Source organism: Streptomyces sp. AMJ-169 (genome assembly GCF_055597585.1).
The window spans coordinates 689,229-804,571 of record NZ_JBVLTJ010000001.1; the positions used below are offsets into that span (position 1 = coordinate 689,229).

Below are 115,343 nucleotides of genomic sequence, written 5' to 3' on the forward strand. Positions count from 1 at the left end.
GGCATCCGGGAACGGGGCCGACGCGACAGCGAAAGGGAAGAAACATGGCCACCACGCGCACCGCACACACCGTATGGAACGGCAGCCTTATGGAGGGTGAGGGCGAGGTCTCCCTCGACTCCTCCGGCGTCGGCACGTACGCGGTGTCCTGGCCGTCGCGCGCCGAGCAGGCGAACGGCAAGACCAGCCCCGAGGAGCTGATCGCCGCCGCGCACTCCAGCTGCTTCTCCATGGCCCTCTCGCACGGCCTGACCGGCGCCGGCACCCCGCCCACCCGGCTGGAGACCAAGGCCGACGTCACCTTCCAGCCCGGCACCGGCATCACCGGCATCCACCTCACCGTCCGCGGCGAGGTCCCCGGCCTCGACGCGGAGGGCTTCGCCGCCGCGGCCGAGGACGCCAAGAAGAACTGCCCCGTGAGCCAGGCCCTCGCGGGCACGACGATCACGCTGACGGTCGAGTCGGCCTGACCCGAGGGCTGACCGACGGCACGGCCCGAGCGCGCGGCACCTTCCCGGGGACCGGGGGAGGAGCCGCGCGCTTCGCCGTACGCCGCCCCTGCTTGCCGGCCGGCGCGCGCCCCCGCGCCGCACGCTGACCAGCCCCCTCCGCCCCACGCCCCCCACCTGACCTGCGCCGCCCCACGCCCCCTTGACAACCCCCCGCTCAAGTTTTGTGCTGGAAGCAGCAGGCTCCCTGGTGGAAGGGGACGGTCATGGGACGGCCGGTCGGGATCGATCTGGGGACGACGAACTCGGTGGTGGCGGTGCTGGAGGGCGGCGAGCCCACGGTCGTCGCGAACGCGGAGGGCGCGCGGACCACGCCCTCGGTGGTGGCGTTCGCGAAGAACGGCGAGGTGCTCGTCGGGGAGGTCGCCAAACGGCAGGCGGTGACGAACGTCGACCGCACCGCGCGGTCCGTGAAACGGCATATGGGGGACGGGAGTTGGCGCTTCCCGGAGCAGGGGGCCGTGGACGGGCAGCGGTACCGCGCGCAGGAACTCTCCGCGCGGGTGCTGCAAAAACTCAAGCGGGACGCCGAGGCGTACCTCGGCGAGAACGTCACCGACGCCGTCATCACCGTCCCCGCCTACTTCGACGACAGTCAGCGGCAGGCCACCAAGGAGGCCGGGGAGATCGCCGGGCTGAAGGTGCTGCGGATCGTCAACGAGCCGACGGCGGCGGCGCTGGCGTACGGGCTCGACCGGGGCGACGAGCAGACCGTGCTGGTCTTCGACCTCGGCGGCGGCACCTTCGACGTGTCGCTCCTGGAGATCGGCGACGGCGTGATCGAGGTCAAGGCGACCAACGGGGACACGGCACTGGGCGGGGACGACTGGGACCAGCGGGTCGTGGAGCACCTTGTAAAGCGCTTTAAAAGCCAGTACGGCGTCGATCTCGGCCGGGACCGGATGGCGCTCCAGCGGCTGCGCGAGGGCGCCGAGAAGGCGAAGATCGAGCTGTCGTCGTCGACCGAGACCAACGTCAACCTGCCGTACATCACCGCCTCCGCCGAAGGCCCGCTGCACCTCGACGAGAAGCTGACGCGGGCCCAGTTCCAGGAGCTGACCGCCGATCTGCTCGACCGCTGCCGGGCCCCCTTCCACCAGGCGGTCAAGGACGCCAAGGTGACCCTCTCCGCGATCGACCACGTCATCCTGGTCGGCGGCTCGACCCGGATGCCCGCGGTGAGCGACCTGGTGCGGGAGCTGACTGGCAAGGACCCGCACAAGGGGGTCAACCCCGACGAGGTCGTCGCCCTCGGCGCCGCGCTCCAGGCGGGCGTCATCCGCGGCGACGTCAAGGACGTGCTCCTCCTCGACGTCACCCCGCTGTCCCTCGGGATCGAGACCAAGGGCGGCATCATGACCAAGCTCATCGAGCGCAACACCACGATCCCCACCCGGCGTTCGGAGATCTTCACCACCGCCGACGACAACCAGCCCTCCGTCGGCATCCAGGTCTACCAAGGGGAACGGGAGATCGCCGCGTACAACAAGAAGCTCGGCGTCTTCGACCTCACCGGGCTGCCGCCCGCCCCGCGCGGGGTGCCGCAGATCGAGGTCGCCTTCGACATCGACGCCGACGGGATCATGCACGTCTCCGCGAAGGACCTCGGCACCGGGCGCGTGCAGAAGATGACCGTCACCGGGGGTTCCGCGCTGCCCAAGGACGACATCGACCGCATGATGCGCGAGGCGGAGCAGTACGCGGACGACGACCGGCGGCGCCGGGAGAGCGTCGAGACCCGCAATCAGGCCGAGCAACTCGTGTACCAGACCGACAAGTTCCTGCGGGACAACGAGGGGAGCGTGCCGGCCGAGACGCAGGCGGAGGTGCGGGCCGCCGCCGACGAGCTGAAGGCCCTCCTCGCCGCGGAGACGGACACGGCCGCGCTGCGCACCGGTATCGAGAGGCTGTCGGCGGTCAGCCAGCGGATGGGACAGGCGATGTACGAACGGGCCCGGCAGCAGGGCGGCGCCGAAGGGCAGGGCACCCATCAGGAGACCTCGCGGCAGGACGCTCCGCAGGACGACGTCGTGGACGCGGAGATCGTGGACGACGAGAAGGGCGGCCGGGGCGGGACGGCTTAGGCGAACGCCCTCACGATCGGATCCGAACGCCCTCACGATCGGATCCGCCCCGCCGAGCGCACCCTCACGGCCGGGGCTGGATCCCTTAGGCCGAATGCCCCGATGATCAGGGACAACCCCTATATCTCGGGCCCCGCGAACCTGCGTACAGTGGCCGAAACGGTGTGAACAGGGGGCAGAGATGAGCATGCGGGAGCGGTCCGGGGGACCGGCCGGGGCCGAAGAGATGATCGCCGAGGCACGCAAGGCGTTCTTCGTGATGTTCGCCTTCGTCGCCGTCGTATGGCTGATCCAGCTGGCCAACTTCGCGGACGACTACGGGCTCTCGCGGGAGTACGGTGTCGTCTCCGGGGACCTCGGCGCGCTGCCGCACCTCCTCACCGCGCCGTTCCTGCACTGGAACTGGGCGCATCTGGAGAGCAATTCGGGCCCGCTGTTCGTCTTCGGGTTCCTCGCGGCGTACCGGGGCGTCGGCCGTTTCCTGCTGCTGAGCCTGCTCGTCGCGGTGACCAGCGGCATGGCGGTCTGGCTGTTCCAGGCGCAGGGCACGGCGACGGTCGGCGCGAGCGGGCTGATCTTCGGCTACTTCGGTTACGTCGTCGTACGCGGCCTCTTCGACCGGCATCTCGTCGACAGCCTGATCGGCCTGGTGATGGGCGCGTCCTTCGCGTACCTGCTGACCGTCGCCGTCCCCGGCACCCCCGGTGTCAGCTGGCTCGCCCACCTCGGCGGACTGCTCGGCGGCCTCGCGGGGGCATGGCTGCTGCGCGACCGGCGCGCACAGCGCGAACGCCTCCCGAAGCAGCAGGCCCAGCCGACACTCCCCGACACCGCCGCCCGCACCTCACTCCCACCCGCCGCAACTCCGCCGGACGGCTCCCGGGCCGACCTGCACAAGGAACTCCGAGACCTGGGACTGCTGTGACGAACGCCCAGAGCAAGTCGGCCCGTGCAGCGAACACCCGGGGCACGCCGGCCCGTTCCGGAGCTGCTGTAGCCAACGCCCAGAGCATGTCGGCCAGTTCCGGAGCCGCCATGGACAACACCCAGAGCACACCGGCCCGTTCCGGAGCCGCCATGCCCGACCCCCGCACCACATCAGCCCCCCGACCCCCCGCGCGATCATGACCCGCTCCTGGACCCTGCCCGCCCTGTTCGCCCTCTGCGGAGCGGCCCCCGCAGCCCTGCTGCTCGGCAGAGGAAACCCCGGCGCAGCCGCAGTACTGCTCCTCGCGTTCCTCGCGCTCGCGGCGCTGCACTCGCCGCTGATCTTCCCGAGACCGGTCGACGCGGCGGAGGCCCGGCGCCGCAGTGCCGCCGACGGGCAGCCGGTCGTCTTCTGGCGGCCGGGCTGCAAGTACTGCATACGCCTGCGCCTCCGACTGGGCCGGGACGCGAGCCGGTTGCACTGGGTCGACATCTGGCGGGACCCGGCGGGAGCTGAGGCGGTGCGGGCGGCCAACGGCGGCGACGAGACCGTACCGACCGTCGTCATAGCCGGCCGGCCGCACACCAACCCTGAGCCCGGATGGGTCAGGGGCCGGCTCAGTAACCGTCCCTGATCTCCCGCAGGATCTCCCGGGTGCGCTGGGCCGACGCCGCGTGGGTCGTCATGTGGTCCAGGACCTCCAGGTGCGCCGAGACCTCCTTGCGGGAGTCCAGGTAGAGGGCGCCGGTGAGGTATTCGGTGACGACCATGTCGGGGAGTTCGGGTTCGGCGAAGCGGAAGAGGGAGAAGGGGGCGTACGTGCCGGGGTGCGGGCCCGCCGCGAACTCGGCGACCTGCAAGGTCACCCGGTCGCGTTCGGTGTACTTCAGCAGCCGGTCCAACTGGTCGCGCATGACGGAGCTGTCGATGCTGACGGGCCGGCGCAGCGCGGTCTCGTCCAGGATCGCCCACAGGTGGGGCGGGTCGGGGCGGTCCAGGAGCTTCTGCCGGGCCATGCGCAGGGTCACATGGCGTTCGATCGTCTCCGGGACGCTCTGCCCGACCGTCCCCGCCTCGAGCACGGCCCGCGCGTAGCGTTCCGTCTGGAGCAGCCCGGGCACGAAGTGCGGCTCGTACGAGCGGATCATCCTGGCCGCGCCCTCCAGGCTGACGTACAGGCTGAACCACTCGGGCAGCACGTCGTGGAAGCGCTGCCACCAGCCGGGCCGGTTGGCGTCCTCGGCGAGCATGATGAACGCGGCGGCCTCGTCGGCCGGGACGCCGTAGGTGTCCAGCAGGACCTGGACGTACGGGATCTTCAGGGCGACCTCGGCGGTCTCCATCCGCCGTACGGTCGCCGCGGCCACCCGCAGCGCGCGGGCCGCCTCCTCGCGGCTGAGACTCGCCGTCTCCCGCAGCTCCTGCAACCGTTTCCCGAGCACCACCTGACCCACGGTGGGAGCGGGTCGCCGCTCACTCACGCCACGCCTCCCCTACGCGTCGAGAACTGTGTGCAGTGTGTCATGTTCCGATGGAGGACTCACGGGTACGGAACGAGTCGATTAGGCGTGATCGTGACGTCTCGCAAGATGGATATCAAGACAGCGTCGACCGAAGATACTCGACCGTCGCCGGGTCCGCCGGGAGGAAGGTCTCCACGGCCAGTTCGGCGACCGTCACGTCCATCGGGGTGTTGAACGTCGCGATCGACGACACGAACGACAGCGCCCGGCCGCCGAGTTCGACGCGCAGCGGCAACGCGAACGGCGGCGCCGGGTCCCCGTCCGGAGCGGAGCCGCCCCGCGCCAGTGGATACGCCGCCACCTCCTCGTACAGCTCCCGCAGCCGCGCCGAGCGGTGCAGGGCGAGCTGGCGTTCCATCTGGTGCAGCAAGTGCCCTCGCCACTCAGGGAGGTTGAGGATGCGCCGGGCGAGGCCCTCGGGGTGCAGGGTGAGGCGCATCGCGTTCAGCGGCGGGACGAGGAGGTGTCCGGGTACGCCCTCCAGGAGCGCGGTGATGCCCCGGTTGGCGGCGACGACGTCGTACCCGCCGTCCACGACCAGCGCGGGATACGGCTCGTAGCCGCGGATCAGCTGCTCCAGGCCGGTGCGCAGGGAGTCCAGTTCGGCCAGCGGGGTCTCCGGGTAGTGCGGGGCGTAACCCGCCGCCAGCAGAAGGGAGTTGCGCTCGCGGACCGGCACCTCCAGGTGCTCGGCGAGCCGCAGCACCATCTCCTCGCTGGGCCGCGCCCGGCCCGTCTCGACGAAGCTGATGTGCCGCGCCGAGGAGTCCGCGCGCAGCGCCAGTTCCAGCTGACTGACCCGCCGCCGCTCCCGCCAGGCCCGCAGCAGCGGACCCACGCCCCGGCCGGAGGGGGTGGGGGTGGGACTGTCGGTGCCGGTCGGGAGAATGGTCATGGGTACGACCGTAACCAGGACGCCGGGCCGGGGAGCGCCGTACCGCTAGGCCGCAGCAACGATTCTCCGACGAGAGGTATGGGTCGATGACCGAGCAATGGAGCCCGCGCGGGCTGTCCTTCGAGGCTGAGGCGGGGTACCGGGCACGGGTGCGTGGCACGCTGCTCGGCGGCGCCGTCGGGGACGCGCTCGGCTACCCGATCGAGTTCCTTTCCCTGGACCGCATCCGCAGCGCCCACGGCCCGCAGGGCGTGACCGGCTACGTCGCCGAGCCCCGCGTCAGCGACGACACCCAGATGACCCTCTTCACCGTCGAGGGCCTCCTCCAGGCCCGCGCCGGCATGCGCCAGGGCACCCTCCCGCCGGGCAGCGAGATCGGACACGTGCGCTGGGCCTACGACCGCTGGCTGCACACCCAGCGCGTCACGGCCCCCGACGGCGGTCCCGTGTACGACGGCCCCGCCGGCGGACTGGTCGAGGAGCCCTGGCTGTACGCCCGCCGCGCGCCCGGCAACGCCTGCCTCTCCGGGCTCACCCTCGCCCATGTCCCCTCCGGGCAGGGCGTGTTGGGCCGTCCCGGGCCGGTCAACTCCGACTCCAAGGGCTGCGGGACGGTGATGCGCTCGGCGCCCTTCGGGCTCACCGGCGACGATCCGCGCACCGCGTTCTTCCAGGCCGCGTACTGTGCGCAGATCACCCACGGCCACCCCACCGGCTACTACGCGGCCGGCGCGCTCGCCGCGATCGTCGCCCACCTCCTGCGCGGGGAGTCCCTCGAAGGCGCCGTCCTGCGCACCCTGCGGCTGCTGGCCTCCTTCCCCGGGCACCAGGAGACGACCGCCGCGCTGGAGCGGGCCCTCGATCTGAGCGGGACCGCCGACGCCGCGACCGTGGAGAAGCTCGGCGCCGGCTGGATCGCCGAGGAGGCCCTCGCGATCGGCGTGTACGCGGCCCTGGCAGAGCCCGACGCCGGGCGCGCGCTGCTGCTGTCGGTGAACCACTCCGGCGACTGCGACTCCACCGGGTCGATCTGCGGGAACATCCTGGGGGCGATGCACGGGGACCAGGGGCTGCCGGCGGCTTGGGTGGAACAGGTGGAGGGACGGGCGCGGATCGCCGCGCTGGCCGATGATTTCGCGGCGGAGTGCACGGGGAGGACGGCCGCGCCGGTCTGGCCGGCGGCTTGAGGCGGGGCGACGGGGAGGGGGCGGGCCTGGTTGAGCTGAGCTTGGCCGGGCCGGGCCTGGCTGGGCCGGCTTGGGCTTGGGCGAGCTGGGCCGAGCCGGCGGGCCGAGCTGTGCCGGCTTCAGCTGGGGCGGGCTGCGCTGAGCCGGCGGGGCCGGCGGGGCCGGCGTCGAGTGGGTGGCGGCCCGGTTCGCGTGGCACGCTGAAGGTGTGCGGTGCCGGAAGGCGCACGCGCCGTGCCGAGTGCCGCTGAGGAAGGGAGCCGGGACATGGCCGTCGAACCGCTGTCCGACAAGGAGACCGAGGAGCGGCTGGCCGAGTTGCCCGGCTGGTCCGTCGTCGCGGGCCGGCTGACCCGCGCCTACCGGCTCCCCTCCCACTTCGCCGCAGCCGCCTTCGTCGTCCATGTGGCCCAGGTCCAGGACGAGTTGAACCATCACTCGGACCTGGGGCTGGGCTACAGCACGGTGACCCTCGCGGTGCAGACCCACGACGCCGGGGGCGCGTTGACCCACCTGGACTTCGAACTCGCCCGCAGAGTCGAGGAGTTGGCGCCGACGCACGGGGCAGGCTGACCTCGCAGAGGGGGTGACGGCGTGCTCGACTACGAGAAGGAAGCCGAGCGGTACGACGAGCTGCGCGGCGGCGAGCCTCGCGCGCAGGCGGCGGCACGGGCGGTGCTGGGGCTGCTGCCGGAGGGGGTGCGCGGCCTGCTCGACCTGGGGTGCGGTACGGGGATCGTGACGCGGAGGCTGGCGGCGGGGATACGGGGGACCGGCCCGGCGGCGCTGCCGGAGACGGTCCGCCCGGCACCGCAGCGGGGCAGCTCTCCGGTGACGCCGCCCCAAGTCACCGGCACCGCCGCCCCTCCGGCACCCCCGCCCCAAGTCACCGGCGCCGACCTCACCCCCGCCATGGCCCGCCTCGCCGCCGCCCGTCTCCCCGGCCGCATCCTCCTCGCCGACAGCCGTCAACTCCCCTTCCCCGACGCCGCGTTCGACGCCGTCACTAGTGTCTGGCTGCTGCACCTCCTCCCCGCCCCGGACGACGTGCGCCGCACCCTCGCCGAGTGCGCGCGTGTCCTGCGGCCCGGCGGGACGTACGTCACGACCGTCGACAAGGGCGCCGCCCACAACGTCGGCAGCGACATCGACGCCGTTCTCGCCGACCGTCCGCCGACCCGCGTCACCGACACCTCCGCGCAGGTCGAGGCGTACGCCGCCGAGGTGGGCCTGCGGCCGGCCGGGGAGGCGAGGTTCACCGGGCACGGACAGGGCCGCAGCCCCCGCCGGACGCTCACCGATCTGCGCCGGGGCTGGTTCATGACGCTGCCGCCGGGACACCCGCTGGCGGAGGAGTTCGCCCGCCGGCTGGAGGAGCTGCCGGACCAGGAACGGGCGCGGGGGGAACCGGAGTTCAGGGTGCGGGCGTTCAGGAAGGAGGGGTGAGTAAGCACCCCCAGTCCCTCCTTGAGCAAGCCCCAAAACTTTCGCCCCCCTTTGCGAGAACCCCCCACCCCCGCCCCCGGAAACTTTCGCACCCCCCACCACCCCCTCCCACCCCTTGAATTCCCCCGCCCCGCCAACCCCATACTTCCCGGCGGCAGCTGACACACCGACAGCGGCCCACCCCCTCCGGGAGGTACCCCCACATGCAGCGCACGCGCCCCCGCATCGCCCTCTTGGCAGCAACCGCCCTGACCATCACCGGACTTGTCACCCTCACCCCGCACGAAGCGGCGGCAGCCACCGCCCGGCAGGTCGAGGCGCTGGACCGGGGTGTGGTGAGCGTCCACACCGACAGCGGCAACCTGGTCAGCTGGCGCTGGCTCGGCACCGACCCCGACAGCGTCTCCTTCAACATCTACCGCGCCGGCACGAAGGTCAACTCGGCGCCCGTCACCGGCTCGACGAACTACTTCCACTCAGGCGCCCCCGCCCAGGCCGACTACACGGTCCGCGCGATCGTCAACGGCACCGAGCAGTCCGACTCCGTGCACGCGGTCCAACTCCGCACCGGCTACAAGGACATACCGATCTCCCCACCGCCGGGCGGCACCACCCCGGACGGCGTCGCCTACACCTATGAGGCGGGCGACGCCTCGGTCGGCGACCTCGACGGCGACGGCGCCCTGGACCTCGTCCTCAAATGGCAGCCCACCAACGCCAAGGACAACTCCCAGTCCGGCTACACCGGAAACACCATCCTGGACGGCATCAAGCTGGACGGCACCCGCCTGTGGCGGATCGACCTGGGCCGCAACATCCGCTCCGGCGCGCACTACACGCAGTTCCAGGTGTACGACTACGACGGCGACGGCAAGGCCGAGATGGCGGTGAAGACCGCCGACGGCACGGCCGACGGCGCCGGCACGGTCATCGGCAACTCCTCGGCGGACTACCGCAATTCGAGCGGATACGTGCTCTCAGGACCGGAGTACCTGACCATGTTCAATGGCCAGACGGGCCGCGCGATGCAGACGGTCGACTACGTCCCCGCGCGCGGCACGGTCTCCTCCTGGGGCGACTCCTACGGCAACCGCGTGGACCGCTTCCTCGCCGGCACCGCCTACCTCGACGGCGCCCGCCCCTCCCTGATCATGGCGCGCGGCTACTACACGCGGACCGTGATCGCCGCCTGGGACTGGCGCGGCGGCGCCTTCACCCGCCGCTGGACCTTCGACACCAACTCCTCGACCAACACGGGCAAGGGCTACGACGGCCAGGGCAACCACCAGCTGTCGGTCGCGGACGTCGACGGCGACGGCAAGGACGAGATCGTCTACGGCGCCATGGCGGTCGACGACAACGGCAACGCCCTGTGGACCACGAGGAACGGGCACGGCGACGCCCTGCACGTCGGCGATCTCGACCCGTCCCGCGCGGGGTTGGAGGTGTTCAAGGTCGACGAGGACAGCTCGAAACCGTCGTCCTACCTCGCCGACGCGCGCACCGGGCAGGTCATCTGGTCCACCCCCGCGAACGGCGACAACGGACGGGGCGTCGCCGGGGACATCTGGGCCGGCAGCGCGGGCGCCGAGTCCTGGTCGGCGGCCGAGAGCGGCGTACGCGACCCGAAGGGAAACGTCGTCGCGGCCCGCAAGCCCTCCAGCACCAACTTCCTTTCCTGGTGGGACGGTGACCCGGTCCGTGAACTCCTCGACGGCACTCACATCGACAAGTACGGCCCCACCGCCGACACCCGCCTCCTGACCGCCTCCGGCGTCCACTCCAACAACGGCACCAAGGCCACCCCGTCCTTCTCCGGCGACCTCCTCGGCGACTGGCGCGAGGAGGTCGTCTGGCCGACGGCGGACAACACGGCCCTGCGCGTCTACTCGACCCCCTACGAGACCACGACGAGAATCACCACCCTCCTCCACGACACGATGTACCGGACCGCCCTCGCCTGGCAGAACACCGCCTACAACCAGCCCCCGCACCCCAGCTTCTTCATCGGCGACGGCATGGCCACCGCACCCCGCCCGGCCGTCTACACGCCCTGATCACACGGAAGTTGAGCGGCCGTCAGGACGACGGCCGCTCTTCTCCGCGCTCAACTCACCGTGCAGCTCTGGTCCCCGACCTTGAACACCGTCGGTCTCCCGTTCGTCCCCGGCGAGTTGCCCGTGAAGCCGAAGCTCACCGACGCGCCCGCCGCCACGCCCGCGTTCCAGGTGACGTTCCTCGCCGTCACCGCCGAACCCGTCTGCGTGTACTCGGCGTTCCAGATCGACGCGACGGTCTGGGAGCTGGGGAAGGTCCAGCCCAGGGTCCATGAAGTCCAGGCGCCGCTACCGGTGTTGGTGAGTTTGACGTCCGCCTGGAAGCCGCCGGACCACTCGTTGGTGACCGTGTACGTCACGGCACAGGCGCCCGCAGGGGTAGTGGGGTCACCACTGCCGCCCCCACCGCCACCGGCGTCCGACGTGTCGCCGTAGATCACACCCCGCCCGTTCGTGGCGACGTACACCCGGCCGTACACCCGGGGGTCGCCCGTGATCGCGCCGCCGGTCCAACCCCACTGGTGGGCATCGTCGTTGAGTCGCGTCCAGCTCGCGCCCTTGTCCGTCGAGCGGAAGATGCCGCGTACGCCGCCGATCTTCGCGCTGGTGTACAGGGCCTGGTAGGAGGCGCCCGTCGCGGCCTTGCCGAAGCCGATGGTGTCGGCCTGGTCGACGTTCGTGAGCTTGGTGAAGGTCGCGCCGCCGTCCGTGGAGTGCCACAGCCCGTACGCGCCGCCCTCCGCCCCGCCGGCCAGCCAGACGTCGCCCTTCGTGCCCGGCAGCGCCTTGAAGCGGACGGTGTCGCCCGCCGGCAGGCCGGTGGAAGCGGTCGCCGTGAAGGTCGCGCCGCCGTCCGAACTCACGTAGAACTTGCCGGACTTGAAGCCGTAGAAGGTCTTCGCGTCCACGCGGTCCGACTCGACGGCCGCACCCGCCGGGATGCCCGCCGACGCCTGCCAGGAGGTGCCGAAACCGGTGGTGTACCGCACGCCGGTGCCCTGCGGGGACCACACGAAGCGGCTGCCGTCGGCCGCCGCCGCGACCGTTCCGCCGCCGCTCACGCCCGAAGGGTCAGTCCCCGCGAACCAGTTGGCGCCGTTGTCGGTCGAAAAGGCCACGTGCGCACCGGAGTCGACGTTGCCGACGCGCACGACCGTGTTCGGGTTGGTCTCGGCGAAGTCGAGGCTGGTGGTCGTCGTGAAGTTCGGCTGCGTGAACATCATCGGCGGCACGGCCGTCAGACTCGTGTGCCGGAACCCGCCGATGTCACCGAGCGCGCTCAGCAGCGGCGCCCCGGACGGCGGTGACGCGAGGTCGTTGACGGCCGTCTCCTCCAGGCCCTGCACCATGGGCTTGACGGTGATCTGGCCGCCGGTGTCCCAGTTCCCCAGGTTCTCCGTGCCGTAGACCGTCGCGCCCGTCCCGTACATCATGCGCGCCGAGTTGAACGGGTCGATCTCCAACGCCTCGGTCATCCAGCCGAGTTTGGGCGTCTGCTCGGGCGGCGAGGGGTTCGCGCCCCACGTCAGCCAGGGCACGGACGACACGTCCATGGTGAAGCGGTTGGCGCGGCTGGGGTACGACGTGTAGTCCCACGCCTTCGTCCAGGTCGCCCCGCTGTCGGTGGAGCGGAAGATCAGGGTGTCCGGCCACCAGGAGCTGTACCCGGTCGCCATGAGGGTCCCCGGTTTCTGCCGGTCGACCGTCAGTCCGCTGAAGCCGTAGTAGGTGTCGGCCTCCGCGACGGGGCTGATGTCCGTCCAGGTCCCGCTCGCCGTCGCGTACCGCCACAACTGGCCCTTGCCGCCGTCGTACGGGCCGCCCTTGTCGCTGTACGCGAGGTACAGGTAGCCGTTCGACGCGTCCAGCACGCCTTTGTGCGCGAGGTGTCCGGTCGGCTGGCCGGCGAGGCGGGACCAGGTCGCGCCCGCGTCCGTCGAGCGGTACACCGCGTTGTCCTTGTCGGCGACCCCGACGTAGATGGTGCGCGTCGCGTTGCCCGCCGTCCCCGTCGACTCGTCGAACGTCACCCACACGACGCCCTGGTTGTCGGAGGCGTACCCGCTCGTGTCCGTCGAATCCTGCACGTAATTACCGACGTTGGGGAAGTTCGCGACCTGCGCCCAGGTCACCCCCGCGTCCGTCGAACGCCACAGGCCCTTGCCGCTCGGTGCGCCCAGGTACAGGACGCTGTCGCGATTGGGGTCGACGGCGAGCCGCTCGCCCATGCCCCGGCCCGGCATGTTGCCGCCCAGCTTGAACGGCAGGTCCGTCTTCTGCCAGGTCGCGCCCCGGTCGCCGGAGCGCAGCACCGCCCCGTTGCCCGGGTCCCAGCTGTTGGTGTACATGCCGACGGCGGCGTACACCTTGTTCGCGTCGACCGGGTCGGCCGCCAGGCTCGCCACCCCCGTGTGCCCCCAGTCGGCCCAGCCGACCGAGTCCAGCAGCGGTGTCCAGGTCTTCGTCGACTCCTGCCAGCGGTAGGCGCCGCCGATGTCGGTACGCGCGTAGGCGAGGTTCTTCTCCTTGCGGCTGAAGACGATCCCGGGGACGAAGCCGCCGCCGTCGATCCGGGCGTTCTTCCAGGTGTACGACTCCGCCGCGAGCGCCGATCCGGGAGCGTCGGCGGAGAGCGCGGGCGGGGCGCCGGCCAGCAGACCGGCGGCCAGCGCCAGCACGGCGGTGAGGATGCGGGTTCTTCGCACGGTGGGGGTTTCCTTCCTCGTGCGGCCATGTGGGGGGGGAACGAGGGGCGACGACCGGGCGGCCCCCTGTGCGGGTGGGGGCCGCCCGGCGCGGTACGCGGACGCTCCGGCCCGGCGGTCCGGGCCTTCAGCGGGGACTATTCGAGGAGTTCCGCGTACGAGCCCATGGCCAAGGCGATGTCCGCCTGGGCCCAGAACCGGTGGTACGTGAACGACGGCGCCGCGCCGCCCGCCAAGTAGGCCTGGATCTTCGACCAGTTGGGGTCGTTCTTGTAGAAGGACCGCAGGGAGGCGAACGTCGAGGACGAGTTGATCGCGTCGCCGTTCGGCATCGTCCCGCTCCAGCCGCTCGGTACGTAGACCGGGTCGCCGAAGCGCTTGTAGTCGGCCCGGGTCTCCGGGACCGCGATGCCGAGGGCGTCGGAGTAGTTCGACCACATGCCGTCCAGCAGCGCCTTCGCGACCGTCTTCGAGGCCGTGTCACCGGACTTGGCGCCGTAGTAGGTCAGCGTCTTCGCGAACGCGGCGGCGACTCCGACGTCGTTCGTGTAGTCGACGACCGAGACGTGAAGTCCCGTGTTGGCGCCCGGACTTGACGCGTTCCAGGTATCGGGCTGGCCGGACCAGGAGAGCGTCGAGGGGAAGCGGTAGGTGCCGTCGGGGTTGACCGTGGTCTGCGACAGCGCCCAGCTCACCCACTTGTCCAGCACGGCCTTGGCCTGCGCGTTGCCGGTCTGCTGGTAGTACTCCGCGACCCGCTCCATCGACCACGCCTGGAAGCCGAACCACTGGTTCGACGGCGGGTCGTGGTAGACGGGCTGCTCGTCGTAGAACATGCCGTAGAACGTCGACTTCCCGGCCGGGGGAGTGGCGTAGCGCCCCGCCCAGCTGTTGGTCGCGCCGCCCGCGATGGCGCCCTCGTTCGACTGGAGCCAGCGGTAGAACTCCAGCTGCCGGGTCAGCGAGGTCGCCCAATCCGCCTGCCCTGTCGCCGACTTGGGCTTCAGGTCGGCGTAGGAGCTGAGCGCGTAGGCCGCGAGCGGGTTCTGGTAGCCGCCGTGGACATGGCTGGAGCCGATCCGCCAGGCCCAGCCCGCCGAGGTGTCGGTCGCGCCGCCCCAGGCGTAGTACCAGGACATCAGATAGTGCGAGGAGTTCTTGCCCGAGCCGGCCGCGCACGCGCTCGGACCGACACAACTGCCGATCTTCTTGAAGTACTTGTCGTACATCGAGTAGCGCAGATAGTCGCCCATCTTCGCCGCCTTGCCGACGGTCGCGGAGACGTCGGCGCCCTTGCCCTGCTGCTTCGCCCACAGGTCGGCCCAGTACGCGGCCTGCACGGCGCGCGCGTCGGCGTCCGGGGCGTCGGTGAACTTCCACTGCTTGGCGTAGGAGCTGTCACCGGTGAACAGGTCCAGATACCCGTTCGTGCCGCCGTACTTGAACTGGTCGCAGGTCGGCTGCGGCACGGTCTCCCACACCGACTCCTGCGCCCCGCGCTGGAAGGTGTTGATGTACGAGGGTCCCGTGGCCGTCGGTCCAGCCTCGCACTTGCCGGGGCCGTTGCCGTAGCCGTAGGTGTTGTCGACGTCCTGGAGCCAGTGCATGCCGTAGACGTCGTCGGTGCCGTACGCGGACTTCAGCTCGGCCGCGATCGGGTCCTGGCCGACCGGGACCGACGGGTCCAGGCGCGCCGGGTACTCGTTCGGGGTGTCCAGCTCGGGCGCGTAGGTCGCCGGTTTCGACGCGGTGTAGAAGGAGTTGGTGGGCTGGTCGGCGTGGGTGGGGATCATGTACTTCTCCATGAGGTCCCACGCGCCGTTGAACTTGCTCCAGTCACCGGTGATCTTGCCGTACATCGCCTGGAGCCACAGCAGATAGCTGTACGCCTCGGACGTGGTCTCGTGCCCCTGGTCGGGGGCCTCCACGATCAGCGTCTCCACCGAGTGGTACGGGATGCCCTCCGGCGAGAAGTAGCCGTTCGCCGGGTTGGTGATCTTCCCGTACAGCTCCAGGAAACGGGCGTCGTACGTCTTCTGGCCGGCGATCTGGGTGACCGTCACCGTCGCCTTGGCGAGGCCCGTGGCCGTCGAATCGAACGTGGCCGCTCCGGTTCCGGTGGCCGCCGCCGTGACCGTCACCGGCTGCGCGGTGGACCAGTTCGACGGGGTGAACGTCAGCGCCGCGCCGCCGGTGACCGTGAGGCCCGTGTTGCCGCCGGTGCGCGCGGTCGCGACCGTCACGTTCGACGCCGGCTGGGTGGAGAGACGGACCGTGTACGTGCCCGTCTTGCCCTGCTGGACGGCGAGTTGGGACGCCGACGCGACGACCGCCGGGCCCGAGGCGACGGTGATGCCGACCGGCGTCGAGGTGCCGGCCGCGCCCAGGCTGTCGTACGCCTTCGCCAGGAGGGAGTGACTGCCCACGGACAAGCCGGTGGCGGAGAAGGTGTAGGGGGCGGTGGTGTCCGTGCCCAGGAGGGTCGTGTCGTCGTAGAACTCGACCTTCGAGATCGTCGCGTTGTCCGCCGCCGCTGCCGTCGCCGCGAGCGGGACCGCGTCGCCCTGGGTGTAGATCGCGCCCGCCGCCGGGCTGGTCAGGACGGTGATCGGGGGCTGGTGCGCGCCCACGCACGGGGTGCCGTTGAGCGAGAAACCGGTGGGGGCGGTGTTGGTGCCGGTGTAGGTGAACTGGGCGCCCGTCGTCACCGCCGCGCCCGCCGCGATGTTCGCGTTGTAGGTGGCGCTCTGTACGGAGACGGCGGTGCCGGACTGCGACCAGGTCCCGTTCCAGCCGCTGGTCAGCTTCTGGTTGCCGGCGTAGGAGTAGCCGAGCGTCCAGCCGTTGATGGCGTCCGTGCCCCGGTTGGTGATCGTGAGGTCGGCGGTGAAACCGCTGCCCCAGTCGTTCGTCTTGTAGTCGACGCTGCACTGAAGTGCCGCCGCCTGTGCGGGAGTTGTGAGCGTGCTCAGGCCGGCGAGCGGCAGTGCGAACGCCGCCACCACGGCTGTCCACCAGCGCCGCGTTCTGCGGCGCCTGAGGGTCTGGGTCATGTGCTGGTCCCTCCTTGCGGCTCGGGGAGGTGGGGGGAGGAGCAACAAGCCTTGAACCAGTGGGAGCGCTCCCATAGTGCGGACGGGGGTTCGGGTGGTCAAGGTGTTCGAAGAGTCGAAAAGATTCGACGGGTGTTCGGCCGGGGAAAGTCTGTGCCTCCCCTGTTCTTCCCAGGGACTTGACGCTAGCTTCGGTGTCACCAGTGGGAGCGATTCCATCAGTCGACACGTCTGTCGCGACGTGTCTGACCTGCGAGGAGTCGCTCTAGTGAGACATCCCGCGCGTTCCCTGATCCTCGCTGTGGCAGGCGTCGGCGCCCTCGTCGCCGGGGTCCTGCTGCCGAGCCTTCCGGCACGGGCCGCCGCACCCGCGCCCGCACTGCATGTGTCCGGCGACAAGCTCGTCGACGACACCGGGGCCGCCCGCCGGCTGCTCGGGGTCAACCGGTCCGGCGGCGAGTTCATGTGTGTGCAGGGGCGCGGCATCTGGGACGGGCCGGTCGACGACGCCGCGCTCCGGGCGATCGCCGACTGGAAGGCGAACACCGTCCGCATCCCGCTCAACGAGGAGTGCTGGCTGGGGCTTTCGAACATCCAGTCCGCGTACGGCGGCGCGAACTACGTGAACGCCGTCAAGGACCTCGTGGCCCGCGTGAAGGCGCACGGCATGACGCCGGTCGTCGAACTCCACTGGACCTACGGGCAGTACACGGGCAACTCGGCCGGCTGCTCCGACGTCCACGCCAGCTGCCAGAAGCCGATGCCCGACGCCCAGTACACCCCGGGCTTCTGGACGTCGGTCGCGAACACCTTCAAGAGTGACCCGGCGGTCGTCCTCGACCTCTTCAACGAGCCCTACCCGGACCGCGCCACGTCCACCACCGCCCAGGCCTGGCAGTGCTGGCGCGACGGCGGCAGCTGCCCCGGCATCGGCTACCAGGTCGCCGGAATGCAGCAGTTGGTCGACGCGGTCCGCGCCACCGGCGCCCGCAACGTGATCCTCGCGGGCGGGCTCGCCTACTCCAACGACCTGAGCCAGTGGCTCACTTACCGGCCACGCGACCCCACCGGCAATCTCGCCGCCGCCTGGCACGGCTACAACTTCAACACCTGTTCCAGTGAAGCCTGCTGGAACTCCGCCCTCGCCCCCGTCGCCGCCCAAGTCCCGCTGGTGGCCGGGGAGATCGGGGAGAACACCTGCTCGCACGGGTTCGTCGACCGGGTCATGAAGTGGTTCGACGACCGCGGGCTGTCGTACCTGGGCTGGACCTGGAACGCATGGGACTGCGCCTCCGGTCCGTCCCTGATCACGAGTTACGACGGGACACCCACCGCGTACGGCACCGGGCTGCGCGACCGGCTGCGCGCCCAGAACGGATGACACACCGGAAATATCCGCTAGCAGACAAGGAAACCCGCACTCATGAGCCGTAGCAGAACAGCGTTGCTCGCCGCGCTGGCGCTCGTCGCCGGCGCGTCCGGGACCGCACTGGCGGTGGCCCCGCAGGGCAGCGAGATCACCGCGATCCCGTGCAGCGTGGACTACCAGGTGCAGAACCAGTGGAGCACCGGCTTCACCGCCAACGTCACCGTCACCAACAACAGCGCCGCCAAGAGCAGTTGGCAGCTGAAGTGGGGCTACGCCGGCAACCAGCAGATCACCAGCGGCTGGAGCGCCCAGGTCAGCCAGTCGGGCCAGGCCGTCACCGCCGCCAACGAGACCTACAACGGCTCGCTGCCGACCGGGAGTTCGGTCAGCTTCGGGTTCCAGGCCTCCTACAGCGGCAGCAACGCCGTGCCCACCACCTTCACGCTCGACGGCGTCACCTGCAACGTCGACGACGGCGGCGGCACCACCACCCCGCCGCCGACCGGCCCGGGCACCCCCTCCACCAAGGTCGACAACCCGTACGCGGGCGCCAAGGTGTACGTCAACCCCGAATGGGCGGCGCACGCCAACGCCGAACCCGGCGGCTCACGGGTCTCGGGCCAGCCGACCGGCGTCTGGCTCGACCGGATCGCCGCGATCAACGGCGTCAACGGCGGCATGGGCCTGCGCGCCCACCTCGACGCGGCCCTCGCCCAGAAGGGCAGCGGCGAAGAGGTCATCCAGCTGGTCATCTACGACCTCCCAGGCCGTGACTGCGCCGCCCTCGCCTCCAACGGCGAACTCGGCCCGACGGAGATCGACAAGTACAAGACGCAGTTCATCGACCCGATCGCCGCGATCCTCGCCGACCCCAAGTACGCGAGCCTGCGCATCGTCAACACCGTCGAGATCGACTCGCTGCCCAACCTCGTCACCAACACCGGCAGCAGCGCCACCGCGACCGCGGCCTGCAACACGATGAAGGCGAACGGCAACTACGTCAACGGCGTCGGCTACGCGCTCGCCAAGCTCGGCGCGATCGCCAACGTCTACAACTACATCGACGCCGGCCACCACGGCTGGCTCGGCTGGGACGACAACTTCGCCCCCGCCGCCCAGCTCTTCTACCAGGCCGCCAACGCCCAGGGCGCGACGGTCGACGACGTCCAGGGCTTCATCACCAACACCGCCAACTACAGCGCCCTGAAGGAGAACAACTTCACCATCAACGACACCGTGGGCGGCACGTCCGTACGGCAGTCGAAGTGGGTGGACTGGAACCGGTACGTCGACGAGCTGTCGTACGCGCAGGCCTTCCGCAACCAGCTGATCTCGGCCGGCTTCCGGTCCAATATCGGCATGCTGATCGACACCTCCCGCAACGGCTGGGGCGGCAGCGCGCGGCCGGCCGGTCCGGGCGCGCAGACCAACGTGGACACCTACGTCGACGGCGGGCGCTACGACCGCCGTATCCACGTCGGGAACTGGTGCAACCAGTCCGGGGCCGGTCTCGGTGAACGCCCGCAGGCCGCTCCCGCCGCCGGGATCGACGCCTACGTCTGGATGAAGCCTCCGGGCGAGTCCGACGGGTCGTCCACCGCCATCGCCAACGACGAGGGCAAGGGCTTCGACCGCATGTGCGACCCGACGTACACCGGCAACCCGCGCAACAACAACCACATGTCCGGGGCGCTGTCGAACGCGCCGCTGGCCGGGCACTGGTTCTCCGCGCAGTTCCAGCAGCTGATGCAGAACGCGTACCCGCCGCTCGGCTGACCTTCCCCCGGCCCGCCGGGGCCTCCCCTTCGCCCCGGCGGGCCGCCCGGGCGGTACGGTCCGGCCGCTTCCCCACGAGAGGAGCGGCCGGATCTCCGCTTTTTTGCCGGTACGGCAACAGAAGTGGCCCCTTCCCCGTGTGCCGCCGCACGCTGGCGGCATCCACGGACGAGAGGCTGGGGGCCATGGCACACACGCATGACACCGACATCGACTGGGCCGCGATGGCGGAGCACCTCGAGGCGCAGGCCGAGCTGTACGCGCCGCTGTACGAGCGGGCACTGGCCTGGCTCGGCAAGGAGATCACCGACCCGGGCCTGGTCGTGGACGCCGGCAGCGGCCCGGGCGTCGTCGCCTGCCTGTTCGCCGAGGAGTTCCCCGGCGCCCGGGTGGTCGCCGCCGACGGCTCCGCGCCCCTGCTGCACCGGGCCGCCGAACGGGCCCAACGGCTCGGCTACGGCGACCGGTTCGCCACTCTCCACGGTGAACTCCCCGGGCTGCTGGCCAAGTTGGAGTACCCGGCGGATCTCATCTGGGCCGGCAACAGCCTCCACCACCTCGGCGACCAGCGCGCCGCGCTCGCCGCCTGCGCCGAACGGCTCGCCCCCGGCGGGACGTTGGCGGTCATGGAGGGCGGGCTGCCGACCCGGTTCCTCCCGCGCGACCTCGGCTTCGGCCGCCCCGGCCTCGAGTCCCGCCTCGACGCGCACGCCACCGAGTGGTTCGCGAAGATGCGCGCCGACCTGCCGGGAACGGTCGGCGAGCGGGAGGACTGGGCCGCGCTGCTCACGTCGGCCGGCCTCAAGGGCGCCCGCACCCGCAGCTTCCTCCTCGACCTCCCGGCCCCCGCCTCCGACCGGGCCCGCGCGCACGCGGCCCAACTTCTGGGCAGGCTGCGGGAGTCGACGGCGGAACTCATCGACGAGGAGGACCGCACGACGCTGGACCGGCTGCTCGACCCGGCGGACCCGGAGAGCGTGCACCGGAGGGCGGATCTGTATGTGCTGACGGCACGGACGGTGCATACGGCGGTCAAGCCGGCTTAGCCCAGGCCGACTTGAGTGACGGGACATGAAAAAGGCGGGCCCCTCCATCGGGCCCGCCTCTTCGGCTCACGCCTCTTCGGCGCTCAACTCAGCCCGGCTCAGGCCATGTTGAACTCAGCCGGGTTCGGTCCGATCCGCCGGTCCTCGTTCAGCGCGCTGATCGCCGCCAGATCCTCGGTGTCCAGAGCGAAGTCGAAGACCTCGATGTTCTCCTTGATCCGGGACGGCGTCACGGACTTGGGGATCACGACGTTGCCGAGCTGGAGGTGCCAGCGCAGCACGATCTGGGCCGGGGTGCGATTGTGCTTCTGGCCGATCGCGACGATCGCCGGCACCTCCAGGAGCCCCTTGCCCTGGCCGAGCGGCGACCACGCCTCGGTGGCGATGCCCTGCTCGGCGTGCAGCTCGCGCAGCTCGTGCTGCTGGAGGTGCGGGTGCAGCTCGATCTGGTTGACCGCGGGGATGACCGAGGTCTCGTCGAGCAGCCTGCGCAGGTGCTCGGGGTGGAAGTTGGAGACGCCGATCGCCTTGACGCGGCCGTCGGCGTACAGCTTCTCGAACGCCTTGTACGTGTCGGTGTACAGGTCACGGGCCGGGGTCGGCCAGTGGATCAGGTACAGGTCGACGTAGTCGAGGCCCAGCTTGGCCAGCGAGGTGTCGAACGCGCGCAGGGTCGTGTCGTAGCCCTGGTCGGAGTTCCACAGCTTGGTGGTGACGAAGACGTCCTCGCGGGCCACGCCCGAGGCCGCGATGGCCTTGCCGGTGCCCTCCTCGTTGCCGTAGATCGCGGCTGTGTCGATGCTGCGGTACCCGGCCTCCAGGGCGGTGGCGACCGCGCGCTCCGCCTCGTCGTCCGGCACCTGCCACACACCGAAGCCCAGCTGGGGCATCTCGACGCCGTTGTTGAGGATGATCGGGGGGACCTTGCTGCTCACGCGCTCATGATCCTTCGGTTGTCCGTCATGGGGTTCTCCCATCGTCAACGATCACCGTACGCGCCGCATTCCTGTCCCGGGGCTCAAGGTCCGGACCGGTACAGGGCGTCGACCTCTTTCGCACAGGCGTTCTCGATGGCCTTGCGCTTCAGCTTCAGCGACGGGGTCAGCAGCCCGTGCTCCTCGGTGAACGGCTGGGCGAGGATGCGGAACGTGCGGATCGCCTCGGCCTGGGAGACGAGGGTGTTGGCGGCGACGACGGCCCGGCGCACCTCCGCCTCCAAGTCGGCGTCGCGCACCACCTCTTGGAGGTCCGCCCGCGGTTTGCCGCGCATCTCCAGCCAGTGCTCGACGGCCTCGGGGTCGAGGGTGACGAGGGCGGCGACGAAGGGGCGGTCGTTGCCGACGACGATGCACTGGGCGACCAGCGGATGGTCGCGCACCCGCTCCTCCAGCTGGCCGGGCGAGACGCTCTTGCCGCCGGAGGTGACGAGGATCTCCTTCTTGCGGCCGGTCAGCGTGAGGAAGCCGTCCTCGTCGAGGGTGCCGAGGTCGCCGGTGGCGAGCCAGCCGTCGTGCAGGGCCTCGTCGGTCGCCTTGGGGTTGTTGAGGTAGCCCTGGAAGACGTTGTCGCCGCGCAGCCAGACCTCGCCGTCGTCCGCGATGTGCACGGTCATGCCGGGGATGGGCCGGCCGACGCTGCCGTAGCGGGTGCGGCCGGGCGGGTTGGCGCACGCGGCGGCGGTCGACTCGGTGAGGCCGTAGCCCTCGTAGATCTGGACGCCCGCGCCCGCGAAGAACAGGCCGAGGCGGCGGTCCATCGAGGAGCCGCCGGACATCGCGTGCCGCACCTGGCCGCCGAGCGCGGCCCGCATCTTCGCGTACACCAGCTTGTCGAAGAACTGGTGCTGGAGGCGCAGGCCGGCGGAAGGGCCCGGCCCCTTGCCCCAGGCCTTCGCCTCGACGGCGTCCGCGTACGCGACGGCCACCTCGACCGCCTTCTCGAACGGGCCCGACCTGCCCTCGCGTTCGGCGGTGCGGCGGGCGGCGCGGAAGACCTTCTCGAAGATGTACGGGACGGCGAGGAAGAACGTCGGCCGGAACGTCGCGAGGTCCGGCAGCAGGGCTGCGGCGCTCAGCTGCGGCTGATGCCCGAAGCGGACCCGGCCGCGCACCGCCGCGACCTGCACCATCCGGCCGAAGACGTGCGCCAGCGGCAGGATCAGCAGCGTCGCCGCCTCGTCGCCGCGCCGGGAGCGGAAGACCGGCTCCCAGCACTCGATCACGGTGTCCGCCTCGACCATGAAGTTCCCGTGCGTGACCACACAGCCCTTCGGGCGGCCGGTCGTCCCCGAGGTGTAGATGACGCTGGCCACCGAGTCCGGGGTGACGGCCTCGCGGTGGCGGTGCACGACGTCGTCGTCGAGGTGCGCGCCGGCGTCGTACAGCTCCTGGACCGCGCCCGCGTCGAGCTGCCACAGCTCGCGCAGGGCGGGGAGGCGGTCGATGACGGTGGCGATCGTCATCGCGTGGTCCTCGGTCTCGACGACCGCCGCCGTGCACTCGCTGTCGTACAGCATCCAGGCGCACTGCTCGGCGGACGACGTCGGGTAGACGGGGACGACCTGGGCGCCGATCGTCCACAGGGCGTAGTCGAAGAGCGTCCACTCGTAGCGGGTGCGGGACATGATCGCGACGCGGTCGCCGAAGCGGATGCCCCGCGCGAGCAGGCCCTTGGCGAGGGCGAGGACCTCGTCGCGGAACTCGGCGGCGGTCACGTCCCGCCAGCGGCCCGCGGCGTCCTTGCGGCCGAGCGCCACGGCCTTGGGCTCGGCGGCGGCCCGCTGGTAGACGCTGTCGGCGAGGCCGCCGACGGGCGGTGCCAACGGCAACGCAGGGTTGGAGAATTCGCGCACACCCGCACCCCGTTCTGTTTCGCCCCGTCTGTTTCCGGCCGTACGGCGCCGTGAAAGCTACCCCACAGGGAGGCGGGGTGGGAGGGGTCCGCACACCGGGCGGTCCGTCCGTACGGGCCGGGCGGCGGCGGAAATAAGGGGTGCAACGGGAGGGAGCGGGCGCGGAACCGGCGGTTCGGTAAGTTTCGGCGGCCCGATCTCCACGGAATCTGCCCGTGAGCGGGCGCCGGTCAGCGCCGGTGCAGCCGGTCCCCGCCGCTCAGGATCGCCGTGGCCAGCGCGTCGGCGGCGCCGTGCGTGCCGTGCGCGGGGCGGGCGCCGTGCACGAGGACGAAGTCGACGGCGCCCAGCTCCGGCAGCCCGGCCCGCTCGGGGACGCGGACGAGGCCCGGCGGGATCAGGCCCCGGGAGTGCGCCATCACGCCGAGCCCCGCGCGGGCGGCGGCGATCAGGCCGTTCAGGCTGCCGCTGGTGCACGCGATCCGCCACGCCCGGCCCTGGCGCTCCAGCGCTTCGAGGGCGAGGGCGCGGGTGATGCCGGGCGGCGGATACACGATCAGCGGCAGGGGCCGCTCGGGGTCCAGGCGCAGCCGCTCGGCGCCGATCCACACCAGCTCGTCCCGCCACACCGGCTCGCCGCGCGGATCCTCCGGGCGCCGCTTGGCCAGCACCAAGTCCAGCTTCCCGGCGGCCAGTTGCTCGTGCAGCGTGCCGGACAGCTCGACCGTCAGCTCCAGGTCGACCTCCGGGTGGGCGTGCCGGAAGCTCTCCAGGATCTCCGGCAGCCGGGTCAGCACGAAGTCCTCGGACGCCCCGAAGCGCAGCCGGCCGCGCAGCCGGGTGCCGGTGAAGAAGGCGGTCGCCTGCTCGTGCACGGTCAGGATGCGGCGGGCGAAGCCGAGCATGGCCTCGCCGTCCTCGGTCAGCTCCACGGAGTGGGTGTCCCGGGCGAAGAGGGTGCGCCCGGTCGCCGTCTCCAGGCGCCGCACGTGCTGGCTGACGGTGGACTGGCGCAGGCCCAGCCGGCGGGCGGCCTGGGTGAAGCTCAGGGTCTGGGCGACCGCGAGGAAGGTGCGCAGCTGGGCGGGGTCGTACATGCCGGTCATCGTAAAGCGTGATGACAGTGAGAGTGGTGTGACGGATTCCCGATCACGGTGAAGGAGAGGACGATGGAGAGGGGCACTCCAGCCCCGGGAACGTCCTCGCGGGCGTTTCGACGACACCGTACGAAAACAGCACGTCACCGTACGGACACAGCACGTGGAGCACCGTGAAACGCCTGCACTGGCCGTCCTGGATGCCGGTCGACCCCTTCATCGTCCTGCTGCTGTGCACGGTCGGGATCGCCGCGCTCCTCCCGGCGCGGGGCGGCGCGGCGGACGTGGCCTCCGGGGTCTCGACGTGGGCGATCGCCTTCCTCTTCTTCCTCTACGGCGCCCGGCTCTCCACCCGCGAGGCCGTCGACGGGCTGCGCCACTGGCGGCTCCATGTCACCGTCCTGGCCTGCACGTTCGTCGTCTTCCCGCTGCTGGGCCTGGCCGCGCGCGGGCTGGTGCCGACCCTGCTGACCCAGCCGCTGTACGAGGGGCTGCTGTTCCTGACGCTGGTGCCGTCGACCATCCAGTCGTCGATCGCCTTCACGTCGATGGCGCGCGGCAACGTTCCGGCGGCGATCTGCGCGGGCTCCTTCTCCTCGCTGATCGGCATCGTCCTCACCCCGCTGCTGGCGGCGGCGCTGCTCGGCAGCAGCGGCGGCGGGTTCTCCGCGCACTCGCTGCTGGAGATCGTGCTCCAGCTGCTGGTGCCGTTCCTCGCCGGGCAGGTGGCGCGGCGCTGGATCAGCGGGTTCCTGGACCGGCACAAGGTGATCCTCAAGGTCGTCGACCGGGGGTCCATCCTGCTCGTCGTCTACACGGCGTTCAGCGAGGGCATGGTCCAGGGGATCTGGCATCAGGTGAGCCCGGCGCGGCTGGGGGCGCTGATGGGGGTGGAGGCCGTGATCCTCGCGGTGATGCTGGCGCTGACCTGGTACGGAGGGAAGGCGCTGGGGTTCGGGCGGGGGGACCGGGTCGCGATCCAGTTCGCGGGGTCGAAGAAGTCCCTCGCGTCCGGGCTGCCGATGGCGAGTGTGCTGTTCGGGGCGCACGCGTCGCTGGCGGTGCTGCCGTTGATGCTGTTCCACCAGATGCAGTTGATGGTGTGCGCGGTGATCGCCAAGCGGCGGGCGGGGGACGCGGTGGAGGCGCCGGCGGCTGCCGGGGCGCGGGAGCGGGAGGCCGTGGACGCGGTCCGCCGGTGAGGGGGCTTTTTCCGACGCCGGCGGCCTTACGCCGTCGTGGCCGCCCCGCTCAGCACCACCCGCTCCGCGCCCGCGTACACGTTCATCGACGCGCCCCGCAGGAAGCCGACCAGCGTCAGGCCCGTCTCCGCCGCGAGGTCGACGGCCAGGGAGGACGGGGCGGAGACGGCGGCCAGCACCGGGATGCCCGCCATGACGGCCTTCTGCGCCAGCTCGAAGGACGCGCGGCCGGAGACCAGCAAAATGGCGCGGGACAGCGGGAGTTGGCCGCTCTGCAAGGCTCGGCCGACCAGCTTGTCGACGGCGTTGTGCCGGCCCACGTCCTCGCGGACGTCCAGGAGTTCGCCTTCTTCGCTGAAGAGGGCGGCGGCGTGGAGTCCGCCGGTGCGGTCGAAGACCCTTTGCGCCGCGCGGAGTTGATCGGGGAGCGCGGCGAGGAGCGCGGGGTCGACGCGGACCGGGGGCGTGTCGGCGAGGGGCCAGTGGGCCGTCGTACGGACCGCGTCGAGGCTGGCCTTGCCGCAGAGGCCGCAGGACGACGTCGTATAGACGTTCCGTTCGAGGGTGATGTCGGGGAGGGTGACGTGCGGGGAGGTGCGGACGTCCACGACGTTGTAGGTGTTGGAACCTCCCCCAAGCTCTCCGAGCAGGGCGGTACCCCCATCCGTTGCGCCCGCGCAGTAGACGATGTTCTGGAGGTCCCCGGCGTGGGCCAGGACGCCCTCGCTCACGAGGAAGCCGGCGGCCAGGGCGAAGTCGTCGCCCGGGGTGCGCATGGTGATGGCCAGCGGCTTGCCGTTGAGGCGGATCTCCATGGGCTCTTCGGCGACCAGGGTGTCGGGGCGGGACGAGACGGCCCCGTCACGGATGCGGATCACTTTGCGGCGTTCGGTGACTCGTCCCATGCCGTCCATTGTCGCTCATGACCGTTCGGCGCACTCCGGATACCGTTCACCGCATACGGTCGGCACGCGACTTCTCAACTCCCTTGCGCATTCCTACCGTCCCGGATCATGAGTCCCCCCGTAGCACCGCCGGGCTGGAGCCGCTGGCTGGTTCCGCCCGCCGCTCTGTCCGTCCATCTCTCCATCGGCCAGGCCTATGCCTGGAGCGTCTTCAAGCCGCCGCTGGAGTCCGCGCTGGGCCTCAGCGGTACGCAGAGCGCGCTGCCGTTCCAGCTGGCCATCGTCATGCTCGGGCTGTCCGCGGCGTTCGGCGGCACCCTCGTCGAACGCAACGGCCCGCGCTGGGCGATGACCGTCGCCCTGGTCTGCTTCTCCAGCGGTTTCCTGCTGTCGGCGCTCGGCGCCGCGACCGAGCAGTACTGGCTGATCGTGCTCGGTTACGGGTTCGTCGGCGGCATCGGGCTCGGCATCGGGTACATCTCGCCGGTCTCCACGCTGATCAAGTGGTTCCCGGATCGGCCCGGGATGGCGACCGGGATCGCCATCATGGGGTTCGGCGGCGGGGCGCTGATCGCCTCGCCGTGGTCGGCGCAGATGCTGGCGTCGTTCGGCTCGGACAGCAAGGGCATCGCACTGGCGTTCCTCGTGCACGGGCTCTCGTACGCCGTGTTCATGTCGCTCGGGGTGCTGCTGGTGCGGGTGCCGCGCGGGAATACGGGGGAGATTTCCGCCGCCGCGCTCACCGGTCCGCAGGTTTCCGCGAACACCGCTGTGCGGACACCCCAGTTCTGGTGTCTGTGGGTCGTCCTCTGTATGAATGTGACGGCCGGGATCGGCATTCTGGAGAAAGCCGCCCCGATGATCACGGACTTCTTTTCCGGGACCTCCCAGGTGGTGTCCGCGACGGCCGCCGCCGGTTTTGTCGCACTGCTTTCCGCCGCCAATATGGCGGGCCGTATCGGCTGGTCATCGGCCTCCGACCGGATCGGGCGCAAGAACATCTACCGCGTCTATCTGGGCGCCGGGGCAGTGATGTACGCGCTGATAGCGGCTTTCGGCGACTCCTCGAAACCGCTGTTCGTGCTCTGCGCGCTGGTGATCCTTTCCTTCTACGGCGGCGGATTCGCCACCGTGCCCGCCTATCTGAAGGACCTGTTCGGTACCTATCAGGTGGGCGCGATCCACGGGCGGCTGCTGACGGCGTGGTCGACGGCCGGGGTGCTCGGGCCGCTGATCGTCAACTGGATCGCGGACCGGCAGAAGAGCGCCGGGAAACACGGCGCCGATCTGTACGGCGTCTCTTTTCTCATCATGATCGGGCTGCTCGTGATCGGTTTCATCGCCAATGAGCTGGTTCGCCCTGTTCATCCCCGTCATCAGGTAGATGCCCAGAAGGAGGCCGTCGATGTCGGAGCCCGACAAGAGCCCGAGTCCGCCTGACCGCCGGCCGCTGATCGCTTTCGCCTGGCTGTGGGTGGGCGCCCCGCTCGCCTACGGCCTCTATGAACTCGTGCAGAAAGCCACGAAACTCTTTACCGGATAGTTGCCCGCGGCCCGGCGGCGATGGTGGCGCTGAGTTGTTCGGGCGTCCGAGGTTCTGCGGGAAGCCGACAACCGGAGGGCTTTATTCCTGTCACTTCGGCTGTCGCCTACCCGTCAGTCACTGATCAGACTGGGGAATCCCGCTACCCACGGCAACGAGGGGACCCTCAGATGAACGGCTCGCGCATCGCCGCTCTCGGCCACTACCAGCCCGCCAAGGTGCTCACCAACGAGGACCTGGCGGGCATGGTCGACACCAGCGACGAGTGGATCACCTCGCGGGTGGGCATCCGCACCCGCCATATCGCCGGACCCGACGAACCCGTCGACGAGCTCGCCGCGCACGCCGCCGCCAAGGCGCTCGCCACGGCCGGCCTGGTGCCCGCCGACATCGACCTCGTGCTGGTCGCCACCTCCACGGCGATCGACCGCTCGCCGAACATGGCCGCCCGGGTCGCGGCCCGGCTCGGGGTGCCGGGACCGGCCGCGATGGACATCAACGTCGTGTGCGCCGGGTTCACCCACGCCCTCGCGACCGCCGACCACATCGTGCGCGCCGGGGCCGCGCGCCGGGCGCTGGTCATCGGCGCCGACAAGATGTCCGAGGTCGCCGACTGGACCGACCGCACGGTCTGCGTCCTCATGGGCGACGGCGCCGGCGCGGCCGTCGTCGAGGCCGCCGAGACGCCCGGGATCGCGCCCGTGCTGTGGGGCTCGGTGCCGGAGATGAAGCACGCCGTGCGCATCGAGGGGACGCCGCCGCGGTTCGCGCAGGAGGGGCAGAGCGTCTACCGCTGGGCGACGACGCAGCTGCCGCCGCTCGCCCGGCAGGCCTGCGAGCGGGCGGGCGTGACGCCCGAGGAGCTGGCCGCGGTGGTGCTGCACCAGGCGAACCTGCGGATCATCGAGCCGCTCGCGGAGAAGATCGGGGCGGTCAACGCGGTCGTCGCGCGCGATGTCTCCGAGTCCGGGAACACCTCGGCCGCGAGCATTCCGCTGGCCTTCTCCAAGCTGGTCGAGCAGGGGGCGGTCAGGACCGGGGACCCCGTGCTGCTGTTCGGGTTCGGCGGGAACCTGTCGTACGCGGGACAGGTGGTGCGGTGCCCGTGAACCTGTGAGTCCCCGGGTGCGCCGTAGACTGTAGACGAAAGACAATCGATACTGGGCTTTCCGGTGCCGCCGGTCTTCGGCGGGTGCACAGGAGGGGAACCGCGATGTTGTCGACAGGTCTGCCACACGGCTCGGTGCCCCGGCTGGAGCGGCCGGGTCCGCTGCGCGACCGGGTCTACGAGGCGCTGCTCGAACTGATCATCACCCGCGCGCTGCGGCCCGGCCAGCATCTCGTCGAGAGCGAGCTCGCCGGGCACCTCGGGGTGTCGCGGCAGCCGGTGCGTGAGGCGTTGCAGCGGCTGAACAGCGAGGGGTGGGTGGATCTGCGGCCCGCGCAGGGGGCGTTCGTGCACGAGCCGACGGAGGAGGAGGCCGACCAACTCCTCACCGTCCGCACGCTGCTGGAGGCCGAGGCGGCCCGGCTCGCCGCCGCCGCGCCCAGCGAGAGCGGGCTCGCGCGGCTGCGGGAGATCCAGGAGCAGGGGGTCGCGGCCGTGGCCCGGGACGATGTGGATTCCGCCGTCGCCCTCAACGCCCGTTTCCACGCGACCATCATGGAGCTGGCCGGCAACACCGTCCTCGCCGAGCTGGCGGACCAGGTGGAGCGGCGGGTGCGGTGGTACTACACGCCGGTCGCGCGGCAGCGGGGGCAGAAGTCGTGGGACGAGCACAGCGAGCTGATCGCCGCGATCGCCTCCGGGGCGCAGGAGTTGGCGACGCGGTTGATGCGGGAGCATACGGAGCATACGCGGAGCTCGTATCACGAGCGGGAGAAGTGAGGGGCGCCCTGACCGGGGGCTTCTCGGCTGAGCGGCGCCGGCTGAAGGTGCGCCGGCTGAGCGGCGCCGGCTGAAGGGGTGCCCAACTCCCCTCAGGGCAGAGTAGGTTCCTCCCGCGCCCCCGCTATCTGCACCCAGACCCCCATCTCCTGCTGCTCTATCCGCGTGACGGCGGCGGCCAGACAGCGGTCCCGCGTCTCGGGGTCGCCGTAGGGATCGGCGCCGGTGCGGTACAGCCGCCGCTCCGCCTCGACCGCCTCGCGGGCCTGGCTGAAGCGGAGATAGTCGTCCTGCCAGTGGAAGACCGAGCGCAGCCCGGTCAGTACGACGACCACGGCGCCCAGCACCGCCGGGACCTTGGCGTCACCGGGGGCCAGCACCGCCGCCACCGGCACCGCCGCCGCGAACAGCAGCTGGAGCGACTCCGACAGCCGGTAGAAACGGCGGGCCCTGGCCGCCGCCTGCCGGTACCACTCGTACGAGCCGTTCGCGAGGCCCATCGCGTAGCCCGGACCCTCCCCCGCCGCTGTCACCTGCGTCATCCGCGCTCCCCCCGGAACGTCCACGCCGTCTCTGATCTCCAGAGTAGCGGCGGGCACCGACAACGCCACCGCCCTTTCTTTGTCCTCTCAGTGGAGAAAGTGTGCGGCAATCCGTGCACAAGTTCTTCCCAGGTTCGGCGCCCGCTGCTACGTTCCCTTCGAAAGCCCGCGGCGGACGGCCGGGCCGAGGCAGGGAGGGGCACGTGAGACGGATGACCGCACGGCCCGCCAACCCTCACCAGGCCCGCCTGCTGCGGCTGTTGCGCGACAGCGGACCCAACTCCCGGGCCCAGCTGGGTGATCTGGTCGACCTCTCGCGGTCCAAGCTGGCCGTCGAGGTGGACCGGCTGCTGGAGACGGGACTGGTCGTCGCCGACGGCCTCGCCGCCTCCCGGGGCGGACGCCGCTCACACAATGTGCGGCTCAACCCCGAACTCCGTTTCCTGGGCGTCGACATCGGTGCGACCTCGGTCGATGTCGCCGTCACCAACGCCGAGTTGGAGATCCTCGGCCACCTCAACCAACCACTCGACGTCCGGGAGGGGCCGGTCGCCGTCTTCGAGCAAGTCCTCGCCATGACCGCCAAGTTGAGGGCGACCGGGCTGGCCGAAGGCATCGACGGCGCCGGGATCGGCGTACCCGGTCCGGTCCGTTTCCCCGAGGGCGTGCCGGTCGCGCCGCCGATCATGCCGGGCTGGGACGGCTTCCCCGTGCGGGAGGCGCTCAGCCAGGAGCTCGGCTGTCCGGTGATGGTCGACAACGACGTGAACCTGATGGCGATGGGGGAGCAGCACGCCGGGGTGGCCCGGACCGTGGGCGACTTCCTCTGCGTCAAGATCGGCACCGGCATCGGGTGCGGGATCGTCGTCGGCGGCCAGGTCTACCGGGGGACGACCGGCAGCGCGGGCGACATCGGGCACATCCAGGCCGTGCCCGACGGCCGGCCCTGCGCCTGCGGCAACCGGGGCTGTCTGGAGGCCTACTTCAGCGGCGCCGCGCTGGCCAGGGACGCGACGGAGGCGGCCCGGCAGGGGCTGTCCGCCGTCCTCGCCGGCCGGCTCGCCGCGGCCGGCCACCTCACCGCCGTCGACGTGGCCCAGGCCGCCGTCGCCGGGGACACCGTCGCCCAGGAGCTGATCCGGGAGGGCGGCGGCCGGGTCGGCCAGGTCATCGCCGGGCTCGTCTCCTTCTTCAACCCCGGCCTGGTGGTGATCGGCGGCGGGGTGACCGGCCTCGGCCACACCCTGCTCGCCGCGATCCGCACCCAGGTCTACCGCCAGTCGCTGCCGCTCGCCACCGGCAACCTCCCCATCGTCCTGGGGGAGCTGGGACCCACCGCCGGGGTGATCGGGGCGGCGCGGCTGATCAGCGATCACTTGTTCTCGCCCGCTTAGAGCCGCAGGTCCAGCGCCAACCGCCTTGTCCAGCACGCCTGTTCAGCTCGGGCGCGCCCGTATGGAGCGCCCTCGCCCCAGCACGCCCTGAAACCGGCCCCGCATGTCCGCCGAGGGGAAACATGGCACCACAACCACCGCTGCTCACCATGTCCGGCATCACCAAGTCGTTCCCCGGAGTCCGGGCCCTGGACGGCGTCGACCTCGACGTCCAGGCCGGTGAAGTGCACTGTCTGCTGGGCCAGAACGGCGCCGGGAAGTCCACCCTCATCAAGATCCTGGCCGGCGCCCACCAGCCCGACGGCGGCGAGATCCGCTGGCGCGGCGAGCCGGTCGCCCTGCGCTCGCCGGTCGCCGCGATGCGCCTCGGCGTCGCCACCATCTACCAGGAACTCGACCTGGTGGAGCACCTGTCGGTGGCCGAGAACGTCTACCTCGGCCATGAACCGACGGCCGCCGGGTTCGTCGTGCGCAGGAAGAGCGCGCAGACCTCAACCGCCGCCCTGCTGAAGCGACTCGGGCATCCCGAGGTCGATCCGGGGCGGCTGGTGGGGGAGTTGTCGGCGGCGCACCGGCAGATCGTCTCCATGGCGCGGGCGTTGTCGCACGACGTGCGGCTGATCGTGATGGACGAACCGTCGGCCGCGCTCGACCCCGACGAGGTCGACAACCTCTTCCGGATCGTCGGCGCGCTCACCGCGGCCGGGGTCGCCGTCGTGTACATCTCGCACCGGCTGGAGGAGATCCGGCGGATCGGCGACCGGGTGACGGTGCTGAAGGACGGCCGGGCCGTCGCGGGCGGGCTGCCCGCCAAGTCGACGCCCACCCAAGAGGTCGTCGCGCTGATGACGGGCCGCAGCGTCCCGTACGTCTTCCCGCCCCGGCCCGAGCGGCCGGCCGCCGGACCGCCGGTGCTGAAGGTCCAAGGGCTCGCCAGGCAAGGGGAGTTCGAGGCCGTCGACCTGGAGGTGCGGGCCGGGGAGATCGTCGGACTCGCCGGGCTCGTCGGCTCCGGGCGCTCGGAGATCCTGGAGACCGTGTACGGGGCGCGCCGGCCGAGCGCCGGTCAAGTCCTCGTCGACGGGCGGCCGTTGAAGCCGGGGAGCGTACCCGCCGCCGTCCGCGCCGGGCTCGGGCTGGCCCCCGAGGAGCGCAAGGCGCAGGCGCTGCTGATGCTCCAGTCCGTCACCGGAAACGTCTCCGTCTCCTCCCTCTCCCGCTTCGCGCGGGCCGGCTGGATCGACCGGGGCGCCGAGCGGGGGGCGGCGCGGGCGGCGACCCGTGAACTCTCCCTGCGGCCCGACGATCCGTCGGTCGCCGTGCGCACGCTCTCCGGCGGCAACCAGCAGAAGGCGGTGCTCGCGCGCTGGCTGCTGCGCGGCTGCAAGGTGCTGCTCCTGGACGAGCCGACGCGCGGCGTCGACGTCGGAGCGCGCGCCGAACTCTACGCCGTCGTACGGCGGTTGGCGGCCGAAGGGCTCGCCGTGCTGCTGGTCTCCAGTGAGGTCCCCGAGGTGCTCGGCCTCGCCGACCGCGTCCTGGTCCTGCGCGAGGGCCGCGTCGTCCATCAGGCGCCCGCCCGCGAACTCGACGAACACCGTGTCCTCGACCTCGTCATGGAAGGAAGCCCCGCGTCATGACGCAGCCCGTCTCCCCGCCGCGAGGCAGCACCGGCAAGATGCCCGCGACGTCCCAAGTCCCGCTCTGGAAGGGCCTGTTGGCCCGCACCGACGTGCGTACGCTGTCCCTGGTCGGGGTGCTCGCCGTCCTCGTCGTGATCGGCGGGATCACCAAGCCCGACGAGTTCCTCGACACCCGCAACCTCCAACTCGTCCTCACCCAGGCCTCGGTGATCGGTGTCGTCACCGTCGGCATGACCTTCGTCATCACCTCCGGCGGCATCGACCTGTCGGTCGGCGCGATCGTCGCCCTGGCCTCCGTATGGGCGACGACGGTCGCCACCCAGGAGTACGGCTTCCTCGGCATCCTCTTCACGGCGGTGGTCGTCGGGGTCGGCTGCGGACTCGTCAACGGCCTGCTCGTCGCGTACGGCGCGATGGTCCCCTTCATCGCCACACTCGCCATGCTGGCCTCGGCGCGCGGGCTCGCCCTCCAGATCACCGACGGGCGCACGCAGATCGTCACCGTCGACGGGGTGCTGAAGCTCGGCGAGCGCGACTCCTACGTCCTCGGCATCCCGCCGCTCGTCCTCGTCTTCGCACTCGTGACGATTCTGGGCTGGCTGGTGCTGAACCGGACCACCTTCGGGCGGCGCACCCTCGCCGTCGGCGGCAACCCGGAGGCGGCGCGGCTCGCCGGCATCGACGTCCGCCGCCAGCGGCTGTACCTCTACCTGCTGTCCGGGCTCGCCTGCGGCATCGCCGCCTTCATGCTGATCATCCTGTCCGGGTCGGGCCAGAACACCAACGGCAACCTCTACGAACTCGATGCCATCGCCGCCGCGATCATCGGCGGCACCCTGCTCAGCGGGGGGCGCGGCACCATCACCGGGTCCGTGCTCGGCGTCCTGATCTTCACCACGATCACCAACATCTTCGCCCTGAACAACCTCCAGAGCGACGTCCAGCAGATCGCCAAGGGCGCGATCATCGTCGCCGCCGTACTGGTCCAGCGCCGTAGCGCGCACTCCGTCTGAGGGACGGGCCGTACCTACTGACGAAAGGGCTTCCCCGCCATGTCACATCTCCCCAGCCGCAGAGGACTGCTCTTCGGCACCGCCGCGGTCTCCGCCACGGCCGTCCTCGCGAGTTGCACCAGCAACGACACCGGCGGCGACGCGCAGACCGCCGGCAGCGCCCAGCCCGCCGCCGACGACCAGCCCGGGAAGAAGGTCACGATCGGGTTCGCCGGACCGCAGGCCGACCACGGCTGGCTCAACGCGATCAACGACAACGCCAAGAAGCGCGCCCAGCGCTACTCCGACGTCACGCTGGAGATCACCGAGGGCTCCAACGACACCGCGCAGCAGATCGGGCAGATCGAGACCCTCATCAACAAGAAGGTCGACGTCCTCGTCGTACTGCCCGCCGACGGCAAGGCCCTCACCCAGGTCGGGCTCAAGGCGATGCGGGCCGGCATCCCCGTCGTCAACCTCGACCGGGTCTTCAACACCCCGCAGGCGTACCGGTGCTGGATCGGCGGCGACAACTACGGCATGGGGCTGAACGCCGGGCACTACATCGGCGAGAAGCTGAAGGACAAGGCGGGCGCGAAGGTCGTCGAACTCGCCGGCATCGACAACCTGGAACTGACCCGGCAGCGCACGCAGGGCTTCGACGACGCCCTCAAGAATTACCCGAACATCCGCAAGGTCGCCCGTCAGGCCGCCGACTTCACCGTCGAGTCCGGGCAGGCCAAGATGGCCCAACTCCTCCAGGCCCAGCCGCAGTTCGACGCGCTGTGGAACCACGACGACGACCAGGGCGTGGGCGCGCTGCGGGCCGTGGAGCAGGCCGGCCGCAGCGACTTCCTGATGGTCGGCGGGGCCGGCGCGCTCTCCGCCTTCCAGGCCATCAAGCGCGACGACGGCGTCATGAAGGCGACCGTCCTGTACCCGCCGACGATGGCCGCCTCCGCGATCGACCTCGCCCGCGCGCTCGGCCAGGGCAAGGGCATCGGCGGCCTCGCGGAGTTCGAGATCCCCTCCTCGCTGACGCTGTACTCGGCCGTGGTCGACAAGACGAACGTCGACCAGTACATGTCCACCGGCTTCAGGTGACAGAGCCGGTCGGCCGGTTGACGGCTCCGGCCCGCCGGTTGACGGCTCCGGCCCGCACCCCCCACCGCGCGCACCACGACGAGGAGGACCACCGTATGGAAGACCCGCAGCAGCCGGCCGGAGCCGATCCCGTTCCCGAACTCCGTGTGGGCATGGTCGGTTACGCCTTCATGGGCGCCGCCCACTCCCAGGGCTGGCGCACCGCGGGCCGCGTCTTCGACCTGCCGCTGAACCCGGTCATGACGGCGGTCTGCGGCCGGGACGCGGACGGCGTGCGGCGGGCCGCCGGCCGGCACGGGTGGGCGTCCGCCGAGACCGACTGGCGGGAGCTGATCGCGCGGGACGACATCGACCTCGTCGACATCTGCACCCCGGGCGACAGCCACGCGGAGATCGCGCTGGCCGCGCTCGCCGCCGGGAAGCACGTGCTGTGCGAGAAGCCGCTCGCCAACACCGTCGCCGAGGCCGAGGAGATGACGCGGGCGGCCGAAGCGGCGTACGGGCGCGGCCAGTTGGCGATGGTCGGGTTCAACTACCGCCGGGTGCCCGCCACTTCCCTGGCCCGCCGGATGGTCGCCGACGGCCGCCTCGGCGCCCTGCGGCACGTACGGGTGACGTACCTCCAGGACTGGCTCGTCGACCCGCAGGCCCCGCTCACCTGGCGGCTGCGCAAGGAGCTCGCCGGCTCCGGCGCCCTCGGTGACCTCGGCGCCCATGTCGTCGACCTGGCCCAGTACTTGGCGGGCGAACACCTCGCCGGGGTCTCCGCGCTCACCGAGACGTTCGTCCGCAGGCGCCCGCTCCCGGGCGGCGCCGCGCGCGGGCTCAGCGCGACGGCGGCGGCCGGCACGGGGACCGTCACCGTCGACGACGCCGCCCTGTTCACCGCCCGGTTCTCCTCCGGCGCCCTCGCCTCCTTCGAGGCGACCCGCTACGCCACCGGCCGCAAGAACGCCTTGACCATCGAACTCAACGGCGAGAAAGGCTCGTTGACGTTCGACCTGGAGCGGCTGAACGAACTCTGGTTCCACGACGCCACCACCCCGGACACCGAGGCGGGCTTCCGTCGCATCCTTGTCACCGAGCCCGGCCACCCCTACCTCGACGCCTGGTGGCCGCCGGGCCACGGACTCGGCTACGAGCACACCTTCGTGCACCAGGCCCGCGACCTGGTGCACGCGATCGCCGAACACCGCCCGCCCGAGCCGTCGTTCGCCGACGGACTCCAGGTGCAGCGGGTGCTGGCGGCGGTCGAGGAGAGTGCCGAGAAGAACTCCGTCTATACGCCGATCGCCTGACCGACTGTTTTAGGAGTGCGCATGCCCCGCCCGTTCACCCTGTTCACCGGCCAGTGGGCGGACCTGCCCCTGGAGGAGGTCTGCCGGCTCGCCCGTGACTTCGGCTACGACGGACTCGAACTCGCCTGCTGGGGCGACCACTTCGAGGTCGACAAGGCCCTCGCCGACACCGCGTACGTCGACTCGCGCCACCAACTCCTCGACAAGTACGGCCTGAAGTGCTGGGCGATCTCCAACCACCTGGTGGGACAGGCCGTCTGCGACGCCATCATCGACCAGCGCCACCAGGCGATCCTCCCGCCCGAGGTGTGGGGCGACGGCGACCCCGAAGGCGTACGGCAGCGCGCGGCGGCCCGGATGCGCGACACCGCGCGGGCGGCGGCGGCCTTCGGCGTCGACACCGTCGTCGGCTTCACCGGCTCCGCGATCTGGCACCTCGTCGCCATGTTCCCGCCCGCCCCGGAGTCGATGATCGAGGCCGGCTACGACGACTTCGCCGCCCGCTGGAACCCGGTCCTGGACGTCTTCGACGCCGAGGGGGTGCGCTTCGCCCACGAGGTCCACCCCAGCGAGATCGCCTACGACTACTGGACAACTCACCGCGCACTGGAGGCCGTTGACCACCGGCGGGCCTTCGGGCTGAACTTCGACCCCTCGCACTTCGTGTGGCAGGACCTCGACCCGGTCGGCTTCCTCTGGGACTTCCGCGACCGGATCTACCACGTCGACTGCAAGGAGGCCCGCAAGCGGCTCGACGGGCGCAACGGACGGCTCGGCTCGCACCTGCCGTGGGGCGACCCCCGGCGCGGCTGGGACTTCGTCTCCGCCGGACACGGCGACGTGCCCTGGGAGGACGTCTTCCGCATGCTGCGCTCTATCGACTACCAGGGCCCCATCTCGGTCGAGTGGGAGGACGCCGGCATGGACCGGCTCCAGGGCGCCCCCGAGGCGCTGGTCCGCCTGAAGACCTTCGACTACGAGCCCCCGTCGGCCTCTTTCGACGCGGCCTTCTCCAACTGACCTTCACCCGACGTCATATGGCGTGACGTCAGAAACTCTCCCCAGCTTCCGGGATGACGGCGCATCCCGGCGTACGCACCCGCCCGCACCACCCGTACCACGCTGGAGGCACCCGTGCACGGGAACGACCCCACGACCGCCAGAACCCTCGAACCAAGACGCCGCCCCGCCTGGCGCCGGGCCGTCGCACTGCTCAGCGGCGCCCTGCTCGCCGGGGCGTCGCTCACCCTGACCACCCCCCACGCCGGTGCGTCCGTCACCGGCGAGAGCCCCCAACTCGCTTCCGCGGCCGAGGACTTCCAGCAGGTCACCCTCGCCAAGGGGGAGGCGGAGGTCGGCGAGCCCATGTCGCTCGCCGTCCTCCCCGACCGCTCCGTCCTGCACACCTCGCGCGACGGCGAACTGCGCCGCACCGACGCGGCCGGCAACACCCGCCTCATCGGCAAGCTCGACGTCTACTCCCACGACGAAGAGGGCCTCCAAGGCATCGGCGTGGACCCGCAGTTCAGCTCCAACCGCTTCATCTACCTCTACTACGCACCCAAGTTGAACACCCCGGCGGGCGACGCCCCGGAGAACGGCACCGCCGCCGACTTCGCGCCCTTCGACGGCGTCAACCGCCTCTCCCGGTTCACGCTCGACACCGACGGCACCCTGAACACCGCCAGCGAGAAGCAGATCCTCGACGTCCCCGCCTCCCGCGGCCTGTGCTGCCACGTCGGCGGCGACATCGACTTCGACGCGGCCGGCAACCTGTACCTGTCGACGGGCGACGACACCAACCCCTTCCAGTCCGACGGCTACACCCCGATCGACCAGCGCGCGGGCCGCAACCCCGCCTTCGACGCCCGCCGTTCGGCCGGCAACACCAACGACCTGCGCGGCAAGATCCTGCGTATCAAGGTCGGCGCCGACGGCTCCTACGCCATACCCGACGGCAACCTCTTCGCCCCCGGCACCGCGAAGACCCGCCCCGAGATCTACGCGATGGGCTTCAGAAACCCGTTCCGCTTCAGCGTCGACCAGGCCACCGGCATCCTCTACGTCGGCGACTACGGCCCCGACGCGGGCGCCGCCGACCCGGCCCGCGGCCCCGGCGGACAGGTCGAGTTCAACCGCGTCACCGGCCCCGGCAACTACGGCTGGCCGTTCTGCGCCGGCGCCAACGACCCTTACGTGGACTACGACTTCGGGACGAAGACGTCCGGCGCGGCCTTCGACTGCGCCGCCCCGAAGAACACCTCCCCGCACAACACCGGCCTCGTCGACCTGCCCCCGGCCGTACCCGCGTGGATCCCCTACGACGGCCCGTCCGTACCGGAGTTCGGCGACGGCTCCGAGTCCCCGATGGGCGGCCCCGTCTACCACTACGACGCCGCGCTCGACTCACCGGTGAAGTTCCCCGAAGCCTACGACGGCGACTTCTTCGCCGGGGAGTTCGGCCGCCGCTGGATCAAACGCATCACCAGCGACGCGAACGGCACCGTCCAGGCCATCAACGACATCCCCTGGTCCGGCACCCAGGTGATGGACATGGCGTTCGGGCCCGACGGCGCCCTGTACGTCCTCGACTACGGCACCGCCTGGTTCGGCGGCGACGAGCACTCCGCGCTCTACCGCATCGAGAACGCCACCGACGGCCACTCGCCGGTCGCCCGGGCGACGGCCAACAGGACGTCCGGACAAGCCCCGTTGAGGGTGACGTTCTCCTCCGCCGGGACCACCGACCAGGACGGCGACCCTCTCACCCACCGCTGGGACTTCGGCGACGGCGGCAGCTCGACGGCCGCGAACCCGACGCACACCTACCGCAAGAACGGCACCTATACCGCCACGTTGACCGCGGAGGACCCCTCCGGGCGGACCGGCAGCGCCGGCGTGCAGATCGTCGTAGGGAACACCGCGCCGACCGTTGTCCTCCAAACCCCCCTGGACGGGCAGCTGTTCAGCTTCGGGGACGCCATCCCGTTCAAGGTGAGGGTCACCGACCCCGAGGACGGCAAGCGCATCGACTGCGCCAAGGTCACCGTCCGGTTCATCCTCGGCCACGACAGCCACGGCCACCCGATCACCTCGGCGACCGGCTGCTCCGGCACCCTCCAGACCAGCGCCGACGGCGGACACGACCCGAACGCCAACATCTTCGGCGTGCTCGACGCCGAGTACACCGACAACGGGGGCGGCGGCCAGGCCCCGCTCACCTCGCACGCCCAGAGCGTCCTCCAGCCCCGCCACCGGCAGGCCGAGCACTACTCCGATTCCCTTGGTGTGAAGGTGACTTCACGGGCCGGCGCGAACGGTGCCAAGACCGTCGGCGGCATCGAGAACGGCGACTGGATCTCCTTCACCCCGTACGCGCTGCGCGGCGCCACCTCGGTCACCGCCCGCATCGCCTCCCAAGGCGCGGGCGGCACCCTGGAGTTCAGGGCCGGCTCCCCGAAGGGCACCCTCCTCGGCACGGCCAAGGTACCGGTCACGGGCGGCTGGGAGACCTACCAGGACGTCACCGCGAAACTCTCCCGCACCCCCAAGGGCACGACCGGGCTGTACCTCGTCTTCAAGGGCCGCAGCGGTCAACCCCTGTACGAGATAGACGACTTCACCTTCACGACGAGCTGAGCGGAGGCCCCCATGATGCGCGTGACCGTCGCGATCGCGGGTGCCGCCCTGCTCCTCGGCGCCCTCGCCCAGCCGGCCCCCGCCGCCCAGAGCGCCACCCCCCGCATCCTCGTCTTCACCAAGACCACCGCCTACCGCCACGACTCCATCCCCGACGCCGTCACCGCCCTGCGCCAACTCGGCCTGAGAACAGGCGCGTTCAAGGTGGAGGCGACCGAGGACGCGAACGTCTTCACCCGAACCGGCCTGCGCCGCTACGCCGCCGTCACCTTCCTCTCCACCACCGGCGACGTCCTCAACGAGGCCCAACAGACCGCGTTCGAGGGGTACATACGCCACGGCGGCGCCTTCGTCGGCATCCACGCCGCCGCCGACACCGAGTACGACTGGCCGTTCTACGGTGGCCTCGTCGGCGCCTATTTCCGCACCCACCCGGCGATCCAGCCGGCCGACGTCACCGTCGAGGACCGCGCCCACCCGGCCACCGCGTCGCTGCCGCCGACCTGGAACCGGACCGACGAGTGGTACGACTTCCACGCCAACCCCCGTTCCGGAGTACGGGTGTTGGCCTCCCTCGACGAGTCGTCGTACACGGGAGGGAGCATGAACGGCGACCATCCGATCGCCTGGTGCCAGACCTACCGGGGCGGACGCTCCTTCTACACCGCCGCCGGCCACACCAAGGAGTCCTACGCCGACCCCGTGTACCTGCGGCACCTGCTCGGCGGCATCCGCTGGGCGACCGGCGCCGCACAGGCCGACTGCCGCCCCGAGAACGGCTACACCCCTTTGTTCGACGGGAGTTCGCTGGAGGGCTGGCGACAGGCGGGCCCCGGCTCGTTCACCCTCGCCGCCGACGGCACCCTCACCTCGTCCGGCGGGATGGGCCTGCTCTGGTACGCCGGACGGAGCTTCGGCGCGTACTCGCTGAAGCTCGACTGGAGGATGACCGGCGACTCCAACTCCGGTGTGTTCGTGGGCTTTCCGCCCTCCGACGACCCCTGGTCGGCCGTCGACCACGGCTACGAGACACAGATCGACGCCACCGACACCCCCGACCGCACCACCGGCGCCGTGTACGGATTCCAGTCGGCCGACCTGAAACGGCGTGACCGCGCGCTGAATCCGGCGGGGGAGTGGAACACGTACGAGATCCGGGTGGAGGGCGAGCGGCTGCGCGTCTGGCTCAACGGCGTGCGGATCAACGACTTCACCAACCGCGACCCGGCGCGCAGCCTGCGCGACGGACACATCGGGCTACAGAACCACGGGCCCGGCGACGAGGTGTCGTTCCGTAACGTGCGCGTCAAAGAGCTGCCCGCCAGGGCGAATTGACCGGCGGCGGGCGGGGGACGCCGTACTCCCGCCCGCCGTCACCTCCCCGCGGCACAAGGCACGCCATGTGGTGCTTGTCCACCGGTCCCGGTAAGAATCACCGCGCAAGGTACGAACTCGCTTGAGCAGCAAGGAGATTGCCATGCCCGCGCCCCTGTCTCCCTCCTCCTCCCGCGTGGGCGTCTGGCTGATCGGCGCCCGCGGCTCCGTCGCCACCACGGCCGTCGCGGGCTGCGCCGCCGTCACGGCGGGGCTGCGCCCACCGACCGGACTCGTCACGGAGACACCCCCGTTCGCCGGCGCGGGCCTGCCCGCCCTCACCTCCCTCGTCTTCGGCGGCCACGACGTCACCGACACCCCCCTGCCCAAACGCGCCGAGGAACTCGCCGCCCAAGGCGTCATCCCACCCGGCCTGCCCGCCGCAGTCCTGCCCGAACTCGCCCTGGCGGAACGGGAGATCAGGCCCGGCGGCCCGCTGCCCGGCGACACCCGCACCGACTCCGCGCTGATCGCCGCCTTCGCCGCCGACATCGAGGACTTCGTACGCCGCGGCGGGCTCGACCGCGCGGTCGTCGTCAACGTCGCCTCCACCGAACCGGCCCCCAACGGCCCCGAGATGCCCCCGAGTTCGCTGTACGCGGCGGCGGCCCTGCGCGCGGGCTGCCCCTACGTCAACTTCACCCCCTCGACCGGCCTGCACCACCCCTCCCTCGCCGCCCCGGCCGAGGCGAGCGGGCTCCCGTACGGCGGGCGCGACGGCAAGACCGGGCAGACGCTGCTGCGGTCCGTCCTCGGCCCGATGTTCAGCCGCCGCGCGCTGACCGTGCGCGCCTGGTCCGGCGTGAACCTCCTGGGCGGCGGGGACGGCGCCGCCCTCGCCGACCCCGCCGCCGCGGCGGCCAAGTCGGCAGGAAAGGAACGGGTGTTGGCCGACACCCTGGGCACGGCCCCCGAGGGCCAGGTCCACATCGACGACGTCCCCGCGCTCGGGGACTGGAAGACCGCCTGGGACCACATCGCCTTCGAGGGCTTCCTCGGCACCCGCATGACCCTCCAGACCACCTGGCAGGGCGCCGACTCCGCCCTCGCCGCCCCCCTGATCCTGGACCTGGCCCGCCTCCTGTCCCGCGCCCACGAACGCGAAGTCTCGGGCCCGGTCGCCGAGTTGGCGTTCTTCTTCAAGGATCCGGTGGGGGAGGCGGCCGGGGGGCTGGAGGAACAGTGGGGGGAACTGGTGCGGTTCGCTCGGGGGTTGGGGGAGGGGGCGTGAGTGGGGGGCGGGGTGCGGGAGTTGGGGGTTCGAGTGAGGGTCGAGGTACGGGAGTTGGAGGTTCGAGTGTCGGGCGGGGTGCGGGAGTTGGGGGAGAGGGCTTGCGTCAGGGGGCGGGAGTCGGAGGTGCGGGCGTGAACGCGAGTTCGGGGGCTGCCGCAACTCCGGTCGCTCCGGCGGCCGTTGCCGTACAGCACGCGCAGCCCCCGTCCCCGTACCCGCTCCGCTTCGGCTACGGCACCAACGGGCTGGCCGATCTGCGGCTGGACGAAGCGCTGGGGCTGCTCGCCGAGTTGGGGTACGACGGGGTCGGGCTGACGCTCGATCACATGCATCTGGACCCGCTGGCACCGGACCTCGCGGAGCGGACCCGGCGGCTGGCGCGGCGGCTCGACGCGCTGGGGCTGGGGGTGACCGTGGAGACGGGCGCGCGGTACGTCCTCGACCCGCGCCGCAAGCACGGCCCCTCGCTGCTCGACCCGTCGGACGCCGACCGGGCCCGGCGGACCGACCTGCTGATCAGGGCCGTCGACGTCGCCGCCGGCCTCGGCGCGCACGCCGTGCACTGCTTCAGCGGCGTCCTGCCCGCCGGCACCGCCGAGGACACCGCGTGGAAGCGGCTCGCGGAAGCGCTCGTACCCGTACTGGACGCCTGCGCGGCAGCCGGGGTCCCGCTGGCGGTCGAGCCCGAGCCGGGGCATCTGGTGGGGACGCTCGCCGACTTCCACCGTCTGCGCGAGTCGCTGGACGGCCCCGAACTCCTGGGCCTCACCCTCGACTTGGGCCACTGCCAATGCCTGGAACCCCTCCCACCCGCCGACTGCGTCCGCGCCGCCGCCCCTTGGCTGCGCCACGTCCAGATCGAGGACATGCGCCGGGGCGTCCACGAGCATCTGCCGTTCGGCGAGGGCGAGATGGACTTCCCGCCGATCCTCACGGCGCTGACGGAGAGCGGGTACCGGGGCTTGACGGTGGTCGAACTCCCTCGCCATTCCCATGCGGGGCCGCGGTATGCGGCTGAGTCGTTGCGGTTCCTGCGGGGGGCGGCGGGAGCGGATGCGGGGGCGGCTGGGGCAGCGGCTTCAGCTTGGGCGCCGGCTTCGGCTTCGGATGGGGGAGTGTGATGACCGGCGGGGAGGGGCGGGAGGCGGCGCCCGGGGCTCGCTGTCACGGAGGGCTGGCCCGCGCCGTCCGCGCCCGCCGCGACGAACGCACCCGCTCCCAGGAACCTGCCCGTTCCGTGCACCCGCGCGGGGCCGGCCTCGGGAGGGCGCGCGTAATGGCCGGCGGGGAGGGGCTGGGTGCGGCGGGGGCCTGTGTCCAAGGAGGACCAGCGCACGCCGTCCGTGCCCGCCGTCAGGAACGGGCCTGCCCTGTCCGCGCCCGCTCCCAGGAGCCGCCCGGTTCGTGCACCCGCGCGGGGCTGGTTCTGGGGGGGAGAGAGTGATGGCCGGTGAGGAGGGGCTCCCGGGACTCGCTGTCAGGAACCCGCCTGGTTCGTGCACCGGCGCGGCGTCGGTTCCGGAAAGGGGCGCGTGATGGCCGGTGGGAAGAGGTTGGGCGCGATGCCTGGGACTCGCTGTCAGGAACCCGCCCGGTCTGTGCACTGGCGCGGCGTCGGCTTCAGAAAGGGGCGTGTGATGACCGGTCGGGAGAGGCCGGGGGCGACGCCCAGGGCTCGCCGTCAGGAACCGGCCCGTACCGCTCACCGCGCGGCGCCCAGCTCGCAAGGGAGCCCCCGATGACGCGCCCCCGCACAGACCCCCTCACCCCCGTGGCTCCCCTCGACGGCCTCACCGACCCCGCCCGCACCTGGCTCGCCCACGCCCTGACCGCCGCCGCCACACCCCCAACTCCCGGCCAACTCCCGCCCTGGGAACGCCACTTCGCCGAAGCCGCCCGCCGCTGCGGCCCCGCGTACGCCGACGCCGTCCGCGTCCTCCTCCTGCGCGCCGCCGGCGCCGGCCCGGACGCGCTCGCCCGGACGTACTCCCGGGGCACGGCGGCCGAACGCCGGGCCGTCCTGCGCGCGTTGCCCCACCTCGTGCCCGGCCCCGACGCCGTCCCGCTGGTCGAGGACGCGCTGCGCACCAACGACACGACCCTGATCGCCGCCGCGCTCGGCCCGTACGCCGCCCGCCACCTGGACCCCCACGCCTGGCGGCACGCGGTCCTGAAGTGCCTGTTCACCGAGGTACCCGTGCACGAGGTGGCCGACCTGGAACGACGGGCCACCGGCGACACCGAACTGGCCCGGATGCTGCGCGACCAGGCAGCCGAACGCACAGCGGCGAGCCGTGAGGTCCCGCCGGACCTGCACCGCGTACTGGCCTTCGCGGAGCGCGCTCCGACCGCAGAAGGGACAGCCGCCTCGCCCTCGGGAGAGCCTCCGGCCTCAGAGGAATCCCCGACCCCCTCAGAGAAACCTCCGACCCTGGGAGAGCCCCCAGCCTCAAGGAAACCCCCGGCCCCGGCAGAGAACCCCAACCCGGCAGAAACCCCGGCCTCCAAACAACCCCCGCCCCCGACAGAGCCCCCGCCCCCGAAAGCACCCCCACCCCCGGCCAACACCCCCCACCCCCACAGGACGGAGTCCTGATGCGCTTCCGGCACCCCGACGGCTCCACCATCCACCTCGCGTACTGCACCAACGTCCACCCCGCCGAAACCCTCGACGGCGTCCTGGCCCAACTGCGCGACCACTGCGCCCCCGTACGCCGCAGGCTCGGCCGAGACCGGCTCGGTATCGGGCTGTGGCTCGCCCGGGGCGCCGCGCACACCTTGGACACCGACCCCGCAGCCCTGCGCACACTGCGCGCCGCTCTGGACCGGCGCGGCCTGGAGGTCGTCACCCTCAACGGCTTCCCGTACGACGGATTCGGCGCCGAAGAGGTGAAGTACCGCGTGTACGAGCCCGATTGGGCCGACCCGGACCGCCTGGAGTACACGACAGCTTTGGCGCGCGTCCTGACGGGGCTGCTGCCCGACGACGTCAGCGAGGGCAGCGTCTCGACGTTGCCGCTGGGCTGGCGCACGGCCTGGGACGCGGCCAGGGACGCCACCGCCCGCACCGCCCTGCGCACCCTCGCCGCCCGCCTGGACGCGCTGGCCGACCTCACCGGCCGCTCGGTCCGCGTCGGCCTGGAACCCGAGCCGGGCTGCGCGATCGAGACCACCGCCGACGCCCTCGCCCCGCTCGCCGCGATCGACCGCCCGCGCATCGGGATCTGCGTCGACACCTGCCACCTCGCCACCTCCTTCGAGGACCCCGACACCGCCCTGGACGCCCTCGCCGCCGCCGCGACGCCCGTCGTCAAAGCCCAGTTGTCGGCCGCCCTGCACGCCGAGCACCCGGACCGGCCCGCCGTACGCGAGGCGCTCGCCGCCTTCGCCGAACCGCGCTTCCTGCACCAGACCCGCGCCCGCACGCGGGACGCGCTGCACGGCACCGACGACCTCGGCGAAGCCCTCACCACCGGCGCCCTCCCGCAGGACACGCCCTGGCGCTCCCACTTCCACGTCCCCCTGCACGCGACCCCCTCCGCGCCGCTCACCTCCACGCTCCCCGTCCTGCGCGCCGCCCTCACCCGCCTGGTCGGCGGCCCGCGTCCGCTCACCCGGCACCTGGAGGTCGAGACCTACACCTGGCGGACCCTCCCGCCGGAGCTGCGCCCGCGCACCCGCGCCCAGCTCGCCGACGGCATCGCCGCCGAACTCGCCCTCGCCCGCGACCTCCTGACCGACCTGGGCCTCAAAGAACTCCCCTGAAGGCCCCGGCACCTCCGGGATCCCCGATACCTCAGGGACCCCCTGGACCCACCGAACCCTCCCGAGCCACCGCAGCCCTGGGACCTTCCCGAGCCACCGCAGCCACTTCGCCCACCGCATCCGCCCCACCCCCTTCCCGAACCCCCCGCACCGACCCGCTCACGACCACTCACCCCGCACAACGCCCACCGAATCCGAGGAGTTCCCCGCATGAGCCGCAAACCGCACATCGACGACGAATTCGCCCACCGCCTCAGCAGACGGGGCATGCTGGGCGTCGCCGCAGGCACCACCGCCGCCGCCCTGATCGGCGCCGCCGCGACCCCGGCGACGGCCGCCCCCGGCACCGCGGCGGCGCCCGCGACCGGTTCCGCAGCCGGTTCCGCCACCGCCACCACCTCCGCCGGCCGGGGCCGCCCCGTCCTGCCCCCCGGCCGCCTCGGCATCCAGCTCTACAGCCTCCGCGACAAGGTCTCCACCCTCGGCTTCGCCCCCGTCTTCGCCGAGCTGGAGCGGTACGGCTACGACGAGGTCGAGTTCGCCGGCTACACCCAGGGCTCGGCCGGCCCGATCACCCTGGCCCAGCTGAAGCGGCTGGCCAGGAACCACGGCCTGAACCCGATAGGCAGCCACGTCGGCTACTACTCCGCCGACCCGAACGCCTACACGTTCGCCCAGAACCTGAACAAGGTCCTCGACGAGGCCCAGGCCCTCGGCCTCAAGCACATCGGCACGGCGGCGGGGCCGTTCCGCTACGGCACCACCGTGGACGCCGTCAAGCGGGCGGCCGAGGAGTTCAACGTCTACGGGGCGGCGGCCCGCGCGCGCGGGATGAAGTTCTACCAGCACAACCACTCGGAGGAGTTCGGCTTCGCCTCCGACAACCCCAAGGTCCGCCTGTACGACGTCCTCCTCAGGGAGACCGATCCCCGCCTGGTCTACCTGGAGATGGACATCTTCTGGGCGTACGCGGGCCAGTTCCGCTTCTCGAAGCGCCCCGACGGCAGGCCCGCCCCCTTCGAGCCGCTCGACTACGTCCTCAGACAGCCGCACCGCTATCCGCTGTTCCACGTCAAGGACGGCGTGAACGACTCGGCGAACCCCTACGGCTACCGGATGACCGACGTCGGCGACGGTGACATCGACTACCAGCGCTTCATCTCCGCCGTCACCCGCCTGCGCGGCGAACGCCTCGCCCACCACTGGCAGGCCGAACACGACCAGCCCGCCGACCCCTTCACCTTCGCCCGCAGATCCAGCGCCCACCTGCACTCCCTGCGCGAGAACTGCTGACCCACGCGCGGGAAGGCCCCCCGAAGCCGGACCCGGGGGGCCTTCCCATGTACCTCACGCGCGCGGAGCGCCCGCCCGCACACACCTCTACGCGCGCGGAGCGTCCTTCCCCGCCGTCCGCCCCGGCTGCCGCAGCAGCAGCGCGATGACCGCCGCCACCATGGACACCCCGCCGGCCAGCGCGTACGCGCCGTCGTAGCCCCAGTCGGCGACGACCAGGGAGCCGAGGCCCCCGCCGAAAAGGCCGCTGACGAGCTTGCCGCTGTAGACGAGGCCGTAGTTGGAGGCGTTGTAGTTCTCGCCGAAGTAGTCCGGGGTGAGCGCGGCGAACAGCGGGTAGAAGGCGCCGCCGCCGAAGCCGGACAGGAACGCGAAGAACAGGAACAGGCCCTCGCTGTGGACGTCACCGGCCCAGATGACGCCGAACTGGGCGAGCCCCAGGACGACGATGACGAACACCAGGGTCGACTTGCGGCCCCACCGGTCGGACAGCCAGCCCACGACGCCGCGCCCGACACCGTTGACGACCGCCATGACGCCCATGGAGGACGCGGCGACGAGCGGCCCGAAGCCGACCTCCTTCGCGTAGTCGACCTGGAAGGAGATACCGAAGATCGACACCCCCGCGGTCATGACGATCGACAGCCACATCAGGGGCAGCATCCCGGTACGGATCGCCTCCTTGGGGGTGAACTGCTTCACCGCGGGAGGGTTCTTCGAGAGGCTCGCCGCCGGCTTGCCGTCCCCCGAGGTGGCGAGCGGGTCGACGTCGGCGGGCCACCAGTTCTTCGGCGGGTCCTTGAAGAAGTACGCGCACGCGAAGACGACGATCAGGATGTAGAAGCCGATGAGGTCCAGGATCCGCTGGTAATTGCCGGTGTCGAACGCGTAGTTGAAGACGAAGATGAACGGCAGCGACCCGTAGGCGAAGCCGCCGTTGACGAACCCCGTGCGCGCGCCGCGCCGTTCGGGGAACCACTTGCCGACCATGTTGATGCAGGTCGCGTAGACCAGCCCGGCCCCGATCCCGCCGAGCACCCCGAAGCCCAGGACGGCCAGCAGGACGCTTCTCAGATGCGCGAGGGATAAAAACCCCAAGAGGCACATCACGGAGCCCGCGTACATGGCTTTACGGGCCGTCAGGAGGCCTCTCTCGCGCAGCCAGCCGGCCGGGAAGGCGACGCCGGCCTGGAAGAAGACCCAGATGCTGAGGATCCAGAAGGTGTTGGACTGCGTCCAGCCGTGCGCGCGGGACAGGGTGTCCTCCGCGGAGCCGTACGCGTACTCGAAGACGCTGATCGCCATCATGGCGAGCCAGGGCAGGTAGACCATGAGCCGGCGGGAGTGGCCGAGGATGTCCCGGTCGGTCTCGCCCACGCGGTAGACGCGGCCCAGGGCGTCGGTGATCTCACGGTGGGAACGGGTGCCGTGCGGTGTGGAGGAGGAGCGTGTCGCGTAGGGATCTGCCGTCATGTCAGACCAATTCCTTAACCGTTCGCGGATCGGGAACGTGCGACGACGGGCCGGCCGGGGCCGGCCCGTCACGTCAGGAGCCGCCGCTCCCCAGCAGTCCGGCCGCCCGCGCCCACCGGTACTTCGCGCCGAGCACGGCGACGGGCTTCTCGGTCGTGTACGGGTAGGCGACGACGCCCCGCTCGAAGAGGTACTGGCAGGCCTCCTCGACCTCGACGTCGCCCGCCAGGGACGCCACGACCGGCTTGACGATCCCGCGCTCCCGGAACTCGGCCACCACGCGCGCGGTCAGCTCCGCGAACACCATCGGGGGAGTGACGATGGTGTGCCAGTAACCGAGCACCAGCGCGTGCACGCGCGGGTCCTCAAGTCCGAGCCGGATCGTCGCCTCGTACGTCGACGGCGGCTCGCCCCCGGTGATGTCCACGGGGTTGCCCGCGGCCCCGAACGGGGGGATGAACCGGCGGAACGCCGCGTCCAGGTCCGGCGGGATCTCCATCAGGGACAGCCCGTTGTCGGTGACGGCGTCCGACAGCAGCACCCCGCTGCCGCCGGCGCCGGTGATGATGACGACGTTGTCACCCTGCGGAGCGGGCAGCACCGGCAACGCGCGCGCGTACTCCAGCATGTCGTTCAGCCCGGGCGCCCGGATGACGCCGGCCTGGCGCAGGATGTCGTCGTACACGGCGTCGTCGCCCGCCAGCGCGCCCGTGTGCGAACCGGCCGCCTTGGCGCCCGCCGCCGTGCGGCCGGCCTTCAGGACGACGACGGGCTTCTTCGGGACCGTCGCCCGCGCGGCCTCGACGAACGCCCGGCCGTCCTTGAGGTCCTCCAGGTGCATCGCGATGCACTCGGTGTGCGGGTCCTCCCCGAACCAGGTCAGCAGGTCGTCCTCGTCGAGGTCCGACTTGTTGCCCAGGCCGACGATCGCCGACACCCCCGTACGCGTGGTGCGCGCGAACCCCAGGATGGCCATCCCGATGCCGCCCGACTGCGAGGTCAGCGCCACCCCGCCCTTGACGTCGTACGGCGTGCAGAACGTCGCGCACAGGTCGTGCCAGGTCGAGTAGTAGCCGTAGATGTTCGGCCCCAGCAGGCGCACGCCGTGCCGTTCGGCGATCTCCACGATCTCGTCCTGGAGGGCGTGTTCGCCGGTCTCCGCGAAACCCGACGGGATCAGCACCGCGTTGGGGATGCCCTTGCGGCCGACCTCCTCCAGGGCGGCGGCGACGAACCGCGCGGGGATCGCGAACACCGCGACGTCCACCTCGCCGGGGACGTCCCCGATGCTGCGGTACGCCTTGCGGCCCAGGATGTCGTCGGCCTTCGGGTTGACCGGGTGGATGTCCCCCGCGAACCCGCCGTCGACCAGGTTGCGCATCACCGAGTTGCCGATCTTGCCCTGCTCGTTGGAGGCCCCGATCACCGCGACCGCGCGGGGCTGCATCAGCCGCCGCATCGAGGCGAGGATCTCCGCGCGCGTGTAGCGGCGCCGCTCCTTCACCGGCGCCCCGGAGAGGATGATCCGGATGTCGGCGGCCAGGGCGCCCTCCGGGGTCGCGATCACCGGGTTGAGGTCCACCTCGGCGATCTCCGGGAAGTCCGCGACCAGTCGGGACACCCGCCGGATCTGCTCGGCGACGGCCCACCGGTCCACGCCGGGCCGCCCGCGCACCCCGCGCAGCACCTCCGCCGCGCGGATCGAGTCCAGCATCCCGAGCGCCTCCTCGGCGCTCACCGGGGCCAGCCGGAACGTGACGTCCTTGAGGACCTCGACGAGCACCCCGCCGAGCCCGAACGCCACGACCTTCCCGAACGTCGGATCGGTGACCGCCCCGACGATCACCTCCTGCCCCTGCGGCAGCAGTTCCTGGACCTGCACCCCTTCGATGCGCGCGTCCGCACGGTACGCGCGCGCGTTGTCGACGATCCCGTGGAACGCCTCCCGTACGGCGGCGGCCCCCTCGACCCCGACGACGACCCCGCCGGCCTCCGTCTTGTGCAGGATGTCCGGCGAGACGATCTTCATGACGACGGGCCCGCCGAACCGCGCGGCGGCGGCCACCGCCTCCTCGACGTCCCGCGCGATCTCCTCGCCCGGTACGGCGATCCCGTACGCGTCGGCGACCGTCTTGCCCTCCGGCGCCGTCAGCGCCGTCCGCCCCTCGGCGCGCACGGTGTCCAGCACCGCCCGCACCACCGCAGTCCTGTCCTCGGCCATCACCTCAGATCACCCCGTCCGACTTCAGCAGGACCAGCTCCTCGGGCCGAAGGCCCAGCTCGCCGGTGTAGATCTCGTCGTTGTGCTCACCGAGCAGCGGTGAACTGCTCACCTCCACGGGCGAGTCGGACAGCTTCAGCGGGCTGCCGACGGTCACGAACTCACCGCGCCGCGGATGGGGGACCCGGACGATCATCTCGTTGGCGACGAGCGACTCGTCCTCGATGATCTCCTTGGTCGACAGGATCGGCCCGCACGGGACGCCCCGGCCGTTCAGCTGCTCCAGGACCTCCCACTTGGGCAGCGTCGACGACCACTCCTCGATCAGCTGGAACATCTTGTTCAGCTTCGGCAGCCGCGCCTTCGGGGTCGCCCACTCGGGGTCGTCGGCCAGCTCCGGCCGCCCGATCAGCTCGGCGATCGGCCGCCAGCCGACGGGCTGCACGATCACGTACACGTAGTCGTTCGGCCCGCCCGGCGCGCACTTCACCGCCCACCCCGGCTGGCCCCCGCCGGACGCGTTTCCGGAGCGGGGAACTTCGGTGCCGAAGTCGTCGTTGGGGTATTCAGAGAGCGGCCCTCGTGCCAGGCGCTGCTGGTCCCTCAGCTTCACCCGGCACAGGTTGAGTACAGCGTGCTGCATGGCCACGTTGACCCGCTGACCTCGCCCGGTTTTCTCGCGCTGGAACAACGCAGCGAGAATCCCCGCCACGGCGTGGACCCCCGTCCCCGAGTCCCCGATCTGGGCTCCCGTCGCCAGCGGCGGCCCGTCCTCGAAACCGGTGGTCGACATCGACCCGCCCATCGCCTGGGCGACGACCTCATAGGCCTTGAAGTCGGTGTACGGACCGTCCCCGAACCCCTTGATGGAGGCGTAGACGATGCGTGGATTGATCTCCTTGATGCGTTCCCAGGTGAACCCCATCCGGTCCACCGCGCCCGGGCCGAAGTTCTCGACCATGACGTCCGAGCGCCGGATCAGCTCGGTCAGCAGCTCCTTGCCGCGCGCGGTCTTGGTGTTGAGGGTGATGCTGCGCTTGTTGCAGTTCAGCATCGTGAAGTACAGCGAGTCGGCGTCCGGCAGGTCACGCAGCTGCCCGCGCGTGATGTCCCCGGTCGGCGCCTCCAGCTTCACCACGTCCGCGCCGAGCCAGGCCAGCAGCTGGGTCGCCGAGGGGCCGGACTGGACGTGGGTCATGTCGAGGACGCGGATGCCCTCAAGTGCCCTGGTGGTCATGGCCGTCCCCTCACTTGTACATGGTCTGGTTCATGGTTCCGGGGGCGTACGCGTCCGGGTCGACCCAGACGTTGATCAGCGACGGCTTGCCCGACTCCCGCGCCCGCTGGAGCGCCGGCCCGATGTCGGCGGGGTCGCGGACCTCCTCGCCGTAGCCGCCGAGCATCCGCGCGAACTGGTCGTAGTGGACGTCCCCGAGGGTGTTGCCGACCCGCTCGCGCTCCTGGCCGTACTTGCGGGCCTGGCCGTAACGGATCTGGTTCATCGAGGAGTTGTTGCCGACGATGCCGACGAACGGCAGGTCGTAGCGGACCAGGGTCTCGAAGTCCCAGCCGGTCAGGGAGAACGCGCCGTCCCCGAAGAGCGCGACGACCTCCTTGTCGGGCCGGGCCTGCTTCGCGGCGAGCACGAAGGGGACACCGACGCCCAGGGTGCCCAGCGGCCCCGGGTCCATCCAGTGCCCGGGCGACTTGGGCTGGACGACCTGCCCGGAGAACGTCACGATGTCGCCGCCGTCCCCGATGTAGATCGAGTCCTCGGTGAGGAAGTCGTTGATCTCGCTGACCAGCCGGTACGGGTGGATCGGCGAGGCGTCCGAACGCAGCTGCGGCAGCCGCTTGTCGAGCGCCGCCTGCTCCACCGCGCGCAGCTCGTCCAGCCACTCCTTGCGCAGCGCCGCGCCCCCGTTCAGCCGCCCGGACGCCGCCTCGGCCACCGAGGCGAGGACCAGCCCCGCGTCGCCGACGATCCCCAGGTCGACGTCCCGGTTCTTGCCGACGGTGCGGTAGTCCAGGTCGATCTGCACGACCGTCGCGTCCGGCGACAGCCGCTTGCCGTAACCCATGCGGAAGTCGAACGGGGTCCCGACGATCACGATGACGTCGGCGTTCGAGAAGGCGTAGCGCCGCGACAGCTGGAAGTGGTGCGGATCGCCCGGCGGCAGCGTGCCGCGCCCCGCGCCGTTCATGTACGCCGGGACGTTCAGGGTGCGCACGAGGTCGATCGCCGCGTCGGTGCCCCGGGTCGTCCACACCTGGCTGCCCAGCAGGATCGCCGGCTTGCGGGCGTGCACCAGCAGGTCGGCGAGCTTCTCGACCGCCTCGGGGTCACCGGCCGAGCGGGTCGAGGCGCGGTAGGCGCCCGGCTTCGGCACCCGCGCCTTGTCCACCGGCACGCGCGCGTCCAGGACGTCGCGCGGGATCTCCAGGAAGGACGGTCCGGGGGCGCCGTGGTAGCACTCGCGGAACGCCATCGACACCATGTCCGCCGCGCGCGCGGTGTCCGGCACGGTCGCCGCGAACTTCGTGATCGGCGCCATCATGTCGACGTGCGGCAGATCCTGGAGCGAGCCCATCTTGTGCTGGGTGAGCGCCCCTTGGCCGCCGATCAGCAGCATCGGCGACTCCGCGCGGAAGGCGTTCGCGACGCCGGTCACCGCGTCGGTCGTGCCCGGTCCGGCGGTGACGACCGCGCAGCCCGGCTTGCCCGTCAGCCGCGCGTAGCCGTCGGCCGCGTGGGCGGCGACCTGCTCATGGCGGACGTCGACGACCTCTATCCCCTCGTCGACGCAGCCGTCGTAGATGTCGATGATGTGGCCGCCGCACAGGGTGTAGATGCGGTCGACGCCCTCGGCCTTGAGCGCCTTGGCGACGAGGTGGCCGCCGGAAACCGTGTCCTGAATGTCCTCGGGCATGCGGAATCTGTTCCTTCGTACGGGGTGGGAAGGGCGTATGCCGTAGATTGCATACAGTCGACGAATTACTGTATGAGGCTTGTTATCCCGCATCCGGCGGATGGTGTCCAGAGGGTGTGCGGCAGTTTCGGACATCCGGGTTCCGGGGGCCGGAAGGGGTCTGTGCGGGGTGGCTCTTCGGGGGGTGCGGCGTCGTCGTGTCGCGCACTGAGGCCGCCAACTCGCCTGAAGGGGCAGGGAGGATCGGGTGTCGGTTCGGTGGTCGGGCGGTGGTGAAAGTCCAGGTGGAGGCCGGCGGCGGGGGTGAAGCGGGCGACGTACGCCTGGTGTCCGGCCTGGCGGCCGGTGGGGTCGCTGGGGCGGCAGAGCTTTTGGCGGGCGTCGGTGACGTTCCGGTGAGGCTGTGGCGAGTGTTCGTCGGTGCGGGTGCACTCCTCGTCGGGATGGAATCCGCTCGCGCGTGATCAGGAGGGCCGGATCTTGGCGTTCTGCGGTGAGGTCGCTCTTGACGACAACACCGGTCTCGGGCAGGGGTGTTGGGGGCTCTTCGGTGGGGTCTGGCTGATCCGGCGGAGCGCGTGACCGGCGCCGAGGGCATGAAGCGCGCTCACCGGATGCTTGCGGTCGTCGGGGAGATCGGCGGGGACGCGGAGGGGCGGGCCTCCGGCCGCATCGGCAAACCCGTCGTCGCCTGCCTCGCCGGATTCACCGCCCCCGAGCGGGATGGGGCGCCTGAACTGGTGCTGAGCCGGGCCCGGAAGGCCTCCTGTGACCGTTCGGTCACGCACCGTGGCCACCGCCCCCGGCCTGCGGATACGTAGGTGAAACGCACTCCGAAACCTTGGTATTGTTGTCCATGTCGCCGCGGGGAACACCCCGCGAACGACAGACACCTTGTCCGGGTGGCGGAATGGCAGACGCGCTAGCTTGAGGTGCTAGTGCCCTTTATCGGGCGTGGGGGTTCAAGTCCCCCCTCGGACACCAGCAGAGACCCCAGTCAATCTGGGGTCTTTCTGTTTCTCGGGGTGCGGCGTGACCAAGCGGGTGACCAACGGCGGAGCGAATCCCCGCGTTGTCAGTGGCGGCACTTACTGTGCATTCATGGAAGCAACCGCAGGAGAGCCCAAGGCCGTCGCGCTGTATCACGACATGCGGGTCGAAGAGGACTTCACCAAGTGCGCCACCCGTCTTTTCTCGATCCTCCAGAAGGCTGCGGCGACGAGCCCCGGCACCCCCCGTCACCTCTACCTGGACATCCAAGGACACCGCAACGCCGCCGGTGGATATGACGCCGATGCCCTGGAGATCATCCGTGAGTTCCTGCTGGAGTTCCTCGGCCCGTATCTCACGGAAATCAGCACACCGCTCTACCGCATGAGGAACCGTGAGCCGCAGCGCGAGGACATACCCGACGTCCTTCATATACGCGACCCTGGCCGCGAACACGGCTACGACCACCGTGAGTTACGCGTGCGGAACAGGGACGGCGACCCCGATCCGCGCCGGTCGCGGCCTCCGGTTCGGGCCATCGCCGACTACCTCGGCCTCGCTGAGCCGATCTGCCTGATCTGCTGGCAGACGCCCGTGGAAAGGGCCCATGTGGTCCCGGGGTCGCTCGGCGGTTCCAACGACGTCCGCAATTTCGCCCTCCTCTGCCCGCGCCATCACCGTGAGGCACCCGACGTGGCGGACGCCGAGGCGTTCTGGTCCTGGGTGGATTACGCCTGCCGGCGCGACGGCCATATGAAGTGGGACGGTGTGGATCCGGAGACGCTGGCCAGAATGGAAAGTGTCGGCCTTCGCGTCGACACGTCCGGGCCGGTACGGAAGAGTCTGCGTCATTTCGACCGGGTCCATGACGAACTCGTGCGGCATTACGGCTGGTGCCCGGAGGACTTCACCGGCGGCGACCATTGGGGAGCGCTGATGGCGGAGTTCCACACGGTGATGGACGAGGCGACGAGCACTCATTTCAATGTCCCCAAGAAGGCGTCCACCGAGGCGTGGGCTTTCGAGATGGCGCGTAAGCGACTGAGGGACAAAGCCGCGGAACACGAGGCCGGTGATGACCGGCCGGCGGCGTCGGGTCTTCCGGCGGTCGGTCTGGCGGAACGGACGGCGTACAAGTCGCCCGCCGGCAGCCATGCGGAGAGCCTGGTCGACGCCGCCCGGCGGGCGGACATCGCGATCGAAGCGGCGGCGCTCGTGCGCGAACTCATCGGATCGGCGGGGGTCTCCGGCGCCGAGGAGGTGCTGCGGGGCATCCAGGAGGAGGCGGCCGACCGCGCCGCGCAAGTCGAGCGGCTGGCCGGTGAGTTGATGGGGCACGCGGCCTGCCGGCACTGCGGTCACGCCATAGCCCGTATCGGGGACGCCGCCTGGCGCCACATCGCCGGGGCGCAGATGTCCCGCGGCTGCCGGGCCGCCGGCTTCGACCGGGACGGCGCTTGGGACAACTCCCTCAGCCGAGCGTGGAAGGCGAGCCCACCGAGGACGTACCGATGACCCTTCCCTCCGCTCAGCCCGAAGCGAGCGCCCCGAAGCGGTCCCCCTGAAGTAAGCCCCCCCGAGGCGGCCCCCCGAAGCAAGCCCCCCGAGGCGAGCGCCCCGAAGCGAGCGCCCCGAAGCGAGCCCCCCGAGGCGGTCCCCCTGAAGTGAGCCCCCCCGAGGCGGCCCCCCGAAGCGAGCCCCCCCGAAGCCCCCCCGAAACTCATGCGAAACAAGGTCTTGTGGCCAGTTTTGATCGAGGGTTAATTTAACCGCCACGCAAAGCCGCGGCTGGCTGATCGGAACGCTCCGTCTGTGCGTTCGCACACCTCAACCAGGGGATGAGTCATGCCAGTTGACAGATTTCGGATGTCGCGCCGAGGGTTCCTCGGGCTCGGCGCGGCGGCGGGGGTCGTCACGCTCACCGCGTGCGGGACCTCTGCGGGCGGCTCCGGCAGTGGCCCGCTGGTGATGACGGTGTGGGGCGGCGACCCGGACCGCAAGGCGTACCAGGCGCGGATCGACGCGCTCGTCAAGAAGTACCCGGAGCTGAAGGTGAAACTCCAGCTCATCCCCAGCGACTCGTACCCGCAGAAGGTCCAGACGATGATCGCGGGCGGCAACGGGCCCGACATCATGCAGGTGGCCGAGAGCGTCAACACCTATGCCAGCAAGAACCAGTTGCTGCCCCTGGACGACCTCGCGAAGAAGGCGTCCCTCGACACCACGCAGCGCTTCGGGCCGGTCGGGGACATCTACTCCTATCAGGACAAGAAGTACGCGATCCCGGACCGCTCCGGCGCGATGATCGTGTACTACAACAAGGAGCTGTTCGCGAAGAAGGGCATCAAGGCCCCTACGGCGGACTGGACTTGGGACGACGCGCTCGCCGCGTTCAAGGAACTCACCGTCCCCGGCAAACAGTGGGGCTACGGCGGCGCCGGCTGGTGGCCGCAGTGGTGGAGCTTCGTCTACCAGAACGGCGGCCAGATCATCGACGACAGCGGCCGGCCCGCCGTCGCCAGCGACGCGGCGGTCGAGGCCCTCCAGTGGGCCGGTGACCTGGTCTTCAAGCACAAGGTCGTGCCCAGCGCCAAGGACTACGCCGACATGGGCGCCGACATCGGCGGCGACCAGGCCTTCGCCAACCAGAAGGTCGCCGTCAACGCGACCGGCTTCTGGGCCATCGCCGGCCTGACGACCACCACGTTCGGCTGGGACATCGCCCCGATGTGGCGCGGCAAGAAGCAGGCGGTCTCCGCGTTCGGCAGCGGCCTCGCCATCTCCCGCACCTCGAAGCAGTCCGAGAACGCCTTCAAGGCCATCGACTTCCTCACCTCCGCCGACGCCCAGAAGGAGATCATCTCCTCCGGCCAGGACGTCCCCGCCAACCTGGAGGTCCAGAAGAGCGACGCGTTCCTGAAGCCCGCGTGGATGAAGACCCAAGTGGACATGGGGGTGTTCGCCGAGTCCAGCGAGTTCGTCTTCCGCGCGCCCTTCATCCCCGAGTGGAACGAGATGCAGGCCGCCATCGAGAGCGGGCTCGCGGACTTCTGGCTCGGCAAGGAGACCAGCGCCAAGAAGGTCCTCACCGCGCTCCAGAAGAACCTTGAGTCCATCATCAAGTCCGCGGGATGACCGGCCATGGCGATCCCCGAAAGAACCTCAACACCCCTGAAGAAACAAGGCACTTCCAAGCGCCGCCGGCGTGAGGCCCTCGCCTTCTACCTCTTCGTCTCCCCCTGGATCATCGGCTTCCTCGTCTTCCTCCTCGGCCCGATGATCGCGTCGGTCTACTACTCCCTCACCGACTGGGACTCCTTCACCCCGCCGAAGTGGGTCGGCCTCGCGAACTACACCAAACTCCTCACCGACGACCCGGCGTTCTGGAAAGCCCTCTGGAACACCTTCTACTACGCGGCCATTTCGGTCCCGCTCGGCCTGGTCCTCGGCCTCTGGCTCGCGAACCTCCTCAACAAGCAGGTCAGAGCACGGAAGTTGTTCCGCACCCTGATCTACCTGCCCACCCTCGTCCCGCTCGTCGCCACCGCCATGATCTTCAAGATGGTGCTGGCGCCCTCGGGACCGATCAACGACTTCCTCGGCCTGTTCGGCATCTCCGGACCCGCCTGGCTGATCGACGGCCCCTGGGTCAAACCCGCCCTCATCCTGATGTCGGTGTGGGGCGCGGGCAGCGCGACCGTCCTGCTGCTCGCCGCGATGAAGGGCATCCCGAAAGAGCTGTACGAGGCCGCCGAGGTCGACGGCGCCGGCGCCACCCGGCAGTTCTGGAGCATCACCCTGCCCCATCTGACGCCCATCATCTTCTTCAACCTGATCATGGGCCTGATCGGCGCGTTCCAGGTGTTCTCCCAGGTCTACATCCTCACCCCGAAGAGCAACGCGGCTGCCTACGACGCGGCCCAGACCATGGTCCCGCTCCTGTTCGACCAGGCCTTCGGCTTCTACCACATGGGATACGCCTCGGCGATCTCCTGGCTGCTGTTCGCCGTGATCATGGTCTTCACGGTGCTCGCCTTCCGCTCCGCCCGGCGCTGGGTCTTCTACGAAACCGAGGTGAAGTGATGGCCGGCCTGCTCACCGCCGCCCCGCCCGGCACGGACACGGCTCCCGAGCCCAGAAAACTGATGAAACGTCAGGAGAGGCCCGCCGTACGGGCGTTCCGCGCGACCCCGTTCACCTACGGCACCCTGATCATCGTCGCCGCGATCCTTTCCACCCCGCTCGTCTTCGTCGGCTCCATCGCCCTCTCCAGCGACGCGACCGTCAACGCGAACACCTTCACCGTCATCCCGCGCGAGTTCCACTGGGAGAACTTCACCCGGGTCTTCGGCACCGAGCTGCCGATGGGCACGTTCCTGCTCAACTCCGTGCTCATCTCGCTCTTCTCGGTCGCCGGCCAGGTCCTCTCCAGCGGACTCGTCGGCTACGCCTTCGCCCGGCTGCGCGCCCCCGGCAAGAACGCGGTCTTCCTCGTCGTCATCGCCACGATGATGATCCCGACACAGATCACGATGATCCCCCAGTTCATCCTCTTCCGGGACCTCGGCTGGGTGAACACCTACCTCCCGCTGATCGTGCCGAACTTCTTCTCCAACGCCTTCAACGTCTTCCTGGTACGGCAGTTCGTCTCCCGGCTGCCCAGCACGCTCGACGAGGCGGCCATGATGGACGGGCTCGGCTTCTTCGGGATCTACCGGCGCATCATGTTCCCGATGCTGCGCCCGGTCCTGATCGCGATCGGCATCTTCACCCTCACCCACACCTGGGGCGACTTCATGGGCCCCCTCATCTACCTCAACGACGAGTCCAAGATGCCGCTCGCGCTCGGCGTGCAGTACATCACCAGCACCTCGGCCGCCATGCAGGCCCCGCCGTGGAACCTCGTGATGGTCGGCTCCATCCTGCTCGCCGTACCGATGATCGTCGTCTACTACATCGGGCAGAAGTACCTTTACGAGATGGACATCAGCGGCGGAAGCGCGGGAGTCAAGTGACCAGTTCTGCAACGACATTGACCACCGAGGAAGCCGTCCGGCTGGACGGCCGGGCGGTCTGGATCGACGGCCGCCCCCGCACTCTTCTGTGCGCCTCCCTCTTCTACTTCCGCCTCCCCCGCGAGCAGTGGCGCGCCCGCCTCGCGCAGGTGAAGGCCTCCGGATACACGTGCATCGACGTCTACCTCCCCTGGAACTTCCACGAACTCGCCCCGGGCGACTGGTCGTTCGAGGGCCGCCGGGATGTCGCCGCCTTCCTCGACCTCGCCCACGAGGCGGGCCTGTACGTCATCGCCCGCCCCGGCCCCTACATCTGCTCCGAGTGGGACGGCGGCGCCCTGCCCGCATGGCTGGGCCTGGACCGGGAGTTGAGGGTCCGTCAGAACGAGCCGCGCTATCTGGGGCAGGTCGCCGCCTGGTACGACCGGGCGCTCCCGCTGCTCGCCGAGCGGCAGTACCCGGCGGGCGGCGCGGTCGTCATGGTGCAGCTGGAGAACGAGCTGGACTTCTTCGACTGCCGTGACCGCACTGGGTACGTGACGGCGCTGCGCGACATGGCGCTGGCCCACGGCATCACCGTCCCGCTCATCGCCTGCTCCGGGCAGGGCGACATCAGCGGCGCCACCGGCGACGTACCCCTGGTCGTCCCGGCCTGCAACTTCTACCCCGACGACGACTCCCCGGACATCGAGCCCGAAGTCCTGCGCTACGCCGACCTGTTGGCCCAGCGGGACACCCCGCTGCTGGTCACCGAGACCAACCGGCGGCACCGCACCCTGCGCCGGCTGCTCGCGAGCGGGGCCAAGCTGATCGCGCCCTATCTCCAGGCGTCCGGCTGGAACTTCGGCTACACCCCGTCGACCGGCAACTGGGGCCGCCCCGGCAACTTCATGAGCCACGGCTACGACTTCGGCGGCTACGTCTCCTCGACCGGCGCCGAACGCCCCGAGTTCACCGAGGCCAAACTGCTCGCGCAGCTCGTCGACACCTGGGGCGACCGCCTCGCCCTCGCCGCGCCGAGCAGCCAACTCCCGCGCATCGAGAGCGACTTCACGACCAGTACGACCCCGGCGGCGCTGGACCTCGAAGGAGGCGGCCGGCTCGTCGCCGTACCGCATCTGGGGAGCGCGCCCGGCACGGCCGTCATCGACGGTACACCGGTCGCCGTCGCCCCCGACTCCTGCCCCTTGATGGCGCTCGGGGTTCCTCTCAACTCCTGGGGTATCGACGCCACTCTGACCCTCGCCTCCGCCGATCTGATCGCGGCCGGTGACGGCAGGCTGACGTTCGCCTCCGAGGTTCCCGTGACGGTCGTGATCGGTGACGAGAGTGTCGTCGTCCCCGTCTCCGGGCGGGCGGAGATTGCTGGAGCAACGGTTTCTGTCCTGTCGTCGGCCGAGGCGGCCGGGGCCCATGAAGAAGGGGCCGCCGAAAAAGACGCCCCCGCGCCGGTCGTCGTACAAGAAGTGCGCCGCCGTGCGGACTCCGCGCCCGAGAAGGACGCCGGCGCCCACCCCTCCCCGCCCGCGCTCGAAGCGCTCGGCGTGTACCGGGGGCGCGGTGTCTATCGGGCCACCGTCGAGCTGACCGGCGTCGACGAGCTGCTGCTGACCGGGGCCGCCGACATCGTGGACCTGACCATCGGCGGGCGCGTGCAGCCCACGATCGCCGGGTTCGGGGCCGCTCGCGGCATCGATGTGCGGGAGCTGGAAGGGGGCGTCCGCGTCGAGGCCGTCGTGGAGACATGGGGGCACGCCAACTTCGACGACGCCCGGCTGCCCGCGTTGCGGCTCGGGGCGCTGCGGGGGCTCGGGCGGCTGTGGAAGGTCCGCGGTGCGGTCGATGTGTCCGCCTTGTGGACCGTCGGCGGGCATTGGACGGGCGCGCCCGCGCCGCTGCGGACGCTCGGCGGGTGGAGCAGTACGCGGGTCGGGGTGCCCGTCACCTATACCCGGACCGTGGCCGTCGTGACCGAGTCCGCGTTGCAGGTGCAAGGGGTCGTGGAGCCGCTGCGGGTGAGCGTCGACGGGGGTGAGCCGCAGACTTTGCACGCCGAGAATCCGTGGCTGCCGCTCCCGCCGGGGACGCACGAGATCGCGGTCACGCTGCCGCATCACCCGAGCGGTCCGGGGCTGCGGGCGCGGCTGCTCGGGCTCGAACCCGTCGAGGAGTGGGTGTGCGCCGTCCAAGACGACGTGCTGCTCACGGAGTTCGCGGGGGAGCGGGGTCTTTCGGAGGCCGTGCGGCTGCCGTTGGCGCTCGCGCCGGGGGAGGAGGCCTGGGTCGACTTCGAACTCCCGGACCAGGAAGGGCGGTTGATCAGGTTCGACGCCTCTCAGGTGCGGATCACCGGGTGGGCCGGCGGGGAGTGCCTCGGGCGGGTCTGGGCCGGGGAGCGGCCCGACTTCTCCGGCGGGGACCCGGACGCGCTGTGGGTGCCGGACGGCTGGCCGGGGTCAATCACCTTGCTGGTGCGGGGAATTGAGGGGCGCGGCAAGCCGGAGCTCCGTACGCTGACGCTGGAGCCTGCGACAACAGAATGAGGGAGCACGCGTGGCGCGGCACACGGCACGGGACGTCCGCAGCGAGAACCGTTTCGAGGTGCTGCACGCGCTGTTCGACCTCGGCCCCTCCTCCCGGCAGGAGCTGGCCCGGCACACGGGGCTGAGCCAGGCGACGGTGACGACCCTGGTCGGCGAGTTCCTGTCGGAGGGGGTCCTCACCATCGCGGCGAAGGAGCGCACCGGCGTCGGCCGCCCCTACGACCGCCTCGCGATCGACCCCGGCCGGGGCCGCCTCGTCGGGGTGGACGTCGCCGAGACGTACGTCGCCGCGACGGTGTACGACCTCGCCCTGGGCGTCCTCGGCCAGGGCGAGGTGGCGCTGGACGAGCACGACAACGGGCAGGGGTACGTCGTCGACGGCGTCGTCACCGCGATCCAGCAGGCCGTCACCGCCGGCGGCTGCGGGCGGGAGCGGATCGTCGGCGTCGGGGTGAGCATGCCGGGCCATGTCCATCCGGGCGCGGGCGTCTCGGTGTTCGCGCCCAACTGGGACTGGCACGACGTACATATCGAGGAACTGCTCGCCGCCCGGCTGGAGTTGCCGGTCCATGTCGACAACCCGCTGAAGGCGGTGGCGCTTTCGGAGATGTGGTTCGGGGTGGGGCGCGGGGTCGACAGCATGGCCGTCGTCAACCTCGGTACGGGCGTGGGCGCGGGGCTCGCGCTCGACGGCTCGCTGATCCGGGGGGCCACCAACAACGCGGGGGAGTGGGGGCACACGCTCCTCGAACTCGACGGCCGCCCCTGCCGCTGCGGGCGGCGCGGCTGCGTCGAGGCGTACGTCGGCGCGGCGGGCCTCGCGGCGACGCTCACCGCGATCGCGCCCGGGCACCCGGCGCTGCTGCGGGGCGGGGGGCAGCGGGACTTCGTGGCCGCCGTCGCCGAAGGGCTCGCGGCCGGTGATCCGGCGGTGCGGGAACTCCTCGTGCGCACCGCGCGTTATCTGGCCGCGGGGCTCGCGGATCTGGTCAATCTGCTGAACGTGCCGACGGTGACGCTCACCGGCTGGATGTCGTGCGCGCTGGCCGAGTGGCTGGTCCCGGCCGTGGTGGAGGAGCTGCCCCGGCATGTGCTGCCCGGGTCGCTGCCGGGGCTGACGGTGCGGGCGTCGCCGGTGCCGGGGAACGCGGTGGCGCTGGGGATGGCGGCGTTCACGCTGGAGCGGTTCCTGGAGCGGCTCGGCCTCGCGAGCCCGGCGCGGGCGCGGGTGCAGTGACTCTCTCTTCGGCGGCTTGTCGACAAGTCATCGGCGGCCTCCGGCCCCGAACTGACTGACCGTCAATGTTCATAACTGGTCAGATGTTTGGCGGTCATTGAGCGGTTCTTGCGGTGATACGATCACGGCGCTTGTAGGGGCCGTCAGTCGCCTGAAGAGAGTCTTATGACGCATTACATAGAGAACCCGGCCCTTTGGGCTCTCCTTGTCCTGGTGATCCTCGCCGTGGCGATAATTGTGCGGCTTCGCCGGATGACGCGGGCCCTGCGCCAGGAGGTCACCGGGCTCAAGACGCACTATTCGGAGCTGGAGAACCAGTACACGCAATCCGTCGAGGCGGCCCAGGACCGCGCCGAGGAAGCGACCAAGACCGTACTGAAATCCGCGATGCGCACCCTTCAGGGCCTCGCCGCGGAACAGCAGCTCATCGTCTCCCGTTTGCAGAGCAAGTACGGCGACTCGGTCATCCTCCAGGACCTGCTGGAGATCGACCACACCAACTCCCAGTTCGGCCGGCGCGCCCAGTCCATCGCCGTGCTCTGCGACGGCTGGCTCGGCCGGCAGCGCGACACCGCCTCGGTCTACGACGTCGTACGCAGCGCTCAGGGCCGCGTACGGCATTACCGGCGGGTCGAGATTCTCTCGCAGGTCGATTTCGGAATCACCAGCCGGGCCGTCGAACCGGTCGCGCTGGCGCTCGCGGAAATCCTCGACAACGCGACCAGCTATTCCAGCCCGGACACCGTCGTGGAAATCAATATCCGCACCGTGCCCAAGGGAATCTGCATCGTCGTCGACGACGCGGGCGTCGGTATGAACGACGAGGAACGCGCGAAGGCGGAGAAACTCCTTTCCAGCGACCGGGTGCACGGCGTCGCGGCGCTCGGCAATCCGCCGCAGTTCGGGTTCGCCGTGATCGGCGTGCTCAGCGAGCGGTTCGGCTTCGAGGTGTCCGTCGACTCCACCTCCCCCTACGGCGGCGTCCGCGCCGTCGTCCTCCTCCCGCACGACCTCCTCACCACCGCACCCCAGCAGAAGGAGCCGGCGCCGGTCATCCCCGCCGTCAGCGCCCCGAGCCGCGCCGCGGACCCCTTCGACGGCTACGACGCCGAGGCCGCCACCCCGCTGCCCACCGGCACCACCGCCGACGGACTGCCCAAGCGGCGCCGCAAGCGGCCGATGGCGATCGTCCCCGGCGGCGCCGAGGCACCGACCGCCGCGGGCCGCTCCCGCTCCGGCGCGGAGACCGCCGCCATCATGGGCGCTTTCCAGCGCGGCACGCAGTCCGGCCGCACCGGCCAGGGCGAGGGAGACCAGACGAGCAGCGAAGGGCATGATGTCTCGTGAACGACCTGTCATGGATGCTTGACAGCGCCCTGGAGATCCCCGGGGCCCTGCACGCCGTCCTGATATCCGCCGACGGGCTGCTGATGGCCCGGACGACGGAGTTCGACAAGGACAACGCCGACCGGGTGGCCGCCGCGATGAGCGGGGTGCAGTCGCTCAGCCGCTCGCTCGCCTTCTTCTGCGAGGACTCCTCCCAGCAGTGGCGCCAGACCCTCGTCGAGTTCGACGGCGGCTGGGTCTTCCTGATCTCCGCCGGCACCGGCGCCTACCTCGGCGTCTCCGCCAGCCCCGAGGTCGACATGCAGGACATCACCTTCCGCATGCAGCAGCTCGTCGGCCAGCTCGGCAAGGCGCTCACCACGCCGCCGCGCGAGAACATCGGCGTCCAAGGATGACCGGATACGGCGAACTCGAACCCCAGACGCCGGAATTAGTGCGACCGTACGTCATCACCCGGGGCCGCGAACTGCCCGACGAGGCACAGCTGGCGCTCATCACCCTCGTCACCGCCGCCCCCGGCGGCGACCGGCGCCGGCCGATGCGGCTGACGCCCGAGGAACAGAGCCTGCTGGACATCTGCGACGCCGGCTACCTGTCGGTCGCCGAGATCGCCGGGCACACCCAACTGCCCCTGGGCGTCGTGAAGATCCTCCTCGCCGCGCTGGTCGAGGGCGGTCATCTCGTCACCCGCCCGCCCGTGCGGCGGGCGCCCGTCGCCGACCGGGAAATCCTGGAGGAGGTGCTGAATGGTCTCCGGGCCAAGTTTGGATGAGAAGGCGTACGTCCGCGGCGGTGAGCAGCAGACGGCCGTCAAGATCCTCGTGGTCGGCCACTTCGCGGTGGGCAAGACCACGTTCATCGGGGCGATCTCCGAGATCGAGCCGCTGACCACCGAGGAGACGATGACCCGGGCCGCCGAGGACGTCGACGACCTCAAGGGTGTCACCGGCAAGTCCACCACCACCGTCGCCATGGACTTCGGCCGGCTCACCATCAGCGACCGCGTCGTGCTCTATCTGTTCGGTACGCCCGGACAGCAGCGGTTCGTGCAGATGTGGGAGGACATGGCGCGCGGCGCGCTCGGCGCGCTGGTGCTGGTCGACCCCGAGCGGCTGGCCGACTCCTTCAACGTCATCGATCTGATCGAGGGGTACGGCCTCGACTACGCGATCGCCGTCAACCACTTCGACGGCAGTCCGCTGCGGGAGGTGGAGGCGTTGCGGGAGGCACTCGATCTGCTGCCCGACACGCCGGTCGTCACCTGCGACGCGCGCGACGAGCGGTCCTCGGCGGAGGCGTTGATCACGCTGGTCGAGTTCCTGATGGCGCGGGCTCAGTGAGGCCGAGCCCCAACTAGGGCTCGCGCGCACCGAGTTGCTCCGAACACCTTTATCGACTTGCTCACCTGAAGAGGCAGACCAGGCAGCCATGGCCGAAGACCGTTCCGCCCTCCCCGTGCCCCCGCCGGGGTGCCCGGCGCACAACTCGGGCGCCCGAGTACCGCTGTACGGGCCGGAGTTCGCCGCCGATCCGCAGTCCTACTACAGCTATCTGCGCCACTACGGCCCGACCGCCCCGGTCGAACTGGCCCCCGGCGTCGAGGCCACCCTCGTCACCGACTACTCGGCGGCGCTCCAACTCCTCCAGGACGCGGGCTCGTTCCGCAAGGACGCGCGCCGCTGGCGGGCCTTCAACGAGGGCAAGGTCGCCCCCGACAGCCCCGTCGCCCCGCTGCTCGCCTACCGCCCCAACTGCATGTTCAGCGACGGCGCCGAACATCTGAGGCTGCGTCAGGCAGTGACCGACAGCTTCGCCCGGGTCGACTCGCGCAAGCTGAGCCAGTCCACCGAGCGCATCTCCGACTACCTCATCTCCCAGTTCTCCGCCCGGGGTTCGGCGGATCTGCTCGGCGACTACGCCAAGCAGCTGCCGCTGTTCGTCTTCAACGAGCTGTTCGGCTGCCCCGCCGACATCGGCGACCGGGTGCTGTTCGGCATCTCCGGGATGTTCGACGGCGTCAACGCGGAGAAGGCCGCCGGGGTGCTGTTCCAGGCGATCGGCGAACTCGTCGCGCTCAAGCGGGCCCGGCCCGGCGACGACGTCACGTCCTGGCTGATGCAGCATCAGTCCGCGCTCACCGACGAGGAGATGGTCCACCAGCTCGCCCTGCTGCTGGGCGCGGGCGCGGAACCGCTGCGCAACCTCATCGGCAACACCCTGCACCGGCTGCTCACCCACGACCGCTACGGCGGCGGTGGCGGGCTGATCGAGGAGGCGATGGACGACACGCTGTGGGAGAACCCGCCGATGTCGAACTACGCCCCCCACTACCCGTCCGGTGACCTGGAGTTCGCGGGCGAGCGGCTGGCCGAGGGCGATCTGCTGCTGGTCAGCTTCGCCGCCGCCAACACCGGTCCGACGCTCACCGCCGCGCGGCAGGCCGGCAGCAACCGCGCGCACCTGGCGTGGAGCGCGGGACCGCACGCCTGCCCCTCGAAGGAGCCCGCGCGGCACATCGCCGTCACGGCCATCGAGAACCTCCTCAACGAACTGCCGGACGTCGAACTCGCCGTCCCCGAGGAGAGCTTGACCTGGCGTCCCGGTCCCTTCCACCGGGCGCTCGCGAATCTGCCGGCCCGCTTCACGCCGGTGCAGCCGGTGCGCCGGGTCGTTCCGCAGACGCGGGTGGAGACTCCGGCGCAGCCGACGGCGCCGGCCGGCGGCGGGCGGGAACGGGGCGGTGTGTGGAGCCAGTTCCTCAACTGGCTGACGCGGTGACGCCTTTCTGACCTGAAGTCGCTTGCCCGGCGCGATGACGCCACTCCGGCGCGGGTGATTCACACAACATCCACAGCCTTCGTCGTACCCGCATGATGCGTGAGCACTGGGGGTAGTGAGCAGCACGATATCCGTGTTGCTCACGAGACGAAAGGTGTGTCATGGGCATGGTGATCCGTGGCTTCCGCATAACCGGGGGACGTCCCGCCGTCCCCCGCCTCCGACCCCGGCTCCCCCGCCGGAGCCGCCAGATACCCGCCCCATCGGGCGGGTATCTTCTTGTCCGCACCCGGGTGGGGGCGGGCCGATGAGGGCGCGAGCGGTCGGGGAGTCGCGGCCTCGGGCCGTCGAACGGGTGCCCACGCTGGGTGCGTTGACCGTCGGGCAGCTGCTGCGGCTGTCCGACGTCGCGGGGCTCCCGGCGGCGGACGCGACCGGCTACGCGGGCGTCCTCGTACGGGCGTTGGGCCCGGCCGCCGGGCGCCGGCTCGACGCGGCGCCGCCCTCGCGGACCTTCCTCTCCGACGACCACACGCCGGTCGAGTTCTCCCTGTCGTACCTCCCGGACCGGCCGCCCGCGCTGCGGGTGCTGGTCGAACCGGGGTGCGCGGAGCGCGACTTGGCCGCGAACGGACGTACCGGGCTGGCCGCCGTACGGGAGATGGCGCGCACCTGGGGGTTCGGGACCGCTCAACTCGACGCCGTGCGGGACCTGTTCCTGCCCGATGATCCGCAGGGGCCGCTCGCGCTGTGGATCGCGCTGGAGCTGCGGCCCGGGGGGATCCCGGCCGTGAAGGCGTACCTCAACCCCGCCGCGCGGGGCGCCCACCGGGCCGCCGACACCGTACGCGAGGCGCTTCAACGGCTCGGCCACAGCCAGGCGTTCGGGGAGCTGCCCGCCGCCGACGGGTACCCCTTCCTCGCCCTCGACCTCGGTGACTGGGCCACCCCGCGCGTCAAGGTGTACCTGCGTCACGACCACCTCACCGCCGCCCGCGCCGGCACCCTGCCGCGCACCGGGTCCGGCGCGAGCGCCGTGCAGGCCGAGGAGTTCCTGGCGCTGGCCGCCGGGTTCGACACGGCGTTCGCGGGGCGCGGCCGGCACGTACCGCTGACCGGGCGGCCCGGGCTGAGCTGCCACGCGTTCACGGAAGGGGTCACGGGCCGGCCCAGCGGCTTCACCCTGCACATCCCGGTCCGCGACTACGTGCGCCACGACGGCGAGGCCCTGATGCGCGCCGAACGCGCCCTGCTGCGGCACGGGATGGACCCGGCGCCGCTGCACCGCGCGGTCGACACGCTGACCTCGCGGCGGCCGGAGGACGGGGCCGGGCTCATCGCGTACCTGGCGCTCGTCCATCAGCAGGGGCGGCCGACGAGGATCACGACGTATCTGTCGGCGGAGGCGTACGGGGTGCGGCCGCCTCGGCGGCGGCCGACGTATCCTCGGGCGGCGTCGGGGGTGTGAGCCGGGGGTGGGGCTGGGGGGAGTCCCGCCGACTCCGGTCACTCCTCCCGGAGTTCGGCCAAGTAGGACGCCACCTCCACCTGGGTCGAGGAGCCCTCCGCGTCGCCGTACTGGCCCGCTATGCCGTCGAGGTAGGTCGCGATCTCCTTGTGCATCACCTCGGGGGGCGGGAGGGTGGCCTCGCCGGTGATGACGCGGGCCAGCCAGCGGGACTGGGCCTCGACCAGGCGGGTGATGGAGCCGAGCGGGCGGACCAGGCCGGTGAAGTGGAGGCCGGGGCGGTCGGCGGCCACGACCCGCTTGTACAGCTCGACCGCGCCCTGCGGACCGGTGGGCCAACCGGCGGGCAGGAAAGGGAAGTCCATGCGGTAGCCGGTGCAGTAGACGATCGCGTCGGCGGTCACGGAGGTGCCGTCGGCGAAGACGGCCCGGTTGCCGTCGAGGCGGTCGAGCGCGGGCTTCGGGGTCACCGCGCCGTGCCGGATACGGCTCAGGATCTCGTCGGAGATCGTGACCGCCGAGGCGAAGAGGGGGTGGTCGGGCTCGGGCAGCCCGTAGTCGCCGAGCTTGCCCTGCGCGATCAGCAACGCCTGGGCGATCAGGCGGCGTTGCTCCTCCAGCTCCATCGCCGTCCACCACGGCGCGTCCGCGATCTCGTCGAGCGACATCCCGAACAGCTGCTTGGGCAGCAGGTGCAGGCCCCGGCGGACCGAGAGGACCGTCCGCCCGGCGTGCCGGGAGAGGTCGGCGGCGATGTCGACGGCCGAGGCGCCGAGGCCTACGACGACCACGCTGCGGCCGGCGAAATCGCTTCCGTCGCGGTAGTCCATGGCGTGCAGGATCGTGCCCTCGAAGCGGTCGGCGCCGGGGGGGAGGGCGGGCATGGAGGGCTGGGCGTTGTGGCCGGAGGCGACGATGACGTGGTCGAAGCGGCGGGTGCGGGAGGTGTTGTGGGGGGCTTTGCCCTGGGGATCTTTGCTTTGGGTGCCTTTGCTTTGGGCGTCTTTGCCTTGGGGGCCTTTGCTGACGACCGTCCAGGTGCCGTTGGCCTTCTGGCGCACCGACTCGACGGTCGTGCCCAGCTCGATGTGGGGGAGCAGGTCGGCCCACTCCGCGAACGCGCGCAGATAGGCGGCGACTTGGGAGTGGCGGGGATAGAGCGGATAGGAGGCCGGCATCGGATAGTCGGTGTAACCGGTCAGCTGCTTGGCCGTGTTGAGGTGCAGCGACAGATAGCCGGGGCCGCGCTCGCCCGCCTGCGGCTGCCGCCAGATCCCGCCGACGTCCGGCGCCTTCTCCAGGCAGACGAAGTCAACGCCCTTCTCCTTGAGGGCCCTTGCCGTCGCGAGCCCCGACAGGCCCGCACCGATCAGACACACGCGCACGGAATCCCCCACAGGAAAGACACCAACCTTTCGCCCGTGGGGATTGACTGCCCATACGGCACTGCGCTCACTCGCCGCACATCCGCGACAAGGATCACAGGGGGTGGCGGGGTGGGGTGGTTTGCGTCGCGGGGCTCGCGGTTCGCACGGCAGGGCCTGCGATTTGTGCGGCGGGGTCCGCGGTTTGCGTGGCGAGGGCGGGAAAAGGGGAGGTGGGAGGGGTGGCGGGGGTGTCATCCTGCGTCCGTACAGATGGCTGATCCACAGGGAACGGGGGGTGCGGCATGGCCGTCCGGAACGTCCTGCTGTCCGGAGTCGTCGGCTCCACGGCCTACGGCCTCGCCCGCGAGGGCTCCGACATCGACCGGCTCGGCGTTTTCGCCACACCCACCGAGACGCTGCACGGGCTGAACCGGCCGAAGGAGTCGTACGTCACGACGGCCCCCGACCGCACCCTGCACGAGGCCGCCAAGTGGTGCCGCCTCGCCCTCGCCGGCAACCCCACGGTCATGGAACTCGTCTGGCTGCCCGACGAGTTGTACGAGGTCCGCACCCCGCTGGGCGACGAACTCATCGGCATCCGGGGTGAGTTGCTGAGCGCGCGGCGAGTGCGGGAGGCGTATCTCGGGTACGCGACGCAGCAGTTCCGGCGGCTGCTGGGCCGGGGCGACGGGTCGTTCTCGGCGGACACCCGCAGCCGCACCGCCAAACACGCCCGGCATCTGAAGCGGCTGTGCGAACAGGGACTTGAGCTGTACGGCACCGGGCGGCTGAGCGTGCGGGTCGAGGACCCGGAGAGCTACCACCGCTTCGGCGCGGAGGTCGCCGCCGATCCTGAGGCGGCGGTGCCGGTGATGCGGCGCTATGAGGAGGCGTTCGGGGCGGCGCGGTCGGCGCTGCCGGAGGAGGCCGACGAACGGGCGGTGGAAGCTTGGCTGTTGCGGGTGCGGAGGGCTTTTTACGCGGGGTAGGCGGGGTTTCCCGGGCGGCTCGGAAATGGTTTGGCCAGCTGGGGAATGCGGGGTGGCTGGTGTCTTGGGCGGCTCGGGAATATCCGGGTGACGTGATCCGTGCCGCCCGCTAAATTGGCCGATGTCGTTACGCCGCCCACCAGTTGAGGCCGCGTGTCACCGGAACTCGGGAAGGGGTCGGCCATGCGTGAGCACACCGCTGCCGTGACCCCTCGTGTCCGGTACGAGGTGATCCTCGTGTCTCCGGCCGTCCGGTGCCCGCTGCGCGCCCGGCACCGGAACGGCTGACTCGGTCCCTTTTCCGTACATCGCCCGAACAGGCTTGCCTTGACGGGGAGTTGTGGAGTGGGCCCGCATTCCGTACATCGCGCCGCCTGTTTTCCTCACCGCACCTCGAAAGGCCAAAGGCCGTGCGCGCCAACGTTTTCGACCGTCACCTCACCGCCGTACGCAATCTGGGCATCCTCGCCCACGTCGACGCGGGCAAGACCACCGTCACCGAGCGGATCCTGTACGCCACCGGGACGACGCACAAGCGGGGTGAGGTCCATGACGGCACCACCGTCACCGACTTCGACCCGCAGGAGCGCGACCGGGGGATCACCATCTTCGCCGCGGCGGTCAGTTGCGACTGGGCCGGGCACCGGCTGAACCTCATCGACACACCGGGCCACGTCGACTTCGCCGACGAGGTCGAGCGGGCGCTTCGGGTGCTCGACGGCGCGGTCGCCGTCTTCGACGCCGTCGCCGGGGTCGAGCCGCAGAGCGAGTCCGTGTGGCGGCAGGCCGACCGGCACGGTGTGCCGAGGATCGCGTTCGTCAACAAGCTCGACCGCGCGGGCGCCGACCTCGATGCGGCCGTCGCCTCGATCAGGGAACGGCTCCATCCGGCGCCGCTGGTCGTGCAGTTGCCGATCGGCCGGGAGGGCGGCTTCACGGGGGTCGTCGACCTTGTCCGTCTGCGTGCGCTGACGTGGGCCGAGGGTGCGGAGACCGGTGTCACCGGCGATGTCCCAGAGGAGCTGCGGGCTGAAGTGCTGCGCCGGCGGCGGCTGTTGGAGGAGGCCGTCGCGGAACGGCACTCCGGTGCGCTGGAGGAGTTCTGCGCGCAAGACGGGCTGTCGGCGCCGACGTTGGCCGCCGCGCTGCGGGAACTGACGCTGAGCGGTGAGGGGTTGGTCGTGCTGTGCGGGTCCGCTTATCGGAACCGGGGGGTCGAGCCGTTGCTGGACGCGGTGGTGGCGTATCTGCCGTCGCCGGTGGATGTGCCGGCGGTGCGGGGTGCGTCGGTGGTGAGCGGGGAGTCTCGGTCCGCCGGTCCCGGAGCTTCGTCCGCCGGAGTCGGGGAGTCCTGGTCCGCCGGTCCCGGAGCTTCGTCCGCCGGAGTCGGGGAGTCCTGGTCCGCCGGTCCCGGAGCCTCGTCCGCCGGAGCTGCGGAGTTCCGGTCCGTCGATCCCGAAGTCCCGTCCGCCGGAGTCGAGTTCCGGCCCGCCGGCCTCGAAGTCCCGTTCGCCGGGCTGGTGTTCAAGGTCAGTGTGACCGCCGCCGGGCGGCTGACGTATCTGCGGGTCTACTCCGGGACGGTCGGGAAGGGGGACACGGTGTGGGACGCGAGTGCGGGGCGTGCCGAGCGGGTCGGGCGCATTCTGCGAGTGCAGGCGGACCGGCACGAGCAGCTGGAACGGGCCGTCGCCGGGGACATCGTCGCCCTCGTCGGGGTCAAGTCGGCGCGGGCCGGGGCGACTTTGTGCGCGCCCGGGGCGCCGCTGGTCCTGGAGCCGCCCGGAGTCCCCGACCCCGTCGTGTCGGTGGCCGTCGAGGCCGCGCGCCGCGCCGACGTCGGCCGGCTCGCGACCGCTCTCGCCCAACTGACCGAGGAGGACCCTTCGTTGGCGGCGCGCACCGATCCCGAGACCGGGCAGACCGTGCTGTCCGGGATGGGGGAGCTGCACCTGGAGGTCGCGGTGGAGAAGATCCGCCTGGCCGCCGGGTTGGAGGTCAACGTCGGGCGGCCCAGGGTGACTTACCGGGAGACCGTCGTACGGGGCGTGTCCGGTGTGCTGTACCGGCATGTCAAACAGGACGGCGGGGCCGGGCAGTTCGCCCAGGTCGTGCTCGAAGTCGAGCCGTACGAAGGTGAGTTCGCGTTCCGTTCGGCGGTCGTCGGCGGGCGGGTGCCGCAGGAGTACGTCCGCGCGGTCGAGGCCGGCTGCCGTGCCGCCCTCGCCGAGGGGCCGCTCGGCGGGCACCGGGTCACCGGGCTGCGGGTCACGCTGACCGACGGGGCGACCCATGTGAAGGACTCGTCCGAGCAGGCGTTCCGTACGGCCGGGCGGTTCGCGCTGCGGGAGGCGCTGCGGGGCTGCGGGATGGCGCTGCTGGAGCCGGTCGCGGAGGTCACCGTCACCGTTCCGGAGGGGGCCGTCGGCGCGGTGCTCGGGGATCTCGCCGCGCGGCGGGGGCGGGTGAGCGGGTCCGAGGTGCGGGCCGGGTCGGCCGTCGTCACGGCGACGGTTCCGCTGGCGGCGCTGTTCGGGTACGCGGGGCGGCTGCGGGGGCGGACGCAGGGGAGGGGGAGCTTCATGGCTCGGCCTGCCGGGTATGCGGTGGCTCCGGGGGACCTGGGGGTGATGGCTGGGTAGGGGACGGGGCGACTCGGTCCGCTGCGGTTGCGGTTGCGGCTGTGGTGGGCCGGGTCAACCCGGTGACCGGTGATCACTCCATGGAGTGGTCGTCGGGGAATCGGGAGAACAGGCGTTCGGCGGTCCGTTGGTCGAGTGTCGGGACGATCCGGCACTCGATCAACGGGGGAGTTATGGAACTGGACAGCTGGGGCGGCGGGCGCTTTCGGAACCGGCCCTTTCAGGGGGACCGGCACTTCATGGGAGGCCGCCACCTCCGTCTCGTACTAAATGCATATGATGTGCAAGTGCGTGACTACTGCGTAAGGCCTGCGGGCCCCGAGGACCTCGACAGTGCCCGTGCCGTGATGCTGGACACGGTGTACCGGGATTTCGGTACGGGGTACGTGCCGCGGTGGCATGGAGACATCATCGACCCGGCCGGTGCCTATCTCGTACCGGCGCGGCACACCTTGCTGGTGGCCGTCGACGGGTCGGGCGAGGTGGTGGCGACCGGCGCGCTGGACGCGCGGGGGCCGCTGCATCCGCCGAACCCGCTGGCGCTGGCGCTGAGATATCCGTCGGGGAGCACCGCGCAGCTGCGGCGCGTCTACACCCGGCCCGAGCACCGACGCAGAGGGCTCGCGCGGCGGCTGGTCGGCGAGCTGCTGGAGTTCGCTGCGGCGGACGGGGGCTACCGCTCCGCGTACCTGCACACCGATCCGTCGGTGGAGGGCGCCGAGGGGTTCTGGCGCTCGCTCGGCGAAGTGGTGCACGACGAACGGGAGCAGGCGGGGGGACAGGGCATCGTCCACTTCGAGGTGCCGTTCGACGCGGTGCGGGCGGCGGAGGCGCCGGTGGTGCGGGGGGCAGAGGTTTCGGTGGGGCGGGGCGCCGGGGTCCGGGTGGGCTGAGGCGGGGCGGTTCCGGTGCCGGCGGTTCCGGTACGGCGGGGCACGGCAGCCGCCGCCTCTTCGGGGCCTGCCGACGCCGGGCTCCGGACCGCCGAGCCCGAACCGGTCGGCGCGGGAAGTCTCGCCGGCCGGCCCGACAGCCCGACCGCCGCACAGGAAGCCCCGTCGGCCACAGCCCCGCCGGCTCCCCATCGGCCACAGCCCGGCCGGCCCCCGCCCTCCTGGGCCCGGCCCCCACCTCTGGCACCCGCAAGCTCCCCTGAACTGCACCTTCACCCCCGACCCCCGCAAGCCTCCCGAGCCCCCAACTCCCGTACCCGCAAGCTCCCTGGACTGCACCTTCACCCCCGACTCCCGCAAGCCTCCCGAGCCCCCAACTCCCGTACCCGCAAGCTCCCTGAGCCGAGCCCCCACCCCCGGCACCCACAAGCCCTCGCCCCCCTAAGCTCCCCAGCCCTCTATCCCCCGAACACCCCCAACCCACCCCGGTAGGCCATGCGCATCCTCCACCCCACACGTCTCCGCCCCTCACACCGTCCCCCCTCCCGCCTCCACCCCACCCGCCTCCTCGCCGCAGCCCTCGCCCTCCCCCTGCTCGCCGGTTGTTTCGCCTCCGGTGGTGGTGGGGAGTCGGCGGGCAAGTCCGGTGGTGACGCCCGGCTGCGGGTCGCCCTCGCGTTTCCGCCCGCCGAGAAGCTCTCCCCTTACGGCGCCGACGCGACGCTGCTCAGCCGGCTCGGAGTGACCGAGGGGCTGACGGCGCTGGACGCGAACGGGGCGGCGGCGCCGGCGCTGGCGCAGTCCTGGCGGCGGGCGGACGCGCGGACGTGGGTGTTCACGCTCAGGGAGGCGACGTTCCAGGACGGGAGCAAGGTCACCCCGGCCGCGGTCGCGGCGTCCCTCGGCCACGCCACCGAGGCCAGGCCCGCCCCGGCCGCCCTCGCCGGGATCGAACTGACCGCGGCGGCGGACGGCGCGACCGGAGTCAAGGTCACCACCGCGACCCCCGACCCGGTCCTCCCGCTCCGCCTGACCAGCCCGAGCCTCGCGATCCTCGCCCCGAAGGCGTACGACGCGAAGGGCGCCGCCGACCCGGCCGGAACGGCCACCGGACCCTTCGAGATCACCAAGCTCACCGGGACGACGGCCGCGACCCTCGACCGGTTCGACGACTACTGGGGCGGGCGCGCCCAGGCCGCCGGCGTGGACGCCCGCTTCATCGCCGACGGCACCGCGCGGGCCAACGCGCTGCGCACCGGCGAGGTGGACGTGGCGGAGGCGATCCCCGTCGCCCAGGCCGCCACCCTGGACGCGGCGACCCGCAAGGAGACCGCCACCACCCGGACGACGAGCCTGCTCCTCAACACGAAGACCGGCGTCTTCAAGGACCCGGCGCGCAGAGCCGCCGCCCGCGCCGCCGTCGACACCAAGACACTCGCGACCGGCGTCTACGAGGGGCACGCCGACGCGGGCGCCGGGATCTACGGCCCCGCCGTCACCTGGGCCGCCGGCAAGCGCACCGCCCCCGCCGGCCGGGCCGCCCCCGCGAAGCCGGCCGGCGCCCCGATCACCCTGGCGACCTACGACAACCGGCCCGAACTCCCCGAAGCCGCCCAGGTGCTGAAGCAGCAGCTGGAGAAAGCCGGGTTCAAGGTCACCCTGGAGGTGCGGGAGTACTCGCGGCTGGAGAGCGACGCGCTGGCGGGGAAGTTCGACGCGTTCGTGCTGGCCCGCAACACCCTCGTCGACACCGGCGACCCGGTGGCGGTGCTCGCCAGCGACTACACCTGCGCCGGCGGGTTCGACATCGCCCAGCTCTGCGACCCGAAGGTCGACGCGGCCGTGGCGAAGGCGCAGGGCCTCGCCGACACCGCGCAGCGCCAGGACGCGGCGATGGCGGCCGAGGCGGCGATCCTCGGGACGGACGCGGTGGTGCCGCTGGTGCACCAGCGGGTGATCACCGGCGTCGGCAAGGACGTACGCGGTGTCCTGCTCGACCCCTACGAGCGCACGCTCGTCGGCCAGGGTACGAGGCGCTGAGATGGCCAGGGCAGTGGGGCTGCTGTGGCGGACCGTCCTCGCGGCAGGACTCGTCTGCGGCATCGGACTGCTGCCCTGGATCGCGCGCACCGACCCCGCGCTGACCGTCCTCAAGGCCCGCGCGATCGACCGCGACCCCACCCCGCAGGCCCTCGCCGACATCCGTGAACAGCTCGGCCTCGCCGAAGGGCCCCTGCACCTCCTCGGGCACTGGCTGTCCGGGCTCCCGCGCGGGGACGCCGGCACCTCCTGGCTCTCCGGCGACCCGGTCCTGCCCGCCGTCGCCCAGGCCCTCGGCGCCTCCCTCCTCCTGGTGACCGTCGCCCTCACCTTCGCCCTGGCCACCGCCGCCCTCGTCTGCGCCCGCACGCTCCGCCTCGGCGCCCGCGGCCGGCTCGCCGGACACGCCCCCGCCCGCTCCGGCTCCGCGATGCTCGCCGCGCTCCCCGAGTTCCTCACCGCGTCCGTGCTCGCCACCGTCGTAGGAGTCCAGCTCGGCTGGCTGCCCGCGCTCGGCTGGTACGGGCTCAAGTGGACGATCCTGCCCGCGCTCGCCCTCGGACTGCCCGCCGGCGCCGTCCTCGGGCGGCTCCTCGACGATCTGCTGCCCGCCGCGTTCGCCGAACCCTGGGCCAAGGCCGCCGCCGCGCGCGGACTGCCCGGCCGGCGCGTCGCCCGGCACGCGGTGCGCCGCTGCCTGCCGGGGCTGCTGCCCAACCTCGGGCTGTTCGCCGTCGGGCTGACCGGCGGATCGGTCGCCGTCGAGCAGATCTTCGACATCCCCGGCCTCGGCCGCACCACCCTCCAGGCCGCCCTCGCCCAGGACCTCCCCGTCCTCCAGGCCGGCACCCTCGCCCTGATCCTCTGCGCGGCCCTCGCCGCCACCGCCGCGAGACTCGCCGCCCGCCCCCTCCTCGGCCCCGCCCTGCGCGACGGCGCCCTCCCCACCCTCCACCGCCCCGACCCGCCCGCCCGCCGCCTCCCGGCCCTGCTCTACGGCGGACTCCTCACGGCGGCCGTCGCCGCCGGACTGCCCCGCGACCCCCTCGCCGTCGACACCGCCGCCCGCCTCAAGTCCCCTTCCCCCGCGCACCCGTTCGGCACCGACGCGCTCGGCCGCGACCTGCTCGCCCGCGTCGCCCACGGCGCCCTCGACACCCTGCTGCTGGCCGGGGCGATCAGCGCCGCCGCCCTCGTCGCCGGCGTCCTGCTCGGACTCCTCCCGGCGCTCTCCGGACCCCTCGTCGACACCGTCAACGCGGTGCCGCCCGTCCTCGCCGCCCTGCTCGCCGCCGCGCTGTGGGGCAGCGGCGCCACCACCCCCGCGATCGCCGTCACCGCCGTCGCCTGGGCGCCGCTCGCCGCGCACACCTCCGCGCTGCTGCGGCAGGAGAAGGCCGCCGTCCACCTCGCCGCGACCACCGCCCTCGGCGCCGGCCGCCCCTACCTCCTGCGCCGCGCCCTGCTGCCCGCGATCCTGCCGCCCGTCGCCCGCCACGCGCTGCTGCGGCTGCCCGGCAACGCCCTCGCCCTCGCCTCCCTCGGCTTCCTCGGCCTCGGCGCCCAGCCGCCGTCCCCCGAATGGGGGCTGCTGCTCGCCGAGAACCAGCCCTACGCCGAGCGCGCCCCCTGGGCCGTCCTCGCCCCGGCCGCCGCGCTCGCCCTGCTCGGCGCGTTCGCCGTGACCGCCCGCCCCGGCCGCCGCCGCACCCCCGGCCCGGCCGCCGAACTCCCCGAACTCCCCGCATCCCCACGAGAGCTGGTGGCGACCCGATGACCACGACCGCCGTCACGACCGCCACCGGCAAGCAGCGCCTCTCCCCGCTGCTGCGGCTGCTGATCGGCACCCAACTCGCCTTCAACGTCGGCTTCTTCGCCGTCCTGCCGTTCCTCGCCGAACACCTCGGCGGCGCGATCGGCATGGCGGGCTGGCTCGTCGGGTTCGTCCTCGGGCTGCGGACCTTCAGCCAGCAGGGCCTGTTCGTCGTCGGCGGCGCCCTCACCGACCGGTACGGCGTCCGGCCCGTCGTCCTCGCCGGCTGCGCCCTGCGGATCGCCGGGTTCGGCTGGCTCGGGTACGCCGAGCGCACCGCCGGTGTCATCGGGGCGGTGCTGCTCATCGGGTTCGCCGCCGCGCTGTTCTCCCCGGCCGTCGAGAGCGAGGTCGCCCGGCAGGCCGTCGCCTGGGAGGAGGCCGGCAACGGCTCGCGGACGCGGGTCCTCGCGCTGTTCACCGTCGCCGGGCAGGCCGGGGCGTTCGTCGGGCCGCTCCTCGGCGGGCTCCTGCTCGGCGTCGACTTCAAGGCCGTCTGCCTCGCGGGCGCCGGGATCTTCGTCCTCGTCCTCGCCGGGCACGCCTGGCTGCTGCCGCAGCACATACCCGGGCGGCAGCGCACCCGGATACGGGGCGGCCTCGGCCCCCTCCTGCGCAACCGCCGCTTCCTCGCCCTGTGCGCCGCCTACGGCGCCTACCTCCTCGCCTACAACCAGCTCTACCTCGCCCTCCCCGCCGAGGTAGAGCGGGCCGCCGGCTCCCAGACGCTGCTGTCCTGGCTGTTCGCCCTCTCCTCGCTGCTCGTCGTCGCCGCGCAGCTGCCCGTCACCCGCTGGGTCGGCGAACGCCTCAGCCCGCGCCGGTCCATGGCCGGCGGGCTCGCGCTGATCGCCGCCGGGTTCGCCGTCGTCGCCGCCGCGCTCCCCGCGCGCGCGACCGGCACGGCGGGGCTGCTGCCCGCCGCCGGGTTCGTGGTCCTGCTCACCTTCGGCCAGATGCTCGTCGCCCCCGCCGCCCGCGCCTGGGTCCCCGACCTCGCCGAACCCGGCCGCCTCGGCCTCTACACCGGGGCCCTGTCCTCCGTCTCCGGCCTGATCGTCCTCATCGGCTCCTCCGCCACCGGCACCCTCCTCGACACCGGCCTGCACCCGGCCGTCCCCTGGCTGGTCCTGGCCGCCGTACCGGCCCTCGCGATCGCGGCACTGCCGAGGAAACCTTCCTGAGTACCGGCGCCCCCGCCCGGCGTGGCAGGATCTGGCGGCATGAGTGCGTCGCCGGGACTCCGCGGGCTGCGTGCCGCGGTGTTCGCCGCGGTGTGCGTCCTGCTGGCCACCGCCGCGCACGCCCTCACGACCGGCGCCACCCCGCCCCCGGAGACCCAACTCCTCGCGTTCACCGCCGTGTTCGGCGCCGCCCACCTCCTTGGCGGACGCGAGCGGCGGCTGCCCGGCATCGGCGGCGGCATGCTCGTCACCCAGGCCGCACTGCACACCCTCTTCGAGAACTGCGGGCGGCCGCGGACGACCGTACCCATGCGCGGCATGGCCACGCCCATGCCCATGCCTACGCCCGCCGCCCACCTGGCCGGCGGACCCCACGCCCACACCCTCACCCCGCACACCCTCGCCGCCCACCTCCTCGCCGCGCTCGTCGCCTCCTGGTGGCTGCGGCGGGGTGAGGCCGCGCTGTGGTCGCTGCTGCGCCGGGCCGCCGTGCTGCTGCCGGGGCTGGTCGCGTGGTGGCGCGGGCCGGCCGAACTGGCCGAGGCCGGCCCGGGGGTACGCCGCCCCCGCGACCCGGAGCGCCCCCGCCACCCGCACCTCCTGCACGCCGTCCGCCGCAGAGGACCGCCCCCGCTCCCGTGCCCGAGCTGAAAGGACAACACCTCGACTCCCGTACGGAGAGCACGACTTCCATGATCCGCACACGTACCGCCGCCCTCGCCGTCGCGCTCGCCGCGACCGGCGTGCTCGTCACCGCCGGCGTCGCCTCCGCGCACGTCACCGTCCACCCCGACAGCTACGCCAAGGGAGCCACCGACGGCACGCTCACCTTCCGCGTCCCCAACGAGGACGACAAGGCGAGCACCACCCAGGTCCAGGTCTTCCTGCCCACCGACCACCCCGTCCTCGGCGTCCTGGTCCGCGCGCACGACGGCTGGACCCCGAAGGTCACCACCGCCAAGCTCGCGACCCCGGTCAAGACCGACGACGGCACCATCACCGACGCCGTCTCCGAGGTCACCTGGACCGGCGGCAAGATCGGCCCGGGCCGGTTCGAGGACTTCGACGTCGCCTTCGGCCAGCTCCCCGAGGACACCGCCGCCCTCACCTTCAAGACCCTCCAGACCTACGACGACGGCAAGACCGTCCGCTGGATCGAGGAGGCGGGACAGGGCGACGCCGACCCCGAGAACCCGGCGCCCGTCCTCAAACTGACCTCCGCCGCCGGGACCGTCTCCGCGGCCCCCGTCGCCAAGACGGCGGCCGACCACGACTCGGCGGCCCGCGAGATGGGCGTCGCCGGTCTGGCGCTGGGCGCGGTCGCGCTCGGGGCCGGAGGGTTCGCCGTGGCACGGGCGCGCAAGCCGAGGTCGTAACCGCAGGCCTGGCCGCGACAGTCACCGCACGCGAAAGGGCCCGGACAACCCCCCGCGGGAGTCCGGGCCCTCTCAGCGACAGCCAGGCACGCTCAGCGCGCGGCCAGCACCCCCGCCTCCTGCGGAAGCACCGCCGGAAGCACCGCCGGGATCACCACCTGAGGAACGACCACCTTCGCCTCCGGCGCGCCGGCTTCGGCCCCCGAGGCCCCCCGCGACTCCCGCGCCTCCCGGTAAAGCCACACCACATCCCGCCCGAACGACCACACCAGCGCCCCCAGCGCGACCGCCGCGACCGCGAAACTCCCCGCGTACGGCAGCAGCCCGGAGCCCGCCAGCAGCAGGAACACCCCCTGCATCGCGGCGACCGTCTTGCGGGCCATGCTGTGCGGGAGCGCGGCGTTCAGCCAGGGCCAGACGTACGCGGCGGCGACGAAGACGTACCGCATGGCGCCCATCAGCAGCACCCACGGCCCGAGCTGGGTCGAGACGTAGACGCTCAGGACGAGGATCAGGAACGCGTCGACCTCCATGTCGAAGCGGGCGCCGAGGGCGGTCGAGGTGCCGGTGCGGCGGGCGACCTTGCCGTCGACGCCGTCCAGGACGAGCGCGACGGCGGTGAGGCCGACCAGGAGCGTGACCGGCGGCGCGGACTCGAAGGAGTCGGCGACCAGCGCCGTCACCCCGCCGACCAGGGTCGCGCGGCCGAGGGTGACCCGGTTCGCGGGACCGAAGGAGCGCAGCCCCGAGCGGTGGCAGGCGCCGGAGAGCAGAGCCCAGGTGGCGACGGCGAAGACGAGACCGCACGCCCAGCCCGCCGGGCCGAGCCCGATCCCGGAGCCGAGCAGGGCCAGCAGCAGAACCTGCACGCCCGCCCCCAGGGCGGTCTCCTGCTGGACCAGCTTCGCGTCGTACGTGTTGTTCAGGGCCACCGCACATCCTCCGGCCGAGTGACAGAGTCGATCAACGCCGCGTACTGTGCGCGGCCTGTGCCGCCACTCGGTACGTGAACCAGTTCCCGATCGTTCAGGAGGTCTTCCATGAAGAGCGCAGCACGTGCGTTCTGGCTCCGCTCCCCGGGCGCGGGCGAGATCCGCGAGAGCGCGCTGCGCGGGCCCGCCGGGGGCGAGGTCCTGGTGCGCTCGCTGTGGTCGGGGATCAGCCGCGGCACCGAGACGCTGGTCTTCCGCGGCGGGGTCCCCGAGAGCCAGCACGCCGCGATGCGCGCGCCTTTCCAGGAGGGCGAGTTCCCGGGCCCGGTGAAGTACGGGTACCTCAACGTCGGCGTGGTCGAGGAAGGCGCCGCGGAACTGGTCGGGCGGACGGTGTTCTGTCTGTTCCCGCATCAGACGCGGTACGTCGTACCAGCCGAACGTGTGATCGTCGTACCGCCGAATGTCCCGGCCGAACGTGCCATCCTCGCCGGCACCGTCGAGACGGCCGTCAACGCCCTGTGGGACGCGGGCCCCCTCGTCGGCGACCGGGTCGCGGTGGTCGGCGGCGGCATGGTCGGCTGCTCGGTCGCCGCGCTGCTCGCCCGCTTCCCCGGCGTGAAGGTGCAGCTCGTCGACGCCGACCCGGCGCGCGCGCGGACGGCCGCCAAGCTCGGCGTGGACTTCGCGCTCCCGCACGAGGCGGCCGGGGACCTGGACCTCGTCGTGCACGCCAGCGCCACCGAGGCCGGCCTGAACCGCGCCCTCGAACTCCTGCGCCCCGAAGGCACGGTGGTCGAGCTGAGCTGGTACGGCGACCGCCGCGTCAGCCTGCCGCTCGGCGAGGCGTTCCACTCCCGGCGGCTGACGATCCGGGGCAGCCAGGTCGGCACGGTCGCCCCGGCGCGCGCCCACCGTTCCTACGACGACCGGCTCGCCCTCGCGCTGGAGCTGCTCGCCGATCCCGCGCTGGACGCCCTCATCACCGGGGAGTGCGGATTCGAGGAGCTGCCGCAGGTGATGCCGAAGCTCGCGTCGGGCGAGATCCCGGCGCTGTGCCACCGGGTGAGGTATCCGGCGTGAACAGGTTTCGCGCCAACGCGTACAGCCTGACCTGAGAAAAGAGTGAGAGAGGGCTGAACACGGGGAAGCGAAGAGCCGTACTACACGGCACCCCGGGCCACTCCTCGGCCGGGGGCCAGAGGCGCCGCACCTGGAGGGTCGTCCGTTGTTCAGTGTCACCGTCCGCGATCACATCATGATCGCCCACAGCTTCCGCGGCGAGGTCTTCGGACCCGCGCAGCGCCTGCACGGAGCGACGTTCCTGGTGGACGCCACCTTCCGGCGACCCGAGCTGGACGACGACAACATCGTCGTCGACATGGGGCTCGCGAGCCAGGAGCTCGGTGCCGTGGTCGCGGAGCTGAACTATCGCAATCTGGACAGTGAGCCGGACTTCGCCGGGGTCAACACCTCGACGGAGTTCCTGGCGAAGGTCATCGCCGACCGGCTCGCCGAGCGGATCCACAAGGGGGCGCTCGGCGAGGGCGCCCGGGGGATCGAGAAGATCTCCGTCGCGCTGCACGAGTCGCACATCGCCTGGGCGAGTTACGAGCGTGCGCTGTGACCGACGTGACGATCGAGCGGGCGCCGGGCCGTCCCGTGCGGCTGGAGAAGAGCGCCGACAAGCCGGCCCGCCTGGGCCTCGTCCCCTCGCAGCCCGCGCCCGTCCGGAAGAACGGCGACCTCATCCCCATGTCCCTGCGGACCGTCCACTTCGTGCTCCCCGCGGGCGTCGACGACCCGAGCCGGCCGAGCGGCGGCAACGCCTACGACCGCCGGCTCTGCCTCGACCTCCCCGGCTTCGGCTGGCAGGTCCGCAAGGTCCTCGCCGCCGGTGACTGGCCGAGCCCCGCCGCCGAGGACCGGGCTCAACTCGCCCGCGCGCTGCGGGAGCTGCCCGACGGGGCGGTCGTGCTGCTCGACGGGATCGTCGCGTGCGGCGTCCCCGAGATCGTCGTGCCCGAGGCCGAGCGGCTGCGGCTCGCCGTCCTCGTCCACCTCCCGCTCGGCGACGAGACCGGGCTCGCGCCCGAGGTCGCGGCCGAACTCGACGCCAAGGAGCGGGCGGTGCTGCGGGCGGTGCCGTCCGTGATCGCCACCAGCGACTGGGCCGTGCGGCGGCTCGTCTCGCACCACGGGCTCGCCCCGGAGAAGGTGCACGTCGCCGCCCCCGGCGCCGACATCGCCCCGCTCGCCTCCGGCACCGACGGCGTCTCGCGGCTGCTGTGCGTGGCCGCCGTGACGCCGCGCAAGGGGCAGCACCGGCTGGTCGAGGCGCTCGCCACGGTCACCGATCTGCGCTGGAGCTGCGTGCTCGTCGGGGGCGTCGACCAGGACCCCGGATACGTCGCCCACCTGCGGGAGCTGATCGCCCGCCACGGCCTGGGCGACCGCCTCCACCTGGCGGGGCCGCAGGCGGGCGCGGCACTCGACGCGAGTTACGCGGCGGCCGACCTGATGGTCCTGACCTCGTACGCCGAGACGTACGGCATGGCGGTCACGGAGGCGCTGGCCCGGGGCATTCCCGTGCTGGCCACGGACGTCGGCGGCCTCCCCGAGGCGGTCGGCCGCGCCCCCGACGGCGGCGTCCCCGGCATCCTCGTCCCCCCGGAGAACCCCGCCGCCCTCGCGGCAGAGCTGCGCGGCTGGTTCAACGAGGCGGACGTACGCCGCCGGCTGAAGTCGGCGGCACGCGGCCGGCGCGCGTCCCTCAACGGCTGGGCGTCCACGGCCCAGAGCCTGGCGGGCGTACTGAGCAGGCTGCCGCAGGAGTCCTGGAGGGCGGCATGAGCGAGGCGATGGTGATGGGGCGGGGCGAGGAGATGGGGGCCGGGATGAGCGGGGTCGGGGCGGATGCGGGGGGCGGCGCTGCCGTTGCCGGGGCCGGGGCGAACGGGCTTGCGGCGGGCGCGAGTTCCGCGAACGTCAACGGTCTTGCCACCGGGGCGACTTCGGCGAGCGCCCCCGAAGCGGCAGGCGGCGCGATCTCCGGGTCGGGCGTGAACGGCGTTGCCCCCGCCCCGAGTTCCACCGACTCCGTCATCCCCGGCGCCGGCCCCGTCGCCCCCTCCGAGGAACGCTCCACCGTACGGCTGCGTGAGGCCGGGCCCGACGATCCGCCCCGCTACGCCCCCGAGTGGCTCCAGCTGCGCGAGGGGGCCGACTCCGGGGCGCGGGCGCTGGAGTTGCTCGACCCGTTGCGGATACGGCTCGCGAATCTGCCGAACGGGCGGGCGGCCGGGGTCGTCGTGCACGATCTCGGGTGCGGGACCGGGTCGATGGGGCGCTGGCTGGCGCCCCGGCTGGACGGGGCGCAGCACTGGGTGCTGCACGACCGCGACCCCTACCTCCTGCACTTCGCGGCCGTCGCCTCTCCGCGCGCGGCGGCCGACGGCAGCCGGGTGACCGTGGAGACCCGGCGCGCCGACGTCGCCCGGCTCACCCCGGACGCGCTGACCGGCGCCTCCCTCGTCACCGCCTCCGCGCTGCTCGACGTCCTCACCCGCGAGGAGGTCGACACGCTCGCGGCGGCCTGCGCGGGCGCCGGCTGCCCGGCGCTGCTGACACTGTCCGTCGCCGGCCGCGTCGACCTCTTCCCCGAGCTGCCGCTGGACGCGGGGATCGCCGCCGCGTTCAACGACCACCAGCGCCGGGAGGGCCTGCTCGGACCGGACGCGGTCGAGGCCGCGGCGGCGGCGTTCAGCGCACGCGGGGCCACGGTCAAGCTTCACCCGAGCCCCTGGCGGCTGGGCTCCGAAGAGTCGGCGCTCACCGCGCAGTGGCTGCGCGGCTGGGTCGGCGCGGCGGTCGAGCAGCGTCCCGAACTGGCGGACCGGGCCGAGGAGTACCTGACGGCCCGCCTCGCCGCGAACGCCGCCGGCGAACTCCGCGTCACCGTCCACCACACCGACCTCCTCGCCCTGGCCCGCCCCACCGGGGGTGCCTGATGGCCGAGGGGAGCGCGACAGCGGCCCCGGACGCGGTGGAGGCGCGTCCGGGGGCGGTCCCGCCCGGTGCCGGGGGAGACGGCCGCGCACCATCTCCGCCAGGGGAGGCCGAGTCGGCGGCGCCGAATTCGCCGGGCCCCGAACTCGCGCTCCCCACAAAGGAGTCCGCGCCCCCTGCCCCCGAACTCGCGCTCCCCGCAAAGGAGTCGGCGCCCCCCAAGCCCCCCAGCCCCGAACTCGCCCTCCCCGCAAGCAAACCGGCGTCCCGGAAAGCTCTCGCTCTCCTGCGCACCCACTTCGGCACCGCCGCGGGCCTCGCCATCATCGCCGTCCTCCTCTGGCGCATGGGCACCGGCGTCTTCCTCGACGGACTGCGCCGGATCGACGCGGTAACTCTCCTCGCGGGGCTGGGAATCGGCGTCGTCACCACCGTGTTCAGCGCCTGGCGCTGGGCGCTGGTCGCGCGCGGGCTCAGGATCCGGCTGCCGCTCGGCGCGGCCGTCGCCGACTACTACCGCGCGCTGTTCCTCAACGCGGCGCTGCCCGGCGGCATCCTCGGCGACGTCCACCGCGCGGTGCGGCACGGCCAGAGCGAGGGCGACATCGGGCGCGGCGTACGCGCCGTCTTCTGGGAACGCACCGCGGGCCAGCTCGCCCTGGCCGGCGCGGGCGTGGCGATCCTGCTCGCGCTGCCCTCCCCGGTCATGGCCGACGTACGGCACGTCACGCCGCTCGCCCTCCTCGCGGGCGTCGGCGCGCTGGCCGTCCTGGCCGCCGTACGGATGAACCGCACCGCACCCTCCCGGCGCGGCCGGGCGCTGCGGGCGGCGCTGGGGGAGGCGCGCGAGGGGCTGCTGTCGCGGCGCAACGGGCCCGGCGTGGCGCTGTCCTCGGTGATCGTCCTGGCCGGGCACCTCGGGATGTTCGTCCTGGCGGCCCGCGTCGCCGGCTCCGGTGCCCCCACGCTCACGCTGCTCCCGCTGGCGGTGCTCGCCCTGCTCGCGATGGGCCTGCCGCTGAACGTCGGCGGCTGGGGCCCCCGCGAGGGCGTCACCGCCTGGTCCTTCGGCGCGGCCGGCCTCGGCGCCACCACCGGCTTCTCCGTGGCCGTCGTCTACGGCGTCCTCAGCTTCGCCGCCGCGCTGCCGGGCGCGGTGGTGCTGGTGGTCCGCTGGTGGCAGACGGCACGGACGCGTACGACGCCCGGGGCGCGGACCGAGGGGCGACTCCCCGTCCCGGACCGCCCCCAGCCCACGGAAAACCCTCAGCCCCCCGTTTCCCCCCGAGCCGCTTCCGCCCGAGAGGTGAGCAGTGAGAAATACGCGCCGAAAGAATCCACCAGGCTCGCCAGCAAACGCTCGCCCTTTTCCGGCGAGGCCAGGGAAGGCCTGCCGATGACCCCCGAATCGGTATAGGCGGACATTCCCGAGGTGAGCAGATGACGGCGGTCGTCGGCGGTGAAGTCGGCCGATTCCCCGCCGGGCCTGACGACTTCGCGATGCGCGTGCAGCAGAATGGACGTCTCGATCTCCCCGGCGTGCATGTCGGTCAGCAAAGACGTCTCCACGCCCGCCCGCACCCGGGCCTCCTCCCAGTCCTCCCCGGCGGGGAACAGCGCCATGTGCTCCCCGCGCGCCGAGGCCTCCTGGACGACATTGCCGAGCACGTAGTTCCCGCCGTGCGCGTTGACCACGACCAGGGCCTCGACTCCGCCGCGGCGCAAGGAATCCGCGATGTCCCGCACCACCGCGTGCAGCGTCACCGAGGAGATGCTGACCGTCCCCGGCCAGTCCGCGTGCTCGTGCGAACAGGCGAGGGACACCGGCGGAAGGAGGTGCACCGGATACGCGGCGGCGATCCGCGAGGCGATCGCGCAGGCGACCAGCGTGTCGGTGGCCAGCGGCAGATACGGACCGTGCTGCTCGAAACTCCCGACGGGAAGAACGGCGACCTGAGTTGAGACGCCCGCCGCCCGCGTCCGTACGTCATCGGTGGTGTCCAACGGAAACACACCCGCCCGTATTTCTGAACTACCCGTCATTTCCCGCCCTTTCGACTCCACCATCGGACCTGAGGAACCAGATCATGACAGAAAAAGTCGGCGTACTCGGCAAGAAGACCCCGCAGCGCACGGGCGTGGAACGGGTGGTGAATGCCCCGCTGCCCACCGTCTACGGCAAATTCCAGGCGGTCGGCTACATGGACCACGACCGCGGTGACGAACAAGTCGCCCTGGTCTACGGCGACATCGGCGCCGAGGGCGTGCTGACCCGGCTGCACTCCGAATGCCTCACCGGGGACGCCTTCGGTTCCCAGCACTGCGAGTGCGGTGACCAACTCGCCTCCGCGCTGCGGGCGGTGGCCGCCGAGGGGCGCGGCGTCGTCGTCTATCTGCGCGGTCACGAGGGCCGGGGCATAGGCCTGCTGGGCAAGCTGCGCGCGATGGCGCTCCAGGCGGAGGGGCTGGACACGGTCGAGGCGAACGTGGCCCTCGGCTTCCCCGTCGACGCCCGCGACTACGGCGTCGCCGCCGAGATCCTGCGCGACCTCGGGGTGCGCTCGGTCCGGCTGATGTCCAACAACCCGCGCAAACGTGAGGCGTTGACGGACAACGGCATCCAGGTCACCGAGCAGGTGCCGCTGCTCATCCCGCCGTGCGAGAACAACATCACCTACCTGCGCACCAAGCGGGAGCGCCTCGACCACCACCTGCCGCACCTCGACGCCGTGGCGCACTGGTCGTAGGGCAGGACGCCGGCATCCGCCGGCCCCGGCCTCGGCGACCGGGCCGGGGCCGCCGCGCAGCGCCACCACCGAGCGCAGCAAGAGGAGTTAAGGAGCAGCCCGCGTGCACACGCATGCATCGGTCGTCGTCATCGGCGGCGGAGTGATCGGCACCAGCATCGCCTACCACCTCGCGGCGGCCGGCGTCCCCGAAGTCGTCCTCGTCGAACGCGACGAACTCGCCGCCGGGTCGACGTCCAAGGCCGCCGGCGGGGTCCGCGCCCAGTTCTCCGACGAGCTGAACATCCGGCTCGGCGCCCGCAGCCTGGAGTCCTTCGCCCGGTTCGGCGAGGAACTCGGCCATGACATCGGCCTGCACCGCACCGGCTACCTCTTCCTGCTCAGCACCCCGCAGGAGGTCGAGACCTTCGAGGCGAGCGTGGCCCTCCAGAACGCCCTCGGCGTCCCCAGCCGCCTCATCGACCCGGCCGAGGCGCGGCGCCTCAACCCGCTGATCACCACCGACGGACTGCTCGCCGCCGCCTACTCGCCCGACGACGGCCACTGCACCCCCGAGGCGGTCGTCCACGGCTATGCCGCCGCCGCCCGCGACCTGGGCGCCCGCGTCCTGCGCCGCACCGAGGTCACCGGCATCGAGCAGAGCCGCGACCGGATCACGGCCGTGCACACCACGCTGGGCCGCATCACCACCTCCGCGGTGATCTGCGCGGCCGGCGCCTGGTCGAAGGCGGTCGGCGCGATGGCCGGCGTCGACCTCCCGGTCCGCCCGCTGCGCCGCCAGATCGCCGTCACCGAGGCGCTCCCCGGCCGCCCGCCCGGCCTGCCCATGACGATCGACTTCCACACCACCTTCTACTTCCACCCCGAGGGCCCCGGTCTGCTCATCGGCATGTCCGACCCCGACGAACGCCCCGGCTTCGCCACCGACACCCACGACCGCTGGATCCCCCGCCTGGTCGAGACGATGGAACACCGGGCGCCCGCCCTGCTGGAACTGCGCCGCACCGGCGGCTGGGCCGGCCTGTACGAGGAGACCCCGGACCACAACGCCCTGATCGGCGAGGCGAGTTCGGTCTCCCGGTTCCTGTACGCCACCGGCTTCTCCGGGCACGGCTTCCTCCAGGGACCGGCCGTCGGCGAGGTCGTTCGCGACCTGTTCCTGCGCCGCGTACCCTTCGTGGACGTCACCCCCTTGAGCGCCGGCCGCTTCGCCGCCGACGCCCCGCGCCCGGAGGCCCACCGCGTATGACGGCCCTTCACCTGTGGCTCCGCCACGAACCCCGCCGCAGCGAACGCCGCACCCCCGTCGTCCCCGCCGCCGCCCGTCAACTCACCGCCCACGGCATCACCTTGACGGTGGAGGACTCCCCCCAGCGGATCTTCCCCGCCGAGGAGTACGAGGCATCGGGCGCCCAAGTCGCCCCCGCCGGCTCGTGGGTGTCGGCGCCGGCCGACGCGGTGATCCTCGGCCTCAAGGAACTCCCCGACGAACCCGGCGAGTTGACGCACCGGCACATCTTCTTCGGCCACGCCTACAAGCAACAGCCGGGCGCAGAAGCCCTGTTGAGGCGTTTCGCCAAGGGCGGCGGCGCCCTCCTCGACCTCGAATACCTCACCGACGACCAGGGCCGCCGCCTCGCCGCCTTCGGCTACTGGGCCGGCTACCTCGGCGCCGCGCTCGCCGTCCTGCACCACCGGGGCCGGCTGCCGGAAGAGCTGACGCCGACGGACGAGAAGACCCTGAACGACCGACTCGCCCCCGCCCAGGGCGACGAGGCCATCAAGGCTCTCGTCATCGGCGCCCTCGGCCGCAGCGGCCACGGCGCCCGCGCCGCCCTCACCGCCGCCGGCATCGACCCCACGGCCTGGGACCTCGCCGAGACGAGGGACCTGGACCGCACGGCCCTGCTGGCCCACGATCTCCTGGTCAACTGCGTCCTCGCGACCACCCCGGTACCCCCGTTCGTCCGCCCCGAGGACGTCACCGACGCCACCCGCCGTCTGCGCACCCTCGCCGACGTCACCTGCGACGTCGGCTCCCCGCTCAACGTCCTGCCGGTGTACGACCGCACGACCGAATGGACGTCCCCGGTACGCCGGTTGCACACCTCGCCGCCGCTCGACCTGATCGCGATCGACAACCTCCCCTCGCTGCTGCCGCTGGAGTCGAGCACGGACTTCTCGGCGAGCCTGCTGCCCCAGCTGCTGGACTTCCGTACGGACAGCGGGCCTTGGGGGCGGTGCCTGGCGCGGTTCGCGTCGGTCAGCGGTGAACTGGGTATCGACGAGGGGTAGTTGACGCACTGTGTGAATTCGCGAAGGGTGAACCCGCGAAACCTGTAGGTCCGATGGAGGGAGAACGGCCCGTGTCGACGAGGGTCCCCGCGAGCGGCACGGTCCACTGGATCGGCGCCGGCCTGTCCACGGGCAGCGGCCTGTCACGCCTCACCGGCCACGCGGCCCGCGTCCGCCTCTGGCACCGCACGGAGGACCGGGCCGCCGAAGCCCTGGCCCGGCTCGACCTCGCCGGACGCGCCGAGCCGCGCGCCTACACCCCGGCCGCCCTGACGGCCGAACTCGCCCCCGGTGACGTGGTCGTGTCGATGCTCCCGGCGTCCGAACACCCCGCCCTGCTGGCCGCCTGCATCGGGAAAGGCGCCCACTTCGCCTGCTCCAGCTACGTCTCCGCCGAGGTCGCGGCGCAGGCGCAGGCGGCGCGCGCGGCCGGGGTGACGGTCCTGACCGAGGCGGGCCTCGACCCCGGCCTCGACCACCTCTTCGCGCACAGCCTGGTGGCGAAGGCCCGCGCGGAGATCGGCGCCGAGAACGCCGCCTTCTACAGCTTCCTGTCGTACTGCGGCGGCCTGCCGGCCGTCCCCAATGACTTCCGCTACCGCTTCAGCTGGGCGCCCCTCGGCGTCCTCAACGCGCTGCGGACAGAGGCCCGTTACATCGAGGGCGGCACGGAGACGACCGTCGCCCGGCCCTGGGAGGCGACCCGCGTCCTCGACCTCGCGGGGGAGCCCTTCGAGGCCTACCCCAACCGCGACAGCCTGCCGTTCGTCGGGCAGTACGACCTGCCGCCGGGGTGGACGGCCGACGCGTTCGTCCGCGGCACCCTGCGGCTCGCGGGCTGGCGGCGGGCGTGGGAGCCGGTCTTCGCGGAGCTGCGCAAGGGGGACGAGGGCCGAATAGCCGAGCTGGCAAGGGAGCTGGCGGCGGCGCATCCGACGACCCCGGACGACCGGGACCGGGTCGTCCTGTCGGTCGCGCTGACCGTACGCGGGGCCAACGGCCGTGACTGGTCGGGGAGTTACCTCCTCGACCGGCTGGGCACGGCCGAGGAGAGCGCCATGGCCCACACGGTCTCCCGGCCCCTCGCGCTCGGCGTCCGCCACATCCTGGACGGCACCCTGCCCGCCGGGCTCTCCCGGGCGGCCGAGACGGCGTCGCGCTCCGAGCAGTGGCTGAACGAACTGGCGGGGGAGGGGCTGGAGTTCACGCAGCGGGCGGGGTGAGCGCCTACCGGATCAGCGCCTCGTGCACGAACCGCTTTATCTCCGGATACAGCGCGTGCGACCCACGGGGCCGCACCTGCGTCATGAACTGCACCGTCACATCGTGCTCGGGGTCGACCCAGAACGTCGTGGTCGCGACCCCGCTCCAGCCGTAAGTCCCCATCCCCGCAGGCGCCTTGGTGCGGTCCGGGTCGATGACGACGGAGACGCCGAACCCGAAGCCGATCCCGTCCTTGCTGGGCTCGTCGTGCGCGGGCCGGCTCCCGAAGGTCCGCAGATCAGCGCCGCCGGGCAGCTGATTGCCCGTCATTAGCCCGACACCGGCCGGGGAGAGCAGCCGTACGCCGTCCAACTCGCCTTTGCGGCGCAGGAGTTCCATGAACCGGTGGAAGTCGTGGGCGCTCGCGGCGAGTCCGCCGGAGCCGGAGAGGAACCGGGGCCGGCCGCCCCGCAGCGGCAGTCCGGCGATCGGCTCGATCCGCCCGTCCTCGCCCTCCCCGTACAACTCGGCGAGCCGGTGGGCCCGTTCGTCCTCGACCCAGAACCCGGCGTCGGCCATCCCGAGCGGCCGGAAGATGCGTTCCGCCAGGAACTCGTCCAGAGGCTTCCCGGACACCACCTCGACGATCCGGGCCAGCACATTGGTGGAGACCGAGTAGTTCCACTGCGTACCGGGCTCGAACTGGAGGGGCAGGGAGGCGTACACGTCGACCGTGCCCGCGAGGTCGGTGCCCGGCGCGACCGCCGAGTCGAGTCCGGCCTCGCGGTACAGCGCGTCGACGGGGTGGGCGCCGTAGAACGCGAACGTCAGCCCGGCGGTGTGCGACATGAGGTGGCGGACCAGGACCGGACCGTCCGCCGGGCGGGTCACCAACTCCTGTCCGGAGCCGCTGACATAGACCCGGGGCGCGGCGAACGAGGGGATGTGGTCGCCGACGGGGTCGTCCAGCGACAGCAGGCCCTCCTCGACGAGCAGCAGCGCGGCGACGCAGGTGACCGGCTTCGTCATGGAGTACATCCGCCAGAGGGTGTCCGCCTCGACCGGCGTCCCGGCGGCGACGTCCCGCCGTCCGTGGACGGTGAGATGGGCGACCCGTCCGCCGCGCGCGACACTGAGCAGATATCCGGGCAGCCGCCCCTCGTCCACCTCGTGCGCGATGTACCGGTCCAGCCGGCCCAGCACCTTGGGATCGAGCCCGGCCTCTTCGGGGTCGACCTCTTGCCGCAGCAGCGCCATCGTTCTCCTCGGGCGGATGACCTCGTCCGGATCATCCCGCCCTGAGATCGTTCCGCAGCCGCCCCGCTCCCGAACCTCTTTCCCCCGCACACCCGGTGTGGCCTGCGTCGCTTCCCGTACGGAGCACACGCGGGAATGCGCCCGTCGCACAAGCCGGTTGTGCCCGGCATGACTCAGGACACCACGGATACGCCGGACACGACGCCGGACGACGCCCTCCTCGCCCTCCTCGGCACGACGAAGGGCGGCGTACTGGTCACCCTCAAGCGCGACGGCCGCCCCCAGCTCTCCAACGTCTCGCACCACTACTACCCGCAGGAGGGCCTGATCCGGATCTCGGTGACCGACCCCCGCGCCAAGACCCGTAACCTGCGCCGCGATCCGCGCGCCTCGTACCACGTGACCAGCGAGGACCGCTGGGCCTACACGGTCGTGGAGGGCACCGCCGATCTCACCCCGGTCGCCGCGGCCCCCGACGACGACACCGTCGAGGAGCTGATCCGCCTCTACCGCGACGTCCTCGGTGAGCACCCCGACTGGGACGACTACCGCGCGGCGATGATCCGCGACCGGCGGCTGGTCGTACGGATCCGGGTGGAACGGGTGTACGGGCAGCCGGCCCGCTGACCCCCACCGGGCAGCCGGCCCGCTGATCAACTACGCGTGGCCGCCCGCCTGTTCACGTCTCCGCGAACAAGGCGAGCGGCCACCCGCACAGAACTCAGGCCGACACCGTCTCCCGCCGGGCCGCCTCCTTCACCGCCCGCACCCCCAGCTCCTCCGTCGGCACCTTCGCCGTCTCCCGCGCGGTCAGCACCGCGATCACCGGCGGCACACAGAGCGCGGCGGTGAACAGCGCCACGGCGAACCAGTCGTCACCGCCCGGCCCCGCGATCTCGGCCGCGAACGTCACCGCGAACCCGGCCACGGCGAACCCGATCTGGGTACCGATGGCCATCCCGGACAGCCGTACCCGGGTCGTGAACATCTCGCCGTAGAAGCTCGGCCAGACCCCGTTCGCGGCGCTGTAGACGATGCCGAAGGCGAAGATGCCGACCGGCATGATCAGGGCGTAGGAGCCGGTCGAGATCGCCCACAGGTAGAGGAACATCGCCCCCGCGCTGCCGGCCGCGCCGATCAGGTACACGGGCCGGCGCCCGACGCGGTCGGACAGCGTCGCCCACAGCGGGATCGTGCCGAGCGCGACGACGTTGGCGAGCGCCCCGACCCACAGCATCGACGTACGGCTCATGCCGACGGCGTCGCTGGTGGCGTACGACAGCGACCAGACCGTGAAGATGGTGCTGACCGAGGCGATCAGCGCGCCCGCGATCACCCGCAGGACGTCCCGCCAGTGCTCGCGCGCCAGCACCACCAGCGGCATCTTCACGACGCCCTCGGTCGCGGTCTGCCGCGTGAACGCGGGCGTCTCGTCGAGCTTGCGGCGGATGACCCAGCCGACGACGGCCACGACGACGCTCAGCCAGAACGGCACCCGCCAGCCCCACGACAGGAGTTGGTCCTCCGGCAGCGCGGCGACCGGGATGAACACGAGGGTCGCGATCAGCTGGCCGCCCTGCGTGCCCGAGAGGGTGAAGCTGGTGAAGAAGCCCCGCCGGTGCGAGGGCGCGTGCTCCAGGGTCATCGAACCGGCGCTGGCCTGCTCGCCGGCCGCCGAGATGCCCTGGAGGATGCGGCACAGGACCAGGAGCGCGGGAGCGAGGGTACCGACCTGTTCACGGGTGGGGAGACAGCCGATCAGGAAGGTCGACAGGCCCATCAGCATCAGCGTGAAGACCATGATCTTCTTCCGGCCCAGGCGGTCCCCGTAGTGCCCGAGGAACAGCGCCCCGACCGGCCGCGCCGCGTACGCGACCCCGAACGTCGCGAGCGACAGGAGGGTCGCGGTCGCCGGGTCGGACTCGTCGAAGAAGACCTTCGGGAAGATCAGGGCCGCCGCGCTGCCGTAGATGAAGAAGTCGTAGTACTCCAGCGCGCTGCCGATCCAGGCCGCGGCGGCGGCCTTCTTCGGCTGGCCGGGCGGCGCCGCGGACGCGGCGGGCGAGGACGCGGGGACGGACACGGAGGGCTCCTTCGGGGAACTCCACGGCGGTGTGGAGGGGGCCGCAGTAATTAACTCACTAGGTAGTTAGCTCGATGGGAAGGGATGTTGCGCCCGCGTTTCCCCGCTGTCAAGAGGTCGTGCGCTCCGCCGTCAGATACGCGATGACCATGTCGCCGAGCATGACCCGGTACGCCTCGCGCCGGCCGGCGTCCAGCAGGTCCCGGTCGAAGAGAGCGCCGAAGGTGTGTCGGTTGGCGACCCGGAAGAAGCAGAACGAGCTGATCATCGCGTGCAGGTCGACGGCGTCGACGTCCGCCGTGAACAGGCCCGACTCCTGCCCCGAGGTCAGGATGCGGCGCAGCACCGCGACCGCCGGGGAGCCCATCCGGCCCAGCTTCTCGGAGGCCGCGATGTGCTCGGCGCCGTGGATGTTCTCGATCGTGACCAGGCGGATGAAGTCCGGGTGGCGCTCATGGTGGTCGAACGTCAGCTCCGCGAGCCGGCGGATCGCCGCGACCGGGTCCAGGTGCTCGACGTCGAGTTGCTGCTCGGCCTCGCGGATCACCCCGTACGCGCGCTCCAGGACCGCCGTGAACAGCTGTTCCTTGCCGCCGAAGTAGTAGTAGATCATCCGCTTCGTGGTGCGGGTGAGGGCGGCGATCTCGTCGACGCGGGCCCCGTCGTAGCCCGCCCGCGCGAACTCCTGGGTGGCCACGTCGAGGATCTCGGCCCGGGTGCGGACGGCGTCCCGCGTCCGTCCGTTGGCTCGTGCCGGTTCGTCGGCGCTGGTCATCGGTGCCCTTCGGGAGTGCGGACAGTGCGCAGATTCTAGAAGGCGGGGCGGCGGGGGGTTCCCGGCGGCCGGGGGCGGCTGATATAGCTAACGTACTAGTTCGTACATTGGAGGTCCGTGTGGCCAAGGACTCGTTCCTCGTCGGGCTGATCGGCTCAGGGATCGGACCGTCGCTCAGTCCCGCGCTGCATGAGCGGGAGGCGGGCCGGCAGGGGCTGCGCTATCTGTACCGGCTCATCGACCTGGACGTGCTGGGCGCGGCACCCGAGCGGGTTGGCGACCTGGTCAGGGCCGCGCGTGACCTGGGCTTCGACGGTCTGAACATCACGCACCCCTGCAAGCAGCTCGTCCTTGACCACCTGGACGCGCTGGCGCCGCAGGCCGAGGCGCTGGGCGCGGTCAACACGGTCGTCTTCGAGGACGGCCGTGCGATCGGCCACAACACGGACGTCACCGGTTTCGCCGCCTCGTTCGCGCGCGGCCTGCCGGACGCCCCGCTGGAACGGGTCGTGCAGCTCGGCGCGGGCGGGGCGGGCGCGGCCGTGGCCCACGCGACGCTCACCCTGGGCGCGGAGCACATCACGATCGCCGACGCGCTGCCCGACCGGGCGACGGCGCTGGCGGACTCCCTGAACACCCACTTCGGCGCAGGCCGGGCGAGGGGCGCGGACCTGGCCGACCTCCCGGCGCTGCTCCCGCAGGCGGACGGCCTGGTCCACGCGACCCCGACCGGCATGGCGGCCCACCCCGGCCTGCCCCTGCCCGCGCAGCTGCTGCGCCCTGAACTGTGGGTCGCGGAGGTGGTCTACCGCCCGCTGGAGACCGAACTCCTGCGCGTGGCCCGCGAGTTGGGCTGCGCCACGCTGGACGGCGGCGGCATGGCGGTGTTCCAGGCGGCCGACGCGTTCCGCCTGTTCACCGGCCGGGAGCCGGACAGTGCACGGATGCTGGCGGACATCGCGGAACTGGCGAGCCCCGGCGTCACCGCCGGCTCACCGTCCGCGTGATACCCGTCACCACGGTCGTCGCCGGCAGCCGCGGGGCGAGGGAGCCGTAGGTCAGGTCCAACAGCCCTACCTGGGCCGGGACTTTCTCCGGGGTCAGGCTCAGTCGGCCGGCCTCCGTGCGGCGCGGGTTCAGCCGCCCCGCCAACTGCGGCCCGCCGCCCAGCCACAGCTCGCCGATGACACAGCTGCCGGCGTGCAGCAGGGTCGCGGAGGTCCACGGTCGCCCCTGTGGCGAAGGCCCGCCAGACGCGCCGCTCGACCGATGTCGGACTGTTGATCCCCATCGGCCGCGACTCTGGCGGGCCGGATGCCACAGTGTCCATACGCCACGGACGGCGACGCCCTCAGGACACCGCCGGCGGCTCCCGCTACGCCCGCGTGTTCCACTCCGCGATCGCTGGCCACCCGTGCTCCAGCGTCAGCCGGCTCACCGTCCCGGTCGCCAGCTGGAACAGCCGTCCCTCGGCGGGCGGCAGCCCGAGCCGCCGGGCCGTCAGCACGCGCAGGAAGTGGGCGTGGGCGACCAGCACCACATCGCCCTCCTCCAGCGCGGGAGCGATCCGCGCCAGCACCCGGTCGGCGCGGGCGCCGATCTGCTCCGGTGACTCCCCGGGGTGGCCCTCGGGCCCGGGCGGCACCCCGTCCCGCCACAGGTACCAGTCGGGACGGGTGCCGTGGATGGCGACGGTCGTGACGCCCTCGTACCCGCCGTAGTCCCACTCGCGCAGGTCCGGTTCGGGCAACGCGCCCGGTATCCCGGCGAGTTCGGCCGTGCGGGCGGCCCGCTGGAGCGGGCTGGTCAGCGCCAGTGCGAAGGTCCGCCCGGCGAGGAGCGGGGCGAGCGACTTGGCCTGCCGCTCACCGGTGTCGGTGAGCGGCAGGTCGGTCCAGCTGGTGTGCCGGCCCGAGGCGCTCCACTCCGTCTCCCCGTGGCGGACCAGGAAGAGGTCCCCCACGGCGGACTACTTCGACTCGACGGCGTGGCCGCCGAACTGGTTGCGCAGGGCCGAGATCATCTTCATCTGCGGCGAGTCGTCCTGGCGGGAGGCGAACCGGGCGAAGAGGGAGGCGGTGATCGCGGGGAGCGGTACGGCGTGGTCGATGGCCGCTTCCACGGTCCAGCGGCCTTCGCCGGAGTCCTCGGCGTAGCCGCGCAGCTTGTCCAGGTGCTCGTCGTCGTCGAGGGCGTTGACGGCGAGGTCGAGCAGCCAGGACCGGATGACCGTGCCCTCCTGCCAGGAGCGGAAGACCTCGCGCACGTCGGTGACGGAGTCGACCTTCTCCAGCAGCTCCCAGCCCTCGGCGTAGGCCTGCATCATGGCGTACTCGATGCCGTTGTGGACCATCTTGGAGAAGTGTCCGGCGCCGACCTTGCCGGCGTGGACGAAGCCGAACTCGCCCTCGGGCTTGAGGGCGTCGAAGACGGGCTGGACCTTCGCGATGTGCTCGGCGTCGCCGCCGACCATGAGGGCGTAGCCGTTCTGGAGGCCCCAGACACCGCCGGAGACACCCGCGTCGACGAAACCGATCCCCTTGGCCGCCAGCTCTTCGGCGTGCTTCTCGTCGTCCGTCCAGCGGGAGTTGCCGCCGTCCACGACCGTGTCGCCGGGCTCCAGGAGGCCGCCCAGCTCGTCGATGACGGACTGCGTCGGGCCGCCGGCCGGGACCATCACCCAGACCACGCGCGGCGCCTCAAGCTTCTCCACCAGCTCCGACAGGCTCGCGACGTCGGAGACCTCGGGGTTGCGGTCGTATCCGACGACGGTGTGGCCGGCGCGGCGGATCCGCTCGCGCATGTTGCCGCCCATCTTGCCGAGACCGATCAGGCCGAGCTGCATGGCTACTTCACTTCCTTGAGTTCACGGTAGGCGGCCACCAGAGCCGCCGTGGAGGCGTCCAGACCGGGCACGTCCGCGCCCTCGGTCAGGGCGGGCTCGACCCGCTTGGCGAGCACCTTGCCCAGCTCGACGCCCCACTGGTCGAAGGAGTCGATGTTCCAGACGGCGCCCTGCACGAACACCTTGTGCTCGTAGAGCGCGATCAGCTGGCCGAGCACCGACGGGGTCAGCTCGCGGGCCAGGACCGTCGTCGTGGGGTGGTTGCCCTGGAACGTGCGCGGCGCGACCTGTTCCTCCGGGACGCCCTCCGCGCGGACCTCGTCGGCCGTCTTGCCGAACGCCAGCGCCTGCCCCTGCGCGAACAGGTTCGCCATCAACAGGTCGTGCTGCGCGGCCAGTTCGGGCTCCAGCTCGGCCACCGGACGCGCGAACCCGATCAGGTCGGCCGGGATCAGCTTCGTCCCCTGGTGGATCAACTGGTAGTACGCGTGCTGCCCGTTGGTGCCGGGCGTGCCCCACACCACGGGACCCGTCTCCCAGGAGACCGGACGCCCCTCGCGGTCCACGGACTTGCCGTTGGACTCCATGTCCAGCTGCTGCAAGTAGGCGGTGAACTTGGAGAGATAGTGCGAGTACGGCAGCACCGCGTGCGACTGCGCGCCCAGCACATTGCCGTACCAGACGCCCAACAGGCCCAGGATCAGCGGGGCGTTGGCCTCGGCGGGGGCGGTGCGGAAGTGCTCGTCGACCTGGTGGAAACCGTCGAGCATCTCACCGAACGCGTCGGCGCCGATCGCGATCATCAGCGACAGGCCGATCGCCGAGTCGTAGGAGTAGCGCCCGCCGACCCAGTCCCAGAACTCGAACATGTTCGCCGTGTCGATCCCGAAGTCCGCGACCTTCTCGGAGTTCGTCGACAGCGCCACGAAGTGCTTGGCAACGGCCTTCTCATCGCCGTCCAGGCCCCTGAGCAGCCAGGACCGCGCCGAGGTCGCGTTGGTGATCGTCTCGATCGTCGTGAACGTCTTCGAGGCGACGATGAACAGCGTCTCCTCGGGGTCCAGGTCCCGCACGGCCTCGTGCAGGTCGGAGCCGTCCACGTTGGACACGAACCGGAACGTCAGATCCCGCGCGGTGAACGCCCGCAGCGCCTCGTACGCCATCGCCGGACCGAGGTCCGAGCCGCCGATGCCGATGTTGACGACGTTGCGGATGCGCTTGCCGGTGTGCCCGACCCACTCGCCCGAGCGGACCTGCCCGGCGAACGCGGCCATCTTGTCGAGCACCGCGTGCACGGCCGGTACGACGTTCTCGCCGTCGACCTCGATCACCGCGCCCCGGGGCGCGCGCAGCGCGGTGTGCAGCACCGCCCGCCGCTCGGTGACGTTGATCTTCGCGCCCCGGAACATGGCGTCCCGCAGCCCGAACACGTCGGTCGCGGCGGCGAGTTCACGCAGCAGGCCCAGCGTCTCGTCGGTGACGAGGTGCTTCGAGTAGTCGATCCGCAGATCGCCGACCCGGACCACGTACCGCTCGGCGCGCCCGGGGTCGGCGGCGAACAGCTCGCGCAGATGCGGGAGTTCACCGTCGCCGTGCTCCAACAGCGCGTCCCACTCGGGCCGTTCGGTGAGCAGAGGGGTCTCAGACATGTGCGTGGATCTCCTTGCCGGCCTCGCCCCGCAGGGCGACGGCGTACATCTCGTCAGCGTCGAGGCGCCGCAGCTCCTCGGCGATGAGTTCGGAGGTGGTGCGCACCTTCAGCGCGAGGGTGCGCGAGGGCTGGCCCGGCAGCGACAGCGTCGCCAGCGGGCCGTCGGGACGGTCGATGACGATGTCGCCGTCGGCCGTGCCCAGGCGTACGGCGGTGACGACCGGGCCCGCGGTGACCACGCGGTCGACCTTCACCTTGAGGCGGGCCTCCAGCCAGCGCGCGAGGAGTTCGGCGGCCGGGTTCTCCGCCTCGGCCTCGACCGCGCCGGACACGATCGGCACCCGGGCCTGGTCGAGGGCCGCCGCCAGCATCGAGCGCCAGGGGGTCAGCCGGGTCCAGGCCAGGTCGGTGTCGCCGGGCGCGTAGGACCTCATCCGGGTGGTGAGCGCCGCGATCGGGTCGGCGACCGCGTACAGATCGGTGATCCTGCGCTGCGCGAGCGCGCCCAGCGGGTCCTTCGCGGGGTTGTCGGGGGCGTCCACGGGCCACCAGACGACGACGGGCGCGTCCGGCAGCAGCAGTGGCAGGACGACCGAGTCGGCGTGGTCGGAGACGTCGCCGTAGGTGCGCAGCACGACCGTCTCGCCGGCGCCCGCCTCGGAGCCCACCCGGACCTCGGCGTCGAGCCGGGACTGGGTGCGCTCGCGCGGGGTGCGGGCCTGGCGCTTGATGACGACCAGGGTGCGCGAGGGGTGCTCGTGCGAGGCCTCCTCGGCGGCCTTGATCGCGTCGTAGGCGTTCTCCTCGTCCGTGACGATGACCATCGTCAGGACCATGCCCACGGCCGGGGTGCCGATCGCGCGGCGGCCGTCCACCAGCGCCTTGTTGATCTTGCTTGCCGTGGTGTCGGTGAGGTCGATCTTCATGGCCTGCGCCAGCTCCGTCCGTCTCGTGCGAGCATGTCGTCCGCTTCCTTCGGTCCCCAGCTGCCCGACGCGTACTGGGCCGGCCTGCCGTGGCCGTCCCAGTACTCCTCGATCGGGTCGAGGATCTTCCAGGACTCTTCCACTTCCTGGTGGCGCGGGAAAAGGTTCGCGTCACCCAGCAGTACGTCCAGGATGAGCCGCTCGTACGCCTCCGGCGAGGACTCCGTGAAGGATTCGCCGTACGCGAAGTCCATCGTCACGTCCCGGATCTCCATCGACGTGCCCGGGACCTTCGAGCCGAAGCGGACCGTGATGCCCTCGTCGGGCTGGACGCGGATGACGATCGCGTTGGAGCCCAGCTCCTCCGTCGCCGTCGAGTCGAACGGGGAGTGCGGGGCCGTCTGGAAGACCACCGCGATCTCGGTGACGCGGCGGCCCAGGCGCTTGCCGGTGCGCAGGTAGAACGGGACCCCGGCCCAGCGGCGGTTGTCGACGTTCAGCTTGACGGCCGCGAAGGTGTCGGTCGTCGAGGCCGGGTCGATGCCGTCCTCCTGGAGGTAGCCGGAGACCTTCGCGCCGCCCTGCCAGCCCGCCGCGTACTGGCCGCGCACGGTGTGCCGGCCGAGGTCGTCGGGGAGCTTGACGGCCTTGAGGACCTTCAGCTTCTCGGTGAGCAGCGACGCCGCGTCGAAGGAGGCGGGCTCCTCCATCGCGGTGAGCGCCATCAGCTGGAGCAGGTGGTTCTGGATGACGTCACGGGCGGAGCCGATGCCGTCGTAGTAGCCGGCCCGGCCGCCGATGCCGATGTCCTCGGCCATCGTGATCTGCACGTGGTCGACGTACGACCGGTTCCAGATCGGCTCGAACATCGTGTTGGCGAAGCGCAGCGCCAGGATGTTCTGGACGGTCTCCTTGCCCAGGTAGTGGTCGATGCGGAAGACCTGGTCCGGGTCGAACACGTCGTGCACGATCCGGTTCAGCTCCTCGGCCGACTTGAGGTCGTGGCCGAACGGCTTCTCGATGACCGCGCGCCGCCAGGACCCCTCCGGCGGGGTCGCCAGCCCGTGCTTCTTCAGCTGCTGGGCGACCTTGGGGAAGAACTTCGGGGGTACGGAGAGGTAGAACGCGTAGTTGCCGCTGGTGCCGCGCGCCGCGTCCAGCTCGTCGACGGTCTGCCGCAGCTGCTTGAACGCGGTGTCGTCGTCGAAGTCGCCCGGGATGAACCGCATGCCCTCGGCGAGCTGCTGCCAGACCTCCTCCCTGAACGGGGTACGGGCGTGCTCGCGCACCGAGTCGTGCACGACCTGCGCGAAGTCCTGGTCCTCCCAGTCCCGGCGGGCGAACCCGACGAGGGAGAAGCCCGGCGGGAGCATCCCGCGGTTGGCCAGGTCGTAGACGGCCGGCATCAGCTTCTTGCGGGACAGGTCACCCGTCACACCGAAGATCACGAGGCCCGAGGGCCCGGCGATCCGCGGCAGCCGCCGGTCGCGCGGATCGCGCAGCGGGTTGTCCCACTCGGGCTCTGCTGTGCTGCTCATTTACGCGTCGGCTCCCTTGCTCTCCAGCGACTTGCGGACCGTGCCCAGCAAGTCCTCCCACGCCACCTCGAACTTCTCGACACCCTCCTGCTCCAGGCGGGTGACGACCTCGGCGTACGAGACGCCCAGCGCGGCCACGGCCGTCAGGTCCGCCAGCGCCGACTCGTAGGTGCCGGTGACGGTGTCGCCCGTGATCCCGCCGTGGTCGGCCGCCGCGTCCAGCGTGGCCTCCGGCATGGTGTTGACCGTGCCGGGCGCGACGAGCCCGTCCACGTACAGGGTGTCCTTGTAGGCAGGATCCTTCACCCCGGTCGACGCCCACAGCGGACGCTGCCGGTGGGCGCCGGCGTTCTCCAGGGCCCCGAACCGCTCCGAGGCGAAGAACTGCTCGTACGCCGCGTAGGCGAGCCGCGCGTTGGCGAGGGCCGCCCTGCCCTTGAGGGACAGGGCCTGCTCGGTGCCCAGCGCGGTCAGCCGCTTGTCGATCTCGGAGTCGACGCGGGAGACGAAGAAGGAGGCCACCGAGTGGATGCCGGCCAGGTCGTGCCCGGCCGCCTGGGCCTTCTCCAGGCCGGCGAGGTAGGCCGCCATGACCTCCTCGTACCGCTCCAGGGAGAAGATCAGCGTCACGTTCACGCTGATGCCGAGGCCGATGACCTCGGTGATCGCGGGCAGGCCCGCCTTCGTCGCCGGGATCTTGATCATCACGTTGGGCCGGTCGACGAGCCACGCCAGCTGCTTGGCCTCGGCGATCGTCGCCACCGTGTCGTGCGCCAGACGCGGGTCGACCTCGATGGAGACGCGGCCGTCACGGCCCTTGGTCGCGTCGTACACCGGGCGCAGGATGTCGGCCGCCGCGCGGACGTCGGCCGTCGTCATCATGCGGACGGCCTCCTCCACGGTGACCCCGCGCTCGGCGAGGTCCGCGAGCTGCTCCTCGTATCCGTCGCCGGCGCCGATCGCGGCCTGGAAGATGGAGGGGTTGGTGGTGACGCCCACGACGTGCTTCGTGGCGATCAGTTCGGCGAGGTTGCCCGACGCGATCCGCTTGCGCGAGAGGTCGTCCAGCCAGATGGACACGCCTTCGGCGGAGAGGCGTTCCAGGGGGGTTGCGGTCACTTCGATCATCTTCTTTCCGGCGGTTCGATCAACTGCGCGTCGCGGCCAGGGATTCCCGGGCGGCGTCGGCCACATTCTCTGCGGTGAATCCGTACTCGGCGAACAGGGTCCCCGCGGCGGCCGAGGCGCCGAAGTGCTCCAGGGACACGATGCGTCCGGCGTCACCGACGTAGCGGTACCAGGTCAGCCCGATCCCGGCCTCCACGGCGACCCGCGCCTTCACGGCGGCCGGCAGCACCGACTCCCTGTACTCCAGGGGCTGTTCCTCGAACCACTCCACCGACGGCATCGACACGACCCGCGTGCCGATCCCCTCCGCCTCCAGCGACTCCCGTGCGGCGACGGCGAGTTGGACCTCGGAGCCGGTCGCGATCAGAACGACCCGCGGGACAGCGGTGGTCGAGTCCTTCAGGACGTAACCGCCCTTCGCCGCAGCCGGGTTGGCCGGGTACGTCGGCACGCCCTGCCGGGTCAGCGCGAGCCCGTGCGGGGCCGGCTTGCTGGAGTGCCGCTTCAGGATCTCGGCCCAGGCGACGGCGGTTTCGTTGGCGTCGGCGGGGCGGACGACGTTCAGGCCCGGGATCGCCCGCAGCGAGGCCAGGTGCTCCACCGGCTGGTGCGTCGGGCCGTCCTCGCCGAGCCCGACCGAGTCGTGCGTCCAGACATAGGTCACCGGCAGCTGCATCAGCGCGGACATGCGGACCGCGTTGCGCATGTAGTCGGAGAAGACCAGGAAAGTCCCGCCGTAGACGCGGGTGTTGCCGTGCAGGGCGATGCCGTTCATCTCCGCGGCCATCGAGAACTCGCGGATGCCGAAGTGGACGGTACGGCCGTAGGGGTCGGCCTCGGGGAGCGGGTTGTCCTTGGGGAGGAACGACGACGCCTTGTCGATCGTCGTGTTGTTGGAGCCCGCCAAGTCGGCCGAGCCGCCCCACAGTTCGGGCAGAACGCCGCCGAGCGCCTGGAGGACCTTGCCGGAGGCGGCGCGGGTCGCGACCGACGTGCCCTCCTCGAAGGCGGGGAGCGCGGACTCCCAGCCCTCGGGGAGCTGCCCGGCCACGATCCGGTCGAACAGCTGGGCCCGCTCGGGGAGTTGGCCGCGCCACTCGGCGATCCGCTTGTCCCAGGCGGCGTGCGCCTCGGCGCCCCGGTCCAGGGCCTGGCGGCTGTGCGCGAGGACTTCGGGGGCGACCTCGAAGTCCAGCTCCGGGTCGAAGCCCAACACGCGCTTGGTGGCGGCGACTTCGTCCGCGCCGAGCGCGGAGCCGTGCGAGGCTTCCGTGTTCTGCGCGTTCGGCGCCGGCCACGCGATGACCGTGCGCAGGGCGATGATCGAGGGGCGGCCCGTCTCCGCCTGGGCCGCCTTCAGGGCGTCGTACAGGGCGGGTACGTCGACGTCGCCGTCGGCGGCCGGGGACACGCGCTGGGTGTGCCAGCCGTACGCCTCGTAGCGCTTCAGGACGTCCTCGCTGAACGCGGTCGCCGTGTCGCCCTCGATGGAGATGTGGTTGTCGTCGTAGACGAAGACCAGGTTGCCGAGCTTCTGGTGGCCGGCCAGGGAGGACGCCTCGGCGGAGACGCCCTCCTCCAGGTCGCCGTCGGAGACGATCGCCCAGATCGTGTGGTCGAAGGGGGAGGCGCCCTCGGCGGCGTCGGGGTCGAACAGGCCGCGCTCGTAGCGGGCCGCCATCGCCATGCCGACCGCGTTCGCCAGCCCCTGGCCGAGCGGCCCGGTCGTGGTCTCGACGCCGGCCGTGTGACCGTACTCGGGGTGGCCCGGGGTCTTCGAGCCCTGGGTGCGGAACGCCTTCAGGTCGTCCAGGCCGAGTTCGTATCCGGCCAGGAAGAGCTGGGTGTAGAGGGTCAGCGAGGTGTGGCCGGGGGAGAGGACGAAGCGGTCGCGGCCGGTCCACTCGGGGTCCGCGGGGTCGTGCCGCATCACCTTCTGAAAGATCGTGTACGCGACCGGGGCCAGGCTCATCGCCGTCCCCGGATGCCCGTTGCCGACCTTCTGTACGGCGTCCGCGGCCAGGACCCGGGCGGTGTCGACGGCCCGCCGGTCGAGGTCCGTCCACTCCAGGCTGTTGCTCATCGTCAGAACCCCAATTCAAGAAGTCATCGGTGCGACCGGTAACACGGTCGTCACGTGTTCAAAATTAAAAGTCAGACTTTTTCTGTGGAAGGGCTGGGTGTGTCAGTCTGTGGTGAAAGTGGGACACGGCGATCAAGCCGGGGTGCGGCGCGAGGCGGACATGGCGGACAGAACCATCCAAGGTGGCGAGGGTGACGGCTCGGTGGCCGGCATCCGAACGTTCCCCTTCCCCGCCGAGCTGAGCGTCGCGGGCGTCGGCATGCAGGTCGGCCCCATGGGCGCGGGCCGCACCTGGCACGCCGACGCGCCCCTGGACCGCTTCCACCGTGTGGATTTCCATGTCGTCCTGCTCTTCGACGAGGGCCCGGTCCGGCACATGGTCGACTTCACCGAGCACGAGGCGCGCGCCGGCGACCTCCTGTGGATCCGCCCGGGCCAGGTCCACCGCTTCTCCGGAGCCCGCGGGTACCACGGAACGGCCCTCACCATGCAGCCGGGTTTCCTCCCCCGGGAGACGGTCGAGGCGACCAACCTCTACTGCTACGACCTCCCGCCCCTCCTGCACCCCGACCCCGCCCAACTCGCCGCCCTGCGCGGCTCACTGGACCATCTGCGCCGCGAGTACGAGGACACACGCACCCTCCCCCTCCCCCTGCACACGGCGGTTCTACGGCACTCCCTGACCGCGTTCCTCCTGCGCCTCGCCCACCTCGCGGCCAGCTCGGCGGAGGGCGCCCGGCGCACGGACACCACGTTCACGCTCTTCCGGGACGCCGTGGAGCGGGACTTCGCGAGCAACCACAGCGTCAGCGCCTACGCCGACGCGCTCGGCTACTCCCGCCGCACCCTGGTCCGCGCCGTCCGCGCGGCAACCGGCCAGACCCCCAAGGGGTTCATCGACAAACGGGTCGTCCTGGAGGCGAAACGGCTCCTGGCCCACACGGACCTGCCCATCGGCCGGGTAGGAGCGGCGGTCGGCTTCCCCGACCCGGCGAACTTCTCCAAGTTCTTCCACCAGCACACGGAACTGACGCCGGCGGCGTTCCGGGCGGAGACGCGGTAGGGCGCCGGCGTTCGCGCGCAGACGCGCCGGGTCCTGTTCCACGCAGTCGTGCCGTCCGGTGACGGTGACGGCCGGTCAGGACAGGAAGTTCTGCTGCCACTGGAGCGAGTCCATGCTCAGCGCGGCATCGGCCAGGGCCTTCGCGGACGGGGTCTTGAGCGAGGCGAGGCTGGTGTCGATCCAGTTCTGGGTGAGGCTGTAGCCCTGCTCCCGGTACTCGACCGCCTGGACCAGGCATTCGAGCTTGTCGGCGTCGCGGGCGACGACTGCCTCCGGGGTCTCGCCGGCCTCGTACTCGTCGACCGCGCTCTGCACCCCGGTGCGCACGGCCGGGTGGGCGTTGGCGATCTGATCGGCGGTCACCTCGCCGTTCGGGGCGGCCTTGATGTACTTCCGGCCGATGTGCGGGATGTCGCCGACCCGCGTCTCCTGGCTGTCGTGGAACAGGCACATCAAGGCGACCCGGCCCGGGTCGGCTCCTTCCATCATGGCGAGCACCGAGCCGATCACCCCGACCCGGAAGGAGTGCTCCGCCACTGATTCGGGGGTCTTGTTGCCGGTGAACCACCAGCCGGTCCGTGCGACGCGCTTGAGCACGCCCATCTCGGAGATGAAGCTCGCGGTGCCCCGGGTGGTGTCGTCGGCCATGAGGTCCTCCGGTGTCAGCGGTTGTGATCGAAAACGTAGTGGATGTGGGCCAGTTCGCGCCGGGATCTCGCCGACAGCGCTGTCCCGTCCAGGAGTTGACCGGTCTTCTCGTGCAGCAGGCCGGACAGAGGCCCGGTGGCCTGTGGCAGCCACGGGAAAACGGTCAGCAGTGCCCACAGCGAGTGCGCGTACAGGTCGACGTAGCCGGGTGCCAGGTGCAGGCCGCGGGCCAGGCCCCGCAGCAGGGTCACCGGATCCCAGCCCGAAAGGTCCCGGTCACGCATGAACGCGTCGTCCGGCTGCGGCAGCGGCGACGCTCCCAGCCACAGTGCCCAGTAGTTCAGGTTCGCGGCCTCAGCGGTGTCGTCGCCGGCCAGGGCGCGGTCGATGAAGTCCAGCAGCGGCTGGGGATCTCCCAGCCGGGCGAGCGCGGTGGCGGTGGAGCGGGCCTGCGCCCAGTGCGGTGACCAGCCCCGCCAGGCCGGCACGGCACGGCGCCGGTGGAGGGTGTGCGCGGTCCACGCGGCCGCGTCCGGACTCCGGTCGTACGAGGCGAGGTAGAGCGCCTGGCGGTGCAGCAGCGCCCCGCCTTCGCCCTCCCGGGCCGCCGCCTCGGTCGTGTCCCGGAGGTGGTCGAAGAACACCGCCCGGTCTGTGGCTGCCAGTTGCGGGGCGACGGCGACCGGACCGCGCCGGGGCCGGGGCGACCGTCCGGCGAGCGCCGCCGGGACAGTGCCGTTCAGAGCCCAGGCGAGCAGGTGCGCGGTGGCTCGGGTGTGCACCCACTCGGCCAGTGGATGTGCCCCGTCGACCGCATTCTCCAGACCGGCCGCGATGATCCGGTCCGCGTCCATCGCCGCGTCCAGCCACGGCACCAGCGCCACGTCCGCGCCGAGTGCCGGCAGTCGCCTGCGCAGTTCCAGCAGCGCGCCGGCCCGTATGTTCGCCAGCGGGCGCCGACCTGACTCCCAGCCCTGAAGCGTCTCGACGTCCACGCCCAGGGCCTCCGCCAGGACGGCCTGCGTGCACGGGATCGACTCGCGGACCAGGCGCAGCACGAATCCGCTCACCACGCCTGCGGATGTTCGCCTGGATCTGCCCATACCGGCCCGCTCCCCGGTCGCCCTGCGCACCGAAACCCGTACTCGCCCAACCCGGGCCGGGCGCGCACCACTCGACACCGAAAGGGGCACCACCATGAACACCGCGACGACCGAGCTGCGCCGGTTCCTGACCATCACCGGCCGGCGCTTCAAGACCGGCCGATCCGCACCCGAGATGTTCTCCCCGGCCGTCGACGCGGCGTGGCACGAACTGCTCGGCACCCCGCAGTACGAGGCCCTGTGCCTGGAGACCGCCGGACAGCCGATCCGCCACGTCGCGAACAACGGTCACGGCCCGATCGCCTGGATCGCAGCGTACGAAGAGGCGTACGGTCCGCTGCCGGAGATCTGGTTCACCGCCGCCGACGGCACCGTCGACCAGGACGCCGCCGCCCGCTACCGGGAGACCGGCACCGTGGTCGCGGAGTGGGACTGTAGCCCTGCCGGCGGCGACGGTGACGACGTCGCCCCCGACCAGTCGGAGACCGCCCGCCGGTGACCACCGACCGCGCCGGCGCAGCGCCCCGGCCCACCGCCGGGGCGCTGCGTCTCGTCGAGGCCGGCACCACCCGGCCGAGATCCGTCGACCTCAGCGACTACGCGCGGCAGATGACCGCCCACTGCCCCTACCTGGCCCCTTCCCTCCAGCGGGGGCTGACGTCCTGGACGGTCTACCGCGCCGTCGGCGACGCCGAAGCCGTCCAGGCGGAGCTCTTCCACGCGGGTGCACAGGCCGCGGAGTGGCTGCGACCCCTGCTGAACCGGCCGCACGGCCTCCTGCGGTGCGAGAACATCGTCCTGGTGGGCGACGTGCCCCACACCCGGCACCGCGACCTGCTCGCCTGGCCGCACTGGGTGCTGAAGAACCTCTACGGCCCGGTCGGGGTGATGTTCGGCAAGTTCTGCGCGGGAGAAGGGGAAGTCACCGCGGCCGGCCACCGGATCCCGGCCGCCCCTGCCTCGTTCCTCCCCGTGAGGGCCGCCGTCCGTCGCCGCGACCCACGCTTCCTGAGCGCGACCCCCGACCTGGCCGCCGCGCTCGCCGCCGCCGCCGACGACGGCCGCGACGTGTTCGAGCACATCCCCGACGAGTGGACGGAGATCCGCACATGGGCACAACACCTGCTCCCCCCGGCGAAGCCGTCGCCCTTCTCACCGGACACACCGGCGAACCCGCCGCCATCCAGCTCCTGAGCGACCGGCGAGGCTCCCGGGCCTGGAAGATCCAGGGCCCCAAGGGGGCCGTCGTGCTGAAGGCCAACGACCCCGACGGGGACAACGTCCGCGACAAGGCCGCCGAGATGGCCCAGGAAGACGACCACCTGCTCCGCCTCACCGCCGCCGGCGCCCTGAGCCCCGACTACCGGGTGAGTGCCGGGACATGGGACGGCGGCCGGTGGCTGGCCGTCGGCTGGATCGACGGCGTCCCCCTGTGGCGGGCCCTCGCCCTCGCCCGCGGCCCGGAAGGAGACCGCGCCTCGGTGCGTCCCTGGCTCGCGGGCATCGCCCGCACCTGGGCGGAGCACCTCGCACTCATGCACGCCGCCGGGTGGTCCCACGCCGACGTCCAGCCGACCAACACCCTGGTCACCGGTGACGGTCAGGCCGCCGTCATCGACTACGCCCTCGCCTGCGGCCCCGGCGAGGGCCGCCGCGTCCCGTACCGGGGCGCCCTCACCCACACCACCGCCCCCGAGCTCGCCGCGCAGCTCCTCGACACCCCCGCCGACGCCCACATCCAGGCGCAACCGCCCAGCGACATCTGGAGCCTGGGTGCCTCTCTGTTCTGGTGCTGGACCGGTCGGCGCCCCTTCGCCTACGACGACGGCCTCGGCCGGCCGGAGAAGCTGGCCGTCATCGCCCGAGGAACCACTACCGCGCTGCGCGACGTCCGGCCTTGGCCCTTCCCTCGATTCGAGCAAGCCATCACCGCGTGCCTGGCTCCCAGCCCCGCCGATCGGCCCACCGCGAAGGAGCTGACCGCCGCATGGTGACTCTGCGTGCCCTGCGCCCTGATGACGCCCCCGCCCTCACCCGCGTCTACAGCGGCGCCTCCATCCGGCACACCACCGGCAAACCCCTCACCCTCGATCAGGCGCACGAGAAGATCCGCGCAGCCCTCGCCCGAGCCGCCGAGATCCCGCGTGCGCAGTGGAGCTGGGGCATCCTCGACGAAGCTGTGCTGATCGCCCTGCGACGACGAACCGACACCTGAACCAGTGCGACGCACAGAAAAGGGCGACCGGGCCCAAGACCTCAGGGCCTGCACGCACACCGGTGCGTGCAGGCCCTGGATCGGTTTTGGGTACGAGGCTCAGTGACCGAAGCCGAACCAGTTCACGTTGACGAAGTCCGCCGGCTGGCCGCTGGTGAAGGTCAGGTAGACGTCGTGCGTGCCGGTGACCGCGCTGATGTTCGCCGGGACCGTCTTCCACGTCTGCCAGCCCCCGGTGCTCGCGATGGAGAAGCTGCCGACCGGTGTCGCCGTGCGGCTGTCGAGGCGGACCTCCACCAGGCCGCTGACCCCGGCCGGGGCGCCGCTCGCCACGCGGGCCTTGAACTGGGTGGCCGCCGTGGAGCCGAAGTTGACGCCCTTGTACAGGGCCCAGTCGCCGTTGGCGAGCGAGCCGATGTCCTGGCCGCCGCCGGTGTCCGTGGTGGTCTCGGTGACGACGCCGGACTGGCTGTCGTAGGACTCGGCCTGGATCGTGCCGTAGGCGTCGCGGCTGCCGCCGGGCGGGGTCGTGGTGCCGCCGCCGGACTGGAGGACCTGGACGTAGTCGACGAGCATCGGGTGGCCCGGCACGGTGTCGTTGTCGAGGCCGCCGCCGTACGCGTCGGGGAAGGAGCCGCCCATCGCGACGTTCAGGATGACGAAGAAGCCGTGGTTCGTCGCGTTGGCCCACGTGGTGGCGTCGACCTGGTTCGCGGTCACCGTCTGGTAGTTGACGCCGTCGACGTAGAACCGGATCGCCTCGGGGGAGACCGAACGGTCCCACTCCATCGTGTAGTTGTGGAAACCGGCCTGGCAAGTGGTGTTCGGGCAGGCCGTGTTGTTGCCGATGCCGCTCGTCTCGTTGCAGGGGCCGCCGGGGTTGGTGCCGCAATGGACGGTCGCCCAGACCCGGTTGAGGCCCTGGACGTTCTCCATGATGTCCAACTCGCCCACGGCGGGCCAGTTCTGGTAGTTGCCCCGGTAGGGCGCGCCCAGCATCCAGAACGCCGGCCAGTAGCCCTCGGCGGCCGTGCCCGTCACATTGGGCATCTGGATACGGGCCTCGACGCGCAGCTTCCCGCCCGCCGGGGGCTGGAAGTCGGTGCGGGTCGTCTCGATCCGGCCCGACGTCCACCGGCCGGCCGCGTCCCGCAGCGGGGTGATGCGCAGATCGCCGCTGCCGTCGAGGGAGACGTTGCTGGTGCTGTTCGTCATCGTCTCGACCTCGCCGGTGCCCCAGTTGGCGGGGCCACCGGGGTACGAAGTCCCGGTGTCGTACTGCCAGTTGGAGGTGTTGACGCCGGTGCCGGCGGTGCCGTTGAAGTCGTCGAGGAAGACCTGCGTCCAGCCCGACGGCGGAGTCGGCGCGGAGGCGTCGGCGGGGGCGGTCGCCGTCGTCGCGAGGGAGACGGCGAGCCCGAGGGTGGCGAGCACGGCGAGGAGGGCGCGGCGTCTTCTCGGGGCGCGCGGGGGGTTGCCGGAGGTGGTGCTCATGGGGGGCCTCTCGGGGACGGGAGTACGGAGCGGGTGCCCTGAGAAACGCTCCGAGACATTCTGAGAGCGCTCTCAGGATGCGGTCAATGTGCTCCCGGTGGTCCCGGCCGTCAAGAGTTGAAGCAGTCAAAGGCCCTTGGCGGCAGCCGAGTTCAGCCGATGAAGGTACTTATGTACCGCCGCCGGAGCTACAGCGCGCTGCCCGCCTTCCACTCCGCCCACGTCAGGTTCCAGCCGTTGAGGCCGTTGCTCGCGGTGACCGTGCGCTCCCCGGAGTCGGTGACGATGACGACGTCCCCGAGCATGGAGCTGTCGTAGAACTCGTACCCCGGCACCGAACTGTCCGAGGCGCCCTTCGCGTCGTGCAGGCCGATGCAGCCGTGGCTGGTGTTCTGGCTGCCGAAGACGGACGTCGACGCCCAGTAGTTGCCGTGGATGAAGGTGCCGGAGGTGGTCAGGCGCTGGGCGTGCGGGACGTCGGAGATGTCGTACTCGTCGCCGAGGCCGACCGTGGAGGACTCCATGCGGGTCTGCCTGAACCGCTCGCTGATGACCATGATCCCGGACCAGGTGGTGTGGTCGGCGTCGCCGCCGGTGACCGGGTAGGTGGCGAAGGCGGCGCCGTCGCGCCGTACGGTCATCTCCTTCGCGGCGAGGTCGACGGTGCTGATCTGGGAGCGGCCGATGTGGAAGGTGACGTC

The 115,343-nt window shown here is 71.6% G+C and carries 95 protein-coding genes, 1 tRNA gene and 1 pseudogene (1 of these 97 only partly in view); 67 read left to right on the forward strand and 30 right to left on the reverse strand.

Going from position 1 to position 115,343, the window contains the following annotated elements; translation table 11 throughout:
• Positions 1-44 precede the first annotated feature (44 nt).
• From ACYUD3_RS02920 to ACYUD3_RS02935, 4 genes are all read left to right on the forward strand, one after another.
• A complete protein-coding gene (locus tag ACYUD3_RS02920; RefSeq protein ID WP_470962936.1) occupies positions 45-470 on the forward strand; it encodes an OsmC family protein in 426 nt (141 codons plus the stop codon).
• A gap of 245 nt (positions 471-715) precedes the next feature.
• Positions 716-2,593, forward strand: coding sequence for a molecular chaperone DnaK (gene dnaK / locus ACYUD3_RS02925; RefSeq protein ID WP_470962939.1), 1,878 nt, complete (start codon positions 716-718; stop codon positions 2,591-2,593).
• 181 nt (positions 2,594-2,774) lie between these two features.
• Positions 2,775-3,518, forward strand: coding sequence for a rhomboid family intramembrane serine protease (locus tag ACYUD3_RS02930; protein ID WP_470962942.1), 744 nt, complete (start codon positions 2,775-2,777; stop codon positions 3,516-3,518).
• A gap of 199 nt (positions 3,519-3,717) precedes the next feature.
• Positions 3,718-4,155, forward strand: a complete 438-nt coding sequence (locus ACYUD3_RS02935) for a glutaredoxin domain-containing protein (RefSeq protein WP_470962945.1) — start codon at positions 3,718-3,720, stop codon at positions 4,153-4,155.
• Here the strand turns inward: ACYUD3_RS02935 and ACYUD3_RS02940 are convergent.
• The gene (locus ACYUD3_RS02940) at positions 4,139-5,002 is read right to left on the reverse strand and encodes a helix-turn-helix domain-containing protein (protein WP_470962948.1); all 864 of its coding nucleotides are present in this window, start codon (positions 5,000-5,002) and stop codon (positions 4,139-4,141) included. The genes ACYUD3_RS02935 and ACYUD3_RS02940 overlap by 17 nt on opposite strands.
• Positions 5,003-5,117: 115 nt before the next feature.
• A complete protein-coding gene (locus ACYUD3_RS02945) occupies positions 5,118-5,939 on the reverse strand; it encodes a helix-turn-helix domain-containing protein (RefSeq protein WP_470962952.1) in 822 nt (273 codons plus the stop codon).
• 86 nt (positions 5,940-6,025) lie between these two features.
• Between ACYUD3_RS02945 and ACYUD3_RS02950 the strand changes: the two genes are divergently transcribed.
• The 4 genes from ACYUD3_RS02950 (at position 6,026) to ACYUD3_RS02965 (ending at position 10,629) form a co-directional block, all read left to right on the forward strand.
• On the forward strand, positions 6,026-7,126 hold the full coding sequence (locus ACYUD3_RS02950) for an ADP-ribosylglycohydrolase family protein (protein ID WP_470962955.1): 1,101 nt from the start codon (positions 6,026-6,028) through the stop codon (positions 7,124-7,126).
• A 267-nt stretch (positions 7,127-7,393) separates the two neighbouring features.
• Positions 7,394-7,699 carry a 4a-hydroxytetrahydrobiopterin dehydratase gene (locus ACYUD3_RS02955; RefSeq protein WP_470962958.1) on the forward strand — a complete coding sequence of 102 codons (306 nt, stop codon included), beginning with the start codon at positions 7,394-7,396 and terminating at the stop codon, positions 7,697-7,699.
• A 21-nt stretch (positions 7,700-7,720) separates the two neighbouring features.
• Entirely contained in the window at positions 7,721-8,572 is an 852-nt protein-coding gene (locus tag ACYUD3_RS02960; protein WP_470962961.1) for a methyltransferase domain-containing protein, read from the forward strand.
• Between the two features lie 203 nt (positions 8,573-8,775).
• Complete coding sequence (locus ACYUD3_RS02965; protein WP_470962964.1) at positions 8,776-10,629, forward strand: rhamnogalacturonan lyase; 1,854 nt, start codon at positions 8,776-8,778, stop codon at positions 10,627-10,629.
• 50 nt (positions 10,630-10,679) lie between these two features.
• On the opposite strand, the gene ACYUD3_RS02970 is transcribed toward ACYUD3_RS02965, so the two are convergent.
• A complete protein-coding gene (locus ACYUD3_RS02970; protein ID WP_470962967.1) occupies positions 10,680-13,334 on the reverse strand; it encodes a cellulose binding domain-containing protein in 2,655 nt (884 codons plus the stop codon).
• A 137-nt stretch (positions 13,335-13,471) separates the two neighbouring features.
• On the reverse strand, positions 13,472-16,387 hold the full coding sequence (locus ACYUD3_RS02975) for a glycoside hydrolase family 48 protein (RefSeq protein WP_470962970.1): 2,916 nt from the start codon (positions 16,385-16,387) through the stop codon (positions 13,472-13,474).
• Between the two features lie 289 nt (positions 16,388-16,676).
• Here ACYUD3_RS02975 and ACYUD3_RS02980 point away from each other — a divergent pair, with 289 nt between their 5' ends.
• The 3 genes from ACYUD3_RS02980 to ACYUD3_RS02990 all read left to right on the forward strand — a co-directional run bounded on the left by ACYUD3_RS02980 (position 16,677) and on the right by ACYUD3_RS02990 (position 20,578).
• On the forward strand, positions 16,677-17,768 hold the full coding sequence (locus tag ACYUD3_RS02980; protein ID WP_470963932.1) for a glycoside hydrolase family 5 protein: 1,092 nt from the start codon (positions 16,677-16,679) through the stop codon (positions 17,766-17,768).
• A 42-nt stretch (positions 17,769-17,810) separates the two neighbouring features.
• A complete protein-coding gene (locus ACYUD3_RS02985) occupies positions 17,811-19,532 on the forward strand; it encodes a glycoside hydrolase family 6 protein (RefSeq protein ID WP_470962974.1) in 1,722 nt (573 codons plus the stop codon).
• A gap of 185 nt (positions 19,533-19,717) precedes the next feature.
• Positions 19,718-20,578: a class I SAM-dependent methyltransferase gene (locus tag ACYUD3_RS02990; protein WP_470962977.1), complete on the forward strand. Its 861-nt coding sequence runs from the start codon at positions 19,718-19,720 to the stop codon at positions 20,576-20,578.
• Positions 20,579-20,676: 98 nt separating this feature from the next.
• Here the strand turns inward: ACYUD3_RS02990 and ACYUD3_RS02995 are convergent, their stop codons facing one another.
• The 3 genes from ACYUD3_RS02995 to ACYUD3_RS03005 all read right to left on the reverse strand — a co-directional run bounded on the left by ACYUD3_RS02995 (position 20,677) and on the right by ACYUD3_RS03005 (position 24,526).
• Complete coding sequence (locus ACYUD3_RS02995; RefSeq protein WP_470962980.1) at positions 20,677-21,513, reverse strand: aldo/keto reductase; 837 nt, start codon at positions 21,511-21,513, stop codon at positions 20,677-20,679.
• A gap of 83 nt (positions 21,514-21,596) precedes the next feature.
• Complete coding sequence (locus ACYUD3_RS03000; RefSeq protein WP_470962983.1) at positions 21,597-23,429, reverse strand: AMP-dependent synthetase/ligase; 1,833 nt, start codon at positions 23,427-23,429, stop codon at positions 21,597-21,599.
• Positions 23,430-23,659: 230 nt separating this feature from the next.
• A complete protein-coding gene (locus tag ACYUD3_RS03005; protein ID WP_470962986.1) occupies positions 23,660-24,526 on the reverse strand; it encodes a LysR substrate-binding domain-containing protein in 867 nt (288 codons plus the stop codon).
• A gap of 173 nt (positions 24,527-24,699) precedes the next feature.
• Here ACYUD3_RS03005 and ACYUD3_RS03010 point away from each other — a divergent pair, with 173 nt between their 5' ends.
• Positions 24,700-25,728 carry a bile acid:sodium symporter family protein gene (locus ACYUD3_RS03010; RefSeq protein WP_470962989.1) on the forward strand — a complete coding sequence of 343 codons (1,029 nt, stop codon included), beginning with the start codon at positions 24,700-24,702 and terminating at the stop codon, positions 25,726-25,728.
• A 26-nt stretch (positions 25,729-25,754) separates the two neighbouring features.
• On the opposite strand, the gene fdhD is transcribed toward ACYUD3_RS03010, so the two are convergent.
• The gene (fdhD, locus tag ACYUD3_RS03015) at positions 25,755-26,633 is read right to left on the reverse strand and encodes a formate dehydrogenase accessory sulfurtransferase FdhD (protein ID WP_470962992.1); all 879 of its coding nucleotides are present in this window, start codon (positions 26,631-26,633) and stop codon (positions 25,755-25,757) included.
• A 108-nt stretch (positions 26,634-26,741) separates the two neighbouring features.
• On the opposite strand from fdhD, the gene ACYUD3_RS03020 reads away from it, so the two are divergent.
• From ACYUD3_RS03020 to ACYUD3_RS03035, 4 genes are all read left to right on the forward strand, one after another.
• Entirely contained in the window at positions 26,742-28,073 is a 1,332-nt protein-coding gene (locus ACYUD3_RS03020; protein WP_470962995.1) for an OFA family MFS transporter, read from the forward strand.
• Positions 28,039-28,176: an MFS transporter small subunit gene (locus ACYUD3_RS03025; protein WP_470962997.1), complete on the forward strand. Its 138-nt coding sequence runs from the start codon at positions 28,039-28,041 to the stop codon at positions 28,174-28,176. Before ACYUD3_RS03020 ends, ACYUD3_RS03025 begins: the two co-directional genes overlap by 35 nt.
• Before the next feature lie 170 nt (positions 28,177-28,346).
• Positions 28,347-29,285, forward strand: a complete 939-nt coding sequence (locus tag ACYUD3_RS03030) for a beta-ketoacyl-ACP synthase III (RefSeq protein WP_470962999.1) — start codon at positions 28,347-28,349, stop codon at positions 29,283-29,285.
• A 104-nt stretch (positions 29,286-29,389) separates the two neighbouring features.
• The gene (locus ACYUD3_RS03035) at positions 29,390-30,064 is read left to right on the forward strand and encodes a GntR family transcriptional regulator (protein ID WP_470963002.1); all 675 of its coding nucleotides are present in this window, start codon (positions 29,390-29,392) and stop codon (positions 30,062-30,064) included.
• Positions 30,065-30,156: 92 nt separating this feature from the next.
• Here the strand turns inward: ACYUD3_RS03035 and ACYUD3_RS03040 are convergent, their stop codons facing one another.
• A complete protein-coding gene (locus ACYUD3_RS03040; protein WP_470963005.1) occupies positions 30,157-30,606 on the reverse strand; it encodes a DUF4231 domain-containing protein in 450 nt (149 codons plus the stop codon).
• Positions 30,607-30,818: 212 nt separating this feature from the next.
• On the opposite strand from ACYUD3_RS03040, the gene ACYUD3_RS03045 reads away from it, so the two are divergent.
• The 13 genes from ACYUD3_RS03045 to ACYUD3_RS03105 all read left to right on the forward strand — a co-directional run bounded on the left by ACYUD3_RS03045 (position 30,819) and on the right by ACYUD3_RS03105 (position 48,342).
• Positions 30,819-32,000 (forward strand): ROK family transcriptional regulator, encoded by a 1,182-nt coding sequence (locus ACYUD3_RS03045; RefSeq protein WP_470963935.1) that lies wholly within the window; start codon positions 30,819-30,821, stop codon positions 31,998-32,000.
• A 122-nt stretch (positions 32,001-32,122) separates the two neighbouring features.
• Positions 32,123-33,640 carry a sugar ABC transporter ATP-binding protein gene (locus tag ACYUD3_RS03050; protein WP_470963008.1) on the forward strand — a complete coding sequence of 506 codons (1,518 nt, stop codon included), beginning with the start codon at positions 32,123-32,125 and terminating at the stop codon, positions 33,638-33,640.
• Positions 33,637-34,656, forward strand: coding sequence for an ABC transporter permease (locus ACYUD3_RS03055; RefSeq protein WP_470963011.1), 1,020 nt, complete (start codon positions 33,637-33,639; stop codon positions 34,654-34,656). The genes ACYUD3_RS03050 and ACYUD3_RS03055 overlap by 4 nt, the downstream gene beginning before the upstream one ends.
• Positions 34,657-34,695: 39 nt before the next feature.
• Positions 34,696-35,739 (forward strand): substrate-binding domain-containing protein, encoded by a 1,044-nt coding sequence (locus ACYUD3_RS03060; RefSeq protein WP_470963014.1) that lies wholly within the window; start codon positions 34,696-34,698, stop codon positions 35,737-35,739.
• Between the two features lie 95 nt (positions 35,740-35,834).
• Positions 35,835-37,037, forward strand: coding sequence for a Gfo/Idh/MocA family protein (locus ACYUD3_RS03065; RefSeq protein ID WP_470963938.1), 1,203 nt, complete (start codon positions 35,835-35,837; stop codon positions 37,035-37,037).
• Between the two features lie 21 nt (positions 37,038-37,058).
• The gene (locus tag ACYUD3_RS03070) at positions 37,059-38,057 is read left to right on the forward strand and encodes a sugar phosphate isomerase/epimerase family protein (protein WP_470963017.1); all 999 of its coding nucleotides are present in this window, start codon (positions 37,059-37,061) and stop codon (positions 38,055-38,057) included.
• Between the two features lie 114 nt (positions 38,058-38,171).
• A complete protein-coding gene (locus ACYUD3_RS03075) occupies positions 38,172-40,676 on the forward strand; it encodes a PQQ-dependent sugar dehydrogenase (protein WP_470963020.1) in 2,505 nt (834 codons plus the stop codon).
• 15 nt (positions 40,677-40,691) lie between these two features.
• Positions 40,692-42,011: a ThuA domain-containing protein gene (locus tag ACYUD3_RS03080; RefSeq protein WP_470963941.1), complete on the forward strand. Its 1,320-nt coding sequence runs from the start codon at positions 40,692-40,694 to the stop codon at positions 42,009-42,011.
• 142 nt (positions 42,012-42,153) lie between these two features.
• Entirely contained in the window at positions 42,154-43,281 is a 1,128-nt protein-coding gene (locus ACYUD3_RS03085) for an inositol-3-phosphate synthase (protein ID WP_470963023.1), read from the forward strand.
• A 248-nt stretch (positions 43,282-43,529) separates the two neighbouring features.
• Positions 43,530-44,405 (forward strand): sugar phosphate isomerase/epimerase family protein, encoded by an 876-nt coding sequence (locus ACYUD3_RS03090; protein WP_470963944.1) that lies wholly within the window; start codon positions 43,530-43,532, stop codon positions 44,403-44,405.
• Positions 44,406-45,022: 617 nt separating this feature from the next.
• Positions 45,023-45,880 carry an EboA domain-containing protein gene (locus ACYUD3_RS03095; RefSeq protein WP_470963026.1) on the forward strand — a complete coding sequence of 286 codons (858 nt, stop codon included), beginning with the start codon at positions 45,023-45,025 and terminating at the stop codon, positions 45,878-45,880.
• On the forward strand, positions 45,880-47,049 hold the full coding sequence (gene eboE, locus ACYUD3_RS03100) for a metabolite traffic protein EboE (protein ID WP_470963029.1): 1,170 nt from the start codon (positions 45,880-45,882) through the stop codon (positions 47,047-47,049). Before ACYUD3_RS03095 ends, eboE begins: the two co-directional genes overlap by 1 nt.
• A 210-nt stretch (positions 47,050-47,259) precedes the next feature.
• The gene (locus ACYUD3_RS03105) at positions 47,260-48,342 is read left to right on the forward strand and encodes a sugar phosphate isomerase/epimerase family protein (RefSeq protein WP_470963032.1); all 1,083 of its coding nucleotides are present in this window, start codon (positions 47,260-47,262) and stop codon (positions 48,340-48,342) included.
• Between the two features lie 87 nt (positions 48,343-48,429).
• On the opposite strand, the gene ACYUD3_RS03110 is transcribed toward ACYUD3_RS03105, so the two are convergent.
• From ACYUD3_RS03110 to ACYUD3_RS03125, 4 genes are all read right to left on the reverse strand, one after another.
• On the reverse strand, positions 48,430-49,815 hold the full coding sequence (locus tag ACYUD3_RS03110) for an OFA family MFS transporter (protein ID WP_470963035.1): 1,386 nt from the start codon (positions 49,813-49,815) through the stop codon (positions 48,430-48,432).
• A 73-nt stretch (positions 49,816-49,888) separates the two neighbouring features.
• Positions 49,889-52,036 (reverse strand): acetate--CoA ligase family protein, encoded by a 2,148-nt coding sequence (locus ACYUD3_RS03115; protein WP_470963038.1) that lies wholly within the window; start codon positions 52,034-52,036, stop codon positions 49,889-49,891.
• A 4-nt stretch (positions 52,037-52,040) separates the two neighbouring features.
• Positions 52,041-53,273: a formyl-CoA transferase gene (gene frc / locus ACYUD3_RS03120; RefSeq protein ID WP_470963041.1), complete on the reverse strand. Its 1,233-nt coding sequence runs from the start codon at positions 53,271-53,273 to the stop codon at positions 52,041-52,043.
• A 10-nt stretch (positions 53,274-53,283) separates the two neighbouring features.
• Complete coding sequence (locus tag ACYUD3_RS03125; protein WP_470963044.1) at positions 53,284-54,966, reverse strand: thiamine pyrophosphate-binding protein; 1,683 nt, start codon at positions 54,964-54,966, stop codon at positions 53,284-53,286.
• A 578-nt stretch (positions 54,967-55,544) separates the two neighbouring features.
• Between ACYUD3_RS03125 and ACYUD3_RS03130 the strand changes: the two genes are divergently transcribed.
• The 14 genes from ACYUD3_RS03130 (at position 55,545) to ACYUD3_RS03195 (ending at position 70,344) form a co-directional block, all read left to right on the forward strand.
• The gene (locus ACYUD3_RS03130) at positions 55,545-55,787 is read left to right on the forward strand and encodes a hypothetical protein (RefSeq protein ID WP_470963047.1); all 243 of its coding nucleotides are present in this window, start codon (positions 55,545-55,547) and stop codon (positions 55,785-55,787) included.
• 75 nt (positions 55,788-55,862) lie between these two features.
• Positions 55,863-55,950, forward strand: a tRNA-Leu gene (locus ACYUD3_RS03135).
• A gap of 48 nt (positions 55,951-55,998) precedes the next feature.
• Entirely contained in the window at positions 55,999-57,471 is a 1,473-nt protein-coding gene (locus ACYUD3_RS03140; protein WP_470963050.1) for an HNH endonuclease signature motif containing protein, read from the forward strand.
• 351 nt (positions 57,472-57,822) lie between these two features.
• Positions 57,823-59,091: an ABC transporter substrate-binding protein gene (locus tag ACYUD3_RS03145; protein ID WP_470963053.1), complete on the forward strand. Its 1,269-nt coding sequence runs from the start codon at positions 57,823-57,825 to the stop codon at positions 59,089-59,091.
• A 6-nt stretch (positions 59,092-59,097) separates the two neighbouring features.
• On the forward strand, positions 59,098-60,039 hold the full coding sequence (locus ACYUD3_RS03150; RefSeq protein ID WP_470963056.1) for a carbohydrate ABC transporter permease: 942 nt from the start codon (positions 59,098-59,100) through the stop codon (positions 60,037-60,039).
• A complete protein-coding gene (locus ACYUD3_RS03155; protein ID WP_470963059.1) occupies positions 60,039-60,971 on the forward strand; it encodes a carbohydrate ABC transporter permease in 933 nt (310 codons plus the stop codon). The genes ACYUD3_RS03150 and ACYUD3_RS03155 overlap by 1 nt, the downstream gene beginning before the upstream one ends.
• The gene (locus tag ACYUD3_RS03160; RefSeq protein ID WP_470963062.1) at positions 60,968-63,514 is read left to right on the forward strand and encodes a beta-galactosidase; all 2,547 of its coding nucleotides are present in this window, start codon (positions 60,968-60,970) and stop codon (positions 63,512-63,514) included. Before ACYUD3_RS03155 ends, ACYUD3_RS03160 begins: the two co-directional genes overlap by 4 nt.
• Positions 63,515-63,524: 10 nt before the next feature.
• Positions 63,525-64,751, forward strand: coding sequence for an ROK family protein (locus ACYUD3_RS03165; protein ID WP_470963065.1), 1,227 nt, complete (start codon positions 63,525-63,527; stop codon positions 64,749-64,751).
• Positions 64,752-64,916: 165 nt separating this feature from the next.
• Entirely contained in the window at positions 64,917-66,098 is a 1,182-nt protein-coding gene (locus ACYUD3_RS03170; RefSeq protein ID WP_470963068.1) for an ATP-binding protein, read from the forward strand.
• 14 nt (positions 66,099-66,112) lie between these two features.
• Complete coding sequence (locus tag ACYUD3_RS03175) at positions 66,113-66,493, forward strand: roadblock/LC7 domain-containing protein (RefSeq protein ID WP_470963071.1); 381 nt, start codon at positions 66,113-66,115, stop codon at positions 66,491-66,493.
• Positions 66,490-66,870, forward strand: coding sequence for a DUF742 domain-containing protein (locus ACYUD3_RS03180; protein ID WP_470963074.1), 381 nt, complete (start codon positions 66,490-66,492; stop codon positions 66,868-66,870). Before ACYUD3_RS03175 ends, ACYUD3_RS03180 begins: the two co-directional genes overlap by 4 nt.
• Positions 66,845-67,438 carry a GTP-binding protein gene (locus tag ACYUD3_RS03185; RefSeq protein ID WP_470963077.1) on the forward strand — a complete coding sequence of 198 codons (594 nt, stop codon included), beginning with the start codon at positions 66,845-66,847 and terminating at the stop codon, positions 67,436-67,438. Before ACYUD3_RS03180 ends, ACYUD3_RS03185 begins: the two co-directional genes overlap by 26 nt.
• A gap of 88 nt (positions 67,439-67,526) precedes the next feature.
• Positions 67,527-68,876 carry a cytochrome P450 gene (locus tag ACYUD3_RS03190; RefSeq protein ID WP_470963080.1) on the forward strand — a complete coding sequence of 450 codons (1,350 nt, stop codon included), beginning with the start codon at positions 67,527-67,529 and terminating at the stop codon, positions 68,874-68,876.
• 373 nt (positions 68,877-69,249) lie between these two features.
• Positions 69,250-70,344, forward strand: coding sequence for a tryptophan dimethylallyltransferase family protein (locus ACYUD3_RS03195; RefSeq protein ID WP_470963083.1), 1,095 nt, complete (start codon positions 69,250-69,252; stop codon positions 70,342-70,344).
• A gap of 38 nt (positions 70,345-70,382) precedes the next feature.
• On the opposite strand, the gene ACYUD3_RS03200 is transcribed toward ACYUD3_RS03195, so the two are convergent.
• Positions 70,383-71,729: a flavin-containing monooxygenase gene (locus tag ACYUD3_RS03200; RefSeq protein ID WP_470963086.1), complete on the reverse strand. Its 1,347-nt coding sequence runs from the start codon at positions 71,727-71,729 to the stop codon at positions 70,383-70,385.
• A gap of 284 nt (positions 71,730-72,013) precedes the next feature.
• Between ACYUD3_RS03200 and ACYUD3_RS03205 the strand changes: the two genes are divergently transcribed.
• From ACYUD3_RS03205 to ACYUD3_RS03240, 8 genes are all read left to right on the forward strand, one after another.
• The gene (locus ACYUD3_RS03205) at positions 72,014-72,700 is read left to right on the forward strand and encodes a nucleotidyltransferase domain-containing protein (protein WP_470963089.1); all 687 of its coding nucleotides are present in this window, start codon (positions 72,014-72,016) and stop codon (positions 72,698-72,700) included.
• Positions 72,701-73,110: 410 nt separating this feature from the next.
• Entirely contained in the window at positions 73,111-75,342 is a 2,232-nt protein-coding gene (locus tag ACYUD3_RS03210) for an elongation factor G (RefSeq protein WP_470963092.1), read from the forward strand.
• A 287-nt stretch (positions 75,343-75,629) separates the two neighbouring features.
• The gene (locus ACYUD3_RS03215; protein ID WP_470963095.1) at positions 75,630-76,235 is read left to right on the forward strand and encodes a GNAT family N-acetyltransferase; all 606 of its coding nucleotides are present in this window, start codon (positions 75,630-75,632) and stop codon (positions 76,233-76,235) included.
• Positions 76,236-76,730: 495 nt separating this feature from the next.
• Positions 76,731-78,275, forward strand: coding sequence for an ABC transporter substrate-binding protein (locus tag ACYUD3_RS03220; protein WP_470963098.1), 1,545 nt, complete (start codon positions 76,731-76,733; stop codon positions 78,273-78,275).
• A gap of 1 nt (position 78,276) precedes the next feature.
• Positions 78,277-80,052 carry an ABC transporter permease subunit gene (locus tag ACYUD3_RS03225; protein ID WP_470963101.1) on the forward strand — a complete coding sequence of 592 codons (1,776 nt, stop codon included), beginning with the start codon at positions 78,277-78,279 and terminating at the stop codon, positions 80,050-80,052.
• On the forward strand, positions 80,049-81,272 hold the full coding sequence (locus tag ACYUD3_RS03230; RefSeq protein WP_470963104.1) for an MDR family MFS transporter: 1,224 nt from the start codon (positions 80,049-80,051) through the stop codon (positions 81,270-81,272). The genes ACYUD3_RS03225 and ACYUD3_RS03230 overlap by 4 nt, the downstream gene beginning before the upstream one ends.
• A 39-nt stretch (positions 81,273-81,311) precedes the next feature.
• A complete protein-coding gene (locus ACYUD3_RS03235) occupies positions 81,312-81,923 on the forward strand; it encodes a hypothetical protein (protein ID WP_470963107.1) in 612 nt (203 codons plus the stop codon).
• 41 nt (positions 81,924-81,964) lie between these two features.
• Positions 81,965-82,648, forward strand: coding sequence for a YcnI family protein (locus ACYUD3_RS03240; RefSeq protein WP_470963110.1), 684 nt, complete (start codon positions 81,965-81,967; stop codon positions 82,646-82,648).
• Positions 82,649-82,740: 92 nt separating this feature from the next.
• Here ACYUD3_RS03240 and ACYUD3_RS03245 read toward each other — a convergent pair whose 3' ends face one another.
• Positions 82,741-83,580 carry a CDP-alcohol phosphatidyltransferase family protein gene (locus ACYUD3_RS03245; RefSeq protein WP_470963113.1) on the reverse strand — a complete coding sequence of 280 codons (840 nt, stop codon included), beginning with the start codon at positions 83,578-83,580 and terminating at the stop codon, positions 82,741-82,743.
• A 108-nt stretch (positions 83,581-83,688) separates the two neighbouring features.
• On the opposite strand from ACYUD3_RS03245, the gene ACYUD3_RS03250 reads away from it, so the two are divergent.
• The 5 genes from ACYUD3_RS03250 (at position 83,689) to ACYUD3_RS03270 (ending at position 89,005) form a co-directional block, all read left to right on the forward strand.
• A complete protein-coding gene (locus ACYUD3_RS03250) occupies positions 83,689-84,663 on the forward strand; it encodes a zinc-dependent alcohol dehydrogenase (RefSeq protein ID WP_470963116.1) in 975 nt (324 codons plus the stop codon).
• Positions 84,664-84,808: 145 nt separating this feature from the next.
• Entirely contained in the window at positions 84,809-85,207 is a 399-nt protein-coding gene (locus tag ACYUD3_RS03255) for a 6-pyruvoyl trahydropterin synthase family protein (RefSeq protein ID WP_470963118.1), read from the forward strand.
• Positions 85,204-86,433: a glycosyltransferase family 4 protein gene (locus ACYUD3_RS03260; RefSeq protein WP_470963121.1), complete on the forward strand. Its 1,230-nt coding sequence runs from the start codon at positions 85,204-85,206 to the stop codon at positions 86,431-86,433. The genes ACYUD3_RS03255 and ACYUD3_RS03260 overlap by 4 nt, the downstream gene beginning before the upstream one ends.
• Positions 86,430-87,590, forward strand: coding sequence for a hypothetical protein (locus ACYUD3_RS03265; RefSeq protein WP_470963124.1), 1,161 nt, complete (start codon positions 86,430-86,432; stop codon positions 87,588-87,590). The genes ACYUD3_RS03260 and ACYUD3_RS03265 overlap by 4 nt, the downstream gene beginning before the upstream one ends.
• Positions 87,590-89,005 (forward strand): lysylphosphatidylglycerol synthase transmembrane domain-containing protein, encoded by a 1,416-nt coding sequence (locus ACYUD3_RS03270; RefSeq protein WP_470963127.1) that lies wholly within the window; start codon positions 87,590-87,592, stop codon positions 89,003-89,005. Before ACYUD3_RS03265 ends, ACYUD3_RS03270 begins: the two co-directional genes overlap by 1 nt.
• On the opposite strand, the pseudogene ACYUD3_RS03275 reads toward ACYUD3_RS03270, so the two are convergent.
• Positions 88,978-89,655 (reverse strand): annotated as a pseudogene (locus ACYUD3_RS03275) (creatininase family protein); the annotation flags it as partial. The gene ACYUD3_RS03270 and the pseudogene ACYUD3_RS03275 overlap by 28 nt on opposite strands.
• 20 nt (positions 89,656-89,675) lie before the next feature.
• Between ACYUD3_RS03275 and ribA the strand changes: the two are divergent.
• The 4 genes from ribA to ACYUD3_RS03295 all read left to right on the forward strand — a co-directional run bounded on the left by ribA (position 89,676) and on the right by ACYUD3_RS03295 (position 93,853).
• Complete coding sequence (gene ribA, locus ACYUD3_RS03280; protein WP_470963130.1) at positions 89,676-90,335, forward strand: GTP cyclohydrolase II; 660 nt, start codon at positions 89,676-89,678, stop codon at positions 90,333-90,335.
• A gap of 103 nt (positions 90,336-90,438) precedes the next feature.
• Positions 90,439-91,584: an NAD(P)/FAD-dependent oxidoreductase gene (locus tag ACYUD3_RS03285; RefSeq protein ID WP_470963133.1), complete on the forward strand. Its 1,146-nt coding sequence runs from the start codon at positions 90,439-90,441 to the stop codon at positions 91,582-91,584.
• Positions 91,581-92,630 carry a saccharopine dehydrogenase gene (locus ACYUD3_RS03290; protein ID WP_470963136.1) on the forward strand — a complete coding sequence of 350 codons (1,050 nt, stop codon included), beginning with the start codon at positions 91,581-91,583 and terminating at the stop codon, positions 92,628-92,630. The genes ACYUD3_RS03285 and ACYUD3_RS03290 overlap by 4 nt, the downstream gene beginning before the upstream one ends.
• 71 nt (positions 92,631-92,701) lie before the next feature.
• Positions 92,702-93,853, forward strand: a complete 1,152-nt coding sequence (locus tag ACYUD3_RS03295) for a saccharopine dehydrogenase family protein (protein ID WP_470963139.1) — start codon at positions 92,702-92,704, stop codon at positions 93,851-93,853.
• Between the two features lie 4 nt (positions 93,854-93,857).
• On the opposite strand, the gene ACYUD3_RS03300 is transcribed toward ACYUD3_RS03295, so the two are convergent.
• Complete coding sequence (locus ACYUD3_RS03300; RefSeq protein ID WP_470963142.1) at positions 93,858-95,090, reverse strand: serine hydrolase domain-containing protein; 1,233 nt, start codon at positions 95,088-95,090, stop codon at positions 93,858-93,860.
• 168 nt (positions 95,091-95,258) lie between these two features.
• Between ACYUD3_RS03300 and ACYUD3_RS03305 the strand changes: the two genes are divergently transcribed.
• Positions 95,259-95,717 (forward strand): PPOX class F420-dependent oxidoreductase, encoded by a 459-nt coding sequence (locus tag ACYUD3_RS03305; protein ID WP_470963145.1) that lies wholly within the window; start codon positions 95,259-95,261, stop codon positions 95,715-95,717.
• 94 nt (positions 95,718-95,811) lie between these two features.
• Here the strand turns inward: ACYUD3_RS03305 and ACYUD3_RS03310 are convergent, their stop codons facing one another.
• Positions 95,812-97,173, reverse strand: a complete 1,362-nt coding sequence (locus ACYUD3_RS03310; protein WP_470963148.1) for an MFS transporter — start codon at positions 97,171-97,173, stop codon at positions 95,812-95,814.
• A gap of 109 nt (positions 97,174-97,282) precedes the next feature.
• On the reverse strand, positions 97,283-97,948 hold the full coding sequence (locus ACYUD3_RS03315; RefSeq protein ID WP_470963151.1) for a TetR family transcriptional regulator: 666 nt from the start codon (positions 97,946-97,948) through the stop codon (positions 97,283-97,285).
• A 119-nt stretch (positions 97,949-98,067) separates the two neighbouring features.
• Here ACYUD3_RS03315 and ACYUD3_RS03320 point away from each other — a divergent pair, with 119 nt between their 5' ends.
• Positions 98,068-98,955 carry a shikimate dehydrogenase gene (locus tag ACYUD3_RS03320; protein ID WP_470963154.1) on the forward strand — a complete coding sequence of 296 codons (888 nt, stop codon included), beginning with the start codon at positions 98,068-98,070 and terminating at the stop codon, positions 98,953-98,955.
• A gap of 368 nt (positions 98,956-99,323) precedes the next feature.
• Here ACYUD3_RS03320 and ACYUD3_RS03325 read toward each other — a convergent pair whose 3' ends face one another.
• The 7 genes from ACYUD3_RS03325 to tkt are packed head-to-tail and all read right to left on the reverse strand — an operon-like array spanning position 99,324 to position 108,119.
• Complete coding sequence (locus ACYUD3_RS03325; RefSeq protein ID WP_470963157.1) at positions 99,324-99,911, reverse strand: histidine phosphatase family protein; 588 nt, start codon at positions 99,909-99,911, stop codon at positions 99,324-99,326.
• Between the two features lie 6 nt (positions 99,912-99,917).
• A complete protein-coding gene (gene gnd / locus ACYUD3_RS03330) occupies positions 99,918-100,793 on the reverse strand; it encodes a phosphogluconate dehydrogenase (NAD(+)-dependent, decarboxylating) (RefSeq protein ID WP_470963160.1) in 876 nt (291 codons plus the stop codon).
• 2 nt (positions 100,794-100,795) lie between these two features.
• Positions 100,796-102,442 (reverse strand): glucose-6-phosphate isomerase, encoded by a 1,647-nt coding sequence (gene pgi, locus ACYUD3_RS03335; protein ID WP_470963163.1) that lies wholly within the window; start codon positions 102,440-102,442, stop codon positions 100,796-100,798.
• Positions 102,435-103,370: a glucose-6-phosphate dehydrogenase assembly protein OpcA gene (gene opcA, locus ACYUD3_RS03340; protein ID WP_470963166.1), complete on the reverse strand. Its 936-nt coding sequence runs from the start codon at positions 103,368-103,370 to the stop codon at positions 102,435-102,437. The genes pgi and opcA overlap by 8 nt, the downstream gene beginning before the upstream one ends.
• Positions 103,367-104,908 carry a glucose-6-phosphate dehydrogenase gene (zwf, locus tag ACYUD3_RS03345; protein ID WP_470963169.1) on the reverse strand — a complete coding sequence of 514 codons (1,542 nt, stop codon included), beginning with the start codon at positions 104,906-104,908 and terminating at the stop codon, positions 103,367-103,369. Before zwf ends, opcA begins: the two co-directional genes overlap by 4 nt.
• Positions 104,909-106,036: a transaldolase gene (tal, locus tag ACYUD3_RS03350; protein WP_470963172.1), complete on the reverse strand. Its 1,128-nt coding sequence runs from the start codon at positions 106,034-106,036 to the stop codon at positions 104,909-104,911.
• A gap of 19 nt (positions 106,037-106,055) precedes the next feature.
• Positions 106,056-108,119 carry a transketolase gene (gene tkt / locus ACYUD3_RS03355; RefSeq protein ID WP_470963175.1) on the reverse strand — a complete coding sequence of 688 codons (2,064 nt, stop codon included), beginning with the start codon at positions 108,117-108,119 and terminating at the stop codon, positions 106,056-106,058.
• 160 nt (positions 108,120-108,279) lie between these two features.
• On the opposite strand from tkt, the gene ACYUD3_RS03360 reads away from it, so the two are divergent.
• Positions 108,280-109,182 (forward strand): helix-turn-helix domain-containing protein, encoded by a 903-nt coding sequence (locus ACYUD3_RS03360; protein ID WP_470963177.1) that lies wholly within the window; start codon positions 108,280-108,282, stop codon positions 109,180-109,182.
• Between the two features lie 75 nt (positions 109,183-109,257).
• Here the strand turns inward: ACYUD3_RS03360 and ACYUD3_RS03365 are convergent, their stop codons facing one another.
• Positions 109,258-109,830 carry an HD domain-containing protein gene (locus tag ACYUD3_RS03365; protein ID WP_470963179.1) on the reverse strand — a complete coding sequence of 191 codons (573 nt, stop codon included), beginning with the start codon at positions 109,828-109,830 and terminating at the stop codon, positions 109,258-109,260.
• Positions 109,831-109,844: 14 nt separating this feature from the next.
• Positions 109,845-110,933 carry a helix-turn-helix domain-containing protein gene (locus ACYUD3_RS03370; protein WP_470963181.1) on the reverse strand — a complete coding sequence of 363 codons (1,089 nt, stop codon included), beginning with the start codon at positions 110,931-110,933 and terminating at the stop codon, positions 109,845-109,847.
• Between the two features lie 94 nt (positions 110,934-111,027).
• Here ACYUD3_RS03370 and ACYUD3_RS03375 point away from each other — a divergent pair, with 94 nt between their 5' ends.
• From ACYUD3_RS03375 to ACYUD3_RS03390, 4 genes are read left to right on the forward strand one after another with little or no spacing between them, the layout of a single operon-like run.
• The gene (locus ACYUD3_RS03375; protein ID WP_470963183.1) at positions 111,028-111,432 is read left to right on the forward strand and encodes a hypothetical protein; all 405 of its coding nucleotides are present in this window, start codon (positions 111,028-111,030) and stop codon (positions 111,430-111,432) included.
• Positions 111,429-112,127 (forward strand): hypothetical protein, encoded by a 699-nt coding sequence (locus ACYUD3_RS03380; RefSeq protein WP_470963185.1) that lies wholly within the window; start codon positions 111,429-111,431, stop codon positions 112,125-112,127. The genes ACYUD3_RS03375 and ACYUD3_RS03380 overlap by 4 nt, the downstream gene beginning before the upstream one ends.
• On the forward strand, positions 112,043-112,927 hold the full coding sequence (locus ACYUD3_RS03385) for a protein kinase domain-containing protein (RefSeq protein WP_470963188.1): 885 nt from the start codon (positions 112,043-112,045) through the stop codon (positions 112,925-112,927). The genes ACYUD3_RS03380 and ACYUD3_RS03385 overlap by 85 nt, the downstream gene beginning before the upstream one ends.
• Positions 112,921-113,148, forward strand: coding sequence for a GNAT family N-acetyltransferase (locus ACYUD3_RS03390; protein WP_470963191.1), 228 nt, complete (start codon positions 112,921-112,923; stop codon positions 113,146-113,148). The genes ACYUD3_RS03385 and ACYUD3_RS03390 overlap by 7 nt, the downstream gene beginning before the upstream one ends.
• A gap of 99 nt (positions 113,149-113,247) precedes the next feature.
• Here ACYUD3_RS03390 and ACYUD3_RS03395 read toward each other — a convergent pair whose 3' ends face one another.
• Both ACYUD3_RS03395 and ACYUD3_RS03400 read right to left on the reverse strand, forming a co-directional pair.
• Positions 113,248-114,642 (reverse strand): glycoside hydrolase family 16 protein, encoded by a 1,395-nt coding sequence (locus ACYUD3_RS03395; RefSeq protein ID WP_470963194.1) that lies wholly within the window; start codon positions 114,640-114,642, stop codon positions 113,248-113,250.
• 188 nt (positions 114,643-114,830) lie between these two features.
• Positions 114,831-115,343, reverse strand: the final stretch of a protein-coding gene (locus ACYUD3_RS03400) for a L,D-transpeptidase (protein WP_470963197.1). Its footprint extends 711 nt past the window's final position; the window shows 513 of its 1,224 coding nt (coding positions 712-1,224); its start codon lies beyond the right edge, outside the window; the stop codon is at positions 114,831-114,833.

Coding starts and splice junctions, on each gene's coding strand:
- ACYUD3_RS02990 (WP_470962977.1), top strand. CDS start 19,718: ATGGCACACACGCATGACACCGACATCGACTGGGCCGCGATGGCGGAG.
- ACYUD3_RS03370 (WP_470963181.1), bottom strand. CDS start 110,933: ATGGGCAGATCCAGGCGAACATCCGCAGGCGTGGTGAGCGGATTCGTG.
- ACYUD3_RS02930 (WP_470962942.1), top strand. CDS start 2,775: ATGAGCATGCGGGAGCGGTCCGGGGGACCGGCCGGGGCCGAAGAGATG.
- ACYUD3_RS03365 (WP_470963179.1), bottom strand. CDS start 109,830: ATGGCCGACGACACCACCCGGGGCACCGCGAGCTTCATCTCCGAGATG.
- ACYUD3_RS03025 (WP_470962997.1), top strand. CDS start 28,039: ATGTCGGAGCCCGACAAGAGCCCGAGTCCGCCTGACCGCCGGCCGCTG.
- ACYUD3_RS03300 (WP_470963142.1), bottom strand. CDS start 95,090: ATGGCGCTGCTGCGGCAAGAGGTCGACCCCGAAGAGGCCGGGCTCGAT.
- ACYUD3_RS02965 (WP_470962964.1), top strand. CDS start 8,776: ATGCAGCGCACGCGCCCCCGCATCGCCCTCTTGGCAGCAACCGCCCTG.
- ACYUD3_RS03125 (WP_470963044.1), bottom strand. CDS start 54,966: ATGCCCGAGGACATTCAGGACACGGTTTCCGGCGGCCACCTCGTCGCC.
- ACYUD3_RS03030 (WP_470962999.1), top strand. CDS start 28,347: ATGAACGGCTCGCGCATCGCCGCTCTCGGCCACTACCAGCCCGCCAAG.
- ACYUD3_RS02950 (WP_470962955.1), top strand. CDS start 6,026: ATGACCGAGCAATGGAGCCCGCGCGGGCTGTCCTTCGAGGCTGAGGCG.
- ACYUD3_RS03020 (WP_470962995.1), top strand. CDS start 26,742: ATGAGTCCCCCCGTAGCACCGCCGGGCTGGAGCCGCTGGCTGGTTCCG.
- gnd (WP_470963160.1), bottom strand. CDS start 100,793: ATGCAGCTCGGCCTGATCGGTCTCGGCAAGATGGGCGGCAACATGCGC.
- ACYUD3_RS03225 (WP_470963101.1), top strand. CDS start 78,277: ATGGCCAGGGCAGTGGGGCTGCTGTGGCGGACCGTCCTCGCGGCAGGA.
- ACYUD3_RS03395 (WP_470963194.1), bottom strand. CDS start 114,642: ATGAGCACCACCTCCGGCAACCCCCCGCGCGCCCCGAGAAGACGCCGC.
- ACYUD3_RS03105 (WP_470963032.1), top strand. CDS start 47,260: ATGAGCCGCAAACCGCACATCGACGACGAATTCGCCCACCGCCTCAGC.
- ACYUD3_RS03230 (WP_470963104.1), top strand. CDS start 80,049: ATGACCACGACCGCCGTCACGACCGCCACCGGCAAGCAGCGCCTCTCC.
- ACYUD3_RS03085 (WP_470963023.1), top strand. CDS start 42,154: ATGCCCGCGCCCCTGTCTCCCTCCTCCTCCCGCGTGGGCGTCTGGCTG.
- ACYUD3_RS03205 (WP_470963089.1), top strand. CDS start 72,014: ATGGCCGTCCGGAACGTCCTGCTGTCCGGAGTCGTCGGCTCCACGGCC.
- opcA (WP_470963166.1), bottom strand. CDS start 103,370: ATGAAGATCGACCTCACCGACACCACGGCAAGCAAGATCAACAAGGCG.
- ACYUD3_RS03070 (WP_470963017.1), top strand. CDS start 37,059: ATGCCCCGCCCGTTCACCCTGTTCACCGGCCAGTGGGCGGACCTGCCC.
- ACYUD3_RS03080 (WP_470963941.1), top strand. CDS start 40,692: ATGCGCGTGACCGTCGCGATCGCGGGTGCCGCCCTGCTCCTCGGCGCC.
- ACYUD3_RS03050 (WP_470963008.1), top strand. CDS start 32,123: ATGGCACCACAACCACCGCTGCTCACCATGTCCGGCATCACCAAGTCG.
- ACYUD3_RS02975 (WP_470962970.1), bottom strand. CDS start 16,387: ATGACCCAGACCCTCAGGCGCCGCAGAACGCGGCGCTGGTGGACAGCC.
- fdhD (WP_470962992.1), bottom strand. CDS start 26,633: ATGGGACGAGTCACCGAACGCCGCAAAGTGATCCGCATCCGTGACGGG.
- ACYUD3_RS02935 (WP_470962945.1), top strand. CDS start 3,718: ATGACCCGCTCCTGGACCCTGCCCGCCCTGTTCGCCCTCTGCGGAGCG.
- ACYUD3_RS03110 (WP_470963035.1), bottom strand. CDS start 49,815: ATGACGGCAGATCCCTACGCGACACGCTCCTCCTCCACACCGCACGGC.
- ACYUD3_RS03035 (WP_470963002.1), top strand. CDS start 29,390: ATGTTGTCGACAGGTCTGCCACACGGCTCGGTGCCCCGGCTGGAGCGG.
- ribA (WP_470963130.1), top strand. CDS start 89,676: ATGACAGAAAAAGTCGGCGTACTCGGCAAGAAGACCCCGCAGCGCACG.
- ACYUD3_RS03220 (WP_470963098.1), top strand. CDS start 76,731: ATGCGCATCCTCCACCCCACACGTCTCCGCCCCTCACACCGTCCCCCC.
- ACYUD3_RS03180 (WP_470963074.1), top strand. CDS start 66,490: ATGACCGGATACGGCGAACTCGAACCCCAGACGCCGGAATTAGTGCGA.
- ACYUD3_RS03175 (WP_470963071.1), top strand. CDS start 66,113: ATGCTTGACAGCGCCCTGGAGATCCCCGGGGCCCTGCACGCCGTCCTG.
- ACYUD3_RS03005 (WP_470962986.1), bottom strand. CDS start 24,526: ATGTACGACCCCGCCCAGCTGCGCACCTTCCTCGCGGTCGCCCAGACC.
- tkt (WP_470963175.1), bottom strand. CDS start 108,119: ATGAGCAACAGCCTGGAGTGGACGGACCTCGACCGGCGGGCCGTCGAC.
- ACYUD3_RS03065 (WP_470963938.1), top strand. CDS start 35,835: ATGGAAGACCCGCAGCAGCCGGCCGGAGCCGATCCCGTTCCCGAACTC.
- ACYUD3_RS03390 (WP_470963191.1), top strand. CDS start 112,921: ATGGTGACTCTGCGTGCCCTGCGCCCTGATGACGCCCCCGCCCTCACC.
- eboE (WP_470963029.1), top strand. CDS start 45,880: ATGCGCTTCCGGCACCCCGACGGCTCCACCATCCACCTCGCGTACTGC.
- ACYUD3_RS03115 (WP_470963038.1), bottom strand. CDS start 52,036: ATGGCCGAGGACAGGACTGCGGTGGTGCGGGCGGTGCTGGACACCGTG.
- ACYUD3_RS03250 (WP_470963116.1), top strand. CDS start 83,689: ATGAAGAGCGCAGCACGTGCGTTCTGGCTCCGCTCCCCGGGCGCGGGC.
- ACYUD3_RS02955 (WP_470962958.1), top strand. CDS start 7,394: ATGGCCGTCGAACCGCTGTCCGACAAGGAGACCGAGGAGCGGCTGGCC.
- ACYUD3_RS03240 (WP_470963110.1), top strand. CDS start 81,965: ATGATCCGCACACGTACCGCCGCCCTCGCCGTCGCGCTCGCCGCGACC.
- ACYUD3_RS03190 (WP_470963080.1), top strand. CDS start 67,527: ATGGCCGAAGACCGTTCCGCCCTCCCCGTGCCCCCGCCGGGGTGCCCG.
- zwf (WP_470963169.1), bottom strand. CDS start 104,908: ATGAGCAGCACAGCAGAGCCCGAGTGGGACAACCCGCTGCGCGATCCG.
- ACYUD3_RS03270 (WP_470963127.1), top strand. CDS start 87,590: ATGGCCGAGGGGAGCGCGACAGCGGCCCCGGACGCGGTGGAGGCGCGT.
- ACYUD3_RS03150 (WP_470963056.1), top strand. CDS start 59,098: ATGGCGATCCCCGAAAGAACCTCAACACCCCTGAAGAAACAAGGCACT.
- frc (WP_470963041.1), bottom strand. CDS start 53,273: ATGACCACCAGGGCACTTGAGGGCATCCGCGTCCTCGACATGACCCAC.
- ACYUD3_RS02985 (WP_470962974.1), top strand. CDS start 17,811: ATGAGCCGTAGCAGAACAGCGTTGCTCGCCGCGCTGGCGCTCGTCGCC.
- ACYUD3_RS03095 (WP_470963026.1), top strand. CDS start 45,023: ATGACGCGCCCCCGCACAGACCCCCTCACCCCCGTGGCTCCCCTCGAC.
- ACYUD3_RS03290 (WP_470963136.1), top strand. CDS start 91,581: ATGACGGCCCTTCACCTGTGGCTCCGCCACGAACCCCGCCGCAGCGAA.
- ACYUD3_RS03155 (WP_470963059.1), top strand. CDS start 60,039: ATGGCCGGCCTGCTCACCGCCGCCCCGCCCGGCACGGACACGGCTCCC.
- ACYUD3_RS03185 (WP_470963077.1), top strand. CDS start 66,845: ATGGTCTCCGGGCCAAGTTTGGATGAGAAGGCGTACGTCCGCGGCGGT.
- tal (WP_470963172.1), bottom strand. CDS start 106,036: ATGATCGAAGTGACCGCAACCCCCCTGGAACGCCTCTCCGCCGAAGGC.
- ACYUD3_RS03375 (WP_470963183.1), top strand. CDS start 111,028: ATGAACACCGCGACGACCGAGCTGCGCCGGTTCCTGACCATCACCGGC.
- ACYUD3_RS03055 (WP_470963011.1), top strand. CDS start 33,637: ATGACGCAGCCCGTCTCCCCGCCGCGAGGCAGCACCGGCAAGATGCCC.
- ACYUD3_RS02920 (WP_470962936.1), top strand. CDS start 45: ATGGCCACCACGCGCACCGCACACACCGTATGGAACGGCAGCCTTATG.
- ACYUD3_RS03235 (WP_470963107.1), top strand. CDS start 81,312: ATGAGTGCGTCGCCGGGACTCCGCGGGCTGCGTGCCGCGGTGTTCGCC.
- dnaK (WP_470962939.1), top strand. CDS start 716: ATGGGACGGCCGGTCGGGATCGATCTGGGGACGACGAACTCGGTGGTG.
- ACYUD3_RS03040 (WP_470963005.1), bottom strand. CDS start 30,606: ATGACGCAGGTGACAGCGGCGGGGGAGGGTCCGGGCTACGCGATGGGC.
- ACYUD3_RS03385 (WP_470963188.1), top strand. CDS start 112,043: ATGGGCACAACACCTGCTCCCCCCGGCGAAGCCGTCGCCCTTCTCACC.
- ACYUD3_RS03170 (WP_470963068.1), top strand. CDS start 64,917: ATGACGCATTACATAGAGAACCCGGCCCTTTGGGCTCTCCTTGTCCTG.
- pgi (WP_470963163.1), bottom strand. CDS start 102,442: ATGTCTGAGACCCCTCTGCTCACCGAACGGCCCGAGTGGGACGCGCTG.
- ACYUD3_RS03145 (WP_470963053.1), top strand. CDS start 57,823: ATGTCGCGCCGAGGGTTCCTCGGGCTCGGCGCGGCGGCGGGGGTCGTC.
- ACYUD3_RS03060 (WP_470963014.1), top strand. CDS start 34,696: ATGTCACATCTCCCCAGCCGCAGAGGACTGCTCTTCGGCACCGCCGCG.
- ACYUD3_RS03305 (WP_470963145.1), top strand. CDS start 95,259: ATGACTCAGGACACCACGGATACGCCGGACACGACGCCGGACGACGCC.
- ACYUD3_RS03315 (WP_470963151.1), bottom strand. CDS start 97,948: ATGACCAGCGCCGACGAACCGGCACGAGCCAACGGACGGACGCGGGAC.
- ACYUD3_RS03045 (WP_470963935.1), top strand. CDS start 30,819: ATGACCGCACGGCCCGCCAACCCTCACCAGGCCCGCCTGCTGCGGCTG.
- ACYUD3_RS03265 (WP_470963124.1), top strand. CDS start 86,430: ATGAGCGAGGCGATGGTGATGGGGCGGGGCGAGGAGATGGGGGCCGGG.
- ACYUD3_RS03360 (WP_470963177.1), top strand. CDS start 108,280: ATGGCGGACAGAACCATCCAAGGTGGCGAGGGTGACGGCTCGGTGGCC.
- ACYUD3_RS02945 (WP_470962952.1), bottom strand. CDS start 5,939: ATGACCATTCTCCCGACCGGCACCGACAGTCCCACCCCCACCCCCTCC.